Origin of the sequence: Marinobacter sp. SS5-14b (genome assembly GCF_030541005.1) — a bacterium.
Taxonomy (GTDB): domain Bacteria; phylum Pseudomonadota; class Gammaproteobacteria; order Pseudomonadales; family Oleiphilaceae; genus Marinobacter.
The window spans coordinates 691,591-804,176 of record NZ_JASSVM010000001.1 but is presented as its reverse complement, the minus strand read 5'-3'; the positions used below and the strand labels follow the sequence as shown (position 1 = coordinate 804,176).

General features: G+C 55.0%; 114 protein-coding genes and 2 tRNA genes (2 of these 116 only partly in view). 69 read left to right on the top strand and 47 right to left on the bottom strand.

Annotation, left to right across the window (positions count from 1 at the left end):
• The 3 genes from cysP to QPL95_RS03725 all read right to left on the bottom strand — a co-directional run.
• A protein-coding gene (gene cysP / locus QPL95_RS03735) for a thiosulfate ABC transporter substrate-binding protein CysP (RefSeq protein ID WP_303289650.1) crosses the window boundary here: on the bottom strand, positions 1–130 show its start. 872 nt of this gene lie to the left of the window's left edge; 130 of the gene's 1,002 nt are visible here — the first part of the coding sequence; it begins with the start codon at positions 128–130; its stop codon lies off the left edge, out of view.
• Between the two features lie 118 nt (positions 131–248).
• Positions 249–1,217 carry a beta-ketoacyl-ACP synthase III gene (locus QPL95_RS03730; protein WP_303289649.1) on the bottom strand — a complete coding sequence of 323 codons (969 nt, stop codon included), beginning with the start codon at positions 1,215–1,217 and terminating at the stop codon, positions 249–251.
• Between the two features lie 80 nt (positions 1,218–1,297).
• Positions 1,298–2,353, bottom strand: a complete 1,056-nt coding sequence (locus tag QPL95_RS03725) for an NAD(P)-dependent alcohol dehydrogenase (protein ID WP_303289648.1) — start codon at positions 2,351–2,353, stop codon at positions 1,298–1,300.
• A gap of 203 nt (positions 2,354–2,556) precedes the next feature.
• On the opposite strand from QPL95_RS03725, the gene QPL95_RS03720 reads away from it, so the two are divergent.
• The 4 genes from QPL95_RS03720 to QPL95_RS03705 all read left to right on the top strand — a co-directional run bounded on the left by QPL95_RS03720 (position 2,557) and on the right by QPL95_RS03705 (position 6,999).
• A complete protein-coding gene (locus QPL95_RS03720; protein WP_303289647.1) occupies positions 2,557–3,132 on the top strand; it encodes a hypothetical protein in 576 nt (191 codons plus the stop codon).
• A 156-nt stretch (positions 3,133–3,288) separates the two neighbouring features.
• Positions 3,289–4,752, top strand: coding sequence for a malate:quinone oxidoreductase (locus QPL95_RS03715; RefSeq protein ID WP_303289646.1), 1,464 nt, complete (start codon positions 3,289–3,291; stop codon positions 4,750–4,752).
• A gap of 81 nt (positions 4,753–4,833) precedes the next feature.
• Complete coding sequence (locus tag QPL95_RS03710; RefSeq protein ID WP_303289645.1) at positions 4,834–5,235, top strand: isoprenylcysteine carboxylmethyltransferase family protein; 402 nt, start codon at positions 4,834–4,836, stop codon at positions 5,233–5,235.
• A 48-nt stretch (positions 5,236–5,283) separates the two neighbouring features.
• Positions 5,284–6,999 (top strand): YdiU family protein, encoded by a 1,716-nt coding sequence (locus QPL95_RS03705; protein WP_303289644.1) that lies wholly within the window; start codon positions 5,284–5,286, stop codon positions 6,997–6,999.
• A 126-nt stretch (positions 7,000–7,125) separates the two neighbouring features.
• Here QPL95_RS03705 and QPL95_RS03700 read toward each other — a convergent pair whose 3' ends face one another.
• From QPL95_RS03700 to QPL95_RS03680, 5 genes are all read right to left on the bottom strand, one after another.
• On the bottom strand, positions 7,126–7,878 hold the full coding sequence (locus QPL95_RS03700; protein WP_303289643.1) for a VIT1/CCC1 transporter family protein: 753 nt from the start codon (positions 7,876–7,878) through the stop codon (positions 7,126–7,128).
• Positions 7,879–7,955: 77 nt separating this feature from the next.
• Positions 7,956–10,175 (bottom strand): PepSY domain-containing protein, encoded by a 2,220-nt coding sequence (locus QPL95_RS03695; protein ID WP_303289642.1) that lies wholly within the window; start codon positions 10,173–10,175, stop codon positions 7,956–7,958.
• A gap of 19 nt (positions 10,176–10,194) precedes the next feature.
• Entirely contained in the window at positions 10,195–10,668 is a 474-nt protein-coding gene (locus QPL95_RS03690) for a DUF2271 domain-containing protein (protein WP_303289641.1), read from the bottom strand.
• Positions 10,669–10,722: 54 nt separating this feature from the next.
• Positions 10,723–11,103 carry a PepSY domain-containing protein gene (locus QPL95_RS03685; RefSeq protein ID WP_303289640.1) on the bottom strand — a complete coding sequence of 127 codons (381 nt, stop codon included), beginning with the start codon at positions 11,101–11,103 and terminating at the stop codon, positions 10,723–10,725.
• Between the two features lie 101 nt (positions 11,104–11,204).
• Positions 11,205–11,879 carry a ferric reductase-like transmembrane domain-containing protein gene (locus QPL95_RS03680; RefSeq protein ID WP_303289639.1) on the bottom strand — a complete coding sequence of 225 codons (675 nt, stop codon included), beginning with the start codon at positions 11,877–11,879 and terminating at the stop codon, positions 11,205–11,207.
• Positions 11,880–12,046: 167 nt separating this feature from the next.
• Here QPL95_RS03680 and QPL95_RS03675 point away from each other — a divergent pair, with 167 nt between their 5' ends.
• The 4 genes from QPL95_RS03675 (at position 12,047) to QPL95_RS03660 (ending at position 15,954) form a co-directional block, all read left to right on the top strand.
• Positions 12,047–12,712, top strand: coding sequence for a response regulator transcription factor (locus tag QPL95_RS03675; protein ID WP_011786648.1), 666 nt, complete (start codon positions 12,047–12,049; stop codon positions 12,710–12,712).
• The gene (locus QPL95_RS03670; protein ID WP_303289638.1) at positions 12,702–14,027 is read left to right on the top strand and encodes an ATP-binding protein; all 1,326 of its coding nucleotides are present in this window, start codon (positions 12,702–12,704) and stop codon (positions 14,025–14,027) included. Before QPL95_RS03675 ends, QPL95_RS03670 begins: the two co-directional genes overlap by 11 nt.
• Positions 14,018–15,157 (top strand): AraC family transcriptional regulator, encoded by a 1,140-nt coding sequence (locus QPL95_RS03665; protein ID WP_019677804.1) that lies wholly within the window; start codon positions 14,018–14,020, stop codon positions 15,155–15,157. The genes QPL95_RS03670 and QPL95_RS03665 overlap by 10 nt, the downstream gene beginning before the upstream one ends.
• A gap of 215 nt (positions 15,158–15,372) precedes the next feature.
• Positions 15,373–15,954, top strand: a complete 582-nt coding sequence (locus tag QPL95_RS03660) for a DUF6448 family protein (protein WP_303289637.1) — start codon at positions 15,373–15,375, stop codon at positions 15,952–15,954.
• A gap of 99 nt (positions 15,955–16,053) precedes the next feature.
• On the opposite strand, the gene QPL95_RS03655 is transcribed toward QPL95_RS03660, so the two are convergent.
• A complete protein-coding gene (locus QPL95_RS03655) occupies positions 16,054–16,878 on the bottom strand; it encodes a MipA/OmpV family protein (protein WP_303289636.1) in 825 nt (274 codons plus the stop codon).
• A 209-nt stretch (positions 16,879–17,087) separates the two neighbouring features.
• Between QPL95_RS03655 and nhaD the strand changes: the two genes are divergently transcribed.
• Positions 17,088–18,341, top strand: a complete 1,254-nt coding sequence (gene nhaD / locus QPL95_RS03650; RefSeq protein WP_303289635.1) for a sodium:proton antiporter NhaD — start codon at positions 17,088–17,090, stop codon at positions 18,339–18,341.
• Between the two features lie 59 nt (positions 18,342–18,400).
• Here nhaD and QPL95_RS03645 read toward each other — a convergent pair whose 3' ends face one another.
• On the bottom strand, positions 18,401–18,940 hold the full coding sequence (locus QPL95_RS03645) for a porin family protein (protein ID WP_303289634.1): 540 nt from the start codon (positions 18,938–18,940) through the stop codon (positions 18,401–18,403).
• A gap of 254 nt (positions 18,941–19,194) precedes the next feature.
• Here QPL95_RS03645 and QPL95_RS03640 point away from each other — a divergent pair, with 254 nt between their 5' ends.
• Complete coding sequence (locus QPL95_RS03640) at positions 19,195–20,613, top strand: TrkH family potassium uptake protein (protein ID WP_303289731.1); 1,419 nt, start codon at positions 19,195–19,197, stop codon at positions 20,611–20,613.
• Between the two features lie 13 nt (positions 20,614–20,626).
• Here QPL95_RS03640 and glgP (QPL95_RS03635) read toward each other — a convergent pair whose 3' ends face one another.
• From glgP (QPL95_RS03635) to glgC, 6 genes are all read right to left on the bottom strand, one after another.
• Positions 20,627–23,131: an alpha-glucan family phosphorylase gene (glgP, locus tag QPL95_RS03635; protein ID WP_303289633.1), complete on the bottom strand. Its 2,505-nt coding sequence runs from the start codon at positions 23,129–23,131 to the stop codon at positions 20,627–20,629.
• Positions 23,132–23,148: 17 nt separating this feature from the next.
• Complete coding sequence (locus tag QPL95_RS03630; RefSeq protein ID WP_303289632.1) at positions 23,149–23,919, bottom strand: SDR family NAD(P)-dependent oxidoreductase; 771 nt, start codon at positions 23,917–23,919, stop codon at positions 23,149–23,151.
• Positions 23,920–23,946: 27 nt separating this feature from the next.
• Positions 23,947–24,300 (bottom strand): PilZ domain-containing protein, encoded by a 354-nt coding sequence (locus QPL95_RS03625; RefSeq protein WP_303289631.1) that lies wholly within the window; start codon positions 24,298–24,300, stop codon positions 23,947–23,949.
• Positions 24,301–24,425: 125 nt separating this feature from the next.
• Positions 24,426–25,907, bottom strand: coding sequence for a 4-alpha-glucanotransferase (malQ, locus tag QPL95_RS03620; protein ID WP_303289630.1), 1,482 nt, complete (start codon positions 25,905–25,907; stop codon positions 24,426–24,428).
• Entirely contained in the window at positions 25,904–27,631 is a 1,728-nt protein-coding gene (locus QPL95_RS03615) for a glycoside hydrolase family 57 protein (protein WP_303289629.1), read from the bottom strand. Before QPL95_RS03615 ends, malQ begins: the two co-directional genes overlap by 4 nt.
• A complete protein-coding gene (gene glgC / locus QPL95_RS03610) occupies positions 27,621–28,886 on the bottom strand; it encodes a glucose-1-phosphate adenylyltransferase (RefSeq protein WP_303289628.1) in 1,266 nt (421 codons plus the stop codon). Before glgC ends, QPL95_RS03615 begins: the two co-directional genes overlap by 11 nt.
• Positions 28,887–29,062: 176 nt before the next feature.
• Here glgC and glgB point away from each other — a divergent pair, with 176 nt between their 5' ends.
• The 3 genes from glgB to glgP (QPL95_RS03595) are packed head-to-tail and all read left to right on the top strand — an operon-like array spanning position 29,063 to position 35,012.
• Positions 29,063–30,955 (top strand): 1,4-alpha-glucan branching protein GlgB, encoded by a 1,893-nt coding sequence (gene glgB / locus QPL95_RS03605; protein WP_303289627.1) that lies wholly within the window; start codon positions 29,063–29,065, stop codon positions 30,953–30,955.
• Positions 30,952–32,418: a glycogen synthase GlgA gene (gene glgA, locus QPL95_RS03600; protein WP_303289626.1), complete on the top strand. Its 1,467-nt coding sequence runs from the start codon at positions 30,952–30,954 to the stop codon at positions 32,416–32,418. The genes glgB and glgA overlap by 4 nt, the downstream gene beginning before the upstream one ends.
• Positions 32,419–32,450: 32 nt before the next feature.
• The gene (gene glgP, locus QPL95_RS03595) at positions 32,451–35,012 is read left to right on the top strand and encodes an alpha-glucan family phosphorylase (RefSeq protein ID WP_303289625.1); all 2,562 of its coding nucleotides are present in this window, start codon (positions 32,451–32,453) and stop codon (positions 35,010–35,012) included.
• A 1-nt stretch (position 35,013) separates the two neighbouring features.
• Here the strand turns inward: glgP (QPL95_RS03595) and QPL95_RS03590 are convergent, their stop codons facing one another.
• A complete protein-coding gene (locus QPL95_RS03590) occupies positions 35,014–36,219 on the bottom strand; it encodes a 1-acyl-sn-glycerol-3-phosphate acyltransferase (protein ID WP_303289624.1) in 1,206 nt (401 codons plus the stop codon).
• A 170-nt stretch (positions 36,220–36,389) separates the two neighbouring features.
• On the opposite strand from QPL95_RS03590, the gene recQ reads away from it, so the two are divergent.
• Positions 36,390–38,261 (top strand): DNA helicase RecQ, encoded by a 1,872-nt coding sequence (gene recQ, locus QPL95_RS03585; protein WP_303289623.1) that lies wholly within the window; start codon positions 36,390–36,392, stop codon positions 38,259–38,261.
• Here recQ and QPL95_RS03580 read toward each other — a convergent pair.
• On the bottom strand, positions 38,252–38,806 hold the full coding sequence (locus QPL95_RS03580; RefSeq protein WP_303289622.1) for a YiiD C-terminal domain-containing protein: 555 nt from the start codon (positions 38,804–38,806) through the stop codon (positions 38,252–38,254). The genes recQ and QPL95_RS03580 overlap by 10 nt on opposite strands.
• A gap of 182 nt (positions 38,807–38,988) precedes the next feature.
• Here QPL95_RS03580 and QPL95_RS03575 point away from each other — a divergent pair, with 182 nt between their 5' ends.
• Positions 38,989–39,921, top strand: coding sequence for a hypothetical protein (locus tag QPL95_RS03575; protein WP_368389719.1), 933 nt, complete (start codon positions 38,989–38,991; stop codon positions 39,919–39,921).
• On the opposite strand, the gene QPL95_RS03570 is transcribed toward QPL95_RS03575, so the two are convergent.
• Positions 39,918–41,804, bottom strand: coding sequence for a methyl-accepting chemotaxis protein (locus tag QPL95_RS03570; protein ID WP_303289621.1), 1,887 nt, complete (start codon positions 41,802–41,804; stop codon positions 39,918–39,920). The two genes, QPL95_RS03575 and QPL95_RS03570, sit on opposite strands and share 4 nt — an antisense overlap.
• Before the next feature lie 234 nt (positions 41,805–42,038).
• On the opposite strand from QPL95_RS03570, the gene QPL95_RS03565 reads away from it, so the two are divergent.
• From QPL95_RS03565 to QPL95_RS03555, 3 genes are all read left to right on the top strand, one after another.
• Positions 42,039–43,559 carry a bifunctional GNAT family N-acetyltransferase/carbon-nitrogen hydrolase family protein gene (locus QPL95_RS03565; protein ID WP_303289620.1) on the top strand — a complete coding sequence of 507 codons (1,521 nt, stop codon included), beginning with the start codon at positions 42,039–42,041 and terminating at the stop codon, positions 43,557–43,559.
• Between the two features lie 160 nt (positions 43,560–43,719).
• Positions 43,720–44,118, top strand: coding sequence for a hypothetical protein (locus QPL95_RS03560; protein WP_303289619.1), 399 nt, complete (start codon positions 43,720–43,722; stop codon positions 44,116–44,118).
• 45 nt (positions 44,119–44,163) lie between these two features.
• A complete protein-coding gene (locus QPL95_RS03555; RefSeq protein WP_303289618.1) occupies positions 44,164–44,790 on the top strand; it encodes a helix-hairpin-helix domain-containing protein in 627 nt (208 codons plus the stop codon).
• A gap of 5 nt (positions 44,791–44,795) precedes the next feature.
• On the opposite strand, the gene senB is transcribed toward QPL95_RS03555, so the two are convergent.
• On the bottom strand, positions 44,796–45,758 hold the full coding sequence (gene senB, locus QPL95_RS03550; RefSeq protein ID WP_303289729.1) for a selenoneine biosynthesis selenosugar synthase SenB: 963 nt from the start codon (positions 45,756–45,758) through the stop codon (positions 44,796–44,798).
• Between the two features lie 175 nt (positions 45,759–45,933).
• Here senB and QPL95_RS03545 point away from each other — a divergent pair, with 175 nt between their 5' ends.
• The 4 genes from QPL95_RS03545 to QPL95_RS03530 all read left to right on the top strand — a co-directional run bounded on the left by QPL95_RS03545 (position 45,934) and on the right by QPL95_RS03530 (position 49,697).
• Positions 45,934–46,812, top strand: a complete 879-nt coding sequence (locus QPL95_RS03545) for a putative selenate ABC transporter substrate-binding protein (RefSeq protein WP_303289617.1) — start codon at positions 45,934–45,936, stop codon at positions 46,810–46,812.
• On the top strand, positions 46,812–47,462 hold the full coding sequence (locus QPL95_RS03540) for an ATP-binding cassette domain-containing protein (RefSeq protein ID WP_303289616.1): 651 nt from the start codon (positions 46,812–46,814) through the stop codon (positions 47,460–47,462). Before QPL95_RS03545 ends, QPL95_RS03540 begins: the two co-directional genes overlap by 1 nt.
• Positions 47,463–47,478: 16 nt before the next feature.
• Entirely contained in the window at positions 47,479–48,945 is a 1,467-nt protein-coding gene (locus tag QPL95_RS03535; protein WP_303289615.1) for an ABC transporter permease, read from the top strand.
• Positions 48,946–49,097: 152 nt separating this feature from the next.
• A complete protein-coding gene (locus QPL95_RS03530; RefSeq protein WP_303289614.1) occupies positions 49,098–49,697 on the top strand; it encodes a hypothetical protein in 600 nt (199 codons plus the stop codon).
• Here the strand turns inward: QPL95_RS03530 and QPL95_RS03525 are convergent.
• Both QPL95_RS03525 and QPL95_RS03520 read right to left on the bottom strand, forming a co-directional pair.
• Positions 49,690–49,986, bottom strand: coding sequence for a hypothetical protein (locus QPL95_RS03525; protein ID WP_303289613.1), 297 nt, complete (start codon positions 49,984–49,986; stop codon positions 49,690–49,692). The genes QPL95_RS03530 and QPL95_RS03525 overlap by 8 nt on opposite strands.
• A 39-nt stretch (positions 49,987–50,025) precedes the next feature.
• Positions 50,026–50,475, bottom strand: a complete 450-nt coding sequence (locus QPL95_RS03520; RefSeq protein WP_303289612.1) for a hypothetical protein — start codon at positions 50,473–50,475, stop codon at positions 50,026–50,028.
• Between the two features lie 134 nt (positions 50,476–50,609).
• Between QPL95_RS03520 and QPL95_RS03515 the strand changes: the two genes are divergently transcribed.
• From QPL95_RS03515 to QPL95_RS03505, 3 genes are read left to right on the top strand one after another with little or no spacing between them, the layout of a single operon-like run.
• The gene (locus QPL95_RS03515) at positions 50,610–51,530 is read left to right on the top strand and encodes an ABC transporter ATP-binding protein (protein WP_303289611.1); all 921 of its coding nucleotides are present in this window, start codon (positions 50,610–50,612) and stop codon (positions 51,528–51,530) included.
• A gap of 24 nt (positions 51,531–51,554) precedes the next feature.
• A complete protein-coding gene (locus QPL95_RS03510; RefSeq protein WP_303289610.1) occupies positions 51,555–52,316 on the top strand; it encodes an ABC transporter permease in 762 nt (253 codons plus the stop codon).
• Positions 52,313–52,810 carry a DUF192 domain-containing protein gene (locus tag QPL95_RS03505; RefSeq protein WP_303289609.1) on the top strand — a complete coding sequence of 166 codons (498 nt, stop codon included), beginning with the start codon at positions 52,313–52,315 and terminating at the stop codon, positions 52,808–52,810. The genes QPL95_RS03510 and QPL95_RS03505 overlap by 4 nt, the downstream gene beginning before the upstream one ends.
• On the opposite strand, the gene QPL95_RS03500 is transcribed toward QPL95_RS03505, so the two are convergent.
• On the bottom strand, positions 52,811–53,602 hold the full coding sequence (locus QPL95_RS03500) for an enoyl-CoA hydratase (protein WP_303289608.1): 792 nt from the start codon (positions 53,600–53,602) through the stop codon (positions 52,811–52,813).
• Between the two features lie 336 nt (positions 53,603–53,938).
• Here QPL95_RS03500 and QPL95_RS03495 point away from each other — a divergent pair, with 336 nt between their 5' ends.
• Positions 53,939–54,673 carry a THxN family PEP-CTERM protein gene (locus QPL95_RS03495; RefSeq protein WP_303289607.1) on the top strand — a complete coding sequence of 245 codons (735 nt, stop codon included), beginning with the start codon at positions 53,939–53,941 and terminating at the stop codon, positions 54,671–54,673.
• A gap of 59 nt (positions 54,674–54,732) precedes the next feature.
• On the opposite strand, the gene QPL95_RS03490 is transcribed toward QPL95_RS03495, so the two are convergent.
• Positions 54,733–54,819: transfer RNA gene (locus QPL95_RS03490), tRNA-Leu, on the bottom strand.
• A gap of 105 nt (positions 54,820–54,924) precedes the next feature.
• Positions 54,925–55,551 (bottom strand): class I SAM-dependent methyltransferase, encoded by a 627-nt coding sequence (locus QPL95_RS03485; protein WP_303289606.1) that lies wholly within the window; start codon positions 55,549–55,551, stop codon positions 54,925–54,927.
• 196 nt (positions 55,552–55,747) lie between these two features.
• On the opposite strand from QPL95_RS03485, the gene QPL95_RS03480 reads away from it, so the two are divergent.
• Genes QPL95_RS03480 through cydC form a run of 4 tightly spaced genes read left to right on the top strand, consistent with a single transcriptional unit; the run spans position 55,748 to position 61,486 of the window.
• The gene (locus QPL95_RS03480; protein WP_303289605.1) at positions 55,748–57,193 is read left to right on the top strand and encodes a cytochrome ubiquinol oxidase subunit I; all 1,446 of its coding nucleotides are present in this window, start codon (positions 55,748–55,750) and stop codon (positions 57,191–57,193) included.
• Positions 57,193–58,194, top strand: coding sequence for a cytochrome d ubiquinol oxidase subunit II (gene cydB / locus QPL95_RS03475; protein ID WP_303289604.1), 1,002 nt, complete (start codon positions 57,193–57,195; stop codon positions 58,192–58,194). The genes QPL95_RS03480 and cydB overlap by 1 nt, the downstream gene beginning before the upstream one ends.
• Positions 58,195–59,871, top strand: a complete 1,677-nt coding sequence (gene cydD / locus QPL95_RS03470) for a thiol reductant ABC exporter subunit CydD (protein WP_303289603.1) — start codon at positions 58,195–58,197, stop codon at positions 59,869–59,871.
• Positions 59,864–61,486, top strand: a complete 1,623-nt coding sequence (cydC, locus tag QPL95_RS03465) for a thiol reductant ABC exporter subunit CydC (protein WP_303289602.1) — start codon at positions 59,864–59,866, stop codon at positions 61,484–61,486. The genes cydD and cydC overlap by 8 nt, the downstream gene beginning before the upstream one ends.
• A 4-nt stretch (positions 61,487–61,490) precedes the next feature.
• Here cydC and QPL95_RS03460 read toward each other — a convergent pair whose 3' ends face one another.
• Positions 61,491–62,732 (bottom strand): trans-acting enoyl reductase family protein, encoded by a 1,242-nt coding sequence (locus QPL95_RS03460; protein WP_303289601.1) that lies wholly within the window; start codon positions 62,730–62,732, stop codon positions 61,491–61,493.
• 163 nt (positions 62,733–62,895) lie between these two features.
• Here QPL95_RS03460 and QPL95_RS03455 point away from each other — a divergent pair, with 163 nt between their 5' ends.
• Together QPL95_RS03455 and QPL95_RS03450 are read left to right on the top strand one after the other, a co-directional pair.
• Positions 62,896–63,225, top strand: a complete 330-nt coding sequence (locus QPL95_RS03455) for a hypothetical protein (RefSeq protein ID WP_303289600.1) — start codon at positions 62,896–62,898, stop codon at positions 63,223–63,225.
• A 12-nt stretch (positions 63,226–63,237) separates the two neighbouring features.
• Positions 63,238–63,693, top strand: coding sequence for a hypothetical protein (locus QPL95_RS03450; protein WP_303289599.1), 456 nt, complete (start codon positions 63,238–63,240; stop codon positions 63,691–63,693).
• Between the two features lie 30 nt (positions 63,694–63,723).
• On the opposite strand, the gene QPL95_RS03445 is transcribed toward QPL95_RS03450, so the two are convergent.
• Entirely contained in the window at positions 63,724–64,665 is a 942-nt protein-coding gene (locus tag QPL95_RS03445) for an electron transfer flavoprotein subunit alpha/FixB family protein (protein ID WP_303289598.1), read from the bottom strand.
• Positions 64,666–65,415 carry an electron transfer flavoprotein subunit beta/FixA family protein gene (locus tag QPL95_RS03440; protein WP_303289597.1) on the bottom strand — a complete coding sequence of 250 codons (750 nt, stop codon included), beginning with the start codon at positions 65,413–65,415 and terminating at the stop codon, positions 64,666–64,668.
• Positions 65,416–65,745: 330 nt separating this feature from the next.
• On the opposite strand from QPL95_RS03440, the gene QPL95_RS03435 reads away from it, so the two are divergent.
• Positions 65,746–67,398 carry an electron transfer flavoprotein-ubiquinone oxidoreductase gene (locus QPL95_RS03435; protein ID WP_303289596.1) on the top strand — a complete coding sequence of 551 codons (1,653 nt, stop codon included), beginning with the start codon at positions 65,746–65,748 and terminating at the stop codon, positions 67,396–67,398.
• 129 nt (positions 67,399–67,527) lie between these two features.
• Here QPL95_RS03435 and QPL95_RS03430 read toward each other — a convergent pair whose 3' ends face one another.
• From QPL95_RS03430 to QPL95_RS03400, 7 genes are all read right to left on the bottom strand, one after another.
• Positions 67,528–67,989, bottom strand: coding sequence for a peptidylprolyl isomerase (locus QPL95_RS03430; protein WP_303289595.1), 462 nt, complete (start codon positions 67,987–67,989; stop codon positions 67,528–67,530).
• A 201-nt stretch (positions 67,990–68,190) separates the two neighbouring features.
• Positions 68,191–68,757 carry a DUF1285 domain-containing protein gene (locus tag QPL95_RS03425; protein WP_303289594.1) on the bottom strand — a complete coding sequence of 189 codons (567 nt, stop codon included), beginning with the start codon at positions 68,755–68,757 and terminating at the stop codon, positions 68,191–68,193.
• Between the two features lie 24 nt (positions 68,758–68,781).
• A complete protein-coding gene (locus QPL95_RS03420) occupies positions 68,782–69,678 on the bottom strand; it encodes a radical SAM protein (RefSeq protein ID WP_303289593.1) in 897 nt (298 codons plus the stop codon).
• A gap of 42 nt (positions 69,679–69,720) precedes the next feature.
• Entirely contained in the window at positions 69,721–70,170 is a 450-nt protein-coding gene (locus QPL95_RS03415; protein WP_303289592.1) for a histidine phosphatase family protein, read from the bottom strand.
• Positions 70,171–70,197: 27 nt separating this feature from the next.
• Positions 70,198–71,229, bottom strand: a complete 1,032-nt coding sequence (locus QPL95_RS03410) for an NAD(P)H-dependent glycerol-3-phosphate dehydrogenase (protein ID WP_303289728.1) — start codon at positions 71,227–71,229, stop codon at positions 70,198–70,200.
• Between the two features lie 84 nt (positions 71,230–71,313).
• On the bottom strand, positions 71,314–71,805 hold the full coding sequence (locus QPL95_RS03405; protein ID WP_303289591.1) for an STAS domain-containing protein: 492 nt from the start codon (positions 71,803–71,805) through the stop codon (positions 71,314–71,316).
• Positions 71,806–71,818: 13 nt separating this feature from the next.
• Complete coding sequence (locus QPL95_RS03400) at positions 71,819–73,027, bottom strand: PP2C family protein-serine/threonine phosphatase (protein WP_303289590.1); 1,209 nt, start codon at positions 73,025–73,027, stop codon at positions 71,819–71,821.
• Positions 73,028–73,141: 114 nt separating this feature from the next.
• Between QPL95_RS03400 and QPL95_RS03395 the strand changes: the two genes are divergently transcribed.
• Positions 73,142–74,626 (top strand): HD domain-containing protein, encoded by a 1,485-nt coding sequence (locus QPL95_RS03395; protein WP_303289589.1) that lies wholly within the window; start codon positions 73,142–73,144, stop codon positions 74,624–74,626.
• A 12-nt stretch (positions 74,627–74,638) separates the two neighbouring features.
• Here the strand turns inward: QPL95_RS03395 and QPL95_RS03390 are convergent, their stop codons facing one another.
• On the bottom strand, positions 74,639–75,646 hold the full coding sequence (locus QPL95_RS03390) for an NAD(P)/FAD-dependent oxidoreductase (protein WP_368389723.1): 1,008 nt from the start codon (positions 75,644–75,646) through the stop codon (positions 74,639–74,641).
• Between the two features lie 20 nt (positions 75,647–75,666).
• Between QPL95_RS03390 and QPL95_RS03385 the strand changes: the two genes are divergently transcribed.
• The 10 genes from QPL95_RS03385 (at position 75,667) to QPL95_RS03340 (ending at position 84,137) form a co-directional block, all read left to right on the top strand.
• Positions 75,667–76,623, top strand: coding sequence for an acyl-CoA desaturase (locus QPL95_RS03385; RefSeq protein ID WP_303289587.1), 957 nt, complete (start codon positions 75,667–75,669; stop codon positions 76,621–76,623).
• A gap of 2 nt (positions 76,624–76,625) precedes the next feature.
• The gene (locus tag QPL95_RS03380; protein ID WP_303289586.1) at positions 76,626–77,096 is read left to right on the top strand and encodes a nuclear transport factor 2 family protein; all 471 of its coding nucleotides are present in this window, start codon (positions 76,626–76,628) and stop codon (positions 77,094–77,096) included.
• Complete coding sequence (locus tag QPL95_RS03375; protein WP_303289585.1) at positions 77,093–77,881, top strand: SDR family oxidoreductase; 789 nt, start codon at positions 77,093–77,095, stop codon at positions 77,879–77,881. The genes QPL95_RS03380 and QPL95_RS03375 overlap by 4 nt, the downstream gene beginning before the upstream one ends.
• Before the next feature lie 25 nt (positions 77,882–77,906).
• A complete protein-coding gene (locus tag QPL95_RS03370; protein WP_303289584.1) occupies positions 77,907–79,172 on the top strand; it encodes an NAD(P)/FAD-dependent oxidoreductase in 1,266 nt (421 codons plus the stop codon).
• Positions 79,173–79,174: 2 nt separating this feature from the next.
• Positions 79,175–80,074, top strand: a complete 900-nt coding sequence (locus QPL95_RS03365) for a DUF1365 domain-containing protein (RefSeq protein ID WP_303289583.1) — start codon at positions 79,175–79,177, stop codon at positions 80,072–80,074.
• Complete coding sequence (locus QPL95_RS03360) at positions 80,062–81,336, top strand: cyclopropane-fatty-acyl-phospholipid synthase family protein (RefSeq protein WP_303289582.1); 1,275 nt, start codon at positions 80,062–80,064, stop codon at positions 81,334–81,336. Before QPL95_RS03365 ends, QPL95_RS03360 begins: the two co-directional genes overlap by 13 nt.
• Complete coding sequence (locus tag QPL95_RS03355; RefSeq protein ID WP_303289581.1) at positions 81,333–81,857, top strand: DUF2878 domain-containing protein; 525 nt, start codon at positions 81,333–81,335, stop codon at positions 81,855–81,857. The genes QPL95_RS03360 and QPL95_RS03355 overlap by 4 nt, the downstream gene beginning before the upstream one ends.
• Positions 81,854–82,597, top strand: a complete 744-nt coding sequence (locus QPL95_RS03350; RefSeq protein WP_303289579.1) for a hypothetical protein — start codon at positions 81,854–81,856, stop codon at positions 82,595–82,597. Before QPL95_RS03355 ends, QPL95_RS03350 begins: the two co-directional genes overlap by 4 nt.
• 79 nt (positions 82,598–82,676) lie before the next feature.
• Positions 82,677–83,489 (top strand): exodeoxyribonuclease III, encoded by an 813-nt coding sequence (xthA, locus tag QPL95_RS03345; protein ID WP_303289578.1) that lies wholly within the window; start codon positions 82,677–82,679, stop codon positions 83,487–83,489.
• Between the two features lie 18 nt (positions 83,490–83,507).
• Positions 83,508–84,137 carry a TetR/AcrR family transcriptional regulator gene (locus QPL95_RS03340; protein WP_303289577.1) on the top strand — a complete coding sequence of 210 codons (630 nt, stop codon included), beginning with the start codon at positions 83,508–83,510 and terminating at the stop codon, positions 84,135–84,137.
• Positions 84,138–84,153: 16 nt separating this feature from the next.
• On the opposite strand, the gene QPL95_RS03335 is transcribed toward QPL95_RS03340, so the two are convergent.
• Positions 84,154–84,576 (bottom strand): phasin family protein, encoded by a 423-nt coding sequence (locus QPL95_RS03335; protein ID WP_303289576.1) that lies wholly within the window; start codon positions 84,574–84,576, stop codon positions 84,154–84,156.
• 354 nt (positions 84,577–84,930) lie between these two features.
• On the opposite strand from QPL95_RS03335, the gene QPL95_RS03330 reads away from it, so the two are divergent.
• The 4 genes from QPL95_RS03330 to hemH all read left to right on the top strand — a co-directional run bounded on the left by QPL95_RS03330 (position 84,931) and on the right by hemH (position 87,459).
• Positions 84,931–85,368 carry a YeeE/YedE family protein gene (locus QPL95_RS03330; RefSeq protein WP_303289575.1) on the top strand — a complete coding sequence of 146 codons (438 nt, stop codon included), beginning with the start codon at positions 84,931–84,933 and terminating at the stop codon, positions 85,366–85,368.
• Between the two features lie 4 nt (positions 85,369–85,372).
• Positions 85,373–85,831 (top strand): YeeE/YedE family protein, encoded by a 459-nt coding sequence (locus QPL95_RS03325; RefSeq protein WP_303289574.1) that lies wholly within the window; start codon positions 85,373–85,375, stop codon positions 85,829–85,831.
• Between the two features lie 62 nt (positions 85,832–85,893).
• Positions 85,894–86,322 (top strand): TIGR01244 family sulfur transferase, encoded by a 429-nt coding sequence (locus QPL95_RS03320; RefSeq protein ID WP_303289573.1) that lies wholly within the window; start codon positions 85,894–85,896, stop codon positions 86,320–86,322.
• A 24-nt stretch (positions 86,323–86,346) separates the two neighbouring features.
• The gene (gene hemH / locus QPL95_RS03315) at positions 86,347–87,459 is read left to right on the top strand and encodes a ferrochelatase (protein ID WP_303289572.1); all 1,113 of its coding nucleotides are present in this window, start codon (positions 86,347–86,349) and stop codon (positions 87,457–87,459) included.
• Positions 87,460–87,473: 14 nt separating this feature from the next.
• Here hemH and QPL95_RS03310 read toward each other — a convergent pair whose 3' ends face one another.
• A complete protein-coding gene (locus QPL95_RS03310; protein ID WP_303289571.1) occupies positions 87,474–87,716 on the bottom strand; it encodes a hypothetical protein in 243 nt (80 codons plus the stop codon).
• A 298-nt stretch (positions 87,717–88,014) separates the two neighbouring features.
• On the opposite strand from QPL95_RS03310, the gene QPL95_RS03305 reads away from it, so the two are divergent.
• From QPL95_RS03305 to QPL95_RS03255, 11 genes are all read left to right on the top strand, one after another.
• Positions 88,015–89,313, top strand: a complete 1,299-nt coding sequence (locus QPL95_RS03305) for a site-specific integrase (protein ID WP_303289570.1) — start codon at positions 88,015–88,017, stop codon at positions 89,311–89,313.
• Positions 89,310–89,822, top strand: a complete 513-nt coding sequence (locus QPL95_RS03300) for a hypothetical protein (protein WP_303289569.1) — start codon at positions 89,310–89,312, stop codon at positions 89,820–89,822. Before QPL95_RS03305 ends, QPL95_RS03300 begins: the two co-directional genes overlap by 4 nt.
• Before the next feature lie 98 nt (positions 89,823–89,920).
• Positions 89,921–90,115, top strand: a complete 195-nt coding sequence (locus QPL95_RS03295) for an AlpA family transcriptional regulator (RefSeq protein ID WP_303289568.1) — start codon at positions 89,921–89,923, stop codon at positions 90,113–90,115.
• The gene (locus QPL95_RS03290) at positions 90,112–90,333 is read left to right on the top strand and encodes a hypothetical protein (protein WP_303289567.1); all 222 of its coding nucleotides are present in this window, start codon (positions 90,112–90,114) and stop codon (positions 90,331–90,333) included. The genes QPL95_RS03295 and QPL95_RS03290 overlap by 4 nt, the downstream gene beginning before the upstream one ends.
• Complete coding sequence (locus QPL95_RS03285; RefSeq protein ID WP_303289566.1) at positions 90,330–90,620, top strand: hypothetical protein; 291 nt, start codon at positions 90,330–90,332, stop codon at positions 90,618–90,620. The genes QPL95_RS03290 and QPL95_RS03285 overlap by 4 nt, the downstream gene beginning before the upstream one ends.
• 3 nt (positions 90,621–90,623) lie before the next feature.
• Positions 90,624–91,031 (top strand): hypothetical protein, encoded by a 408-nt coding sequence (locus QPL95_RS03280; RefSeq protein WP_303289565.1) that lies wholly within the window; start codon positions 90,624–90,626, stop codon positions 91,029–91,031.
• A 238-nt stretch (positions 91,032–91,269) separates the two neighbouring features.
• Positions 91,270–91,749 (top strand): hypothetical protein, encoded by a 480-nt coding sequence (locus QPL95_RS03275; RefSeq protein ID WP_303289564.1) that lies wholly within the window; start codon positions 91,270–91,272, stop codon positions 91,747–91,749.
• A gap of 40 nt (positions 91,750–91,789) precedes the next feature.
• Positions 91,790–93,643, top strand: a complete 1,854-nt coding sequence (locus QPL95_RS03270; RefSeq protein ID WP_303289563.1) for a head maturation protease, ClpP-related — start codon at positions 91,790–91,792, stop codon at positions 93,641–93,643.
• Between the two features lie 214 nt (positions 93,644–93,857).
• Positions 93,858–94,085 carry a hypothetical protein gene (locus QPL95_RS03265; protein ID WP_303289562.1) on the top strand — a complete coding sequence of 76 codons (228 nt, stop codon included), beginning with the start codon at positions 93,858–93,860 and terminating at the stop codon, positions 94,083–94,085.
• Between the two features lie 26 nt (positions 94,086–94,111).
• Positions 94,112–94,666, top strand: a complete 555-nt coding sequence (locus QPL95_RS03260; protein WP_303289561.1) for a terminase small subunit — start codon at positions 94,112–94,114, stop codon at positions 94,664–94,666.
• Between the two features lie 117 nt (positions 94,667–94,783).
• Positions 94,784–95,230 (top strand): DUF4124 domain-containing protein, encoded by a 447-nt coding sequence (locus QPL95_RS03255; protein WP_303289560.1) that lies wholly within the window; start codon positions 94,784–94,786, stop codon positions 95,228–95,230.
• Positions 95,231–95,674: 444 nt separating this feature from the next.
• Here QPL95_RS03255 and QPL95_RS03250 read toward each other — a convergent pair whose 3' ends face one another.
• The 3 genes from QPL95_RS03250 to QPL95_RS03240 form a co-directional block, all read right to left on the bottom strand.
• The gene (locus QPL95_RS03250; protein WP_303289559.1) at positions 95,675–96,145 is read right to left on the bottom strand and encodes a hypothetical protein; all 471 of its coding nucleotides are present in this window, start codon (positions 96,143–96,145) and stop codon (positions 95,675–95,677) included.
• Positions 96,146–96,811: 666 nt separating this feature from the next.
• Positions 96,812–97,105: a hypothetical protein gene (locus QPL95_RS03245; protein ID WP_303289558.1), complete on the bottom strand. Its 294-nt coding sequence runs from the start codon at positions 97,103–97,105 to the stop codon at positions 96,812–96,814.
• Between the two features lie 123 nt (positions 97,106–97,228).
• Positions 97,229–97,319, bottom strand: a tRNA-Ser gene (locus QPL95_RS03240).
• Between the two features lie 303 nt (positions 97,320–97,622).
• Between QPL95_RS03240 and QPL95_RS03235 the strand changes: the two genes are divergently transcribed.
• The 5 genes from QPL95_RS03235 (at position 97,623) to QPL95_RS03215 (ending at position 99,843) form a co-directional block, all read left to right on the top strand.
• Positions 97,623–98,342, top strand: a complete 720-nt coding sequence (locus tag QPL95_RS03235) for a Bax inhibitor-1/YccA family protein (RefSeq protein WP_303289557.1) — start codon at positions 97,623–97,625, stop codon at positions 98,340–98,342.
• Between the two features lie 102 nt (positions 98,343–98,444).
• Positions 98,445–98,855: a sulfurtransferase complex subunit TusD gene (tusD, locus tag QPL95_RS03230; protein ID WP_303289556.1), complete on the top strand. Its 411-nt coding sequence runs from the start codon at positions 98,445–98,447 to the stop codon at positions 98,853–98,855.
• 2 nt (positions 98,856–98,857) lie between these two features.
• Positions 98,858–99,208 (top strand): DsrE family protein, encoded by a 351-nt coding sequence (locus tag QPL95_RS03225; RefSeq protein ID WP_303289555.1) that lies wholly within the window; start codon positions 98,858–98,860, stop codon positions 99,206–99,208.
• Positions 99,209–99,219: 11 nt separating this feature from the next.
• On the top strand, positions 99,220–99,513 hold the full coding sequence (tusB, locus tag QPL95_RS03220; RefSeq protein ID WP_303289554.1) for a sulfurtransferase complex subunit TusB: 294 nt from the start codon (positions 99,220–99,222) through the stop codon (positions 99,511–99,513).
• A 3-nt stretch (positions 99,514–99,516) separates the two neighbouring features.
• Positions 99,517–99,843, top strand: a complete 327-nt coding sequence (locus QPL95_RS03215) for a TusE/DsrC/DsvC family sulfur relay protein (protein WP_303289553.1) — start codon at positions 99,517–99,519, stop codon at positions 99,841–99,843.
• Here the strand turns inward: QPL95_RS03215 and QPL95_RS03210 are convergent, their stop codons facing one another.
• The 3 genes from QPL95_RS03210 to nfuA form a co-directional block, all read right to left on the bottom strand.
• Entirely contained in the window at positions 99,844–100,218 is a 375-nt protein-coding gene (locus tag QPL95_RS03210) for a hypothetical protein (RefSeq protein WP_303289552.1), read from the bottom strand.
• A 16-nt stretch (positions 100,219–100,234) separates the two neighbouring features.
• Entirely contained in the window at positions 100,235–101,449 is a 1,215-nt protein-coding gene (locus tag QPL95_RS03205) for a hypothetical protein (protein ID WP_303289551.1), read from the bottom strand.
• A 210-nt stretch (positions 101,450–101,659) separates the two neighbouring features.
• Positions 101,660–102,247, bottom strand: coding sequence for a Fe-S biogenesis protein NfuA (nfuA, locus tag QPL95_RS03200; protein ID WP_303289550.1), 588 nt, complete (start codon positions 102,245–102,247; stop codon positions 101,660–101,662).
• Between the two features lie 243 nt (positions 102,248–102,490).
• On the opposite strand from nfuA, the gene metH reads away from it, so the two are divergent.
• The 4 genes from metH (at position 102,491) to QPL95_RS03180 (ending at position 108,956) form a co-directional block, all read left to right on the top strand.
• Positions 102,491–106,189, top strand: a complete 3,699-nt coding sequence (gene metH / locus QPL95_RS03195; RefSeq protein WP_303289549.1) for a methionine synthase — start codon at positions 102,491–102,493, stop codon at positions 106,187–106,189.
• 16 nt (positions 106,190–106,205) lie between these two features.
• On the top strand, positions 106,206–106,448 hold the full coding sequence (locus QPL95_RS03190; protein ID WP_303289548.1) for a DUF2970 domain-containing protein: 243 nt from the start codon (positions 106,206–106,208) through the stop codon (positions 106,446–106,448).
• A gap of 356 nt (positions 106,449–106,804) precedes the next feature.
• Positions 106,805–108,457 carry a nitrite/sulfite reductase gene (locus QPL95_RS03185; protein WP_303289547.1) on the top strand — a complete coding sequence of 551 codons (1,653 nt, stop codon included), beginning with the start codon at positions 106,805–106,807 and terminating at the stop codon, positions 108,455–108,457.
• Positions 108,450–108,956 (top strand): DUF934 domain-containing protein, encoded by a 507-nt coding sequence (locus QPL95_RS03180; protein ID WP_303289546.1) that lies wholly within the window; start codon positions 108,450–108,452, stop codon positions 108,954–108,956. The genes QPL95_RS03185 and QPL95_RS03180 overlap by 8 nt, the downstream gene beginning before the upstream one ends.
• Before the next feature lie 107 nt (positions 108,957–109,063).
• Here QPL95_RS03180 and QPL95_RS03175 read toward each other — a convergent pair whose 3' ends face one another.
• Both QPL95_RS03175 and sohB read right to left on the bottom strand, forming a co-directional pair.
• Positions 109,064–110,065 (bottom strand): YhdH/YhfP family quinone oxidoreductase, encoded by a 1,002-nt coding sequence (locus tag QPL95_RS03175; RefSeq protein WP_303289545.1) that lies wholly within the window; start codon positions 110,063–110,065, stop codon positions 109,064–109,066.
• Positions 110,066–110,087: 22 nt separating this feature from the next.
• Positions 110,088–111,152, bottom strand: coding sequence for a protease SohB (gene sohB, locus QPL95_RS03170; protein WP_303289544.1), 1,065 nt, complete (start codon positions 111,150–111,152; stop codon positions 110,088–110,090).
• A 230-nt stretch (positions 111,153–111,382) separates the two neighbouring features.
• Here sohB and QPL95_RS03165 point away from each other — a divergent pair, with 230 nt between their 5' ends.
• Positions 111,383–111,697 carry an SCP2 sterol-binding domain-containing protein gene (locus QPL95_RS03165; RefSeq protein ID WP_303289543.1) on the top strand — a complete coding sequence of 105 codons (315 nt, stop codon included), beginning with the start codon at positions 111,383–111,385 and terminating at the stop codon, positions 111,695–111,697.
• Positions 111,698–111,774: 77 nt separating this feature from the next.
• Here the strand turns inward: QPL95_RS03165 and QPL95_RS03160 are convergent, their stop codons facing one another.
• Positions 111,775–112,586, bottom strand: the final stretch of a protein-coding gene (locus QPL95_RS03160; protein ID WP_303289542.1) for a chemotaxis protein. It continues 895 nt past the right edge of the window; 812 of the gene's 1,707 nt are visible here — the last part of the coding sequence; the start codon falls outside the window, past its right edge; its stop codon occupies positions 111,775–111,777.

Here is a 112,586-nt window from a genome sequence, read left to right as displayed (position 1 = left end):
CGTTGTAGGCAGCGAAGAGCTCACGGGCAATATCGTAGGAAGTGTTGAGAAGTTCCCGGTCGGCGGCCAGAGCTGGTTGAGCCGAGAGCAGGGCGGCACCGAGTGCGAACCCTTTAAGTAGTTGTTTCATTGAAAACTCCTCAGAACCTGATCAGTGAATCTGAGGAGCAATTTAACAGAGCGGCTTAAGAACCAAAAAGATTAAAAATAAATATTGAAAGCGCTTTAAGGAATAACTGGGTCGTCATTTAATAGCGCAAAAGCGCCGATCCCCAAGTGAATCCACCACCGAACGCTTCCAGCAAGACAACCTGACCGCGCTGGATTCTGCCGTCACGTACGGCTTCATCAAGCGCCAACGGGATAGACGCTGCTGAGGTGTTGCCGTGCCGGTTTACCGTGACCACAACCTGATCCATCGACATGCTCAGTTTCTTGGCTGTAGCAGCGATGATCCGGAGATTTGCCTGGTGCGGCACCAGCCAGTCGATATCCGACTTCTGCATCTGGTTCGCGGACAGGGTTTCATCCACGATCTGTCCCAGGGTATTCACGGCCACTTTGAACACTTCGTTACCTTTCATTTCAACGAAGGCGCCACCCGCTTTCACTGTGTCGAAATCGTTAGCGACACCGCAGGGAACGTGTAACAGCTTTTCATAGCGCCCATCGGCATGAAGATGGGTCGACAGGATGCCCGCCTCTTCACTGGCCTCAAGAATCACGGCACCGGCGCCGTCTCCGAACAGTACGCAGGTGGTTCGGTCTTCCCAGTTAAGAAGCCGAGAGAATACTTCAGCACCGATCACCAGCGCCTTCTTACTGGTGCCGGTGCGAATGAACTTTTCAGCCGTGGCAAGCGCATAGACAAAGCCACTGCACACCGCCTGAATATCGAACGCCGGACAACCGTGAATGCCAAGCCGGGCCTGCAAAATGCAGGCGCAGCTGGGAAACACTTTGTCCGGAGTGGTCGTGGCGATAATGATCAGATCAATATCGCCGGCTTCAATGCCTGCGGCCTCAATCGCCCGCAGCGCCGCCTGCTCGGCCAGATCAACCGTTGACTGGCCGGGCAGGGCGATATAGCGCTGTTCAATGCCGGTTCGTTCCCGGATCCACTGGTCAGAAGTATCAACCTTCTTTTCCAGGTCCAGATTGGTAACGACGTTGTCCGGCAAATAAGAGCCGGTTCCGGCAATGCGTGCATAAGTCATGCGTGGCGTCCAGGGTCAGATGCGATAACAATAACCTCATGCTAACCCTTTGCTGCAGGATTGGTAATTAGCGGATTGTCTCAACCCTCTTTAAGGGATTTCATGTCGATGACGAACCGATATTTCACATCACCCTTCTTCATTCGCTCGTAGGCTTCGTTAATGTTCCGGATGTCGAGCATCTCAACGTCACAGGTAATATCGTGTTCGGCACAGAAATCCAGAACTTCCTGGGTTTCCGGCATACCCCCGATCAGAGAACCGGCGATAACGCGACGTTTGGTGACCAACAGGCCTGCCTGTAACGGGGGCTCTACCGGGGTAAGCTGGCCCACCAGAATGTGGGTGCCATCGTGTTTCAGGCACTTCAGATAAGGATTGAGATCATGGCCCACCGGGATGGTGTCGAGCAGGAAGTCGAACGTGCTGGCCGCGGCTTTCATCTGATCACTGTCAGTTGATACGATGACGTGATCGGCACCCTGCTTTTTGGCCTCCGACACCTTCTTCTCGGAGCGCGTGAAGATCGTCACCTCTGCACCCAGAGCCTTGGCAAGCTTCACACCCATATGCCCTAATCCGCCCATGCCGAGCACGCCTACCTTGTGGCCCTTGCCGACTTTAAAGTACTTCAGCGGCGAGTAAGTGGTAATGCCTGCGCAAAGCAGCGGCGCCGCACTTGCCGGGTCCAGGCTTTCCGGCACACGCACCACAAAGCGCTCACTCACAACGATGCTCTCTGAGTAGCCACCGTGAGTGACAGTACCGTCGTGCCGGTCAAGGCTGCCGTAGGTCATGGTGGAGCCTTCGTCGCAGTATTGTTCCAGCCCGGAGTCGCAGGCAGAACACGTGCGGCAGCTGTCCACCATACAACCGACACCGACCAGATCGCCGACTTTATAACCCGAAACCTTCGGGCCCACTGACGTTACACGACCAATGATTTCGTGGCCGGGCACTACAGGGTACCTGGCGCCACCCCAGTCGTTTTCCACCGTATGAATATCGCTATGGCAAACACCGCAGTAGTCAATCTCAATGGCCACATCATCGCTTCGCAAATTACGGCGATCGATGGAGTGGGGGGCAAGGCCGGAATCGGGGGCGGTGGCTGCGTAAGCACGGGTATTAGCCATGTGATACTCCTTAATAGATTGGGGTGACATAGAATATTGAGGCGGAATTTAGTCACTCAGGACCATAACCATAGGCTTGTGGCCTGAATGGTACAAACCCTCGAGGTAAATTATTCGTTTTCCTACGGAGCTCACGGTTCTATGGGTCAATTATCGCTACCGTTCTGCGTAACAATATGTAACCAATCACCAGGGATGAATCCATGACTGCTCACCCAATGTTTCCCAAGGCGCCTCTTGTGGCTGCTTTGACCGTATTGTCTCTCGCTATGACCGGGTGTATGCCCGGCACTGTCGCCACGACCGTAGGCACGGGGTATGTGTATGAGCAAAAACAGGATCACAAGTACAAACACGATGTAGAACGGGCGGTCGACAACTACCTGGAAGATCACGCGAATTCGCCCTGTACCCAGGGCGAAGATCGGGTGATGGCCTCGGCGGTTGAAATTATCAAGGAACACCGGCTTACGGGCGTTAACGAAGTGATCAACCGGCTCGACACCATCTATAGGGATCAGGCTCAGCCGGACAACGTGCGGGCAGGGGCGTTGTACAATATGGCGGTCCTTGAATCGCGCAGGAAAATGCCCAACAAAGCCCGCGCCCGGGATCACTTCAAACAACTCTACGTTGAGTTTCCGAACGAATACCGTTGTATTTTTGAGGAGTCCGAATGGCGAGATGCCATGATCGAAAAGCAGTTGCTGTTACCGGGTGAAACGGTCGATTCCTTTCTGGAGGATGCTATAAAGGATATTGAGCAACGCCAACCGTAGTGTTTCCGTGGAAGCCGTTGCGTGTCGCCAGTACCGGCTTCCAGATTCCCGGAAACGCCGCAGAATCCGAGCGCTTCATACCGAATTCATGGTACTTTCGCATAGGAAGTCTTCGCTATTTGAGTCTTATGCTGTTGAACCTGTCGGGTAAATCTTATGAACGTGATTATCATTGGCGCCGGGATTATGGGAACCACATTTGCTGTATTGGCAAAGGAGCTGGCACCCGACCTCGATATCACCATTCTGGAGCGGCTTGACCGGGCAGGAGCAGGGAATTCCTGGGCCTTTAACAACGCCGGTACCGGGCACGAAGCGAACTGTGAGCTTAACTACACGCCGGTGGATGAAGAAGTCATTTCGGTGGAAAAGGCCCTGAAGATTCATGCCCAATTCAACGTTGCAAAGCAGTTTTGGGCGTACCTGATCGAAAGGGGCGCCATCAAGGATCCGAAAACCTTTATTAACCAAACCAAGCATTGCACCATCGTTCCCGAACCCGCCATCGAAGAGCTGCGCCTGCGGTTCAAGGAAATGTCGGCCCACCACTTTTTCGAAAAGATGCAGTACTCGGAAGACTTTGATGAAATCAAGCGCTGGATTCCGTTCACCATGGAAGAGCGGCCTCGTAATGAAAAAATGGCCGCCACCGCCATTGAAACCGGCACCGACGTTAACTTTGGCTCACTAACAGAGCAAATGGCGGCCTACGCCGTGAACACGCTGGGTGTCAAAATCGAGTACGGCACCCACGTAAAACATGTTCACAAAAGCCCGACCGGGCGCTGGCTTGTTGAGGCCAGTCAAAAGGGCGTTCCGGTCCAGCACAGGGCCGATGTGCTGTTCGTCGGCGCGGGTGGGGGTGCTTTTCCGCTTTTAAAAAAGAGTCATTTACCGTTCCGGAGCCGATTTTCGGGCTTTCCTGTGGGCGGTCGATTTTTACAAGCCCAGATCACGGCTGAGCAAGCTGAGGCATACCGGGCCAAGACCTATGGGAAAGCGAAGGTCGGGGCGCCGCCCATGTCGGTTCCGCATCTGGATTTGCGGGTAGTGGATGGTAAGCATTACTTGTTGTTCGGGCCTTTCGCATCGTTCAAACCGGTTCTCGAACGAGGCCGTGGCGTTATCGACTACCTGGGCTCCATGCGCTTGCATGATATCCCGAGTCTGCTCAACGTCGCCCTTGAGCATTTTCCGCTGGTTAAGTACCTGGTATCGGAGACGTTCAAAGGCGAAAAAAGCATGTTCGAGGAGCTCGACAGCTTTGCTCCGGGCCTAAGTAAAAAGTTTGACTGGAAGCCTTCAGAAGCTGGCCAGCGCGTGCAGATCATTAAAGACCGGGACTTGCAGATGGGCACCGAAATCATCGTGTCTACCGACAAAACCTATGGCACTTTACTGGGCGCTTCACCCGGGGCGTCGGTTTCGCCCGAGGTGATGTTGCGCTGCCTGGAACGCTTGCTACCGGCGGTTTTAACCGGCGAAGCAGCCATGAAAAAGAAGCACGAAATGTTCCCCGAGGACGACCTGGAGACACTGATCAGCAACCCAAACCGCTATCGGGAAATTCGAGATGCAGTGAACACAACGCTGGGCATACATGCAGAAGCGTCCTCTTAGACCTCATGGATGAATCCGAACGTGAAGGCACTTGAGTTAAAGGTTCCCCCCGTCGTTTTGACCGTTGCTTTTGGGGCCGCCATGTGGGCGATCTCCCGCCTGTTACCTTCCGGCGAATTTCCAATTCCGGGCAGGCTTCTGCTCACCCTGACAGTTCTTGCATTCGGGGTTGTGATCGCCATACTCGGCGTAATGGCGTTTCGATCGGCCAATACAACGGTAGACCCGCGTACGCCTCATCAATCCAGCAGTCTGGTGCAGAACGGTGTGTATCGTTACACCAGAAACCCCATGTACCTTGGGTTTCTCCTGATACTGGTTGCCTGGGGATTCTATCTCGGCAGCGTATTTGCAGCACTTTTGCTACCTATGTTTGTGATCTACATGAACCGCTTCCAGATCAAGCCGGAAGAGCGTCACATGCGGGTATTGTTCGGGGAAGCGTACACCCGTTACAGGTCTGAGGTGAGGCGCTGGTTGTAAACCGGTTTTGCTGCTACCGAGGCTATTTAAACCACGTTTGGAGCTCTTATGCCGAAACGACTGCCTGAGGAAACACCCGCTACTGTCGCCACCCTCGACGATCTTGCAACCTTGGCAGACTATTCGTTTATCGAAACACTCAACTGCGATCCTGAGGGAAAAGCAAACGGGGCGGACCACAGTCCGCGACAAGTGTTTTCGGGCCACTATGTTCCGGTCACCCCTACGCCTATCGCAAATCCCGAATACGTCGCGCACAGCAAACACCTGTTTCGTGAGCTGGGCTTCGTCGACAGCTTGGCGCAGTCCGACGACTTCGTCCGCATGTTCTCTGGCGACTTGTCGCGTGTTCCGGAGCCGATGAGCAAAGTCGGTTGGGCCTGTGGTTACGCACTGTCTATTTACGGAACCGAATTCTACCAGCAATGCCCGTTTCAGACCGGCAACGGATACGGCGATGGTCGCGCCATTTCCGTGCTCGAGGCCGTCATCAATGGTCAACGCTGGGAAATGCAGCTCAAAGGGGGAGGGCGCACACCCTACTGCCGCGGCGCCGACGGCCGGGCCGTTCTGAGATCCAGTGTTCGGGAGTTCCTGGCACAAGAGCACATGCATGCGCTGGGTGTGCCCACATCACGGTCTTTGAGCCTGTACGTGTCGAAAACCGAGACCGTCAGGCGCCCGTGGTATTCGGAGGGCTCACGTTCGATCGACCCGGATGTGCTGGTATCCGATCCCGTTGCCATCTCAACCCGAGTTGCACCGTCGTTCATCCGGGTAGGGCAGCTTGAACTCTTCAGTCGACGCGCTCGCAAGCATGAACACCCGAAGGCGACGGAAGAGCTCGAGATGATCGTCTTGCACCTGATCGATCGTGAGTACCGTGACGTTATCGACCCGGCGCTGAACACCGCCGATAAAGTCGTATCCCTTGCGCGTGAATTCCAGATCAGACTGACGTCACTCGTGGCCAACTGGATCCGTGTCGGTTACTGCCAGGGAAATTTCAACAGCGATAACTGTGCGGCCGGCGGCTACACACTTGATTATGGACCCTTTGGATTCTGCGATGTGTTCAATCCCCAGTTCCAGCCATGGACGGGTGGCGGGCAACATTTTTCGTTCCTGAACCAACCCGCAGCGGCCGAACGCAATTTCCACTCGTTTTGTTCGGCGTTGCGACCGTTGTTGGCCGGCCAGAAGGACGGCCTGCGGCAGCTTGAAGAGGTTCAAAGTGATTTTCCAAATGTGATGCAAACGCAAATGCAGAAAATGTGGGCTGCAAAACTCGGACTTGATGCTTTTGACGAGGCTTTGTTCAGGGAACTCGCAACTCTGATGATGCAAACAACCGTTGATTACACGCTGTTTTTCCGGGAACTGTCTACGGTGCCAGACGACATCGAGCCACTCAAGAAAAGCTTCTATAGAGACACGGCCAATGCGGTGGGCGCCGGAGAACTGGACCAGCGTTGGTCTGCGTGGCTCACAAAATGGAGGTTGCTCACCCGAGCTGGTTCTCGAGAGGACCTTTCTAATCAAATGAAGCTCGTCAATCCGAAGTACTGTTTGAGAGAATGGCTCGTTGTGCCTGCCTATCAGCAAGCGGCAGCGGGCAACTATGCCTTGTTGCGGGAACTCCAGGAGGTCATGACTCAGCCATACGCTGAGCAATCGGAAGATGTGGAGTTCAAATACTACACACTGAAACCGCCGGAGCTCTTTGAGGTTGGAGGGTCGTCACATTACAGCTGCTCGTCGTGATCGGTTTCCACGACAGCCCGTTTGTCATTTATCTGCCGGGATCATTTCCTGGTTGGCCGTATTCAAGCCCACAAAGAACTGCGCATAATGTATATTATGTTAAATTAGGTATTCACCACTGAAGACCTAACCCCCCAATAACCCCTGCGCAAAATGCCCAGTAGCAAACGCCAGCCCCGCTGCGGCCGTACCCATGATCAAAGTCCGGAGTCCGGATCGAATTGCTGGTAAGCCATAGACGATACTTTTTAGCATTCCGATACCCAAGAAGACGACGCCTGCCAAACCAAGACTCGTCAGGAACTGAATCTGACTCTCCATACCCGGGATGGCATAAGGCAGTAAAGGTAAAGCACCAACCGACAAAAATGCGGCGAAGGTAGTCAACGCGGCTCGGCGTGGGCTGAGTCCGGCACCCGAGAGTCCGTACTCTTCTCGCAACATGGTTGCTACCCACACATCGGGATTACGACTGATAGCCTCTACTACTTGCTCCAGCAATTCGCCGTCGAATCCCTTCGCCTGAAACAGCTGGCGAATTTCCTCACGTTCACCTTCTGGCACAGCACGGATATGTTCACGTTCTGTGCGTTCAGCAAATTTGATCTGATTCAACTGCGCCTGGCCCGCTTCGTAATTACTTACCGCCATGCTGAAGCCGTCTGCAATCAGGTTTGCAAAGCCGAGTACCAACGCAACCTGTGGCGAGAAACCTGCGCCGAACGCACCCGATACAACCGCAAACGTTGTAACGCAGCCATCGATGCCGCCAAGCACAGCGTCTGGAAGTGTCGATGCCTTAACGGGACCGGCAAGCCGTGCACGAACGGCATTTGGCTGGTGCTCGCTTAGCAGTCTGTCATTTTCTGTGGATGGCATGTTTCAGCCTCCTGTTCAGGACGCGATGCGGTGTGCTTTGGGATTATAGACTCTGCTCGGCATTGTGGCTTTGTCCATCAATACACATCTTCAAGATAACGCCCCTGGCCTCTCAGCGTTTCAATATCGATGTGCAGGGGTTTGAGAATGTCTCCTATCACCTGCCGCACTGCCGCTGCCATATCCCGGCCACCACAGACCAGTATCTGCGCACCGGTGCTAACCATCTGCTGTACCGCTAACTCATCCTGCTTTAGCCTATCCTGCACGTAGGTGCGCTCGTCTGCTCTTGAGAAGGCAGTGTTCAGCGCGCTCAGTCGATGATCGTCAAGATAGCGCCCGAGCTCGGGTTGGTAGAGAAAATCCGAACTGGAATCGCGACCGCCCCAGTACAGATACATAGGGTTGCGTCTGGTATTTTTTCGGATGAAACCGGTTAACGGACCAATGCCGGCACCTGCACCGATTAGGATAACTGGCTGGCTACCTGTAGCTGGCCGGAAGCCTGGATTGGGGCGGATAAAACCATCGATACAAGCTCCCGGCTTGAGGTCATGCAAGTACCCGGAGCATAGACCGCCGGGCTGCTTGCGGACGCATATCTCAACAATCCCGTCGCTAGCTGAGGACGCGAGCGAGTAGAACCGCGGGGCTTGACCGTCGGGGGGCATAACCCCAACCAGGTCTCCCGCCTCGAAGTGTGGCAGCGCTTTAAATCTTCTTGGAAAAACCGTTGGCCATCCGCCCTGCTCCGCCAGCTTGAACCGGAAGATACTGGTTGGTGCCTGCACCGCGATCCCGTAGTCCGCCCTTTCTACCAGTTCCAGTTTTACCGTAGCAGGATGCAACGCTTTGTAGTTCAACAAAAGCGGCAGTCCGATAAGTTCACCCACCCGGCTTCCCCACTCACTGAATTGGGCGGCAGAACACCGGTCAATCAACTCAATGGTGAGCAATCGGTTCATGCCTTTACGGGCGAGCGCAGCATCTACCTCTTTGGCAAACTGACAGTAGCTCGGAAACTGCCGGTCACCAAAACCGAGCACCGCGTATCGCAGATACTTTTCAGCACGGAAGTCATCGAGCCTGGCCATAAACCGCCGGGCCGATGCGGGTGCATCACCATCGCCGTATGTCGATGTCAGCACGAAAAGCCTCGCAGCCTGCGGATACTGCTCAGCCAGGCTGTTCATCTCGCTGCAATGCACACGGAAACCGGCCTTATTCAGACTGCTATGGAGTTCTCGGGCAAATCCCCAGGTGGCATTGCCTTCGGAGCCGACCAGGATAATCGTATCCGCCTCAGCGGCACCGGCATTGTCAGGAAGCTGTCCTGAATGCCGGCGACGCTGCCACCAGATGGTTGCGCCCGTTACCGAGAGGATGGGCACAGTCAGTGCTGCAGCGCCAAGAATAAGGCCCAGCCACCACAGGCCTTCACCGGTGTGCAAACGGGTAATCCAGTGCTGCAATGCGTTTCCTTCAGAGCGCGGCTGGTATTGCAGCAACTCGCCCGTTGCCTGGTCCACAAAACCGGAGCCGCCGGAGGTTGAAAGAGAATAGACATCCTGCGGATCACCGGGATAGGGAAACACCAGTTCCCGGAGTTCGCCAAGATCGAAATTGCCTAGGGCTTTTAAGGTGCCGACAGGCGACGGTTGCCCGCCCGAGACATCAGCCGGAAACCTTGGCCCGGTGTCAGGCACTTCCGGCAGCAAACCAAAGCGCTGTGCCGACATATAGCTACCGGTCAGTGCGGATAACAGTAGGCCGAGCACGGCAAACCGGGCCAGCTCGGCATGGATTCGTTTCCCGCCTGAGCCGGAAAGCGGTCTTAGTATATTCTTCCAACCCCCGGTACGCCGGGCTATCAACAATATTCCCGAAAGACACAGAAGTACCATCAAAGCAGCTAATACGCCGGCCAGCGCTCTACCGGCATCATCCAGCATAAACGCACGGTGCAGGTCCTTGACCCAGCCAAAAAATGCGGAAGGTTCGTAGGGTGCGGTACCCTCACCTGTTACCGGATTCACCAGATCCGCACCGGCCTGGCCGTCATGGCTGTAATACACAATGACCTTGCCAGAAGGTTCTCGCACGATCTGTTCAGTCCCGGGATAGTGAGCAACGATCCGGTCAGCCAGCTCGGCGATACTGATTTCACCGGAAGCCGGAATGACCGCTGAGGCTCTTTCCAGCACCGGCGCCAAAGCCAACACAGCACCCGTGACTGAGAGAACCATCAGAAGCAAACCAGCAAGCAGGCCCGGTAAGCTGTGGAACTTGCGCAACATAGCCGACGCTCCCGGTGGATTATTGAAGCTCGTAGGTAAGAGCGCGCACGTAACCGCGCCCGGAAACCGGCTTCCCGGAACCTTCAGTGGTCAGGGGGGCTATGACATCAGCTCGAATATCGCGCATATCCTCAACGGCAGAGTCGACCCGAACCTCATAACCGTTGTCGATCAGCGAATCATCTAGGTTAAGAGTGATTTTCAACGTGCGGCCACTGGTGACACTGGCACCGGTCAAGCCATCGTACTCTGCCGGATCAAGCCGACTGCCGCGGGCCCAGCCTCCCAAGTGTTTGTAGTATTTAGATTTCTTCCCGGAAACCCAAAGGGTACCCTGATACTCTCCGGCAGCATCGGTAAGATACAGAGCCAGATAGGCTCCATCGCCACCGTAATTCTGTAGTTCCGTAGTGAAGGTCACGTCGCGGGCCTGGGCGAATGCCGGCAAAACAAGGGCTGCAAAAAGGCTGCAAGTGAGAACAAACGTTTTCATAAATGGTCTCCGAAAACCTGATGAGCGTTAAATGAATAGGCCAAATTCAATCAGTTACTCAACGGAAACGGTGGGGCGACCCTTGACGATGCCGTTGCTTGGCGCCTGACTTTTGGGATTGCTCTGTCCATTTTTCCTGTTGCCGTGGTCCCTCTCCTCATCGTCACTGTCTTCACGCTCCCACTTCATCATGATCAGTGAAGCGGGCGCGAAGGAGGCTTCTGCGCTGACCCCCTTGGCGTCGAGGCCCCTGACTTCATAACAACCGTCGTCAACCTTTATTCGGTGAACTGTCCAGCCTTCTGCTTCCAGTTTTTCACGCAGGTTTTCACGGGGCTGCCAATTCGCCACCGGATCATTGCAGTCGTCATCTGCAAGTGCGGCGCCGCTCAGAAGTAACAAAGACAAGCTCAGAATAATGGGTTTGGTCTTCATGGTGTCTCTCCTGCTGGTTGTGTTAAATCCACTTTAAGGCGCTAACCTGACAACGACCTGAACAAACGAGGCCATTTCAGCGGAACTGAAAAGCCTCTTTATTAAAGCGACGAAGGCGGAAGGGTGACCGTGCCGCGAACCTGGCGACGACGGCCAACTCTGCCGGTCAGAGATAGCCCGCTGGCGATGCTGCCGCCGAGGAGCAAAATGGCCATAAGTAGCCCGATTGGCTGCTGCCACCATTGCAGCGGAGTCAGCCACGCCGCGTGGAAAGCGAGCAACAGATAAAGCACCGGCATGCCGCGATGCAAATAGCGCCAGTATTTGTAGGGGAACTTGCGCAACAAAGTGATCAACAGCATGGCGAACAGCAGATAGACGGCGAACTCCCCTACCTCTTCCGCAGCATCGCGCATGGTGTCGATGAACCCGGAATAATCCTGATCGTGCAGCCTGCCGGCTTTTCCGAAAATCGACTCTATAACATCGTCACCCATTTCAATCAGCCAATGAGCTGCCGCGAATACCACTGCCAGAATGCCCGCCCATTTGTGGGTGCGATAGATCTGATCCAACCCGCCCAGCGGTCTCTCCAACCAGGCTGGGCGCAGTGCCAGCATCATGGTCAGTGACATCAGAGCAATGGATAACAGCCCACTGAGCAGCAGGCTCTGGTCATAGACTGCCCAGGGAGAACCGGCCCCAGGACCTGCAAAGAGGTTCCAGGCCCATAGGCCCAAAACCAACACAACGAAAGGAAAAATCATCCGCATCATCACATCTCCTGCGATCGGTACCTGGAATATTCCCCCGAAGGCTAGCGCCCAAACCTGACAGCCAGCTGAAGGTCGGTGAAGAGAGATCGAAGCGTTATTGACCATTCAGGCTGTTGTCAGGTTCGAGCTGTAGTATCTTGATTTCAGGGCTGGGTCAGAGGTGAAGAATGCGGGTTCTTTTGGTGGAGGATACGGCGGGATTGGGCGAGGCGGTCCGGGATCAGATTGCGGACGACGGCCACGCCGTGGACTGGGTGCAAACTCTGCGCTTTGCTGAGGCGAGTATCAGGACCACAGCCTACGACCTGATTCTGCTGGACCTGATGCTGCCCGACGGCCATGGCTTCGGCTTTTTGCGAACGATCCGGGCTACCGGAATAACAACACCGGTGATCATTCTGACCGCCAGGGATCAGGTGTCTGACCGGATTGAAGGATTGAATGCCGGTGCTGACGACTACCTGGTCAAACCCTTTGATCTTTCGGAGTTGTCGGCCCGCGTGGCCGCGGTGGCTCGCCGATATCGCGGCAATCCAAGCCCGATCATACAAGTGGGCGAGCTGATGATTGATCTTGGCGATCACCGCATCAGTCGCAACGGCCTGCCGGTAGAACTTACGGCACGGGAGTGGGCATTGTTTGAGGGCTTTATCCAGCGACCCGGAATGCTGTTATCGCGATCGCAACTGGAGGATCGTCTATACGCTTTCGGGGCCGAAATCGAAAGTAACACCATCGAAGTTTATGTCAGCCGTCTGCGTAAAAAGCTGGGGCGGGACGCTATCGTAACCGTCAGGGGAATGGGCTATCGCCTGGAAACACATGACCACTAGAACCAGCCTGCAAAAAACACTCGGTATCGGCCTGACACTCGGTGTCACCCTACTCTGGCTGTTGGGCGTGACCGCTTCGGGACTGGTGGCACAGCATGAAATGAACGAGGTCTTCGACAGTGCCCTGGAAGAAACCGCCCAGCGCATACTGCCACTGGCGGTCACCGACATCCTGAACCGTGAGAACGGCGCGGGCAATCAAAAGGCCCCAGCCCTGAAAGACCATGACGAATACCTGACCTATCTGGTACGGGACGAAGCTGGAAATATTCTGCTCCAGTCCCACGATGCCGACCCTGGCGTGTTTAGCAGGACCCCCGCGGAAGGGTTTTCAGATACTCTGACCCACCGGCTATATGGCGTATCTGCAGTCAGCTATACCATCTATCTTGAAGTGGCCGAACCCTTGGCGCACCGGCGTGAATCCGCTCTGGAGGCGGGATTAGCCTTACTGTTGCCTTTACTGGTGCTGATTCCGGTCAGCCTGTTGGGTGTCTGGTGGATTGTCCGGCTTTCCCTTCGTAAGGTGGTCGATTTTCAGCAAGACATTGAATCCCGCGGCGCGGGAGATCTGTCCCCTGTTGTAGAAGAGCAGTTACCCCGTGAATTTGAACCAATCGCCGGTGCCATCAACCGGCTGCTTGAGCGTTTGCATCGTGCTCTCGAATCAGAACGCAGCTTTACCGCCAACAGTGCCCATGAACTGCGAACTCCCCTGGCAACAGCGCTTGCCAAAGTGCAGCGACTGAAAACCAGAATGCCCGATGATTATCTCAAGAATGATGTTGCAGAAATTGAAGAAGCGTTACGCAGTCTCTCGGTGCTGTCCGGAAAACTGCTCGAGTTGGCAAAAGCAGAAGGTGGCGGTGCACTCTCACAAAGCCAGCAGGATCTTGTGCCCATCCTCGCGATGATTGCCCGGGATTTTGAGGCCCAGGCACCCGGGCGAGTTGTTTTATCCCTGCCGGAGCGCGAAGTGAACTCCTTTCTTGATCCCGATGCCTTCGCCATCCTGGTGCGTAACCTGATCGAGAATGCCCTTAAGCATGGTTCCCGTAGCGAGTCGGTGAAGATCAACCTGAACGATAATGGGGTTTTAAGGGTCTGCAATGGCGGTGCAAGAGTGCCACCGGAACAGCTCGCTCTTTTAAGAAACCGGTTTGCACGCGCCAAAACGGACGCTGCAGGTTCTGGCCTGGGCCTCGCGATTGCCGATGCGATTGCTAAAGGTGCCGGCATGACCCTGCATCTCAGATCGCCGGCAACAGGACGGCAGGATGGTTTTGAAGCGGAGCTGAATCTGGCATGTATCTGACACTCACCGACATTGTGCTGCTGACGAGCATCATTCAATCGCTGGCTCTTGCCGTTTTTCTCCTACTTCCATCCAACAGTGGGCTCATATCTAACCGACTCCTGGTTGCCACTCTGGTGTTCTTCGCCGCCGGGCTGGGAGAGATCTTCCTCTATGGCAGCGGGCTTGCGCTCCAGTACCCAAACTTCGCCTACCTCGGAACACTCATCGGACTTCTACAAGCCGGCACGCTCTATCTATATGCGCAATCGCTGATGTATCAGAATTTCCAGTTACGCGGGAAGCATCTCGTGCACACGTTGCTCTTCTGGGTGGTCGGCGCAATTTTTCTGATTGAATATTATTTACAGCCAAGCGAGACCAAAGTTCAGATTCTGCTTGAACGGGACCACCCGGGCGTACTTACCTCTCCCCTTCTTGCAGTCGCTATTCACGCGGTCTTTCTGGGCTACCTGTACGCGACGATTCGTGCGATTAACCGTTTCGGCCTTGGTATTCGACAGATTTTCTCGAGTATTGAAAACAAACAACTTGCGTGGTTACGGACGCTTCTGATCGGCTATGCAGTGGCTTGGACCGTGAGCATGATGTACTGCCTTACAGCGCATGTGTTTAGAAGCGTGCCTGGAACCGAGTGGGTGGCCGGCGCTGGCGCTGTAACGGGCTTCATTTTCATCAATTTTCTGATGATAAACTCTCTTCGCCAACCCGTTGTTTTCTCTGGATTGGCAGCAGACCAGGCCGCCTTGCTGGAAGAAGAGCCCACGCCGCAGTTTGATCAAACTTTAAAGGTCAGGCTCCAACAGTTAATGCACCAGGAAAAGCCCCACTTGCACCCCAACCTGACCCTGGAACAACTTTCACGGAAATTGGGCGCCCCTTCAAGAGAGGTTTCACGGGCCATTAACCAAGGCTTTGGCTGCAATTTCTTTGAGTTCGTCAGTCGCTATCGCATCGACGAGGCGAAATCGCGCCTGGCCGATGCAGCCAATCAGGCAAATATTCTGCAAACTATGTATGACTCTGGCTTCAACTCGAAGTCCGTATTCAACACTGCTTTCAAGAAAGAGACAGGATTTACCCCCAGTGAATATCGCCGACGAGCCCTGCAGGGCGATATCCGACCCTAGCCACGATCCTGAACCTGGCTACCCGGCGTTCGAGTACGCTCTCACCCGATACTGAAACCTCTATCCTTTTGAATTATATATTTTATTTCCAAACCATGGAATCGGTTCGGTTTCGTACCTGAGAACGCTTCTTTGACCTCCCTTCCGTACTCTGATTGCCAAGCGCCACCAAACCCGGTGCTCGTGAAGCTCAACGCACTATGAGGAGGTCATGTATGAAAACCAAATTACGCAAAACCACTGTTCCCGCAGTGGCCGCAGCAATCTTCAGCCTGATGTTTGCCGGTAGCGCCCAAGCTCATTGTGATGCTCTGGACGGTCCCGTGATTACCGAAGCCCGTGCGGCACTGGAGTCAGGCAATGTTAAGCCCTTGCTCAAATGGGTGCCGGCAAAGGATGAGGCCGAAATCAAAAGGGTATTCGCCGATGTGCGCCAAGTCCGCGGGCAAAGCGAAACTGCGAAAAACATTGCCGATCAGCATCTGTTCTCGACGCTCGTTGAGGTTCATCGTGCCTCCGAAGGCGCACCCTTTACCGGCATCAAGCCTTCCGGACAGATTGATCCGGGTTTAATGGCGGCGGATGCGGCGTTGGAAAACGGGCAAATTGATCGCCTCGTGGCAAATATAACCCGCAAGATCGAGGATGGCATTCGTGAGCGTTATCATGAGGCTCAGCGTGCAAGGGCCATGGCTGATCAAAGCGGCGATAAGGGGCGTGCCTTTGTCGCTGACTACGTCAATTACATTCACTATATAGAGGGCGTGCATGGCGCTGCTGGAGGGCATGAGCATTGAGTCATGAATTAGAAGCACCGCGCATTCGTTAAATCAAGTGCAGACCCATACTTCCCTTTTGGAAGATATGGGTCCGCTTACGATCGGTCTCAGCGAAAACTAGAACACGTAAATGAACCCAACACCGATTTCCGCCTCGTAATCATTCCGAGAGATGGGGCTGTCTGAAACGTCGCTTCCAAAAGCTTCGTAAAGTGCTTCACCGAAGATCTGCCAGTTTTCGCCCACGTAATCGCGGTAGCTCAGATTAAAGCCTGTGGATCTGTAACCGCTATCAACATCGGTTTCGGGAAGGCCTGAATCAATGGATTGTTGTGTGCTCACGCCAAAATCCCGGTTGGCCAGCTTACCGTCGTGGAACGTAACGACCGCGCCCAATTCCCAACCAGTGCCGTCAGGCTGGCATGCCAGGCAGGTTCCTGCCCCGAAAATGCCGAGTGTTCCGATTTCACCCGCTAAAACACGGCCATCCAGAAAGTAGCGCCAGTCGTCTGTAAGGGCATGACGAACTTCCAACAGCGCCGTTACCCCGGACTTCGATTCACCCAGACCGTCCAGCCTCCCATCCTCTGAATCGCCCTCTTCCCGGCCTTCTTCGTAGCCTATAGAAGTTTGAATCAACCAGGAATCCTTCACCAAAGCCCGCCACCCGATTGCTTCGCCTGCCCAGAAGTAAATATTATCGCCAGTTCGCCACTGAACACCGCCGGCTGGATCGACTTCAAACTCGAATTCGTCCGAGCCCTCATAAGCAGTCTCATATTCGACGCTTAGCCCAAGCCCAATGCCCCAGCCATCGCCATTTGTAAAATCGTCAATAGAAGGGAGTGGAACCAGAGCCGTTCTCGTCTCTGTCGCATGTACCGCACCGGCACACGCAAAGGCACCAATTAACGCGCTAACTTGAAGGACTGTTTTTTTCATGGTTTTTCCTATCGAGCAATAAAGCATCAGGTATTCTTGAAGAATCTTTACGTCATTCGTAGCGTCCTGGATCTATGCCTCGAAACTCCCTCACGAACCTGCGTGACGCACCTTTGTGATAACCGTCATACAGGTTTAAAATCGCCAGCGACTTTCCCGGCTGCGCATGCACAGGCAGCCATTCCTTCTCTGAGGTTCGGGATCCTGAGATGCCAGTTCTTGATGCTGTTCTGATTGCCGTTTCGGTACTTGCGCTTCTTGGCGTGATTTTTGAAGAAGTCATCCACGTTAATAAAGCAAAGACCACCCTGTTTTTCGGCACCCTGAGTTGGGTGTTGCTGTTTCTTTTCAGTTCCAGCCCGGATGAAACGGCTGCGGTCTCAGCCGGACTGTCTGAAAGCATTGCCGAGATTGCCGGCCTCTGGCTTTTCCTTGTGGCGGCAATGACGTTTGTCGCTTACCTGAACAAGAAAGGCATGATTGAGAACATGATCTACCTGATCATGCCCCGCCAGGTTACCGAGCGGCGGCTGCTGTTTCTTACCGGCCTGTTCTGTTTCGTGTTTTCGTCGCTGGCGGACAACATTACGGCGACCCTGGTGTCTTGCTCGCTTATTCTGTCATTAAACCTTGAGCTTAAGAAACGCCTGCAATTTATTGTTTTAGTTGTATTTGCGGTTAACTCTGGTGGGGTTTCCCTGATCACCGGTGACGTCACTACCCTGATGATCTTCCTGGCGGACAAGGTTGAAATACTCACGCTGCTGACTCTTGCCATTCCTGCATCGATTACCGTGTTTATTTTGGCCGTGCTGCTGTCCAGAGGGCTGGATGGAACCGTCTCGCTTAAAGGAAGTTCCAACGAAGTACGCAAGGTTGATGCCGTTATTGCTGCGTTGTTTCTGATCACCATCATCGGAACCATTACCGGGAATGCTCTGTTTAGTGTTCCGCCAGTGCTTACCTTCCTGTTCGGCTTGTCGATTATGTTCCTCGTGTCCCGCTTCATGAGCGACGACTCCGATCTGGACCCCATTCTGGAATACATCCGGGTTATCGAGTTCGAAACGCTGCTGTTCTTCCTCGGCATTTTGTTGCTGGTGGGCATGCTTAAAGAAATCCATGCGCTGGATTCGCTGGTGGCGATTTACGATGTATTGCCGCCCATGTATGCCAACTACCTGATGGGCATTTTTTCTGCGGTGATCGATAACGTGCCGTTGACGGCTGCCCTGCTTAAAGCAGGCATTGTGATGAGTCCTGCGGAATGGATGGGGCTGACCTACGCGGTGGGTGTGGGTGGCTCGCTTCTGGTGATTGGTTCGGCAGCGGGTATCGTTGCCATGAGCAAAATCGAAGGGCTGACGTTTGCGGCATACATGCGCTATGCGCTGCATTTGTTGGCAGCCTATACGCTTGGTTACGGCGGAGTGCTGCTTCTAGGCCGGTTTGTCCATGCCTGATAACAAAAAGCCCGCGGGAAACGGTTTCTCGCGGGCTTGTTCGGTCTGCTGCCTCGGTTCTAGAAGTTGACCTGCATTCCGAGACCAATGCCGTCCAGCGTAACATCGCTGTCGTCGTAGTAGCGCATGTATTCCAGATTGGCAGACAGGTTTTGAGCGAAGGCGAAGTTCACGCCTGCACCGTAGGAAAAATCTGAGTCGTCATCGGCTAACGAACCCACTTCCACTTCAGTCCGTGTAAAACCAAGTACGGCATAGGGTGTTACCGGGCTTTCATTAACCATGTTGACGGTTGCATAGCCACCAAAGAAGTTATCCAGGCTAACATCAGCGCCACCAACCCGATCATCATCGACACCAAAGCCCGCCCGGGCTTCAACACCGAAGTACTCGGTGGCCATGACGCCGACCTTACCGGACAGTGTGCCGACATCAGCATCCGCAATGCCATCAAAATCGGCGTTCATGAAAGTGTAATTCACGCCCGCATACAAGCCGCCGACACCGGATTTGTACATATCCTGAGCAGATGCAGTGCTGGCCATGGCAATCCCGGCGGTAGCGATCGAGGCCATCAGAAGGCTTTTCTTGGTCATCATAGCGATTCTCCTTGATGTAATTAGAGTGGCTTTGCACTCCTGTAATCAACTTGCAGCAACTGAACGTGCTTTGCTATAGCCAGGTTCCAAATTTACGCTGGATTTACATCGATTTAATTTCCCGGTAATCCCGCCTGAGGTGCCCTGTTTCCTTGCGGAAGCATTGCACCAGGGGTATCCTTCGCCCTCTCACTGTCAGCTGGCTTGGGCGCCCCTTGAGAAATCTTATTACGGTCATTTTTATTGTCAGCATCATGTTTATACTTTTGAGTGTATTCATGACGTTACCGGTTCTTCTTCTTGCTGCAACGCCATCGGGCGCGCCCAACGCTATGGCGTTCGCGGAATCCTCCGCCATCGTGTGTGGCCTTGGGTTGCTCGGCGTTCTCGCTACCCGCGGCAAAGCCAAGGATCTTAAGCCTCGATACATGTTCGTGCTGACGGTTTCGAGCTGGTTTATTATCGCAATACTCTCTTCCCTGCCCTTCTATTTGAGTGACAACGGCATTTCTGTCGCCGATGCCATTTTTGAAGGCACCTCCGGCATTACAACAACGGGCGCTACGGTTTTCAGCGGGCTTGATAGCTTCGACAAGGACCTATTGCTATGGCGCTCAATTCTCCAGTGGTTGGGCGGCATCGGTATCATCGGTATGTTCGTTGCGGTGTTGCCGTTTTTGAGAGTCGGCGGCATGCGCCTGTTCGCGACAGAGTCCTCCGAATGGACCGATAAAGCACTGCCGAGGATGAAAACCCTGAGTCGTGGCCTATTGTTCGTCTATTTGGTGTTTTCTGTGGTGGCGGTCGTCACCTATTGGCTTTCCGGCATGTCACTATTTGATGCGTTTAATCACGGCCTGACCAGTATCGCCACCGGGGGCTTTTCAACGTCAGACATGTCGATGGGCAAGTTCAGCGATCTGATTTTGCTTGAAGCTTCGTTCTTCATGATCCTCGGCAGCTTGCCGTTTTTTCTGTTCGTCAGAGAAATGCACGGCCAGCATGGGGCGTTATTCCGGGACCAGCAAGTTCGGCTGTTCCTGACCATCCTGTTGACCGTTCCTGCCTTGCTAACACTCTACCGCTGGTGGGTATCACCGGTACCTTTCGACCCACTTCACAACTACGTCTCCGTGCTGTTTAACGTGACGTCAGTGATCAGTACGTCGGGGTATGCTTCCGAAGATTATTCAGCCTGGGGCCCGTTGGCTTTTGTGGTGTTTTTCTTTCTGATGTTTGTGGGGGGCTGCTCTGGCTCAACCGCTGGTGGCATGAAGATATTCCGGTTTCAGCTTTCGCTTATCATTCTTCGGGAGCAGTTAATGCGCCTGCTTCACCCGAGGGCGGTGTTCACCCGTAATTACAATGGCCGCGCGGTCAGTGATGAAATCATCTCCTCTATGATCGCCTACACCTTCATATTCCTACTGTGTCTGCTGATCATTACTGTCCTGCTCGCCTCCTTGCAGCTGGATTTCGTGACCGCGTTGTCCGGTGCATTGACGTCGCTGACCAACGTCGGCCCCGGCCTAGGCGACATTATCGGCCCTGCGGGTAATTTCGGCCCTCTACCTGATGCCGCCAAATGGATTCTGTCTGTTGGTATGCTGATGGGGCGACTGGAGATTCTGAGTGTGGTGATCGTTCTTTCACCGGGCTTCTGGCGCGGATGATCAGCGGTACCCACTAGCGATACCACAGGATGTGGCTGTCCTCCAATGGCAGATTCAAGCGTTGGTCACTGACCCGAATTCTTGGTGTGAAGTGATCCGCCGGCCGGCATGGCACCCGGGCCTCGTACTCGTAGGTGTCGTCTGCTCCAGCCAGTTGAAGCATGAATACCATCGCCTTTACCAATCTTGGCCCCAGTTCAGAGGCTTCGGCGACCAGCTCTACCGCCACTTGTTCTCTGGCCAGGCCATCCAGGTAAACATCCAGCGAAAACACCCGTTCGCCATTACATTCTTCACTTCGTATCTGTCCAAATCTGAGCTTGGGCCAGTGCAGGTTGATGCTTTCCCTTGCCCGGACCAGTTCTCGAGTGTGCTCCACAGAGCGCTGCTCGCCGGCGGATATCATTGGAAGGTAAAAGTCAGTGACATACTCCCTGACCATCCGGTTGGCCGAATACCGTGCAGTCAGTTGGTTCATGCTGGCCCGAATGCGTTGCAGCCAGAGGGTTGGCAGGCCTTCAGAGTCGCGCTGATAGAACTCCGGGATCACCTGCTGCTCCAACCTTTCATAGAGTTCTTCCGCATCGGCGTCGTCATGCTGGTCAGTCTGGCTCAGTTCTTCAAACGTCGCGCCTGGCCGTATTGCCCAGCCAACGTCCGGGTTCCAGGCTTCCGCCCACCAGCCGTCATACTGAGACAGGTTCAAGCCACCATTGACCAGTATCTTCATGCCACTGGTGCCACAGGCCTCCCATGGATGGCGAGGCGTATTGAGCCACACATCCACGCCCTGAATCAGCTGGCTTGCGACTGCCAGATCGTAGTCTTCGATAAACACCACTCTGCCTTCGACGTCCGGCCGCATCGAGAAGGCTTTCCAACGTTTGATGATCGCTTTGCCCTGGTGATCATGGGGGTGAGCCTTGCCCGCAAGAACGATCTGCAATGGCTGGTCTCGATTGGTCAGAAGCTTCATTAGCCGTTCCGGATCACTCAGCAGCAAATCGGGCCGCTTGTAATCAGTAAAACGGCGCGCAAAGCCCAAGGTCAGGGTTGCTGCATCCAGCAAGACGCCGCACGCGGCATCCGGGTTGCTACCATAGTTGTGCTCGCAGTGTTGGCTGTGCAAACGCCCGCGCAAATATCCGATCATTCGCTTTCGCTGTGCCCTGCGCATTGCCCAGATGTCCGCATCAGCGGTGCCTTGTAATGGACAGGATACGTCCATGGGTTGGCGCCATCGGTCCTGGCCACACGCTTGTGTCCACAACCCATCGGATTCGGGGGAATCCCAGCTCGGTGTGTGTACACCATTAGTGACGTACTCAGCCGGTATATCAGCGCTGGGCCAGCGGGCAAACCAGGGTTGAAAAATAGTTTGGGTAACCTGTTGGTGAATTCGGCTGACACCATTAAACCGCCCGCTCATCCCCAAGGCTAGCCCTGCCATGTTCAGTTGAGAGCTCTCAGTATTGGCCACAGCTAACAGTGCATCGAGTGTGTTATGGTTCTCGGCGAGCCAAGGGCTTAGATAAAGCTCAGCCAGATTGACTGGAAAGCGGTCAAAACCCGCCGCTACCGAGGTATGTGTGGTGAAGAGATTGGTGGCCCGGGTTGCCATTCGGGCGGTGGTGAAATCGGTGTGGTTTTGCCGTTGCCATTGGTGCGCCCGTTCAACCAGCGCCAGAGCGCTATGCCCCTCGTTGATATGACATAGGCTGGGTGATCGTTTCATTAACTCAAGCAGGCGCCAGCCTCCGATTCCCAGCACCATTTCCTGCTGAAGCCGTTTTTCCGGGTTGCCACTGTAGAGTTCGCTGGTTATACCCCGGTCACCGGGTTCGTTGCGTGGGTCGTTACTGTCTAGCAGCAGCAGTTCACAGCGCCCGACCTGTCCTTTCCAGGCCCGAAGTCGCACCTCTCTGCCCGGAAACGGAACGGTTACCCTCGCCCATTCACCACTGCTGTCCCGCAGCGGCGCCAGTGGCAGCATGGTGGGGTCGTTGTAGGGGTGGAATTCAATCTGTTCGCCTTCGGTGTTTAGCGCCTGCCGAAAATACCCTTGCTGATACAGCAAACCGACAGCCATGACTGGAACACCAAGGTCACTGGCCGCTTTTAGAAAATCGCCCGCCAGTACCCCCAACCCGCCACTGTAGATGGGAAGCGATTCCGATACCCCATATTCCATACAGAACCAGGCCACACCCTCACCTAGTGCGGGTTCGCAGTTATCCGAATACCAGGTGGCGGCCTGAGCAAATGCCTCGTGGCGTTTGACCTGTTGCTGGTAAACCGCCAGGAACTCGGAATCCTCGGAGAGCGCCTTAAGGTGTTCAGACGAAACGCTGTTCAGCACCAGCCAGGCGTTCCGGGTGGCCTCCCAGGCATCCTCATCCAAAGCTCGCCACAGGTGGTCGCTGCCATGGTGCCAGCTCCACCTGAGGTCCAGTGCCAGGGAGGTGAGCGCGGACAGCGTCTCAGGCAGCGCTCGCATGGTGTAGGCGGCTAACGACATAACAGGTATACGGCCCGTTAATGAGCCGTGTAACCGCCATCAATGACCAACTCACTACCCGTAATGAACTTGGATTCATCAGACGCCAGATACACAACGCCCCAGGCAATGTCATCGGGTTCGCCCATGTGCCCCACTGGGTGCAAGGCCGCTGTAGCTGCTTTTGCAACTTCGGGATCCATTCCCGTGGTTTTCAAATGGTTTTCCACCATCGGTGTCCAGATAAATCCCGGGTGAATAGAGTTCACTCGAATGCCTTCTTTGGCATAGATCATGGCATCGGTTTTAGACATCAACCGAACCGCACCTTTGGAGGCATGGTAAGGCGGCGCGTCCGGCGCACCCACCAGTCCGTATATGGAAGACAGGTTAATGAGGCTGCCGCCGCCGGCTTTTTTCATATGAGGAATGGCGTGTTTGGTACAGAAAAATACACCTTTTACGTTCACCGCCTGAACCTTGTCCCATTCTTCTTCGGTAACCTCATGAGTGGGCTTGTTGGCACCTGAAATACCCGCGTTATTCACCATCACATCCAGTTTGCCAAACCGCTCGGCAACCCCATCAATGGCCGCTTTCACCTGAGATTCATCAGACACATCGCAGTGCCAGTAGGCAACCCGATGCCCTTTGGCGGATAGCTCTTTTGCTAAGGCTTCGCCCTCTTTGTCGAGGAAGTCCAGAATACCCACCGCTGCGCCTTCTTCCAGCATTCGCTCAACGGCCGCACGGCCTATACCAAGCGCTCCGCCGGTTACCGCTGCTACTTTTCCTTCAAGTCTTGCCATGGTGAATATCTTCCCTTTTTACGCGATTTAATGGATCCGATGCCGCCCGGTGATGGCGGCTTCTGAAGCGTGGTTATCTAACCAAATCAAAAGCTCAGCGATCACGTGCGCATCGTTATCCACGCCATCGAAGTCGAGCCCCAGGCCATCATCAGACCTGCGTGCAACATGAGCGGTCAATGTTTGATGGCCCTGCCGGTGGTCTGGGAGCCGAAACGACAGTTGAATCGTCTGATTGATTCGCACATTGGTAAATTCGGTTGCGACGAAAAGCCCTCGCTTCGACGCATCCTGAATCTTCCCTGTTGCCACTGGCATCCCACGCTTGTAGACCAGTATAGGCAACTCACCCTCAACTCGCTTACTCAACCGGTGTTCCATCAGGCGCCCCTTTCATTCGGAATGAGATCCTCTGGTGAGACAACACCTCTTCACCCTTCCTGTTCTTTATAGCGTGTTCTGTTTAACTCGGGTTGACGCTGATCAATATTTAACCAGAGGTAAGTTTACCGCCCATAAAGCTGCACCACGTCCCGCATACGTTCGGTGCTTTCAAGCTGCTGATAGTTATCGGGAAGCTTCCATGACCAGTTATTTTCGGTGGTGCCAGGTGTGTTGAATCTTGCCTCTGATCCGAGCCCCAGGAGATCCTGCATCGGCACAATAACAAGCCGGGACACGGACCCCATTGCAGCCTGTATGACTGGCCAGGGATGCTTAGCCTGATCGGCTCCAGACACTCTCAGGTATCGGTTTACATGGTCTCGTGTCGGTTTATCCAGGCTTCTGTACCACCCCAGAGTGGTGTCGTTATCGTGGGTGCCCGTATAAACCAGATCATCGGCCTGGTGGTTATGCAGCAAATGCGGATTGGTTGGACTGCCGTCGAAGCCAAACTGCATAACCGTCATGCCGGGCAGCCGGAAACGGTGGCGAAGCTGTTCAACATCCTCACCGATAATGCCAAGATTTTCGGCAACAAGCGGCAAATCCGGTAAGGATTCAAAGCAGGCCGACAGGAAATCATCAGCCGGGCCTGACACCCAGTATCCGTTTGCCGCACTCGGTGCTTCTGATGGAATTTCCCAGAATGCCTGCAAACCACGGAAATGATCGATTCTCAACAGATCGAACAACTCCCTCTGGCTATTCAGCCTGGCAATCCACCACCGGTACCCCTCTGCTGCCATGGCTGACCAGTCATACAAAGGGTTGCCCCAGTGCTGTCCTTCCGGTGAAAAATAGTCTGGCGGAACACCGGCAACAACGGTGGGCTGGCCGTTTTGGTCGAGTTTGAACAGCTCAGGGTTGGCCCACACATCCGCACTGTCATGGGCGACGAAGATGGGTATGTCTCCGAAAAACAGGACACCCCGATCTCTGGCGTATTGGCGAAGCGCCCGCCACTGTACATGAAACAGAAACTGTTCAACCCGGACCCGCTCTACGGTGTCGCTATGGTGCCGAACAAACTCGGCAAGCGCCGCAGGATCGCGTTTGCGGAGCGGTTCCGGCCAGTCAGTCCAGTTCGAGCCTCCAACTTGCTCCCTGATTGCCATGAACAAGGCGAAATCGTCCAGCCAACTGGCGTGATCAGAAACAAACTGCTGCCAAACCTCTGGATTCATTTGGGGCGTAGCGGTATAGCGCCCACCCAGAAAGCGCTCTGCCACAGATGCCAGTAATTGATGGCGGGGCTCTTTCAGCGAAGCCTCAGCCACCAGGCCAGGTTCGATCAAATCGCATAAATCAATCAGCGCCGGATTACCCGCATGTGCGGACAACGACTGGTAAGGCGACAGGTCGGGATGCGTGGGCCCGGTCGGGAGCGCCTGCCAAACCGTCATACCGGCTTCTACCAGGAAGTTTACAAATTGCCGTGCGTGCAGGCCCAGTTTTCCGTGACAACCTGGCAGCGCTGTTGGGTGGAGCAACACCCCTGCCCGGCGCCGGGTAAACACCGGAATTGGCGGTAATCGGTCTGTCATGGTTGGTTTCCGGGCTCATGGCCGGGCCGCATCGCACCGCCACGGGCGGGTTCTCCACCGCCCTGACTCAAAGGCTGGAAGAGGCTGGAAGGCGCGGGGTAACCTATTGCATCGTACAGATTCACCAGGTGACGACGGTACAGGTGTTCAAAATCCCTGACGACAGCAGCCGGATTGTAGTCGCCAAACCACCAGAACCAATCCGATCCTTCGCACAGCCCAAGTTGCCGGCAGGCCCTGGCTTTTTGCTCAGACGACAAGGTTCCGTTATCCATGGCTTTATCGTAGTGGTGCTTTGCCTCACACAGCAGTTCCCAGGCACGGTTTTTGTCCGGATCACCAATCCAGGTGGAGAATGTGCCATAGATCCAGCTGCCGGCCACCAGGTGAGGAAGCCGCTCTGGTTCGCTGTCTTGCACTTGCACCAGATCGTGATAGGTCGTCAAGCGCAACGACGCGTGGTCGGCAAGGACCCGGTAAAGCTCATCCAGGAAGTAAAATCCATTCTCGGGATAGTACTCCCAGGCATTTTCACCATCGAGAATGACAGAAATAACGGCATTGCCATCCCGCTGGCAGGCCGCGGCAATGTTCTCCATATGATGAACCAGGTCCGCCACTGCATCTTTGGCGTGCCAGTCGGCATAGGTAAAGCCAATGAGATCCGACAGCCCATCATCACGGAAAAAAACCGTCGGCGATTCTTCACCAAAGCGAAATGGCCGGTGAATCCCAAGTTCTTTTTTTATGACGCCCTGGGCTTTAGCGAGGTTCAGGCTGTTATGGATAACGGAATCACCGCTGGCACTCCATCGGAAACCATTCTGCTGCAACAGTGAAAGCGTTGCCTGGCTCAATGCACCCTCCGAGGCCCAACAGCCAACAGGTTCGGTACCAAAAAAGCGATGAAACACCTTTCTACCCTCTTCAAGGTGCCAAACGGCTCGCTCGGTGCCGCCGGGGTACTGGTTAGTGCCGGGCAGGCTGATGTCTGGCATTGCTTCCCGGGCGGAACCCAGATCTATCAGCAGAGGCACAATCGGATGCGCCCAGGGGCTCATGGCCAGCTCCACCTGCCCGGTTTGAGCCAGGTGCCGGTAACGGGGTGCCAGGCTGGCCATCTGCTCGGCCACCACATCCAGCAGCGCGCGCCGGTCTTCCAGGGAAAACTGATGACCCTTTTCCTGTAGGCTCCGGATAACCGGGTGTGTTCGGCGCACCGTTTCACCCATCCAGCCCAGGTGGTACCAAACCAGCAAATCGGCCAGAAACTGGGGCGATATATAGCGTTGAATGTCTGGCCGTGTGCGGTAAAACCCGGCAAGTTCGGACAACCTCAGGTAAGGTGCAAAACGTTTGATGATACGGTGCGCATTGGCGCGCAGACACTTTTCCATCAGCTCGAGAAAGCCCGGCGAACCAGGCTCTGGCAATGCCTCAGACACCAATGCCGCCAGCACAGGGTCACCCATGGCCGATCCGCTGTGTCGCCAACGTGCAATCTGTACCTGATATTCCTCTATCTGTTCGAGTAGGATGGGGGCGAAATTGATGACAGCCCGGGCCCCAGGATGTGCCTCCAGGTGGGCAGCCATATCCACGTAATCTTTTATGCAGTGCAGATACACCCACGGAAACAAAAACTCCCCGGTGATGTGATCCTGGTAGTCCGGCTGGTGCATGTGCCAGCAAAAAACTACGGGGGTGCGAGTATCAGAGGCCATGGGGGTAGTCCTGCCCGAGCATCTCGGGAGTCACCAGAACAACACCTTTAGGGGAGACATGAAAACGGCGTTGGTCTGATTCGTGGTCAAATCCGATGCGCGTGCCTTCGGGTATTTTGCAACCCCGGTCAATAACGGCTTTGCGGATATGGCAGTGACGGCCGATATCGACGTCCGGAAAGATCACGGAATCTTCTACTGTTGAGAAGGAATGCACCCTCACCTGGGAGAACAGCAAAGAGTGGCGAACCAGCGCACCGGAGACAATACAGCCTCCCGCCACCATGGAGTCAACGGCGGTACCCCGCCGGTTATCATCGTCGAACACAAACTTCGCCGGGGGTAATTGTTCCTGGTATGTCCAGATGGGCCAATTGGAATCGTAGAGGTTCAGCTCAGGGCTGATGCCAATAAGCTCAAGGTTAGCTTGCCACAACGAATCAATGGTCCCCACATCACGCCAATAGGCAACCTTGTTATTCACCGGGTCCCGGAACGGGAACGCGCATACTTTCAGCCTTTCGATAACAGTCGGAATAATGTCTTTTCCAAAATCGTGGGAAGATGTTCCATCCAGCTGTTGGTCACGCAGCAACTCATCGAACAATATGCGCGTACTGAAAACGTAGATGCCCATTGAGGCCAGTGCTTTACCGGGCTGACCGGGCATGGGCTGCGGATTGTCGGGCTTTTCCTTGAACTCGGTGATTCGCAGTTCCTTGTCGACCGCCATTACGCCAAAAGCTGAGGCTTCTTCGATAGGGACTTCAATGCAACCGACGGTAATATCGGCGTCCTGCTCCACATGAGCTGCCAGCATGGTGCCGTAGTCCATTTTGTAAACGTGATCACCGGCCAGAATCAGAACGTATTCCGGTTCGTGGCTTTTGATGATGTCGAGATTCTGAAGCACGGCATTGGCGGTACCTTCGTACCACGAGGTTTCTATTCGTTGTTGGGCAGGCAGCAACTCTACAAACTCCCCCAGTTCTCCGCGCAAAAAGCCCCATCCACGCTGAATATGGCGGATCAGGGAATGGGATTTGTATTGGGTGATAACCCCCACCTGGCCAATCCCCGAGTTGATGCAGTTAGATAACGGGAAATCGATGATGCGGAACTTGCCGCCGAAGGGAACGGCAGGTTTGGCTCGCCATTTCGTAAGATCGTGCAATCGACTGCCACGGCCACCGGCAAGAACCAGTGCCAGAGTTTGCCGCGTAAGGCGGCTGACATAACGCTTGGCGGTTTGCATAACAGCTTCCCTGATATCAGAACAATAACCGACACAAACTTGACGTAATCTATATTCACGCAACACTAGCATTGTATTGTGACGTACATTTGTCATAGGTCATTTTCTGCACAAACGCAAAAGCGTCCAATGACAAAGGCAGAACTGATAGCCACCTGTTCGGGAATATGAGGTCTATGGAAAGCCCCGCTCTCAATGATTTCGACCTTCATCTTTTCTCGGAAGGCCGCCACTGGCATATCTACAACGTGCTGGGCGCTCACCCAATCAAGCACCAGGGCGTGGAAGGCGTCCGGTTTGCGGTCTGGGCACCCAATGCCCGCGCCGTCGCTGTGATTGGCGATTTCAACGGCTGGGATGCCACCCAAACGCCGCTTCAGCCCACTGAAGGCTACGGTGTCTGGTACGCATTTATTCCAGGCGTTCATCCCGGCGCACTGTATAAATTCTCCATTACAACCCGCCATGGAAAGCAGGCCATTAAAACCGACCCCTACGGACAGGCCTTCGAGCAACGACCCGCCAACGCCGCCGTTGTCACGGAACGCAGTCCGTTTCCCTGGAGTGACGGTGACTGGCTTGACCGGCGCGCCCGTTTTGACTGGCAACGCAGTCCGATTTCTATCTATGAGGTGCACCCCGGTTCCTGGCGGCATCATGGTTCAGGCCGCTGGCTCTCCTACCGGGAATTAGCTGAACAGCTGGTGCCTTATGTGCTCGAAACCGGTTTTACCCATATCGAACTGTTGCCGATAACCGAGCACCCGCTGGACGAATCCTGGGGTTATCAAACGACGGGCTATTATGCGCCATCCAGTCGTTACGGCAGCCCGGACGACCTCAGATACCTGGTGGACCAGTGCCACAAAAACAATATTGGCGTTATCCTCGATTGGGTACCCGGTCATTTTCCGGATGACGACTATGCCCTCGCCCTCTTTGATGGCACCGCGTTGTATGAACACGAGGATCCCCGCCGGGGCCGACACCAGGACTGGGGCACCCTGATTTACAATTACGGGCGCCATGAGGTTCGAAACTTTCTGATCGGCAGCGCCCTGTTCTGGCTCGACACATTCCATCTGGACGGCCTTCGAGTCGATGCTGTTGCCTCCATGCTGTACCTCAACTACTCCCGCAAGGCGGGCGAATGGGTACCCAACCAGCATGGCGGCCATGAAAACCTTGAAGCCATCGATTTTCTGCAAGACCTGAACAAAGTGTGTCAGGGCCGGTTTCCCGGCGCGCTGATGATGGCTGAGGAGTCCACCTCCTGGCCCCGAGTCACAAGGCCCCCGGAAATAGGTGGCCTTGGCTTTAATCTGAAGTGGAACATGGGGTGGATGCACGACACCCTGGACTACCTTCAGCAAGACCCGGTTTACCGACAGTACCATCACGAGAAACTGACCTTCGGGTTGCTGTATGCCTACAGTGAGAACTTCCTGCTGCCGCTGTCCCACGATGAAGTTGTGCATGGAAAATCCAGCCTGATTCAAAAAATGCCGGGGGATGAGTGGCAGCAGCGCGCGTCCCTTCGGTTGCTGTTCAGCTACATGTTCACCTACCCGGGTGCCAAACTTCTGTTTATGGGCGGAGAATTTGGCCAACGCCGGGAATGGAGCGAGAAACGTGAGCTGGACTGGGAGCTTCTCCAATACCCGGAGCACCAAGGCATCTACAAGCTGGTTCAGGACCTCAACGGTCTCTACCGCAGCCAGCCCGCGCTGTACAAATGCAGTTTCAGTCCGGAAGGCTTTGAGTGGATTGATTGCCATGACTCCACTCAATCAGTGGTCAGCTACCTGCGCAAAGAGTCCGCCGATGGACAGGTGCTGGTCGTCATCATCAATTTTACGCCGTTGCCCCGCCACCACTACCGGATTGGCGTGCCCGCTGGAGGTCACTGGCAGGAAATTTTCAACTCCGATTCCAGCTATTACGGTGGCAGCAACCTCGGTAATCCACTGCCATTATCGGCCTCGCCGGACAGCTGGATGGGCCGCCCCTGCTCCCTGGAGCTGACTTTGCCACCCCTGGGGCTAATGATACTGAGGGCCGAATCATGACCCGTATCCTCTTTGCCACCAGTGAGGTGTACCCGCTGGTCAAAACCGGGGGCCTGGCGGACGTCTCTGCCAGCTTGCCGGAAGCCCTCTGCAAACTGGGTTATGACTGTCAGATATTGTTGCCCGGATACCCGGCTGCCTTGAAAGCAGCCAGGGACGCCGGTTCACGCAGGAAAATCCGATTCAGGCATGGCCAATATGACGTGTCGCTTTGGCAGACCCGTCTGCCGGGCACGGCGGTTACTCTCTGGTTGGTGGACTGCCCTGCTCTGTTTGACCGGACGGGCGACAGCCCGTACCAGAATGATGACGGGGAAGACTGGTGGGACAACGCGCACCGGTTTCACTTATTTGGCCAGATTGGCGCGATGATGGCTGCCGGACAGCTGGACTTGAGCCGGCGGCCAGACATAGTGCACTGCAACGACTGGCAAACCGGGTTAATCCCGGTGTTGTTGGGCAATGTTCAGCACCCACCAAAGACGGTTTTCACCGTCCACAACCTTGCCTACCAGGGACTATTCTCCCACGAAACCTTCAGAGCTCTGGGTCTGCCGGATTACCTCTGGCGCTATGATTTGCTTGAATTCCACGACCAGCTGTCCTTCATCAAAGGGGGGCTGGTCTTCAGTGACGCCATTACGACTGTCAGCCCCAGCTATGCCAACGAAATACAAACGCCCTGGTTCGGATACGGTCTGGACGGGTTGCTCAGGCACCGCTCGCCGCAACTGATCGGCATCCTGAATGGCATCGATACCCGCATATGGGACCCCGCGGAAGATCCCTGGCTGGATTTTCACTTCGGCCCCGGCAATCTGAAAAACAAGGCCCAGTGTAAGGCCAGGCTGCAACAGGATATGGGCCTGGAGGTAACGGGAGCCCCCTTATTCGGATTTGTCGGCCGATTGGTTGAACAAAAGGGCCTGGACTGGATTCTGGCTGTGCTCCGGCCGCTGCTCGAGTCCGGTTGCCAGTTCGCTATGCTGGGGGCCGGCCAGGCTCACTACCAGGATCGCCTGCAGGAACTTGCCCGGGAATGGCCTCAGCAGTTGTCGTTAACTCTGGGTTACAACGAGGGTCTGGCGCACCGGATTACTGCAGGCAGCGATCTGTATTTGATGCCCTCCCGTTTTGAGCCCTGCGGGCTGAACCAGATGTACAGCCTGCGCTATGGCACCGTGCCAGTCGTACACGGTGTTGGCGGTTTGAATGACACCGTGTTCGACCCCGAAGACGATAGCGCTGCAAACGCGAACGGCTTTGTGTTCAGGGAGCCAACACCTGATGCTTTGTTCAAAACCATCCGTCGTGCCCTGGAGGTTTTAGCAAAGCGGAAAGCCTGGCGGCAATTACAGGAAAACGGAATGGCGGCTGACTACTCCTGGAGACAAAGAGCGCGGGAGTATGGAGACCTCTATCAGAGATTATTGGCCGACCCCTACAGTATTCACGATGATTAACCCGGCACCCGTGGCCGCAAGGACGTCATATCATGCATAAGGCAACCGAATTCAGACTGGAAGCCCGGCCCCAGGTTCCAGAAGCCATTGGGCAGCTGGAAGTGCTGGCCAACGATCTTTTCTACAGCTGGGATCACGGCGTGCGCAGCCTGTTTGCTCGCATTGATCTTCGGTTGTGGCAGAAGGTTGAACACAACCCAAAACTTTTTCTGCGCCGTGTATCCCAGCAACGCCTGACCGAAGCTGCCGACGACCGGGTTTTCCTCGCCGAATATCGGCGCGTATTGTCCAGTTATGAGGCCTACCTTGAAGCCGAGCCAGGCCCTGAAGTTCAAGAGGCGCTGGCTTCAGATAGCAGCCTGGTGGCCTATTTTTGTGCCGAATTCGGCTTCCACGAAAGTTTTCCTATCTACTCCGGCGGCCTGGGTATTCTGGCCGGCGACCATTGCAAGGCGGCCAGTGATCTGGGGCTGCCCTTTGTCGCCGTAGGCTTGCTGTATCAGCAGGGCTACTTCATCCAGACTATCGATGCTCAGGGCCACCAGATTGCCCGCTATCAATGCCACGCGAGTGACGAGCTGCCCATCTCGCCCGTAGAAGCGGACGGCAAGCAAATGACCATTTCGGTCCCCTTTCCCGGTCGAGACGTACACGCCCGGGTATGGCAAGCCCGTGTTGGCCATATTTGCCTGTATCTGCTTGACTCAAACACCCCGGAGAACAACGCGGACAACGCGGAGGACAGGCAGCTCACCTTGCAACTGTACGGCGGCGATTCATCCACCCGAATCAGTCAGGAGATGCTCCTCGGCATCGGCGGAACCCGTGTACTAAAGGGGCTAGGTATTGAGCCTACAGCCTGGCATATCAATGAAGGCCATGCTGCGTTTCAGATACTGGAACGGTGTCGGATAGCGATGACCACAGGATTAACCTTTGATGCTGCACTGGAGGCCGTCGCCGGTGCAACACTGTTTACCACCCATACGCCAGTCGCGGCAGGCCATGACATTTTTCCCAGGGAACTTCTTGCCCACAACCTTGGCCCATATCTTGAACAATCTGGCCTGGATTTCGATCAGGTCTTCACCCTGGGAGCCAGGAACGGCGGAGACAGTTTCAATATGACCAGTCTGGGCCTGTGCGGCTCACGCTTTCACAACGGGGTCAGCCGAATTCATGGCGGTGTGGCCTCACAGATGGAAAGTGATATCTGGCCCCAGATTCCCCCAGATGAAAACCCGATCGGTTACATCACCAATGGCGTGCATGTGCCGACTTTCCTGGCACCGGAGTGGGCCAGCCTGTTTGATATGCAGGCCCCGAACTGGAAGAGCGAACTTCGAAACCCGTCGTTCTGGGAGTTTGTGGACAAGATTCCGGACTATCACTACTGGAGTGTCCACAAAGCCCTGAAACAACAGATGGCAGAATTCACCGTGCGCAGATTGCGGCGCCAGCACAATAGAAATGGCACGGGCCATTCAGTAACCCAAAGAATGGCCAGGCAACTGGCGTCACCGGAAAAAGACGCACTGGTGATCGGGTTCGCCCGACGCTTTGCCACCTACAAGCGTGCAACCCTGATTTTCTCGGACCTGGCCAGGCTAGAGCGCCTGTTGACCAACCCGGACCACCCGGTGGTTATTGTGTTTGCAGGCAAAGCGCACCCTCAGGACGCGCCCGGGCAGCAACTGATCAAAGTGATCCACGACTTATCCATGCAACCCTCGCTGATGGGGCATATCCTCTTGCTGGAGGATTACGACCAGGCAATGGCCCGTCGACTGTTGAGCGGCGTCGATATATGGCTGAACACCCCTGAGTACCCCAAGGAGGCCAGTGGCACGTCCGGCGAAAAAGCTGCGCTTAACGGTGCGCTTAACCTGAGTGTTCTGGACGGCTGGTGGGGTGAGGGCTACGACGGCACCAATGGTTGGGCGATTACGCCGAGGAATACCGATCTGGACCCGGAGTTTCGTAATCGGGAAGAAGCACGAGACCTGCTCGACCTGCTGGAGCAGGAAATCATTCCGCTCTACTACGATCGAGCATCACAGGGCTATTCAAGAGGCTGGGTTACCCGCTCAAAGGCCTCCATGAAAACCATCCTCCCGAGGTTTAACGCCCAGAGGATGGTGATGGACTATGTTCGAAACTATTACCAGCCCGCCACCGCGCAGGGGCTTCGGCTGGCTGCCGATAATGCGGCGCTGGCCCGGGAGTTGGCTGAATGGAAAGCACGGGTACTGAAAGCCTGGCACGGCGTAACGATTCATGCCCACGGGTGCGTAGAAGACCGTTGCGCCTGGAACGAAACGGTTACCGTAACGGTGTCCGTCGCACTGAACGGCCTGGCACCTCAAGATGTCCGAGTGGAATGCCTGGTCGCGCCGGAGTGCACCGGCACCCATGCAGAACCCGGTCCGAACCGCTTTATTCTTGAACCAGCGGGAGAGGACCAGGGTAAAACGCTGTTCAGCGCCCGGATAACACCACCCTACCCCGGCCTTCAAACCCTGCGGATAAGAATGTGCCCCTACCATGAGGCCCAGACGCATCCGCTGGAATTGGGCGCCATGCTTTGGGTGTGAGTCAGTCGTCGACCGGGGTCGCGGGCACACCTTGGTTGTTCGCGGCCAAAGCGTTGACCACCGGGTTGGCGTACATATCCAGCAGGTAGGGGCGGCTCTCGGGACTGCAGGCTTCCAGGCGTCGTTCCATTTCAGCCTTGGCGGCTTCCAGGTCGGCAGGCGACCATGTTTCCGCTGTAACCACGTTTTCGCTAACGCTGTCGGGCGTTTCCCGGCTCTCCGGGTGCACGCCGCGTAATTGATAAGCGACCAGATTGGAGACATGCAGGTGATAGTTGGCGTGCATTTCATGGTCGATGCGGGCCGCCAGTGTTTTCGGGTTGTCCGGCGCATCCGCAATCGGGGCGCCAAAATGCACATGCACATGCCCTTTGTAGCCGGTCAGGCCCTTCATGATCTGATCCGTGTCTTCACCCTCGGCCTTCTGGTAGATGCCGGTACGAGCACGAACTTCCAGCTCAGTGGCTTTGTCCGCATCACACGGATCGTATTCATAGGCGATGGACACGGGAACAATGTGCAGGCGGTTCAGTGCTTCATCAAAACTCTGGCCGGACTTCTTTCGGCTCATATAGAACATTTTGATGATGGCCGGATCGGTCACATCAATACCATCTTTCGCCCGGCCTTCACGCTGGGCAATCCAGATGCTGTGGTTGGTGTCGATGCTATGGCTGATGAAGCTCGACAGTGTGAGGTAGGCGTCTCGCATTTCACGGGGGCTGGTCATGCTTCTGCGCACCACAAAACTCTTGTTAAGCCGCATCATTTCTGCAAATACACGGTTGGCGAGCAAGTTGTCGCCGATGGCGATTCGCGTGGTGTGAAACCCGTTCTGAAACAGCAGATAATTCACAACCATTGGGTCGAACACGATGTCCCGATGGTTGGAAATAAACAGGTGAGCGTTTTTTTTGCTCAGATTCTCCAGGCCGCTGTGGGTCACCCTCGAGGTGGTGCTTTCCACCAGTTCACCGACGTACCCGGCCAGCCCGGCCTGCAGATCATCTACCCGCGTGATCTGACCGAAACGACGGATCAGCCAGCGGCGTATAAACACACGCATCAATGCCGGCGCCCACTTTGCCATGCGGGGTGATTTAAACCGGCCGATCATCGTCAGGAATTCCGGATCGTTGACCAGTCGGTGGATGGCGGGGGCAGTTTCTTCGTCCGAATACGGTCGGATTGCGTCAAATTCCTGCATGCGGGCCCTGTTGTTGTTCGAAGTGGTTAATCGAAGTCTCAGAAGGTGCAGTATTGTAGCGGTTCTGCTGCCGGTTTGCCTCTATCTGAAAGCCCTATGCGCCAATCCTGATGCAGGATCTGGTATCATTCCGGGCCTGAAACAGACTCGCCCAAAGGCTAACAGCATTCATGTATCCGGAACATGACTTCGAGCAACTGACCAAAGAGCCACCCACTGCCAACTGCAAAGATCCCGAGCAGGTGCTGCATGACGTGTTTGGCTACGAAACCTTTCGCCCTCTGCAGGGCGACATTGTGCGCGAAGTCGTCAATGGTGGTGATGCGTTGGTACTCATGCCTACCGGGGGCGGTAAGTCGTTGTGCTATCAGGTACCCGCTCTGGTTCGTCCGGGTACCGCGATTGTTATCTCTCCCTTGATAGCCTTGATGCAGGATCAGGTGAATGCACTTCGTGAACTGGGTGTGAGAGCGGCATTTCTGAATTCCAGCATGGATTTCGAACAGGCCAGAGCAACCGAATACGCGTTGATGACTGGCGAGCTCGATCTGCTGTACTGCGCACCGGAACGGCTGATTCAGCCCCGCACCATCGAGCTTCTCCACAACGCATCGCTATCACTGTTCGCAATCGATGAAGCCCACTGCGTTTCCCAGTGGGGCCACGATTTCCGGTCTGACTATCTTCAGCTGAGTATGTTGGCCGAAGCGTTTCCCGGCATTCCGCGTATCGCACTGACCGCCACCGCCGATGAGCGTACCCGAAAGGAAATCGCCGAGCGCTTGTCGCTGACTCAGGCCCGGCATTTCATCAGCGGCTTTGATCGCCCCAACATTCAATACCGGATCACGCCTAAAACGAATGCTAACAAACAGTTATTGGACTTTATTAAAGCTGAACATGCGGGTGATTGCGGCATCGTTTACTGCCTTTCCCGCAACAAGGTGGATGCCACCGCCAAACTGCTGGCGAGTAAAGGCTATACCGCTCTGCCCTACCACGCAGGCCTGACAAGCGAGCAGCGATCCAGGAATCAGGACCGGTTTCTGCGTGAAGACGGTGTAATCGTTGTCGCCACCATTGCCTTTGGAATGGGTATCGACAAGCCCGATGTTCGCTTTGTTGCCCACATGGATCTCCCGAAAAGCCTTGAAGCCTATTATCAGGAAACAGGTCGTGCCGGTCGCGATGGCAAACCCTCAACCGCCTGGATGGTTTACGGGCTTCAGGATGTCATCAAACTACGACAGATGCTTGAGGCATCCCAGGGCAATGACCAGTTCAAACGGGTTGAACGCCAGAAGCTGGACGCCATGCTCGGCCTGTGCGAAGTCACTCAGTGCCGACGTCAGGTGTTGCTCCGTTATTTCGGTGACACGCTGGAACAACCCTGCGGTAACTGCGACAGCTGCCTGAACCCGCCCGAAACCTGGGATGGCTCGGTGGCTGTTCAAAAGGCATTATCTTGTGTGTTCCGCACCGGACAACGCTATGGCGTGAACTACCTGATTGATGTGCTTCGCGGGTCAGAAAATGAACGCATAGTGCAGGCCGGGCATCAAGCGATTTCTACCTACGGCATTGGCACCGAACTGTCAGCCAACGAATGGAAATCGGTTTTCCGTCAGCTGGTCGCCAACGGCTACCTGCGTGCGGATCCAGACGGTTATGGCGCCATGCAACTGACCGAACAGTGTCGGCCACTTCTCAAGGGTGACCAACGCATCGAATTGCGCAAGGACCCGGTGGTCAAAGCCTCCACTGGCAGCAAATCGTCCGGAAAGCGCTCCGGTCAGAACCTGCGGGATCAGATTACAGATCACGAAGGCTGGGAAGCGCTGCGGGCCTGCCGTAAGGCGCTGGCGGACAAACAGGGGGTGCCGCCCTACGTGATCTTTCACGACACCACCCTGTTCGACATGCTTGAGCGTCGGCCGACAACCCTGGAAGAGCTGGGAGAAGTCAGCGGCGTGGGCGCGGCCAAACTGGAAAAGTACGGCGATATCTTCCTGGAGACCCTGCGCGGAATTGGTCAGGCCTGAGGCTTGAAACCTTTCTTGCGCACCCGGTACTGGGCCAGCGAGGTTGCCACGTGGTTACCTTTGCTATCCCGTAAAATGCCTTCCAGTGTGAACTTGCCTCGCCCGGTAGCATCGGCATCCGCCAGCACAGCCGCTACCGTTTCCGGCGGTAACGAGAATTCCACCGTGACATCAGAGTTGGCTGGCTGCAGGAATTCCAGGGTCATCTCCTTGAGAATCGGCGTGTAAGCGGGCCCCAGATCAAACAAAGCCATCACGCCGCCAGGAATTTCCGCCACCAGAAAATAGGCACCGGCGTACAGGCTGCCAAAATGGTTTTTATTGCCCTTCAGTTTCACTTTGGCGCGCACGTAGCCCGGGCGCATTTCTTCAACAGAGAAGCCATTGCGCGTTGCAAACGGGATGGCCATGCCAACTATCCGGTTAACGGCTGCATAGCTTCCTGTCTTCTTCAGCCACTCAAAGGGTTGTAACAGCGTCGCTTTAGGATCGCTGGATAGAACCACTTGCCCGGCGGTGCCAATGAGCGTATCAATAATCGCCATAATGAATTTCCTTGTTCGGTGAGGTTGGCGATGATTGCAGCGCATCAGGCCGGCTTCAAGAATGTTTTACAGTTTTTTTGAATTCTGTACCGCCAAATTTACAGTTTCTGATGTAATCTAAGGCTGAACGTGCCACCGTTGTGCCTGTCATACCTGCCACCCGTCATTGAAGGATCAAGGGCTTGCTCTTAAATGCTGGAAGAATAGTAAGGCGCCTGCTCTGCCCTGTCGGCCTGACGTGTGTCCTGCTGGTACCGCCGGCGTTCGCCTCAACTGCGTCGGTGCCTGAAGGTCGTGACTACATTCTTTGGTACCGAAACTACGACAATCCGGCCATTCAGGCCCTGGTCAGGCTCGCGCTGGACAAAACACCGGAATACGGTGACTACTTGCTGGTCCGGAGTGAGGAATTGAGCCAGGGCCGGGTACTGCGCGAGCTTGCCAACCAGAACAGCCGCCTTGTCGATATCGCCAACGTGGCGACAACCCCGGAACGCGAATCCATGCTGGCAGCGGTTCCAGTGCCCGTTGATGGTGGTCTGTTAGGTTTTCGGGTTTGCCTGGTTTTACCCGAAAATCTCAGCAAGTTCGAAAATATCCACAGCATCAAGGATCTGCAGAGCCGAAATATCCGAATTGGGCAGGGCTCGCACTGGCCAGATACCCCCATACTGGAAGGGAATGGCATCAGCGTCATTACCCACACCCGCTACGAAATCCTGTTTGGCATGTTGCACAACCAGCGTTTTGACTGTTTCGCCAGGGGCATCAGTGAAGTGATGTTCGATATGAGCCAGGAGAAGGCCCAGGGGCTCGTCATCGAACCCGGGCTCCTGCTGGCCTATGCTATGCCCTCTTACCTGTTTGTCGCTCCCGGTGATCAGCAAACAGCCCATCGACTGCAACTCGGGCTTGAGCGAGCCATTATTGACGGCAGCTTTGCAAAATACCTGAAAAACGCGTTTGGCAAAGCGGTTTCCGAACTTGGCCTTGAGGCCAGAGCGGTGTTAAAGCTGGAAAACCCCTACCTGACTGACGACTCGGATTACATTGGCCGGCGCACTCTGGAAGACCTGAGGCGCCGGATTGAGTACCTCGCCAGCGACAAGCCTTAAACCCTGAACCGGCTGACCTTGTCATGCAGCGTGTGGCCGATGGTTTCGATTTGTCCACTGTACACATCGTTTTCACTGGCCGCTTTGGCGGCCGACTGGCCTTGATCGGCAATGCGTGTAATCGACGCGTTCAGCTCATCGGTGACCGAGGTCTGCTCTTCTGATGCGGTGGCAATCTGGGCGGTCATCTGGGTGATCGAGGTGATGGCATCGGCAATTCTGTTCAGAGACTCCATGGCATCCTGCGCTTTTTCCATGCTGACATTGGAGACCGCAGTAGAGGCCTTCATCACCTCAACTGCATTGCCCGCCCCCTTCTGCAGGCGCTCAATCATGTTATTGATCTCTTCGGTTGACGCCCGGGTTCTTTGTGCAAGGTTTCGGACCTCATCCGCCACAACTGCGAATCCGCGACCGGCTTCACCCGCTCGAGCCGCCTCAATTGCCGCATTCAGAGCCAACAGGTTGGTCTGCTCGGCAATGCCCTGAATCACTTCCAGCACCGTGGTGATTGAAGAAACGTCCTGTCCCAGAGTGTCGATAACCTCTGCAGCCGAGTTAATTTCCCGGGAAAGCTTTTGCACCGCATCCCGAGAGGCGGCCACAGTTTCCAGGGAGCCCCGGCTCTCCTCATCCGCATTTTCGGCTGCTTCTGCGGTCTGCTGGGCAGACTGGGCAATTTCACCGGCGGCGGCTGACATCTCATTAATCGCTGTCGCGATCATATCGATCTCACCCTGCTGGCCTTCGACACTGGAACGGCTGCTGCGCGAGGTTTCCCGCAATGAGGTTACGTTTTCAGCCAGCTCTTCGCTGCGCTCTTTCACCTCTTTCACTACTTGTTGAATGTTGGCAACAAACTGATTGAAACTTTTCGCCAGCGTTCCGAACTCATCATTCACGCTATCATCCAGCCGCTGCGTCAGGTCTGCATCCCCGGAGGCAATGTCCGACATCGCTTTGTTGAGCCTGCGTACCGGAGCCATCAAGGCTCGAATGCCAAAGTGCAGAACGACCAGTGCTATAAGCAATCCAGCAATCGCAATCCCGATTCCGGTCACCCGGGCGTCGACCACAGGCTTGTTGATCTTGTCCCAGTTCACCACCGACCCGAGATACCAGTCGACGCTTCGAGCGCCGGATATCGGAAAAAAGGCGACGCTCCAGGTTGTTTCCTCGCGCTCGAATTTTGCAGGCGTGCCATCCATTTTGGGGTCATAGCCGAGAAACTCACGGGCACTGGAGCCGATCAGGGACGTGTCGGGATGAAAAAGAAGGGTGCCTTCCCGGTTAACCAATACGGCGTAGCCTGCGTCTCCAAGGGTAATAGATGCCAGTAATTGTTGGATGGCGTTCAGGCTGATATCCATACCGGCAACCCCTTCAAAATACCCGGAGCGAACGGGCGCTATGGCCGAAAGTACGGTTTCACCGGATTGCGCATCCTGGTAGGTGCCGGTGAAAGACGCCTTACCCTGCTCACGCGCCTGCTTGTACCAGGGCCGCTCCCGCGGGTCGAAATCCGCGGGCAAACCCCGCTCGGTCTCTTGCGTGCGCATGATCATACGACCATCGATCGTGCCCACATACACATCCTTCGCGCCACTGCCCTCTGTCATGGCGTTCATGACGGTGCGTGCCTGGGCTTCCATACGGGTATCGGTCAGTGCCTGGGCTGTCGCCTCGGTCATATCCAGTCGCGTGTTCAGCCAGTCCGCAATGCTGGCAGTGCTTTGTTTAACGGCATCATCCAGCATCGCGAATACATAGGTGTTGGTGGTACTTTGCAACCGACGATCAGCGGTAAACGTAAACGCCGCCATGATAACGACAATTAACACGCCAACAGCGATCAGTAGCTTTTGACCGAATGAGAGTTGCACGAATGAGTTCCTCCGGGAATGATGCGGGGCGCAATCATAATTGACCGATATCAGGTGCGCAGTTACCGAATGTTTCGGCCGGCGTCGCAAAGTCTTTAGGCAAGGAGTTATCCAGGCCGCACCCTACTCTGCTAAAATCCATGCCATTGACGCTTAAAGTCAGTACCAAAAGCGTCAGTCGCGAAAGTGCCCGTATCGAAGGTGCCGATATCGGAATTAACGGAGAGTGTTTGAATGGCCCATGAAGATTTACACCTGAACCTGCGAAACCTCACCTTGAATGACTATAGCCAACTTCAAGAGTTGATGGACGATGTTTATGACGATATTGGCGGCGCCTGGCCAAAAGAAACCATCAAAGCACTTGTGGAACAGTTTCCGGATGGGCAGATCTGTATTGAGGAAAGTGGCCATCTGGTTGCCGTAGCCCTCACGGTCTGCGTGAAGTACGAACGCTTCAGCAACCCTCACGCCTACGATGACCTGATTCTCCGGAATGAAAAGCTGTGGCACAACCCGAACGGCGACTCTCTGTACGGGCTCGATGTGTTCATTCATCCGGATTACCGGGGCTACCGCCTTGGCCGGCGGCTGTACGAAGCGCGCAAAGAGCTTTGCCGCTCCATGAATTTGCGGGCGATCCTGGCTGGTGGTCGAATCCCGAACTACTTCAAGTACGCCGAGCAATACACACCGGAGGAGTACATCCAGCGAGTCGACCGCAAAGAAATCTACGACCCCATTCTGAGCTTCCAGCTCTCCAACGATTTTCAGGTAACCCGGCTGATGCATAAATACCTGCCGGAAGATGAAAAGTCGCTGGGCTACGCCACCCTGCTGGAGTGGCGAAACATTCTCTATCTGCCGCCATCGTCTGTCCTCAATGTGAAGAAAACACAGGTTCGGATGGGGGCCGTTCAATGGCAAATGCGGGAATTCACCTCGGTGGAAGAGGTGCTCAAGCAAGTCGAGTATTTCGTGGACGCACTGTCCGACTACAAAAGCGACTTCGCTCTGTTCCCGGAATTTTTCAACGCGCCATTGATGGGGTTGACCGACCAGATGGATCAAACCCGCGCCATTCGTTTCCTGGCAGGGTTTACCGAACAGTTCCGCAACGAGATGTCGGAAATGGCGGTCAGTTACAACATCAACATCATCACCGGTTCCATGCCGCTGATCGAAGATGACCGTGTTTACAATGTTTCCTACCTTTGTCACCGCGATGGCCGTGTTGACGAACAGCGGAAAATTCACATCACGCCCCATGAACGGCGCGACTGGGTTATCGAAGGTGGCGATAAGTTCAAAGTATTCGAAACCGATGCCGGCCGGGTCGCCATTATGATCTGTTACGACATCGAATTCCCGGAACTTGGTCGCCTGGCGGCCAGTGAGGAAGTGGACATTATCTGCGTCCCTTTCTGGACCGACACCAAAAACGGTTACCTGCGCGTTCGCCATTGTGCCCAGGCGCGGGCGATTGAAAACGAGTGCTATGTTGTCATTACCGGCAGTGTCGGAAACTTGCCCAAGGTAGAGAATCTGGACGTCCAATACGCGCAGTCTTCCGTATTTTCACCGTCAGATTTCGCGTTTCCCCACGATGCCGTGATGGCGGAAACCACGCCGAACACAGAAATGATTATGTTCTCGGATATGGACCTGGAAAAACTCAAGCTGGTTCGAAACGAAGGCTCAGTGACCAACCTGAAAGACCGCCGGGTTGACCTTTACCAGCTGACCTCCAGGTAACGGAAAGACGACCGGCTTCCTGGCGCGAAGCCGGTGTTGATCAACTTCATGAACGGATCGGGGTAGATGACTGATGACATTGCCAAAACGATTCAGTCCGGCTATTGTTTAAATTGTACTCAGATCCTTTGATGGAATGTAAAGGCAGAGAAAACGCTTCATGAACGAAGAATTACCGGACATAGTCGCCCAATTCCGTTTTCGGCACGGCCTTTTTCGCCGGGAGACGGTTCAGGCTCGCCTTTACGAACTCGACAGCTACGGCTGTGTGATGAAAACGGACAAATTATTCGAGCCCGGTGATTCGGTGACTCTGGATCTGATCATGGACATGCCTTTTGAGGAAATTCGCGCAGAAGGCATCCCTGGCCTGGTTACAGAGAAGAGAAAGCACTGCAGCAACTTCTTCTATTCCATTGATTTTATTAAACTTGACGAAAGAGACGACTCCGTACTCTCAGAAAAATTGCGCCGCATTCGTGAAGTTCTATTGAAAAAGCAAAGCCTCAAATCCCGCAGGTCTGCCAGCCCGGCTTCTGGGATGAGGCAAACGGCCTGAATTCGTTCCACCCCACATGCCCCGTTCCCGTAAGGAGACACACCCATGGCGAAGAAAGCCAAACCGAGCGTTGATAAGATCGTCAAGAAAGTGAACAAGGAATTTGAGAAAGCATCGTCACAGATTGAAAGCCTGATCACCGACGCCCTCAAACAATTCGATAATTTGCAGCACCAGGTACAGGATCCGGTTCGCAAATTGTTGAAGGAAGTTGACGAGCTGCGTGAGCGGGAAATGACCCGTTTCAATGATGAATTTGAACGCCGCATGAACGAATTCCACGAACTTCAGGCCAGCTTGCTGGATCGACTGGGGATTGCTTCCAAAGAAGCCGGGAAAGATGCGAAGAAGACAGCTGACAAAGTAGCCGGCAAGGCGAGCAAAGCGGTTAAAACGGCGACTGCTGCAAAACCTGCGGCGAAGAAGGCCCCGGCAAAGAAACCTGCGGCGAAAAAGCCAGCGGCCAGCAAGGCGGCCAAGCCGGTCGACAAATCTGATCTGACCCGTGTGAAGGGCGTTGGCCCGGCCACGGCCAAGAAGATGAAGGAGGCCGGCATTACGTCTATCGAGCAGATTGCCAATCCGAGTGATGCCGACAAGCAAAAACTCGAAGCCTTCAAGAGCATCAAAGGCTTTAGCGAGCTCTCTGCAGAAGCGAAAAAAGTACTGTAAGCACGTTACTGAACGGCGAGCGCCAGGGCTTTCTCCAGGCTCTGGCGCTCCTGCTCAGGGGTAAACGTCTCCGCAAGGACATTGACCCGTTGCGTGAGTTCTGACAGAAACGCACCGTCGTTCTCAGCCCGGTACATAAGGTCAGCCAGAGCGGCTTCATCACCGACCGGAAAGAACCCCGGGTAGTCATCACCCAACAATCCCCGGTTCCCTGGAATATCCGAAGCGATAATGGGCAGCCCTGCCCTGCAGGCTTCAGAAACCACGTTGGCTCCCCCTTCCATCACCGAACTGATCACCATCAGGTTACAAACCGCGACAAGATTCGCCAGCTCGGGCGCATTCAACTCGCCCAGCCAGTGGAAGCGAGGATTATCCCGGCTCTCCTGTAAGGCGCGATCACGCCACTCATCGTTGTGAGGCTTGCCCGCGCAGGACACCATGATGGTCGAGTCTTCGGGTAACTGCCGGCTCGCCCAAGCTGCTCTCAGGGAGTCTTTTTCGTCCCTGAGATGGCCGATTACAGCGATATTGAACTGGCCAGGCACGGCTCGGGCAGCGCCACGAAACGCGGGCATTTCTGCGGATTGCCTGAGTGTCAGGAGCTTGTTTCTGTATCGCTCCGGTATATCCTGCCCCACCAGATCGTGCAGCCCAATCAGCAGACTGGCTTTGTCCATAGAGGCATAAGTCGCCTCCGGAAATTCATGCTGATGGAAGTAGATGTCGGTGCCTGTGAGCACCACAATCAAAGGCTTTTCTGGCCAACGCTTCCGGAAATCGTCGACGGCTTTCGAGCTGCGCCAGGCATGCAGTGCAATAAGCAAATCGCAATCCTCACCCTGATACTGCGTGAGTACGTCTACCTTATGGCCTGCCTGCTGCAACAATTGCTGCCAGCGCAGAGCGGTCGCTCGGTTGCCGGCTTTGGAGTCTGGGCCAGCGGGTGTGATGATGATGAGGTTCATACCTGCCACGATTTGAATTTTCTGAAATTCTGCATGGCCGGATGCTCCAGGTAAAGCATTGCTACGTATACCGGTTCAGAGTTGAGTGAAATCAAGGTATCCTGAAACGGCATTAGGCACCCGCCTGTCTCTCAAGAAAACCTTCAAAAGACCTTAATACAAAGGATTGAATTTCATGGCGATGAAACACTTACGTAAATGGCTCGCTGGCAGCCTGCTGTCTCTGTCTGCGTTTTCCGCAGCCCAGGCCGAGACCTTCGTTTTTACCGCAATTCCGGACGAAGACGAAACCAAACTGGTTGAACGCTTCCAGGGCGTGGCCGATTATCTGTCCAATGAGCTTGGCGTAGATGTTCGCTACATTCCCGTAAAGTCTTACGCAGCGGCCGTGTCGGCATTCCGCAACAATCAGGTTCAGCTGGCATGGTTCGGTGGCCTGTCCGGCGTTCAGGCCCGCCGCCTGGTTCCCGGCTCTGAAGCCATTGCACAAGGCGTTGAAGACGAAGCCTTCGTGACCTACTTTATCGCCAATTCCAGCACCGGCATAGCGCCTGCAGACACCCTTGAAAGCCTCGGTGATGATCTGCGCGGTAAAACCTTTACGTTTGGCTCCAAGGGCTCCACCTCTGGCCGCCTGATGCCTGAATTCTATTTACGCGATACCTTCAACGAAGCCCCGGAGTCATTGTTTTCCCGCGTGGGTTTCAGTGACAACCACACACGTACCCTGCGACTGGTTGAGGCAGGCACCTACGATCTGGGCGCACTGAACTTCCAGGTTTGGGAAAAAGAATTGGCCGATGGCAACGTCGACACCGATTCCCTTCAGGTTATCTGGAAAACGCCCACCTACCCGGATTACCAGTGGACCATTCGCGGTGACGTGAACGAAAAGTTTGGCGAAGGATTCAAAGAGCGCGTCACCAAGGCGCTGCTTGACCTGGACGACCCCGCACTGCTTGAAAGTTTCCCTCGTTCCGGTTTCATTCCCGCTTCTAATGACGATTACGAGCCCATCCGTAAAACCGGTGAAAATATCGGAATTCTCGATTGATGACAGGCTTTGATTTTCATGGCCTGACCGCCAGCTTTGAAGGACAGCGGGTGATAGGCCCGCTGTCGCTTCATGTAAATGAAGGCGAACATGTTGCGCTGGTTGGCAAGAGCGGCGCAGGCAAGTCGACGTTGATCAGCCTGCTGTATGATCGCTTAAAGCAGCAGGCTGCCCTGATCCCCCAAGGCCTCGGGCTGGTGAATGCCTTGCCCGTATTCCACAATGTGTTCATGGGCCAGCTCGACCAGCACCCCACCTGGTACAACACACTGACCCTGATTAGGCCCTTCCATGACGACAGGAACGCCATCAGGGCGTTACTGGGCGAACTTGATATTGCTGAAAAGCAATGGATTCCAGCTGCCACACTGTCTGGCGGACAACGCCAGCGGGTTGCCATAGCGCGAGCACTCTACCGGCAGGCACCGGTCTTACTTGCTGATGAACCGATTTCAGCGCTTGACGGCCCCATGGCGCAGCGCATTATGAAATTGCTTACGGAGCGTTTCAGCACCAGCATCATAGCGCTGCACGACATCGACATGGCACTGGCCTACTGCGACCGGATTATCGGCATTCAGGACGGCCAGGTAGCACTGGATCAGCCTGCGAAAGGCCTGGTAGCGTCCGACATTATGTCGCTTTACTGACAGGCCGCAGAAAACGATGCTTTCCTACCCCACCGTCCGCGCCAGCTTCATCTTCCTTGCCATTGCCCTTGGAGGCCTGATGGTGGCCGACATTGCCATCACCACCGCCAATCCCTGGCAGGATCTTGGCCGCCTGTTTATGGGGGTGGTTACACCGAACTTTTTCAGCACTGAAGGATTGCTGACGGCGCTACTGAGAACCCTGGCATTTGCGTTTGTGGGCGTAACGCTCGGTAGCCTTTGTGGGTTTCTGCTGGCACTCGTGTATCGATTTTTACCGGTACGCATGTTCTGCGCGTTCATTCGCTCTATCCATGAGCTGTTCTGGGCGCTAATCTTCCTTCAGTTTTTCGGCTTCCACCCGCTTACCGGTGTACTGGCCATTGCCATCCCCTACTCCGGGATCTTTGCGAAAGTCTATTCCGAAATTTTCGAGGAAGCCGACCCGGAACCTGGCCGCCTTCTACCGCCTTACACCGGTGCGATATCCGCGTTTCTCTACGCCAAAATTCCCGATTGCTGGGTTCAAATGCGAACCTACACCGCCTACCGCCTTGAATGCGGGCTTCGGTCATCTGCTATTCTGGGTTTTGTCGGCCTGCCGACCCTGGGGTTCTATCTGGAGTCATCGTTCTCCCAGGGCCTGTATTCCGATGCCGGCGCAATGTTGATCCTGTTTTATATCCTGATCGCCACCATGCCACTTTGGGTTCGGCCCAAGCTATTACCGCTGTATATTGTGGCAGCCCCCTTCTTTCTCGGTGACGGCTTACCCATTGTCTGGGGCAACGTGGAGCGTTTTTTCACCGAAGACATTGTGCCCGCGCCCATTCGAAATGGCGAAAGCCTGGGCGAACTCTCGGCCTGGTTCGGTGATGTCATGGTAAACGAAGCCTTACCGGGCATCTGGAACACCGTGGTGCTTACCCAAATCGCGCTGGTCGCAACGGGCATTTTGTCCCTGCTTGCTTTTCCGCTGATATCGAGACACTTTGGTGGCCCCGTTCGGCGTACTTCTGGCCATGTCTTTTTGGTCATCGCCCGGTCGACACCGGAGTACATTCTTGCCTACATTCTGCTTCAGTTATGGGGGCCGTCCATGTTGCCGGCCGTGGTTGCGCTGGCATTGCACAACGGCGGTATTATCGGCCACCTGATCGGCAGGCAAACCAACAGTATTCACTTGCGACCTGATGCACCCACCGGTTTTTCCCGGTACAGCTGGGAATTGGTTCCCCGGGTTTACCGCTCCTTTCTCGCCTTCCTTTTCTATCGTTGGGAAATCATCATGCGGGAAACGGCGATTCTTGGCATTCTGGGAATTTATACCCTGGGCTTTTATGTCGACAGCGCCATTCAGAACATTCGGTTTGACCGGGCCATGCTGCTCATTCTGATTACCGCCTTACTGAATATCGGTATTGATGCGCTTGGCCGTTACATCCGCCGCAAGCTGGCCCTTCAGACTATGCCCACCTGCTAATCCGGTAAAAGCCGCTGGGATAGGCGTCACAAAACATTAAGATCGATTCCTCTTCGTTCCCGATTTGCGGCATTTGTTGCGGCACCCACCTGTTACATACTGTTACACTTCACCCGTACAGTTCCTTCAAAACATGATTTCGGGAAATATTCATGATGGTCAATGGATTGGTCACAGTCACTCAACTTGGGCTTCTGCTCCTGCTTGGCCTGCTGGGCCTGCGAATGCACAAACTGGTTCGCAACGAGCCGATGCAACCTGCCATCGCCGCCGTTCCAAATCCGGGCTTTGCCCGCGAGCAAGGCCCGCAAGTGAGGACCATCAATCGTAAAGAAAGTAAGCTCCAACAAGGCGAGAGCCGGCTTGATCGAACAGAGTTGTTCAGTCAACTGCATATTCTGGCCGGGCTTCAGGAACGGGACTGTCGGGTAAAAGGGTTGGTGTTGGCTGAGGCACCAGAAGCCGTGCGCACCTACGCAGCAGCGTGGCTTTACGGGGCCAGCTGCGCACTCAGTAACAAGCCAGTGCGGCACTCTGAGGCCCTGGCAGGCATGGTGGCTGGCATTGTCAGCCGGAAAACAGGAATCAGGCAGCCGGAGGCCTTACAGGCCATTTCAACGCTGACTTCCAGCAGTATTTTGCTGGCATGCTATCGGGCGGGGCTTGAAGGAGCCGAGTTCTGGCAGGTAAATCATTATGTGCCTGCCAGCTGTGGCCTATACGAGGTGGTGACCAGCAACGCGTTTATCTGACGGTTTCCAGCTCCCAGCCGGTGCCGAGGGATACGGTTTCCCGGCTGGTGTCGTCGTCAACCGGTGTTCCGGTGACCACCGGCTTGGTGAAACCACCCTCTTCCGCGTACTTCATTGAGTCCACATCTACCGACCGAACCAACCAGGATTTGCCATCTGCGGTCACCCGGGCGCGGTGGGTCAACCCGAACACAAACCGGCAATAGTCCAGCTTGAGCTGTAACAGATCCTGCTCCGCTTTCTGGATTTTTCGAAGCAGAACCTTCTGAACACTTTCCGCGTAGTCCATCACTTTTCCCTGGAAATACCATAATTTGACGAAATTTAACTACTTTTGAGCCTTGAAGACCAGTGTCAAAGGCACATTTTCCAACATTTCCTGGCCCGCCTGCAGGTCCACCCGCCACACCATATCACCGCCGGTAGTACAAAACGGAGCAGTGAATTCTGCACTGAAATCTGAAGGCGTTTGCTGCCTTAACGGTACCGGATACTCGCCCATATACATTGATTGACCACGCAATACCGCCAGAAACCGGTCCGGGGCGCCTGGGCTGCGGATCTCGAGCCGGTATATCTGCCCCTGTGAGCTCTGTTGCCCCGTTGTCAGGCTTGCCTGCCACTGACCTTCTGGCGTTGTCCAGGCACAGGGACCACTCAGCAAATCGCACTCAGAGTATGAGTTACCGTCGCTCGTTTTGCCGAGGTATCGGGGGCCAAAAAACACCAGTGTAATACCGACGGCAATAAGGCCAAGTGTTAAAAGCACTCGTAACATCCCCAGCCTCCTATACATTAAAACCGGCATTATGGGGATATATCCGGACATAGCAAAGGTTTCTAAACAGCCGCCAGCATGAGAAAATGCGCGGCTTTCTGGTTTGAACCTCTCACAAAACAGGATACACAACCGTGCAGCCGGACATTTCCGTAAAGCATCTGAACAAGATCTACGAAGATGGATTTCAGGCCCTCAAAGAGATCAACCTGGACATCTTTCCGGGGGAGATCTTCGCCCTGCTTGGCCCTAACGGCGCCGGAAAGACCACCCTGATCTCGATTCTCTGCGGTATCGTTAACAAAAGCAGCGGTGAAGCCAGCGCAGCAGGCCACGACATTGTCAAAGACTACCGCAAAGCGCGGGAGGCCATTGGCCTGGTTCCTCAGGAACTCAATACCGATTCCTTCGAGACCGTGTGGGATGCCGTGTCGTTCAGCCGGGGCCTGTTCGGAAAGCCGCCAAAACCGAGCCATATCGAGAAGATTCTGAGAGACCTGTCCCTGTGGGACAAACGCAACAACCGCATTATGTCGTTGTCAGGCGGAATGAAGCGCCGGGTCATGATTGCAAAAGCGCTCTCCCACGAACCCCGCATACTGTTCCTTGATGAGCCAACCGCCGGCGTCGATGTGGAGCTACGCAGGGATATGTGGGAAATGGTCCGTAAGCTCCGCGAAAACGGCACCACCATCATTCTGACAACCCACTACATCGAAGAAGCCGAGGAAATGGCAGACCGCATCGGCGTGATTCGGCAAGGCCAGATCATTCTGGTGGAAGACAAAAACCGCCTGATGTCCAAGCTCGGTAAAAAAGAGCTGCGCCTGCAACTCCAGAATAAACTTGAGTCGATACCGGGTGAGCTGACCCTGGAGCCTGTTGAGCTGTCAGATGACGGCTTTGAACTGATCTACACCTTCGATTCCCAAAAGCAACAAGCCGGCGTCGCCAGGCTGCTGAGAACCCTTGGCGATCTAGGCATTGACTACCGAGACCTGCAAACCCGTGAAAGCTCCCTTGAGGAGATTTTTGTTGGCCTGGTGCATGAATAACCACGCGCCCGAGCGGAGAGAGCGATGAATCTTTATGGTGTGAAAGCAATCTACAAGTTCGAAATGGCCCGCATGAGGCGCACGCTGATGCAGAGCGTTCTGTCGCCGGTGATCTCAACATGCCTGTATTTCGTGGTGTTCGGCTCGGCTATTGGTTCCCGCATGGGTGATATTGATAACATCAGTTATGGTGCCTACATCATTCCCGGCCTGGTCATGCTGTCTTTGCTGATGCAAAGCATTTCCAACGCATCGTTTGGCATTTATATGCCAAAGTTTTCCGGAACCATTTATGAGGTGCTCTCCGCGCCCGTTTCCTATCTGGAAATTGTGCTGGGGTATGTGGGTGCGGCAGCAACCAAGTCGGTCATTCTAGGCTTGATCATTCTGGCAACCGCCCGGTTGTTTGTAGATTATTCTGTGCTTCATCCATTCTGGATGCTGGCCTTCCTGACCTTAACGGCCGTTACCTTCAGCCTGTTCGGTTTCATCATCGGAATCTGGGCGGACGGCTTTGAGAAACTTCAAATCGTCCCGATGATGATCGTTACCCCACTGGTCTTCCTTGGAGGCACCTTCTACTCCATCGAGATGCTGCCGGAAATCTGGCAAACCATCAGCCTGTTCAACCCGGTTGTTTACCTGATCAGTGGTTTTCGTTGGGCGTTTTATGGCGTATCGGATGTGCACATCGGTGTCAGCGTGGGTATGACCGTGATGTTCCTGGCGATGTGCCTGACCACGATCTGGTGGATATTCAAAACTGGATACCGGCTGCGGTCATGAAGCTGTTCCTCAAGGCCCTTATCCCGCTGTTGACCACCTTTTTGGCTGGCTGCAGCTCAGTCGATGCCGGGCAGCCGGAGCGGCTCCCGATTGTCCAGGCCTGCTTCATTACGGCCGAGACGCGGCATACCGTGGCGCTTGAGGTTGCCAGTGAAGATTCGGACCGACAGAAGGGCCTGATGGGGAGAAAGAGCCTGGGTGAGAGCGAGGGCATGGTGTTTGAATACCAGGAGCAAAGGCGCCCGAGCTATGGATTCTGGATGTTCAAAACCCTCATCCCACTCGATATTGCCTTTCTGGATAATCAGGGTGTAATCGTCAGCATACGCCAGATGCACCCGTGCGCATCCCCACGAGGTAGCGACTGTCCCAGCTATCCTGCCGGTGAATCTTTCTGGAACGCCGTAGAAATGAATGCAGGGTATTTCTCGGCCCGGGGCATCCGCACCGGAGACCGGCTGGTCTGGCCTGCCAACGGTCGTTGCCAACTCTGACTACTTATGGCGCCACTCCGGTTGGCGCTTCTCCAGGAATGCAGAAATACCCTCTTGTGCGTCCCTAGCCGCCATATTGGTTGCCATGACCTCCGCTGTATAGTCATAAGCTTCGGCAAGCGGCATTTCCAGCTGGCGATAGAAGGCCGCTTTTCCAACTTTCAAGGTGTGCCCGGACTTTCCGGCAATGGTCGCCGCCAATCCGTAAACCACCTCATCCAGCATGGCGGGATCAACCACCCGGTTCACCAGTCCGAGTTGCTCCGCTCGTGGGGCATCTATCATTTCGCCGGTTAACAGCATCTCCATCGCGTGTTTACGGGACACGTTGCGGGAGAGTGCCACCATGGGTGTCGAACAGAAGAGCCCGATATTTACGCCCGGCGTGGCAAACCGTGCACCGCTTTCGGCGACTGCCAAATCACAGCTCGCCACCAGCTGACAGCCCGCCGCCGTCGCCACTCCCGCGACACGGGCAATCACCGGTTTTGGCAGGTTAACGATTTGCTGCATTACCTTGCTGCATTGATGAAACAGCGCTCGCTGAAAATCCTGGCAATCAAACTGCTCCCTGATCTCTCGCAGGTCATGGCCCGCACAGAAGACATTGCCAGCGGCTGCCAGCACCACCACGCGCGTATCGTCGGACTGGCCCAGCTCAGTCAGTACATTAGAGAGTGCATCCAGCATGGCCATCGAAAGACTGTTCCTGCGCGCCGGCTGATTCAGAGTCACCGTCGTGACAGCGTTTTCGGTATGTACCTTGACCAATGCATCAGAAGCCGTTGTCATGAAAACTCCCCTACTTTATCCGGTGATAGAGAATCCAGTATCACCAACACTCAGCAGTGTGTCGAACCGACCTTCGGCGAATGCCCACACCTCTTTACACGCGAGGCCAATTGAGCAGTCCGAATGAGCCGACGCCCAAAACTGACGGGCTGTCTGCTTTTTTTACACATGGGCGCTAAACACCCTCGGAAACCGCCCGCACAAAATGAACTGGCCATTGTAAATCTGGCGATTTTTCACTGTAGGCACTCATGTTGCTCACACCGTTTCGTACGTCGGGAATTTCAACTCCTTGAACGTTGGTATAACCGAAAAATCCCACAGGGGGTGGATATCATGATTAAAAAAACAATATTAGCCGGTGCTGTATGTGCATTATTTTCTGCAGCTTCGGCAAACGCAGCGCTGATTCAGCTAACCAACGTAACCGGTGCCTGGACCGCAACAACGCCTGGTTCTCCAGCAGTCTCCGGCGGAGGCACCAACGAGATTCGCTGGGGCAGCCCCGCTAATCAGCAAAATCAACAAAGCGGTTATCGCTTCGATGGCGCAGCACCACCAACCGTTAACGTCAGTGAAAACGTCAATTTCAACCTGGGCACGTTCACCCATTTCAACTGGCCGATCTACGAGCCTTCGCTGACCTCGGCTCAGCTGACCGTGGACACCACCCTGCTGATTGAAGGCGTGAGTGAAACCATTTCCTCGGTTTTTGAGTTCCAGCACCTTGAATCGACGAATAACTCCAACCCATGTGCTAACGGTCAGTCGAATAACTCTGGGGTTAACGTTAATGGTTGCGCAGATCGGGTAACCTTTGCGCTGAACGTTGGCGAATCAGAGACCTTCCTGATCGATGGCGTGAACTACTATGTGGATATTTCCGGATTCTTCTACGGCGGGGTTCTCGCCAACGAGTTCTGGACCATGGAAGAGTACAACAACACCGCCAGCCTGAAAGGAATCATCACCTCACGGCCGGTCTCTGTGCCGGAGCCAACAACCCTGGCACTGCCGGGCCTTGGCCTTCCGGGATTGGGAGCAAGAAAAAGGCTGTCAAAAGCCGCTTGATCAGGCTGATTGCTGATCAAACCTGAAACCGCTTCGCGCAATCGAGGCGTTTTTTTATATGGTGCCCGGAGCCGGAATCGAACCGGCACGACCGTGAGGTCGAGAGATTTTAAGTCTCTTGTGTCTACCAATTTCACCATCCGGGCATAGGAGGGGAAAACTGAAGGCGGAATTGTATAAGGCTCGGTGGTGTAACGCAATTCCGGGATTCACGCTCGCTCGGCATTTAACCCGTTTCAGCTTCAGATGGCCTATGACTGCGGTTTTGTTGCCCTACCCTTGTAGATATAGCCCGCGATCTTGGGCGCATTGGGCATGTAGAGGTTTTCAAGCTCCTGGATCTCGAATCCCGCGTGCTCGATCAAGTCGGCAATGTGTCTGTTCAAGTGACAGCCACCAGCCAGTTTCCGCCAGCCGGGGGTAATCCGGTGTTGCCATTTACGGGTGGGGTCGTGGGGAGCTTCACCGTGTTCCAGGAACAACAGATCACCGCCGGGTTTGAGTACCCGTTTCATTTGCTGCAGCGCAGTGTGCCAGTCTGGAATCGTACACAGAGTGAAGGTCAGCAATACCGTATCGACTGAATCATCCTGCAGCGGTATTTTTTCACCGGGCAGGTCGAGCCACTCGACCCGCACGGGGGAGCGACTGAGGTTGGCCAGTGCTTTTCGGCGCATGCCCTCAGAGGGTTCGAGGCCGTAGACCATGTCAACCTGGTCACGGTTGTAGAACTGGAGATTGGTGCCGGAGCCCATCCCCACTTCGAGTACCCGGCCTTTTGCCTTGGGCACCACCTGGCTACGAAGTTTCATCACCTGGCCCATGGAACAGGCCTTGTCTATGATGTGTGGAAGTATGCGGTTCTCGTAAAAGCTCATCAGGTCAACACCGTCGTGTTAGGTTGTCGTTGTTTTATATCAAGGGTGCGACAAACTGCCCTATCGATTTCTGCTAGAATTTCAGTAGCATCATAATTAACTGCCGGTGATAACAACATAACAAAACCGACTAATGCAGCGGCTGAGCGGGTTGAAGTCCGCTTGTTATGAATTGTTCGAGTTACCGGAGGTTCCCATGGAACTAGATCCTCTCATCCTATCGCGAATCCAGTTCGCGTTTGTCGTGTCATTTCACGCCATTTTCCCGGTATTTACCATCGGGCTTGCGTCTTACATTGCGGTGCTCGAAGGCTTGGCCTTCAAAACCCGAAATCCAGTCTGGACCAAGCTGTCCGGGTTCTGGACCAAGGTTTTCGCCGTGGTGTTCGGCATGGGGGTTGTCTCCGGTATTGTGATGTCGTTTCAGTTCGGTACCAACTGGAGCAATTTCGCCCAGGCGTCTGCCAACTTTCTAGGCCCTATTCTCAGCTATGAGGTCATTACGGCCTTCTTCCTGGAAGCTGCCTTCCTTGGGGTTCTGTTATTTGGCCGGGATAAAGTACCGGCAGGTGTGCACCTGTTTGCCGCTATCATGGTCGCGACCGGTACCTTTATATCGTCTTTCTGGATTCTTTCCGCGAACAGCTGGATGCAGACCCCCGCTGGCACCGAGCTTCGTGATGGCGTATTCCATGTGGTGTCCTGGAGCGAAGCCATCTTCAATCCGTCGTTCTGGTATCGTTTTAGCCATATGGGGCTGGCGTCGTTCCTCACAGGCAGTTTTGTGGTGGCCGGGGTTAGCGCCTGGTATCTGCTCAGGGGCCGGGAAGTCGAAGCCAATCGCAAAGCGCTATCCATGTGCTTATGGCTACTGCTGTTCATTGCGCCAGCGCAAATGGTGGTGGGAGACTTCCACGGACTGAACACTCTGGAACATCAACCGATGAAGGTGGCGGCCATGGAAGGAAATTGGGAAACCTCCCGGAATGTCCCTCTGCTGCTGTTCGCCATACCCGATCAGGACAACCAGACCAATCATTTTGAGATCGGCATTCCCAGCCTGGCCAGCATGATTCTTACCCATCAATGGGACGGTGAGGTGCCGGGGCTGAACGAAGTGGCCGTGGAGGAACAGCCTCCGGTGGCGATTGTATTCTGGTCATTCCGGGTGATGGTCGGCCTGGGCGTGTTGATGATTCTCTTTGCCATTGCCGGGCTGATTTTGCGGGCCGGCGGCCGTTACTACCGTGCTCGCTGGTACTTACAGGGGTTGCGGGCAATGAGTATCGCGCCCTTCTTCGCTGTGCTAACGGGTTGGTTCGTGACCGAAGTGGGCCGTTCGCCCTGGCTGGTTTACGGCATTATGAGCCACGCTGAGTCTGTCACACCCTCTCTCACCGGCGGTATGGCGCTGTTTACGCTGATTGGTTACATCGTGGTCTACGCGGCTGTGTTCTCGGCCGGTGTCTACTACCTGATGCGGGTGCTCTATGTCGGGCTTGAAGGCGACGACGGTGACACCAAAAATCAGGCCGATCGCCCTGCCCGCCCTCTATCTGCAGCTCACGTGCCGTTTGAGATTGAGCCCGGCAAAGGTGCGGTGAATCACGTAAAACCCATGGCTGAAGGAGGGCAACTCTAATGGAACTGTTCGAGCTTGCCCTCATCTGGGCCTTTATTATCGGTTTTGGCATCATCATGTATGTGCTGATGGACGGCTTTGATCTCGGGGTAGGCATTCTGTTTCCGTTTGCGCCGTCAGAGCAGGACCGGGACACCATGATGAACTCGGTTGCGCCCGTGTGGGATGGCAACGAGACCTGGCTGGTACTGGGTGGTGCTGGCCTGCTCGCAGCGTTCCCTATGGTTTACACCATTCTTCTTCCGGCCATGTATATCGGCGTGTTTTTGCTGCTGGCAGGTCTGATTTTCCGGGGTGTTGCGTTTGAGTTCCGGTTCAAGGCTCGTACGTCACGGTATTTGTGGAACTGGTCTTTCGCCGGTGGCTCCACAGTCGCCACCTTTGCCCAGGGTGCCGTCGCCGGCGCCTATATTCAGGGTTTCAATACGGTCGATGGCGTCTATGTTGGCGGCGCGCTGGACTGGCTGACACCGTTCACTGTGCTGACCGGGCTGGGTACCCTTGCCGGCTATGCGCTGTTGGGCTCTACCTGGCTGATCATGAAAACCGAAGGCCATCTGCAGGACTGGGCGTACCGGATTACCACTCCGTTGCTGGCTGCGGTGCTGGTGATCTTTGGCATCATCAGTGTTTGGACACCGTTTGTGGATGAAATGGTTCGCGAGCGCTGGTTCTCGAACCTCGGCATCATCTGGGTGTTACCTGCGCTGACACTGCTATGCGCATTCCAGATCTGGCGCTCGGTGCGCAACCGGTTTGAAGGTATGCCGTTTGTGGCCACCATGGGCCTGTTTATTACCACCTACCTTGGCCTGGTGGTGAGCCGGTGGCCTTACATGGTTCCGCCAAACTACACCTTGTGGGATGCCGCGTCCGCTTACGAATCCCAGTTGTTCCTTTTGCTCGGATTACTGTTCGTGATTCCGATTGTGCTGGTGTATACCGCTTGGACCTACTGGGTTTTCCGCGGCAAGGTTCGGGCTGGCGAAGGCTATCACTGAGTGAACAGCCCGGCTCAGGACGATGTCAGGCACTGGCTTTCCGATCTAGGCCAGACAAGCCGTCGCTGGATTCAGGCAACGGTGCTGGCCGGCGTGCTGGCCGGGCTGGCAACCATTGCCCAGATGGCGCTCCTGGCCTGGCTGGTGTTCCAGGGCATCGTTGAAAAGGCAACGGTATCCAGCCTGACCCCGGCTTTTTTCGGATTGCTGGGGGCGCTTGTGGTTCGGGCCGTTGGCCAGGGCTTGCAGGCGCGCTTTGCGGCCCGTTGCAGCGAACAGGTTCGGCGGCACGCCCGCCGGCAGCTTCATGCTCACTGGCAAGCGCTGGGGCCGGTTGCGTTGTCCGATACCTCTGCCGGGGCTCTCGCCCGGGAGTGGCTGGATCATGTAGAGGCACTGCATGGTTACTTCGCCCGTTTTCTGCCGCAAATGACACTCGCCACCCTCATACCCCTGGCCATTCTGATGCTGGTGTTCTGGCTCGATTGGCTGGCCGGCGTTTTTCTGTTGTTGTCAGCGCCGCTGATCCCGCTGTTTATGGCGTTGGTCGGAATGGGGGCTGAGAAGGTGAACCAGCAGCATTTTGAAATCATCAGCCGGCTGTCTGGCCAGTTTCTCGACAAAATCCGTGGGCTGACAACGCTCCAGTTGTTTGGCCAGACAAAACAAGCCAGTGAACTACTCTACGAGCGCTCAGACCAGTACCGTCGCATCACCATGAAAACCCTGAAAGTGGCGTTTCTTTCGTCGGCTGTGCTGGAGTTTTTTGCATCAGTGGCCATTGCGGTCATTGCGATCTACATCGGGTTTGGGCTGCTCGGATACATTACCTTTGGCCCGAGTTCCGAGCTTACTCTATTCTCCGGCCTGCTGATTCTTCTGTTGGCCCCGGAGTTCTTTCAACCGTTACGCACGCTTTCCCAGCATTATCACGACAGAGCAGCGGCACTGGGCGCGGGCGCTGAGATTTTGGCCCGGCTGAATCAACCGATTCCCGGATGTTCCGGAACGCCACCCACCACCCTACCCGATAACTCGGAAACACTGCGTGTCGACGATGTCAGCCTGAACTACACCAATGGGGCTGCCGTTTTCGATCACCTGTCTGTCACCTTCAAAAGAGGCGAAACCGTCGCATTAACCGGCCCCTCCGGAGGCGGGAAATCCTCTTTACTGCATCTTCTGGCCGGATTTATACGGCCAGAAGACGGTGCCGTTTCCGTTTTCGGGCAAGCACCAGGAACCGATGCTTTTGGGTGGTTGGGCCAAAAGGGTTTCTGGATTCAGGGCTCCTGGGCGGACAACTTGCGTTTAACTTGCCCCGGGGCATCCGACGTAGCCATCGAAGCAGCGCTTCGTCAGGTAGGCCTGGCCGATTTGCTGGACAGCCGGGACCAGGGCATCAGTAGCCCCATCGGTGAGGATGGCCAGGGGTTGTCCGGGGGACAGGCCCGCCGGCTCAGCCTGGCCAGAATATTCCTGGCCGATCACGATCTGGTTCTGCTGGATGAACCCACCGCAGGGCTCGATGCCACCAGTGAAATCTGTGTTCTCGAAGCACTTCACAAACTGGCCAAAGCGGGCAAGACCCTGATTTTTTCGACCCACCACCAGGCGCTCCTGGCCCTTGCAGACCGGATCGTCGTCGTCAATGACGGGGAGGTTCGGGATGCGTGAATTGATACCCTGGCTCAGGCTGATACTTCAGCGACGTGGCCGGCTGGTGGTCGGCGCTGCGCTCTTGTTCGCAACCCTGACTTCCGGCATTGCCCTGTTGGCCCTGTCCGGCTGGTTTCTCACCGAGACGGCTCTGGTTGGGCTGCTGTTCGCGGCGGGGGTACAGGCCTATATCAACCTGTACGTTCCCGGCAGCGGCATTCGATTTTTCGCGGTTTCCCGAACCGTTTCCCGTTACCTGGAACGGCTCTACAACCACAACACGGTTTTGCGTTTGCTGACCGACATCCGTGTTGCCCTGTTTAACAGCATGGCCCGGGCCGGTCATCGGGAGCGGGGCCAAAACACCGGGGCCCACTGGCTGTCCCGCCTCACTGCAGATGTAGACGCTCTGGATACGGTGTACCTGCGGGTCATCGCTCCGGCGACCCTGGCGGCTTTCGTGACCTTGCTGGTGGTCTCGTTGGCATGGGTAATTTTCAATGGCCTGGTTGCGTTGATGCTGCTTTCCGTTCTGTCCCTCGCTTTTTTCACCGCAACCTTGAGCGTGTATCGCCGCACAAGATCCCTCTCAGGACAATTGAGTGACCGCCAGGAGCGCCTGCGCAGTGAGGTGATTGAACACCTGGAGGGGTTTGCCGAATTGACTGCAGCAGGCCGGACCGGCAAGCATTCTGGTCGGCTCATGCGCCATTCACTGGCACTTTCTCACCAGCAGGCGATGATCGATGGTCAGGTTGGCTGGCATGGGGCGGCGGTTCAGTTTTTGATCAATCTATCCGCGGTGATTGCGCTTTGGGTTGGTTTTGACCTGTTTCAGCAAGATAGGGTTTCGGGCCCGGTTCTGGTGTTGCTACCCATTGTGTTGCTGGGCCTGGGCGAAGCCTACACCATGCTGCCGGAAGCCTTCGGCAAACTGGGCGGAACCATCTCAGCGGCGCGGCGCCTGAATGAAGACATTGTGCCGGCGCCCGAGCACCCTTCCGTCGCCCATCCGGCCCTTCACCCGGAAGATAAAAATCAACCTCTGGTCGCCACGGATATCTCAGTGGGCTATCCGGGTTACGCCCCCGTTCTTACCCACTTCTCGATGCGTATCCAGGCGGGAGAGCGGTTGGGGATTGTCGGCGTATCGGGCTGCGGTAAGTCTTCACTGGCCGACACGTTTGCGGGTGTTATCTCGCCGCTGGCTGGCACCCTGACCACCCTGCCCTGTGCCTACCTCACTCAGGCAACCGTTCTGTTCGAGGATAGTGTTAAGGCCAATCTGTTGCTGGGCAACCCCAACGCAACTGACGCAGAATTGTGGCGTGTACTGGAACTGGTCGACCTGGCCAAAAGGTTTGCACATGAAGAGGACGGGCTGGATACCTGGCTGGGTAACGGTGGTAGTCGATTGTCCGGCGGTGAAGGCCGCCGCCTTGTATTGGCGAGAGTGTTACTCAGCAAGGCACACCTGGTGATTCTCGATGAACCTTTCACCGGGGTCGATTCCGTAACCCGAAATCACATTGTGCCCCAGATTGACCGATGGCTTGAAAGCCGAGCCGTAATCAGTCTCGGGCATGGGCCGGAGGCATTACTGCCCTCCGGCCGTACACTTCACCTGAGCTAACAGCTCAGCGAGTTTCCAACACTTCGAAGGTCAATCCCGCTTTGGTGGTCAGGCGCTCCAGCAGTTTTCCGTCAAGTGCTGATGCCGGTGTCCAGAAGCCGCCGGCCACATCGCTTTTGATATCGAACGCCAGACACATGCCCGCCTCGCCCAGCATCTTGCCGGTTGAACCGTAACCCGGGTCCCGGTCGCCAGTCACTTTGGTTATCAGGGTTTTGCCATCTTGAGTACGGCCCACAAATCGCAGGTCGTAAAAGCCCTTCTCCTGGTCTTCCGGGCTCGGGCCTTCCCCCGGCTTTGGCACCAGCTTTTCGACCACCCAGCGCGTTGGCTTGATCGCGGAAGCCGTAAAGAAAGCCCCCAGAGCGGCGACAATGCCATAGGCGGTCAGCCGGCCTTTGGTGCCCTGTCCGGTCATCATTGCTTCGTCGTAAGTGAATTCTTTACCGTAACGTGCATTCTGCATGGCGTTGGAGCGATGCACTACCCGGGTGTTGATAGCCCCCATGACGAACGGCGCAAGCCAGACGTTAAAGTCTTTGTCGAATTCCGCCGACTTGAGGCTGGGCTGTCTTGCCTGTGAGCGGTGTTCCGGCGGGCAAATCGAGAACGGGTTTGCCAACTCTTTACGAAGCTTGGGGTCGGCCCCTGCTTCTTTGGCAACGTTGATCATGGAGGCAACGGTGCCACCGGATAGCCCACCTTTGGCAACCTTTACTCGCATGCGAACGTCCTGGCAGGGTTGGCCGAACAGCTCCCCGGCTTTTTCCTGCAGGAACCAAACGCCCATATCCGACGGGATTGAATCAAACCCGCAGCAATGCACGATTCGGGCGCCGCTGGCTTTCGCCTGATCCTCATACCGCTCGATCATTCTGCGAATCCATTGAACTTCTCCGGTCAAATCGCAGTAATCCGTACCGGTGGAAACACAGGCCTTGATCAATGGCTCGCCAAACAGCGCGTACGGCCCAACGGTTGAGATAACCACTCTGGTTTGCCGGCACATGGCTGCCAGTGCCGTTTCATCGCTGGCATCCGCGAGAATCACCGGTAACTGAGCTGCCGCGTCGCCCAGCCCGGATTTAAGGCTGTCCAGTTTGCTCTTCGAACGCCCGGCAATTGCCCACTTTACTTCTGCTCCGGCACCATAGGTGGTCAAAAGATAGCGGGTAAGAATCTGGCCAACAAAGCTGGTGGCACCGAATACGATCAGGTCGTAATCTGGCTGTGTGGAGTCGGTCATCGGTTGTCCTTATTCAAACAGGTGTTGGGTTACGATGGTAACAGGTTTAAGCAAAGGTGCTACTTTCACCGTTGCACTCGAAGCAACGTCCTTCCGGCCAATCGTTTGTCCTGCCAAGTGGGGCACACTTCCGGTCTATTTCAAGACTCCCTGGAGGTATTCAGTGATTGCACTTCTGACCATCACAAGCGTCATCCTGGTGATTTGCAGTGCCTTGCTGATTTGGCAATTGCTGGAACAGCGTAAAATAATCCATGAAATGCTTGAAAGCGAAGATATCGCCGAAAACCACCCGGAGCCTGAGCTGGTCATCACGCTGAGGGTTCTCGACCCGATAGCACTCGCAAAGCGCGAATCACGTGCCGGGCGCATTCTGGCAGACCGCCTGCCGGTAATGACCCGAAAAATGGTCTATCAGGAAGTCATCAAAGAGCTCGAAAATGAGATGGAAGAGCGTGATATTGACGTGGAACTGCACATTGAATACCGCTGAGGGTCGTGAACCATGATTATCCAGGTGTTGATTACACTCTGCCTCGCTGGTGCCGGCGCTATGCTGTTTGCAGGCTTCAGGATTTCCGGCGCGTGCCGAAGGGATTTACGCATACTCAATATACATAGGGTCAATGCATTCAGTGCCATTCAGCAAAGCCGGATGGAGCTGCTTGAAGTCCGTAATCGAGCCAAACTTCTCGAGGATACGGTTTCCGGGGGCGCAACTGCGGTGGAAAAAGTACATAAGGCCATCGCTAACACCACCTTTGGCCTGATTGACATGTTTTCCCGAGACGAAGAATTCAAAGACGGCGCCCGTAAGGCCCGGCAAACCCACAACGAAACCAGCGAACAAGTCTACAAAGCCGTCAGAACCACCAACCGTGCCCTGCACATACTGGCGGACAGCCTACTGATCGTAAAAGCGGAAAAGCGCATTGTTTCAAAAACAAAAAAGGCACCCTAAGGTGCCTTTTTTGATTAAGAGATCAGAAAGTTACAGAACTTTCTTCAACTCTTCTTCCAGCTGCGGCACTGCTTCAAACAGGTCCGCAACCAGGCCATAGTCAGCCACCTGGAAGATCGGTGCTTCTTCGTCCTTGTTGATCGCAACGATCACCTTGGAGTCAGACATACCGGCCAGGTGCTGGATGGCACCGGAAATACCCACGGCAACGTACAGTTGCGGAGCAACGATCTTACCGGTTTGACCAACCTGCATGTCGTTTGGCACGAAGCCAGCGTCAACCGCGGCACGGGATGCACCAACCGCTGCGCCCATCAGATCAGCAACCTGCTCCAGCATTTTGAAGTTGTCGCCGTTCTGCATGCCACGACCACCGGAGATCACGATACCAGCAGAAGCCAGGTCCGGACGATCAGACTTGGCCTTCTCTTCGCCTACGAAAGAAGACAGGCCTGCATCTTTTACAACGTCCAGCTGTTCAACAGAAGCTGAACCACCTTCGGCGGCAACCGGATCAAAACCAGTCGGGCGTACGGTGATTACCTTGATGCTATCGCTGGCTTTAACTGTAGCGATGGCGTTACCGGCATAGATCGGACGCACAAAGGTGTCGGCAGATTCAACGCGGATGATGTCAGATACCTGAGCAACGTCGAGCAGCGCAGCAACGCGCGGCATGAAGTCTTTGCCCGTGGTGCCGGCAGAGGTCAGGATGTGGCTGTAGTTTTTGCCTACTTCAGCAACCAGCTCACCCAGGTTTTCAGCCAGGAAGTGACCGTAGGCAGCGTTATCCGCAACCAGAACTTTGTTGACGCCTTCTGCTTTAGCAGCGGCTTCAGCGATGGCGCCTACGTTTTCACCAGCAACCAGCACGTCGATGTCGCCACCGATGGCCTTGGCTGCCGCTACAACGTTCAGAGTAGCCTGCTTCAGGCTGCTGTTGTCGTGTTCAGCAATTACCAGGATGCTCATTTAGATCACCTTCGCTTCGTTCTTCAGTTTATCCACCAGCTCAGCAACGTCAGCCACCTTGATACCAGCCTGGCGTGAAGCTGGAGCTTCTACTTTCAGGGTGGACAGGCGCGGGGCGATTTCAACACCCAGATCGGCAGGGCTCATGGCGTCCAGCGGCTTCTTCTTGGCCTTCATGATGTTCGGCAGAGAAGCGTAGCGCGGCTCGTTCAGGCGCAGGTCAGTGGTAACAACCGCAGGCAGGTTCAGAGCAACGGTCATCAGGCCGCCGTCTACTTCGCGGGTTACGTTAACTTTGTCACCCTCAACAACCACTTCAGAGGCGAAAGTGCCCTGACCCATTCCGGTCAGCGCAGCCAGCATCTGGCCAGTCTGGTTGTTGTCGGAATCGATGGACTGCTTGCCAAGAATAACCAGCTTGGGCTCCTCTTTCTCAACAACAGCCTTCAGCAGCTTGGCCGCTTCGAGGGACTGAACTTCTTCGTCAGTCTCGATGTGGATACCACGGTCAGCACCCAGTGCCAGAGCAGTACGGATTTGCTCCTGAGCAGCCTTCGGGCCAATGGATACAACAACGATTTCACTGGCAACACCCTTCTCTTTCAGACGAACCGCTTCTTCAACAGCGATTTCGCAGAATGGGTTCATTGCCATCTTGACGTTGGCGAGGTCAACACCGGTGTTGTCCGGCTTGACGCGCACCTTTACGTTGTAGTCGATAACTCGTTTTACAGCGACCAGAACCTTCATAGATTCCTCGTTCTTCTACGATGGGTTTAATGACTCGCAATCCTTGACGGAGAGCCTGCTGAGATAGTGCGCAACAATACTGCAGGCTATGGTCAAAAGGGTCAATAGTCCCATTCGACGCGTCAGGACTGCCTTCGCAGCCAATAGACCGGGTTGACCCGGCAAGGCAATGAGACGATACTAAAAATCGACTCAAAACACACGATATTTCGGTGTATACGTACAATGCCAAAGGTCAGCGCAAATTTCAAACAAACGTTTGTTTGATTTCTCAAATGCGTTATCCTTCGGTTAAACAACATTCATTAAAAGCTGTTTGAGGAGACCAACGTGGAACGCGAATCGATGGAATTTGATGTTCTGATCGTCGGCGGCGGCCCAGCGGGCCTGTCGGCAGCCTGCCGCGTCATGCAACTGGCGCAGGAAGCTGGTGAAGAACTGACTGTTTGTGTAGTTGAAAAAGGCTCCGAGGTTGGCGCTCATATCCTAGCTGGCACCGTGTTCGAGCCTACAGCACTGAATGAACTCTTCCCTGACTGGAAAGAGAAGGGTGCGCCCCTTAATACTCCGGTTACCCGTGATGACATTTTCCTGCTCAAGAATCAGGAAAAAGCCACGAAAATCCCCAATGCCTTTGTGCCCAAGAACATGCACAACCATGGCAACTACATCATCAGTCTTGGCAACCTGTGCCGCTGGTTGGCTGAACAGGCCGAGCAGTTGGGTGTCGAGGTTTACCCGGGCTTTGCTGCTTCTGAAACCATCGTTGAAGATGGCCAGGTAAAAGGCATCATCACCGGCGACATGGGCGTGGCCCGTGACGGTTCCGAGAAAGACGGCTACATGCCGGGCATGGAACTGCGCGCCAAGTACACCCTGTTCACTGAAGGCTGTCGTGGTCACCTGGGCAAGCGCCTGATCAACGACTTCAAGCTGGATGAAGGCAAAGACCCACAACACTACGGTATCGGTATCAAGGAACTGTGGGACATCGATCCGGCCAAGCATGAACCTGGTCTGGTTGTTCACACCACAGGCTGGCCGTTGAATGAATCCGGCTCTACCGGCGGTTCTTTCCTGTATCACCTGGAAGGTGGCCAGGTGTACGTGGGGCTGATCACGGATCTGTCCTACAGCAACCCGCACCTGAGCCCGTTCGAAGAGTTCCAGCGCCTCAAGCACCACCCGGAAGTTAAAAAATACCTGGAAGGTGGCAAGCGCGTAGCTTACGGTGCCCGCGCCATCACCAAGGGTGGTTACAACACCCTGCCGAAAATGAGCTTCCCCGGCGGCCTGCTGCTGGGTTGTGATGCCGGCACCCTGAACAGCTCCAAGATCAAGGGCTCCCATACTGCCATGAAGTCAGGCTTGCTGGGCGCCGAAGCGGTTTTTGATGCGCTCAAGGAAGGCAAGACCGGCGAAGAAATCACCAGCTTCGCACAGCGTTTTGAAGACAGCTGGCTTTACAAAGAGCTGTATGCTGAGCGTAACTTTGGCCCGGCGATGCACAAGTTTGGCAACTTTGTCGGCGGTGCGATTGCGTTCTTCGAGCAGAACATTCTGCGCGGCAGCCTGCCCTTCACCTTCCATGACACTACGCCTGACTATGCCACCATGAAGAAGGCGGATGAGTGCAAGAAAATCAGCTATCCCAAGCCGGATAACAAGCTGACATTTGACCGCCTGTCCTCGGTGTTTATCTCAAACACCAACCACGAGGAAGATCAGCCGGTTCACTTGAAACTGACGGATCCGGACATTCCGCTGAATGAAAACCTGCCCAAGTACAACGAGCCCGCCCAGCGTTACTGCCCGGCCGGCGTGTACGAAGTGATTGAAGCGGAAGACGGCAGTGGTAAGAAGTTCCAGATCAATGCCCAGAACTGTGTGCACTGCAAGACCTGTGACATCAAGGACCCTTCGCAGAACATTACCTGGGTAACACCGGAAGGTGGCGGCGGTCCGAACTACCCGAACATGTAATTGGGACGCGCGAACGAAAAAGGCCAGATTTCGATCTGGCCTTTTTTATGGCTACGACGGTCGGCTTTTTGCGGGCATAAAAAAACGGCCCCCGCAGGAGCCGTTTTTTAATCAACCTTTCGGAAGAGATCAGTGCACGTGGCCGTGCTCTTGCTCTTCGTCGGTCGCTTCGCGAGCTTCTACCACTTCTACGTCGAAGTGCAGAGTCTGACCCGCCAGCGGGTGGTTGGCATCGATGGTGACAGTCTCGTCACTGACTTCAACCACACGAACAACCTGAGGGCCGCCCGGAGTCTGCGCCTGGAACTGCATGCCTGGCTCGATGGTGTCTACGCCTTCGAAGGCAGAACGCGGAACCGGCTGAATCAGCTCTTCGTTCACTTCGCCGTAGCCTTCGGCTGGAGCAACAGATACCTTCACCTGATCGCCTGCGTTTTTTTCGTTCAGCGCGCTTTCCAGTCCGCCGATGATGTTCTGAGCACCTTCCAGATACGCCAGAGGCTCACGGCCTTCTACACGGGAGGAATCGAGTTGCTCTCCCTGGTCGTTGGTGAGCGTGTAATGGATGGTGACAACACGAGGTTGGGCCATGTGATCTCCTTGCGTGTCGCAATGACTGTGTATTTAGGATGTAGGCAATCGAAAGTGATCGTGAACAGCCAGACTGCACAGAGGAACTAACGACCACCGGGCCTCGTTAGAGAGCCAGGCTCGGTAACAAGAAAGAAAGCACAGTTTAACAAGTGACAGACTGCGTTTTCTACCTTCTTTGTGGGGGCGGGGTGGCGGTTTTCAACCACCCTCCCCGATTTTCCAGAATTTTCCGTGACTAAACACGCCCAGCTGCTGATCGCCTGCGATCATACGCGCCTCTGCAAGCTCAGCAAGATCATAAAATGCACTGGTGACCAATCGGGCCTCGACACCATGGCGCACCCATACCACTGGCCGGGGCTCTTCGCTGTTTGGATAGTTGCCGACCGTCAGGGGGTGTTGGTCGCTGATATCGAGCGTTTCACCCATATTCGTCGTGATCGAGAGCGTCCGGTTTTCGCCTTCGCCTTCCACCGCCAGGGAATGCGCGAGTATGGGCGTATCCTCAACCTGTACCCGCCACTTTTCGACTGGCGTAACCAGGTAATAGTGCCCGTCTTCCTCTCTGCGCAGAATTGTAGAGAACAACTTAACGGTCGCCTCCCGGGCGATTGGCTCGCCCTGATAAATCCACCGACCATCCCGTGTAATCACCAGGTCCATGTCGCCGGACAGTTCCGGGGCCCATTGATCAATTGGCGGTAGTGGTCTGTTACCGGTACTTTGCGCAACGGCTTTTTCGATATCGTCTGGCTTTCCGCTCACCGTTCACCTCCTGATCGATCCGGATTAAAGGCCACGCATCCACTCAGCGCGCAAAGGCACCGCATCCGGCTGTGTGATGGCCAGACTGACCTGATCCAGCAGTTGCTGCTTGTCTTTGCCAAGAACGCCTTTCAGGACCAGGTAATTCGAGGCGTGATCGCTGCGAAAAATCGTGTTATCCAGCTCAAGATGTTCGAGAAACACACGAATCTCCTCAAGCAGACTCTGCTGGCTGAGAGGCACGAAGTCCTCACCAAAACCTTCCCGAAAGCGCTCTTCACCCTGGGGAAAGCTCACCACCAGGGTCGACAGATAGTCCGGCTGTGTTTCATTGCACAGGGTGGCCGTATTGATGGCGTGTTGCCGAGACAAGCTTTCACCACCCAGTCCATTCAGCACCATCACAGAGCTCGTCAGGCCAGCCTGTTTGATTTTGTTGAGGGCCGACCGGGTGGTCTCCCAGGTCTCACCTTTGTTGACCCGGCGAAGAACTTCGTCGTCACCCGATTCCATCCCGACATAAAGTATGCCCAGGCCCGCATCTTTCAGTTCCGACAGCTCCTGCACCGACTTTTTGGCAAGGTTTCGTGGCAAGCAATAACTGGATACCCGCTCGAGCCCCGGGAAACCTTGTTTCAGATCCCCCAGAATCTCTAGCAACCGGCGGGTCGGCAGTACCATCGCATCGCCATCCGCCAGGAACACCCGCGGTACCGTACCAAAGGCTTTGGCGGCCTTTTCAATGTCGGCTCTGACGTCGTCTGGCTTTCGTGCGCGGAACTTTTTCTGAGGCTGGGTGTACATTTCGCAGAACGTACATTTATTCCAGGAACATCCGTTAGTGACCGGCAAAATAAGGGATTTTGCCTCACTGGGCGGCCGGAACACGGGTTCAACATAGTCAATGGGAAAGCTGTACATAGAGGCTCAGAACCAGTTGCAGTATTGGATACAGGTGGTTAATCAGGGCAGAAACTGGGCTTTCAAGTCCGCACACCCCGGGCCAACCACCGGCATATCCAGCAGCACGGCCTGGGAGGTCATGAACGGAATGCCTTTGCGATGGCCATCAACCAGCAGTGTTGAAAGGCTGCCTACCAGCGGCATGTGAGACACCAGCATCAACGGCGATTCGTGGTTTTCCAGCAGGGCATCAAGGCATCGGCCCGGGTCGTCATCCGGCGTGATAAACAGCTTCTCTTCCACGGGACAATTCAGAACCTCCGAGACAATGGCGGCCGTTTGCCTTGCGCGGGTCAACGGGCTGCACCAGATGAGCCTCGGCCGCCACGGTGATTCCGCAATCTGTGCCGCCACGGAGGCTACGCCTTCCCGGCCAGCTTCGGTCAGCTCTCTGTCCTGGTCCAGGGTGTGCCATCCCGCTTCTCCGTGGCGCATGATGATCAAGTGCATAACACTCCCCTCTCTCAGGTCAACTCACTACTGGGTAATGGTGCGCGGCAAGATAAACTCGACGTCTGAATTCTGAACCGCCATCATCAGGCTGTTAATCACTGCACTTATTGATGCGTTTTCGTAAAGAATTTCGTACAACCCGCGCACCAGGGGCATGTAGATGCCTATTGAATCAGACTTTTCGCGCACCAGTTTCAGCGTATAGATACCCTCGGCTACCTGGCCAAGCTCCTGTGCGGCTTCATCCAGCTTTTTACCTTTACCGACCGCGTAACCAACGCGGAAGTTACGGCTCTTGTTGGAGGTGCACGTTGCAATTAGGTCGCCCACGCCCGCCAGCCCCATAAACGTCATCGGGTTAGCACCAAGACTGACGGCAAACCGGCTCATTTCTGCCAATCCGCGAGTAATCAGCATGGCTTTAGCGTTTTCGCCCAACTCCAGAGCCGAGGCAAGGCCCGCCACTATGGCGTAGATGTTTTTCAAGGCTCCGGCGAGCTCCACGCCATAAACATCAACGTTGGCATAAACCCGGAAATACTCGCAGCCCAGCAGATCCTGAACCGCACGGCGAACCTCGGGGTCTTTCGCTGCGATTACGGTGGCAGTGAGTTCCCGATTAACAATTTCTCCGGCCAGATTGGGGCCGCTGAGCACACCGGAACGGCAACGGGGTATTTCTTCCAGCAGGATCTCACTCATCAGCTTGAAGCCGTGCTCTTCAATGCCTTTAGTCAGGCTGACAACAATCTGACCTTCCCGGAACGCATGGCTGTTATCCCGGATAACCGAACGAAAGGCTTTTGATGGAATGGCAACGAAAACCACATCCGATTTGCTGACCGCTCCGGCAAGATCGGTTGTTGGCTGGATATCACCTTCCAGAACGATTCCCGGCATGTAGCGGGCATTGATACGAGTGGAACGGATTTCATCGGCCTGTTGCTCGTCGCGCATCCAAAAATGCACGGTATGGCCGTTTTCACCCAGCACTTTGGCCATTGCGGTCCCAAAACTACCGCCGCCGAGCACTGTTACGTTCTGTGAAGTCGCCATATCTTTCATGGGCGTTGCGTTATCAGGCATATCCCTTCCGTTTGTTGATGTCGGACAAGACCCCGCAGCGGCAGATGACCGGGCTCAGCCCGGCTCCTCGCACTCCAGGGCACGCACCAGATTCTTGAATTCCTCCCGGTTTTTACTGTTCATTCCCATGAGTACCTTATGGGCGTCCAGCACTTTATCGCGAACCTGCTGCTCGCTGGCCTTGAGCACGGGAATTTCTTCAAGTTCTTCAATTCGGGAGGCAGGCTCGCGGACAATAATAAATATTTTGTCAAAGCCCATAGAGGAAATTATGCGGGTTATATCGGGGTTTGTGGAAATAAGGGTTGGCAGAAACTGACTCTGTTTAAACGCTGCCATTGCGATCTTGGCAAGCAGCCCCAGGGTAGTGCTATCGACAATTTCCGTTTCGGTCAGATCAATAACCACGGTTTTGAACTCAGGGTCCCGTGTTATGGATTCAACCAGATTGTCCAGCGTCGAACACAGGTTCAGCCGGATTTCTCCAATAAACTTCAGGACGTAAATTCCCTGCTTGTCTGCCTGCAGGATCTTATAACCAGCCATTTTCACACTGCCACTAAGTCGACGACGTGTTATCTGACCCGATTAACGAGTCAGTTACCGATACTATCGCTATATCGTCAGGCAGCTCCGAGATTTTACCAAGGCCCAGAGCGTCGCTCAGCGATGCGATAGTGTGACTACCTCCTGAAACGAGTTCAAGTAGTGTCTTTTCCTTTTCATCCAGCGATTTCGCGGCGATCACTTCCAGAATACCGTCTGAAAAGAGCAACAACCGAAAGGGGCGATCAAGTTTTACCGTGTACAGCTCCCACTCCGGTGTCTCAAAAAGCCCCACCGGCAACCCGCTACCTTCCAGAAAACGGGTCTCGCCATCCAGATACGAAAGTATCGGCATTGGGAAGTGAGCCCCTACCGCATAGCTTAATATTCGCTCAGAAATTGAAATAATGCCTACAAAGACCGTTACGTGTTTGCCGAGACCCGTATCCAGCAATTCGGAGTTAATGCGTTCGAGGAAGCGCTCCGGGTGCAGAATGTCGTCACTGGATTTCCGGCGAAGGTTGCGCTGAAGGCGATTGGTCAGGTTTTTCAGAAGAACGGTAACAAAGGCGGAACTGGCACCATGGCCGGATACATCTGCGATATACACCAACACTTTGTCTTCGGTAAGGCGGAAGTAATCGAGGAAGTCGCCGCTCAGGTACAGGGAGGGTTTGATCAGGTGGTCCACATGCAGGCCCGACAATTCCAGCTTGTGGTCCGGCAGCATTTTGAGCTGCACCTTGCGGCCCGCGTTCTGGTCTGCCCTCAGCTCTGCAATGCCACTGCGCAAATCCCGGTTGGCTTCTTCGAGCTCCTGCCGGTATAGCTGGTTCAGGCGGTTAACCCGAACCCGGTCAAACAGCTTACCGATCACATCATCCAATGCACCCTTGTCGTCATTGCAAGGTTTGAGCACAACATCGGCTGCGCCGGCACGAAGCAACTGAACAACCTCGTTACTCGATGGACTGTTGGAACAGGCTACGATCGGAGTGAAACTCTCCGCCTGATCCAGCCGACGGGAAAGATCCCTGATGGCCTCAGGTGACAGGTCTGCGAAGATCACATCGGGGATGCTGTCATTGAAAAGGCACCGGGCAGCACTGAGATCCGGATAACCGGTCACGTAGAAGCCCCTGGCCTCAAGGTACCGTGACAAGTCTAAGCGGGCCTGTTCGTCGGCGTCGATAATCAGTATGCGCTCAGTGCGCGAGGTCATGTTGATTGCCCTAAACTACCAGCGATAAAAGAAAAACCGGCTTTATACCGCCTATTCTGGCATGCCCTTGTGATATAACAAGGCCAGACTCATCATTTTGGGAGATTTGTAACCATGCGACGTGCCGTCAATGACCTGCTCGGTGCCTACGACAAGCTGATCATGGACCCGGTTCATGGTGGCATTCCGCTCTATCGGCACGAAATCCAGGTCATCGACCACCCCCTGTTTCAGCGTTTGCGAAACATTTGCCAGAACGACATTCTGAGCCTGGTATTCCCCGGGGCGACCCATTCCCGGTTTCTGCACAGCATCGGTGTGATGCACGTAGGCACCCGGATGTTTCGCTCGATGATTGATGCCTACCTGCGGGAGCGTCAGCTCAGCGAACGAACAGATCTGAGCCTCAGTCAGCTCGATGCGATCGACTATCTGGCCAAGGTGATCCGGCTCGGGTGCCTGCTGCACGACAGCGGCCACTCCAGCTTTTCACATCAGTTCACCCAGGCCCGCCGCATTCGCGATCTGATGTCCCGGCCCCAGCGTTTTCTGGATCTGTGGCAGGGCGTGGACTACACCCTGTATCACCCGGAAGAACCTGAAGAGCTGGAGCATGAGCATTACTCGGTTCGGGTCGCCCACGAAGTGCTGTCCGCTGTCGACCTTGGAGGCGCGGGCCTGAATGCAGAAGACGTCATTGGCATCATGGAAACCACTCAGGTCACGCCCAGCGATACGTTCCGCCGCCATGCCCAAACCTTCTGGAATTTTATTGCAGGAGACGACGCCGTAGCCGGTTCCATAACAAAGCAGGACGTGCCAAGCCTGGTTATGGGCCTGTTGTCATCGATTGTGTCGGGCGAAATCGATGCGGATCGGGCCGACTACATGCTTCGGGACGGCTTTCACAGCTCCGTGACCATTGGCGGCTTTAACCTGGATCATCTGCTCAGCAATCTGCGATTTGGATGGGATGTCTCGGAGCCCTGGATGGGCTTGGCGATTACACAGAAAGGGCTCGGCGCGCTCGAAGATTTCGTTTACAGCCGCTATCAAATGTACCGGAAGGTATACGCCCACAAGACCGCGCTCGGTTTTGACTGGCTGCTGCGCGAGGCGATCAACGAAGTGCTCGAAGATGCCGAGAACTTCGAGTGGATTGATACCTGCCTGAGTGACATGAACTTTTTCGCTGAGCTGACCGACAACTTTTTCTGGGAAGCTTTCCGCAAGGTTGCCCGCAAGCAGCCGAGGAGCTACTCGTTCTGTATTGTAAACCGGGTGAAACTGAAGCACCTGGATACCCGGGAAAATATGAGCAAGGCAGAGATTCACACGCACTGCCACTGGCTGGCCGGCGAGCTGGGGCTGAACGCTAACGATGTGGTGACCTGTTCGATGCGGGCCAGATTCTCGAACATTCAGGACAATTTCAACGGCATCAAGGTGTTGGTTAAAAACCCCATCACCCGGGAACGCTCGCTCAGGAAGATCACCGATGTCAGTGCGTTTTTCTCGAAATTCGAAGACGGCACCATCACGCACTTCTACAGCCGGCCCGAAGTCGCGGTTTCAGCGGCTCCGGACCTGACCGAATAGCGCCCCTGTGGGTTAGCCAGCCAGCATTGCTTCGGCGAGCCGGCTGGCACTGTCCCAGGCACCTTCCACCCTGCCCCCGGCAAGCCAGTCTCCGGCTATCCCAACACCCGCCTTCGCGTCGAATAGATAGCCGGGCAGGCCCTCAGAAACCGAGCGGGCGTATAGCCAACGATGTGCTATGGCCTGATCTGCTGCGGCGCCGCTGTGGCCGGGCATCGCTGCGAACTCAGCAAGCAACTGTTCAGACACATCGTCAGAGCTGGCATCCACATGCGCCGCTGTCCATTCCGGAGTGGCATGCAGCACCCACCATTGCCCGGAGTCATTCCGCCCCGGCTTTGATGAGTTATTTGCCACCCAATAGAGCGCTTTGGAATCCGGGCGCATCGCTTCAAATTCTGTGAATGGAGCCTCATTAAAATGCGCTGCTACAGCCCAGCATGGCAGAATCTCACCCACCGGCCCTTTAACGTGATCGGCAAGCGAAGTCAGGCCACTTTCCAACAACAGCTCCTCCGCCTGAGCCGGTGGCGCGGTGATAATTACCTGGTCAAACACGCCACGATCGACACCGTCGGTACACAGTAACTGCCACTGAGCACCTACCCGATTCAGCCGGGCAATGCGAACCTGGGCCTGCAGCGAAACTTTCTCGGACAACCCCCGTGTTATGGCCGTCATTCGCGGAACACCCACGTAGCGAGGCTCGCCGGGAAAGCTCTGCCAGGTTTGACCGGGACCCTGAAAACCAAACTTTGCAGTCCACTCCTGAAAACTGTCCACCCCAGCATGCTCTTTAAGAAACGTCAAAAATTTCGGGTTCCGGGCAGTAAAGTACTGGGCTCCAATGTCCGCAGAACCCTCCGCCACTCGTTTAGATGCCATGCGCCCACCCGGCCCGCGACTTTTCTCAAACACACTGACATGATGGCCTGACTGGCCAAGTAAAATTGCACAGGTTAAACCGGCGAGCCCTGAACCGATTACCGCGATACTGCGTATTGAAGGGGTGTCTGACATTACTTTGAGCATGGCAATTTATGACCCGAGTTAATTACTGGTTAACAAACATTCTGAGATGGTTCGACTCCGAAGCCGGATCAGATCACCTCGACACAAGCTCCAGAAAATTCAACTGGATCAGGGTACTTCCCTTTATCGCACTGCACCTGGCCTGCCTACTGGCACTTTACACCGGCGCAAGCCCGTTTGCAGTCGGCTTTGCCATTGCCTTTTTTCTGGTTCGGATGTTCTCAATCACTGGCTTTTATCATCGATACTTTTCACACAAGACATTCAAAACCAGCCGACCTGCTCAATTTGTGTTCGCCGTGCTTGGTGCCAGTTCGGCACAAAGGGGACCTTTATGGTGGGCGGCACACCATCGCCATCACCACCAGCACTCAGACCGGCCTGAGGACCTCCACTCGCCCCATCAAGGAGGGTTCTGGTGGTCACATATCGGGTGGTTCACCTGTGACGCCGGCTTTGCTATGGACGAACGAAGAGTCCGGGACTGGTTGAAGTTTCCTGAGTTGCGGTTCATCAACCGATTTGATTCGCTGGTGCCGGCCGTGTTTGCCGTCATGATCTTCCTGCTGGGCGAGGCTCTTGCTACCTGGGCTCCCGGTCTTGGCACTAACGGCTTTCAACTATTGGTCTGGGGATTTTTTATCTCCACCGTCGCCCTTTTCCATTCCACGGTATCGATTAATTCCCTGTCGCACGTTTGGGGCAAGCGCCGGTTTGAGACCAGCGATGACAGCCGCAATAATTTCTGGCTGGCCCTCCTGACACTGGGTGAAGGCTGGCACAACAACCATCATCGCTGGCCGCAGTCGGCGCGCCAGGGTTTCCGCTGGTATGAGATCGACATCACCTGGTACGGCCTGTGGCTCCTCTCCCGGCTCGGCATCATCTGGGACCTTAACCCGATACCGCCTCACATCATGAAAGAAACCATGGACACCGACAGAAACAGACAGAGGAGGTCCTGACCATGACACCATCCGACAACGTTGTGGAAGTGTGCTCCCGTGAGCGGGCTTTGCAGATCGTTCTTGAGCAATTTTGCCAGCTTTTCAATCAGCTGGACAAAGGGAATCTGAGCAAGCTACCGCTTGTTTACGGCGAGGACATCCAGTTTCAGGACCCCTTTGGTAAAGTGGTCGGGCTCGACGCCCTGACGGAGTATATGGCGGGGGCCTATCGTAACGTTCTGGAATGCCAGTTCCGCTTTGGCGACCCGGTTATGCAGACAAGCTGGTGCAGCATTCCGTGGATCATGGAGCTCCGTCACAAGCGAATCAACCACGGAAAACCTGTTTTTGTCGACGGTATCAGCCACTTGGAAATCCGTAACGGCAAAGTGCGCTTTCACCGTGACTATTTCGACGCCGGCCAGCTGCTTTATGAAAACCTGCCAGTGGTGGGCGGTGCCATTCGCTGGGTCAAGAGGCAAGCAGGATGAGCAAGCGACTGCAGTCCGTAAGCAATATCTGGCTGACCGGGGCATCGTCTGGCATCGGGGCCGCGCTCGTTCGTCAGCTGGCGAGCGAAGGCCATAACCTGATCATCAGCGGTCGGCGCCAGCATGCACTGGATGAACTGGCGCAGCACTGGCCGACTCAGATCAGTACGGCCGTGGCCGACACGACCAGCCGTGAAGAACTTGCCGCCATTGCGGACAATCTGAATCACTTCGGCGATCTTGATATGGCGATCCTGAACGCCGGCACCTGCGAGTATCTGGAAATCGCCGATTATGATAGCTCGGTGATTGAGGCCAACCTGACCACCAACCTTCTGGGCACTGCCCGTAGCCTGGATATTGCGCTGCCGGCCCTGCGCGCCACCCGGGCCAAAGGCAAACCTGCCACGTTGGTGATTGTCAGTTCGTCTGCCTGGTGGTTTCCTTTCAGCCGCGCTGAAGGCTATGGCGCCTCCAAGGCGGGCCTGACCTACTTTGCCCAGGCACTGCGGGCCGATCTTGCCGCCGAAGGCATTGAGGTGGTGGTGGTTTCACCTGGATTCGTTAAAACCCCGCTGACCGACCGCAACGATTTTCCGATGCCCTTTCTGGTCACCGCGGAAGAAGCCGCCCACCGGATCAGCGCTGGTCTGACCAAGGGCAAGAACGAGATCGCCTTCCCTCGCCGCTTCACCTGGTTGCTCAAAGCCCTCGGGGCGTTACCTCAAGGGTTAATCGACCGAATGGCGGCCGCCATGGCCCGAAGCTCCGACCAAAACGTTTGAAGTGTTTGCCACAGGAAAACAATGCATGAATCAGGATCGTCAGCGAATTGCTGTGATTGGTGCCGGGGTATCCGGTTTGACAGCTGCCTGGCTGCTTGCCGAGCACCATGATGTCGAACTTTTTGAAGCCGCCGATTATGCAGGCGGCCATACCAATACCGAACAGGTCGAAGCCGGTGGGCGCACCTGGCCGGTCAATACCGGCTTTATTGTGTTCAACGACTGGACCTACCCCAGTTTCATGAAGCTTATGGACCGGCTGGGTGTGGCATCTGAAGTCAGTGACATGAGCTTTAGCGTGGACTGCCACTCCTCGGGCCTTCAGTATAACGGCACCAGCCTGAACACTCTTTTTGCCCAACGTAAAAACGTGTTCAACCTGAATTTTCTAAAGATGATCCGGGAAATCCTCCGGTTCAACAAGGAAACCCGGGCAGACCTGGCTGATGGTCAGATCCCCGAAGGGGAAACCCTGGGCGAATACCTCAACCGTAACCGTTACAGCCGATACTTCCGAAAAAACTACATCGTGCCTATGGGGGCGGCTATCTGGTCTGCTCCGGAAATCGTTCTGGAACAATTCCCGATCCGGTTTTTCCTGCAGTTCTTTAACAATCATGGCATGTTGTCGGTGGACGACCGGCCTACCTGGCGGGTGATCTCCGGCGGCTCCGCCACTTACGTCACCCGAATGATGGAGCGCCTTGGGCAGAAAACGCATCTGAACAGCCCCGTGTCCGCCATTCAGCGGGATGACGACGGTGTAACGATTGTCACCAATGGCCAGAGCCACCGGTTCGACCAGGTCGTGCTCGCCTGCCACAGCGACCAGGCCCTGGCCATGCTGAGTGATCCCACCGAGCGGGAACGGGACATTCTGGGCGCCATAGGCTATCAGAGGAACGATGTGGTGCTGCACACCGACGCCAGCGTGTTGCCGTCAAACCGTACGGCCTGGGCCGCCTGGAACTATATGATTCCGGAGCACAGTACCCGGCCGGTTTCCGTCACCTACAATATGAATATTCTGCAGAACTTTGACGACGCACCCGAAACCTTCTGCGTTACCCTCAACCGGAGCCACGACATCGCGCCTGACAAAGTGATCAAGCGCTTTGAATACGACCATCCGGTTTTCACGTTGGATGCGGTAGCGGCCCAGCAACGATACGATGAGATTGGTAACCACAACCGCACTCACTACTGCGGCGCCTACTGGTTCAATGGCTTCCATGAAGACGGTGTGCGCAGCGCACTGAGAGTGACCAAGGCCTTTGGTGTGGAGCTCTGAGCATGGCCAGTGACTGGCTCGAAGGAACCATAAGACATCGCCGTAAGTTACCGGTTAAGCACGAATTTCAGTACAACATAGGAATGTTGGCTCTGGAACTGGAAGACTGGCACGGCGTGACCGGCATCAGTCCTTTCTTTTCCCTTGAACGATTCAACTGGCTCGGGCTGAGCCGAAAGGACTACCTGGACCCACAGGAACCGGACCTGCGACTGGCCGTGATCAAACGGGTGGCGACCGCTACCGGCTGGACACCGGACGGCCCGATCCAGCTGATCACCCACCCGCGTTATCTGGGATACGTGTTCAACCCGGTCAGTTTCTACCTCTGTTATGCCCTGGGCCAAACACCTGATAAAGGCGACGTTCCCCGGGTTATTCTGGCGCAAATCACCAACACTCCCTGGAAGCAGCGCCATGTGTACTGTCTGGAGTGCGTGCAACCCGGGCCCGGCGACAGGGAACACTGGCACACCGAACGTTTCGCCTTCAGCAAACGCTTTCATGTGTCACCGTTCAACGGCATGAACCAGCACTACCAGTGGTTGTTCAGCTTCCGGGGGCCAGAACTTCGCATTCACATGAATGTGGAAGAAGATAGCCACAAACATTTTGATGCCACCCTGGTAGTCCAACGCACAGCACTTGATCGTAAAACCCTGCATAGAAGCCTGCGGCGGTTTCCACTGGAAACCCTCAAAGGCGTTGCCGGCATTTACTGGAATGCTCTGAAGCTGAAGTTCAAAGGTGCCCACTTCCACACACACCCGGACAAGCTCGACACGCAGGATGCTGCGTATCGGCGGGGACTGGAAGATCAGGGCCTGGACATCAGCGAACAGACGGCAACCACATCACCCAATAACGAACTTGCAGGAAGGGTAAGCTCATGGAGAACCTGAACACCGCCACTGAAACTCAAGGCACCGCCGCGGAGCGCCTGCCTGTGATAAGCCGCATGGCGCGGCAGCTGGTGTGCCAGCAACTGGGCCAGCTCGGTCACGGCAAGCTGGTGGTTCGGGAGGCCGGTTTTGAAGATCGGGTATTCGGAAAAGCAGATGAACGCTATCCGACGGCAGAGCTGGTCATTCATAACCACAGTACCTGGCGAGATCTGGTGACCGGCGGCAGCGTGGGCGCTGCCGAATCCTATGTGGCCGGCGACTGGAGCTCCCCGGATCTGGTGGCGCTGCTGCGCTTCTTTACCCGCAACCTGGACACCATGAACGCCTTCGAGGACAAGTTCAGCTGGATCAGCAAACCCACCCTCAAGGCCTTACACTGGCTTAATCGCAATACCCCGGAGGGTTCGCGCAAGAACATCAGCGCCCACTACGATCTGGGCAATGATCTGTTCAGCCTGTTCCTGGATCCCACCATGATGTATTCCTCAGCCATCTATCCACGCGAAAATTCCACGCTGGAAGAAGCCGCGGTGCATAAGCTGGATGTCATCTGCCGCAAGCTGGATTTGCAGCCCGGCGACAAGGTGGTTGAGATCGGTACCGGCTGGGGCGGATTTGCCATCCACGCCGCCAAACACTTCGGCTGCCATGTCACCACCACCACGATCTCCAAAGAGCAGCTGGAACTGGCCAGGGCACGGGTGCAGGCCGAGGGCCTCGAGGACCGTATCACCCTGCTGTTTGACGATTACCGGGATCTCAGTGGCCAGTTCGACAAACTGGTATCCATTGAAATGATCGAGGCCGTTGGCCCGCAATTTCTGGACAGTTACCTGTCCCAGATCAGCCAGTTGCTGAAGCCCGACGGGCTGGCGCTGGTGCAGGCCATCACGATGCCAGAGCAACGTTATGAGCGGGCGTTGAAGAACGTCGATTTCATCCAGCGCTATATCTTTCCCGGAAGTTTTATCCCGTCTTTTGGCACCATTTTGGCTTCCATGCGCCGCGGGTCTGATCTGGTGCTCGCGCAGGCAGAGGACTTCGGCTTCCACTACGCTCGCACCCTGCACGATTGGTCCGAGCGCTTCATGGCCAATCGTGGTGCTCTGGACGAGCAAGGCTACGACACGGCTTTTCAACGCCTGTGGCACTTCTATTTTGCCTACTGTGAAGCTGGCTTCAGCGAACGCGCCATTGGCGTGTCCCACTTGCTGATGGCGAAGCCGGCCAACAAACGCACCAACATAATCAGCCTATGATCGCCTCAGAAGGTGGCCGCAACCTGCTCAACTTCCTGTTGTTTCAGGTTGGCTGGTTCGTGTGCGTACTGTTCCCGGGCCTGCCAGCTGTTGCGCTGGCAGGCCTGTTTCTGTTGATACACCTGCTACTGGTCAGCCAGGCCCGGTTTGCGGAATTGCAGTTTATCGGGGTGGGCGTGGTTCTTGGCGGCCTGCTCGACACACTGTGGTTCCGGGCGGGCGTACTTGGGCTCGCCGGCACAGAGAGTGTGCTGGCTGCGCCACTCTGGCTTATCGCCATTTGGGCCATCTTTATGACCACCCTTTGCCACTCCCTCAGTTGGGTGGCCCAACGGCCATGGCTGCCATTTGTACTGGCCCCTTTTGCGGGCTCACTGGCCTACTGGTCCGCCAGCAAACTGGGCGTCGTTACACTCCCGGACCTCACTTTTTCATTGGCCGCCATAGCACTCGGCTGGCTCGTTCTGTTCCCGTTGCTTCTGTTTATCCGAAAGCACGTGTACACGGAGTTGGCCTCATGATTCGCAACCTGTATCGACTGACACTTTTGCTATGCGCCACCGCCCCAACCTATGCGGCTGACCGCTTCGAATTCCAGGGGATCGCCAGAGACCTCGACGGCGATACCGTTCTGTATCAAGAGATGCACCGGGTAAGCGGAATCTGTACAGAAGGCAGCTTCCGCCCCCTGGCGCATGACGTTGAGTACCAGAATGAGTCGAATTCAAACAGCTTTGCCAACAAGACGCTCAACTATGAAGGCTCACCAATCAGGCCCAGCCTCGACTTTCAGCAGCCGGATTTTAATGAGCAACTACAGATTACCTACCCAGAACCGACGAGCCTTGAAATTCTCTGGCAACCGCCCGAAGACAAACGGAAGGTATTTACCGTGAGTTTCGACGAGGGCCTGGTCGTTGACGCAGGCTTTGACCATTTCGTCAGAACTCACTGGCAGGCCGTTACTGCAGGCGAATCGGTGGAGTTCCGGTTCCTGGCGCCAACCCGCGGGGATCACTATGGATTTGTGCTTGAACCGGCCCCCAAGTCTAAGCTTAATGCCGACATTGTCGTTCAGATTCGACCGACCAGTCTGGTTCTGCGCTTTTTGGTGGACCCAATCATACTGGGCTACAACCAGAATGGCGCACTGACCCACTACAAGGGCCTGACCAACATTCGAGCCGACTCAGAAACAAATTTCAGTGCCCACATCCGCTATGAAGTCACTCGTTATCCGGCGTGTGACCTGACATCCTGAAGGTGAGGCTGCGGCCACACAGTATCACTGCGACTGTGTGGTAAACTCCGCGTCAAACAGATTCGGAGACTCCGCAGCCATGATGTTCGTGTCGTTTAACGTCAACAGTATCCGCACCCGCCTGCACCAGCTTGAAGCCGTTATTGAAGAGCTCAACCCAGACTTTATCGGCCTTCAGGAAACCAAGGTTCGGGATGAGGAATTTCCGGAGGAAGCCATCCGGAAGCTTGACTACCACGTGCATTTTCACGGCCAAAAGACCCATTACGGCGTCGCCCTGCTCTCAAAGCAGGCACCGGATTACGTGATCAAGGGCTATCCGTCTGACGGCGAAGATTCCCAAAAGCGGCTGATTACCGGCCGCTTTGACATCAACGGCGAGCCTCTCACCGTCATCAACGGCTACTTCCCCCAGGGTGAAAGCCGCGACCATCCCGTGAAATTCCCGGCCAAGCAGAAGTTTTACGCGGACCTGATGACCTACCTCGATGAACTGGCCAGCAAACCTGGGCATATTGTGGTTATGGGTGACATGAACATTTCACCGACCGACAAGGACATCGGTATCGGCCCGGACAATGCGAAGCGATGGCTACGTTCTGGCAAGTGCAGCTTCCTGCCAGAAGAGCGCGATTGGCTGAGCCAGATTGAAGGCCGTGGCTTTACCGATGTCTATCGCTATCTACACCCAGATGACGCCGACACATTCAGCTGGTTTGATTACCGCAGCAAAGGCTTCGAGCGGGAGCCAAAACGGGGTCTGCGTATCGACCTGATCATGGCGAGTGACAGCCTGCTGGGTAAGGCCAGAGAAGCCGGTATCTCCTACGCGGTTCGTGCCATGGAACGCCCCTCGGATCACTGTCCGGTATGGGCAAGTTTTGAACTGTGACGGACTGATAGAGCGCCTATGAAGAAAATAAAAACCAGGGATCGGATTCTCGGCACCAGCCTTCAGCTGTTTAACTGTGTTGGCGAGCCCAACGTCACCACACTGCTTATTTCAGATGAGCTGGATATCAGCCCCGGAAACCTCTACTACCACTTCAAGAGCAAGGGAGACATTGTCGAGGAACTGTTTGACAGTTTCGAAGCTGAGATGTTGGATTTACTGGCCGTCCCCGAAGACGCAGCAATTCCGCTGGATCAGTTCAGCTTTTTCCTGCACCTGTTGTTTGAGGCAGTCGCACGTTACCGCTTTCTGTATCAGGATCTGGTCAACGTGCTGTCGCGTTATAGCCAGCTTCAAGTGCGTTTTCGGCGCGTGCTCAAGAAAAAGAACCAGGCCTTTCACTCGCTGTGTGAGAGTTTCCGGCGACAGGGAATAATGCAACTGGGCAAGATTGAGCTCGAGTCATTGTGTCAGCAGCTCACACTGACAGTCTGCTACTGGAGCAGCTTCGACACCTTATCCCACCTGGACGACCGGGAATCGGTAGACCCGGGTAAAGGAGTGCACCAGATGTTGCATCTGATACTCCCCTACCTGGCAGAAGAAGAGCAGGAGCAGGTCCGCCTAACCAGCGAAACCTATCTCTGAGGGCGAGCTTCGGACTCTACTCCTCGTCATCACCCGCTGCAGACCGGCCACCCCGCAACCGGGTCAATTCACTTTCCAACGATTCAATACGGCGTTCCAACGCTTCAATGTCTTCGTTTCGGTAAATGCCCAGACGCCGGAGCGCACCGGAAACACGTTGATCAAACATATGCTCCAGTTTATCCCAGGTACCCGTCGCCCGCTCGCGCACTTCACCAACTCGATCTTCTACGGTACGGATCTGCTTTTCGACAACGCCCCGGGTTTTGGATTCCAGCTGCTCACCTTCCTGAACCAGGCGATCAAAGAACTTTCCGGCGTCTTCTTCAGCCTTGGTATAGGCGCCAAGCCCGGCCAACCAGATCTGACGAGCAGAATCCTTGATTTTTGCGGGCAGTTGCGGATCATTCTCTGGATTTTGATCGTCGTGATCAGACATGCATACCTCTCGGGAGCGCTCGTTGGGGTTCAGAGTCTATTGTATTACAGCCATTCCGCGATTTCAGTGCCTAAGATTGCATCGCCGAAACCCACGCCGCGAAAGGCCGCAGTATAAAAAGAGGTGGTATATGAAAAAATGTTTTCAAACAATTGGGACGCTCGCTTGAACTACTCAAAATATGGTCAATACTTCTCGATACCGGTGTCCCCGTTGATGCCGGTTTGTCTGGAAGTCTTTCATGGATACTACTCGCACGCCTCTGCCCGGCATCCCTTGCCGGGCTTTTTTTTGTTATTATCACGCCCCATTATATCCTTATTCCAAAAGCAACCACTCCATTGGAGCCTGTAGATGATTGATATTGCCTGGAGCCAGTTCACACCTGGCGCTGCCCTCACGGGCGGAATTCTGATCGGCCTTGCGGCGGCCAGCTTCCTTCTGCTCAACGGCCGTATAGCAGGTATCAGCGGCATTCTGGGTGGGCTGCTCACTCCGGTGCGTACCGACATACTGTGGCGTATAGCGTTTCTCGTTGGCCTGATCGGTGCGCCTGCCGTATGGCTGCTGTTCGCGGAATTGCCTCCCATAGAGATCAACGCCGGGTATCCCGCGCTGATCGTTGCCGGTTTGCTGGTGGGCATTGGCACTCGCTACGCGTCCGGGTGCACCAGCGGCCATGGTGTGTGTGGCTTGTTCCGGTTGTCATTACGCTCGCTCGTCGCCACCCTGAGTTTTATGGCGACCGGCTTTATCAGCGTTTTCGTCATTCGCCACCTGATCGGAGCCTGATGCCATGAAATTTTCTTTTGCCTCTCTCTTTGCCGGCCTGGTTTTCGGTTTGGGCTTGATTGTGTCCGGTATGGCCAACCCTGAGAAGGTCCTTGGCTTTCTGGATATCGCAGGGTTGTGGGACCCATCCCTCGCGTTCGTCATGGGCGGAGCCATCATCGTTGGCCTGGTCGCCTTTACGGTTGCCCGCAAACGCACGCTGTCGTTTCTCGGCTTCAACATGAAGCTGCCGCGTAACGACCGGATTGAGAAGCGGCTGGTGATCGGCAGCATGATGTTCGGGATCGGCTGGGGGATTGCGGGATTCTGCCCTGGGCCAGGGCTGGTTGCGCTCGGCGCCGGAGAAATCAAGGGCCTGGTCTTTGTCGCATCCATGGTGACGGGTATGATGTTGTTTGAAATAGTCGAACGGAAACGGGCCGCACCTACCCAGAGCCCCGGACCGCAATCTCGCTCAGCGTGACATCGCCTGAAGCTGTGCCGGGCTGCCTGTCGGCCCGGCCTGTTGAATCTCGGAGAACCTCAGTGGATATCAGAAAGATCGACGAAGACATCTCAGTGGCACCACAGATCGCCCTTGACGACGTGGCCGAAATTGCCCGCCTTGGCTTCAAAACACTGGTAGCCAATCGGCCCGATCGGGAAGATCCCGGGCAACCCGCCATGGCCGACATCGAAGCGGCAGCCCTCGCACATGGCCTGAAGTGGGTTTACCAGCCTGTGGAGTCCGGCAACGTATCCGATCACGACGTCGATCAGTTTGCCCCGATGATCCGTAATGCGGACAAGCCCGTACTCGCTTTCTGTCGCTCTGGCACTCGCTGTACCATATTATGGGCGCTCAGCGCCGCCCGCGACCACGAGCCCCAGGAGTTGTTATCCAAAGCTCACCGGGCCGGCTACGACATCACCGGGCTGATCCCACGCATGTTGAAGCAGAACAGCCAGCGTTAAAACCCAACAACCGGATAAGGTTCAATGCCATACAAAGGGACTGAAAACTTCAGCCACAACCAGGCCGAACGCCTCGGCATTCTGATCACCAACCTCGGCACTCCTGACGCTCCTACAACATCCGCGCTGCGCAAGTACCTGGCAGAATTCCTGTGGGATCCCAGAGTGGTTGAGGTGCCCCGTCCGATCTGGTGGTTGATCCTGCATGGCATCATTCTTCGCATTCGCCCCAGCAGAAGCGCAAAGGCTTATGCCAGTGTGTGGGAGTCGGAAGGCTCGCCTCTTCTGATCCACACTGCCAAACAGGCCGAGGGCGTTCGCGAGGCTCTCCAGGCCCGTTACGGCAACAATGTGGTGGTCGGCTTTGCCATGCGCTACGGCAACCCATCGATACCCCGGGTGCTGGATGAGATGCAACAACAGGGCGTGCAGAAGCTTCTGGTGCTGCCGCTCTACCCCCAGTATTCCGCCTCAACCTCGGCATCAACCTTCGACGCGATCGCTCACGACTTCACTCGCCGCCGCTGGCTGCCGGATTTCCGGTTTATCTCCCACTACCACGATTTCCCGGCCTACATTGAGGCCATGGCGCAGCATATTGAAGCCTGGTGGGCAGAGCACGGGCGCAAGGAAAAGCTGATCCTCTCCTATCATGGCGTGCCCCTGAAGTATCTTCAGAAGGGCGACCCGTACCACTGCGAGTGCCACAAGACCTCACGCCTGCTGGCAGAAAGGCTTGGTTTGGGCAAAGACGACTACATGACGACCTTCCAGTCCCGATTCGGGCGCGAAGAGTGGTTGCAGCCGTACACTGACGAAACCCTCAAGTCCCTGCCTGGAGTGGGAGTAAAATCCATCGATGTGTTTTGCCCGGGCTTTTCGTCGGATTGCCTGGAAACCATTGAAGAGATCAACGAAGAGAATCGTGAGTACTTCCTGGAATCCGGCGGTGAAGGCTTCGGCTATATACCCTGCCTGAACGCAACTCCCGGCCACATAAACGCATTGGTGGAGTTGGTGGAAGAAAATCTGAAGGGATGGACAATACCCGTCAACGATGCCGGGCAACTTGAAGCCAGAGCCCGCGAAGCGGAAGCCAGAAAACAGGCTACCTTCCCTGGCCGCAACGATATCTGAGCCCGAACCACGGCTCACTCACCCTGTCGCTGCCCCTCCTTGGGGTGGCGGACGGCGGCAACTTCTGTCTCCTTAACCTCTCCCTCATGATCAAGGTCTGGAACCGACTGGCAGAAAGTACACTCGTCGGTGTCAACAGCTGCACCACCGGTCTCTACATACCGCACCCGATGGCTTGCATTACCGCGATTAGCCGAAACTGAAAATCGCCGGTCTTTCCGCTGTTCCAGTTCCGTTGCTTCGTCGTTTTGATTCATGGATCACCCCGCATCATCAGGATTCAAAGAACCTGAACAACAGTGTACTGGATTCAAGCAGGAGTGTGATATCAATTGACCGGACAGGTCGAAGGAAGTTTACGCAGGATATTGATCTGAAAAGAAAAATGGCGGTGGGCCAGACCTTCTAAAACACCCGTAACCACCTGATTTATCTCACCAAAAACCAAAACCCCGCAATCAAAAACAAACACTTACCTGATTCGCTTGTTTCTTACGATAACACCGGGTAGCATCGAATGACAACATTTTATGTGTGCCAGGATGTGGGCCAACCATGCCGAAGATTGCGAAAGAGCTTTCCCCCATTGAAGTCAAACGGCTTTCCTTCAGGATAGACCCAAAGACCAGTGAAGCCATAGAAGTGCGCTATCCAGTCGGTGGCGTATCTGGCCTACTGCTCAAAGTGACACCAACAGGCGCAAAGCAGTGGATCCTGAGGACAAAGGTAGGAAAGCGCCGGCCTGATATTGGGCTTGGCCCCTACCCTGAAATCACCCTGGCCATGGCCCGCGACAAGGCCCGGGAGGTCAAAGAAAAAATCCGGGAGGGTGTAGACCCCCTGGAAGAACGACAATTGTTAAAGCGTAACCTGCTGGCGGCACAACTCAGCACGATGACTTTCCTCACCGCGATGGAAAATTACATCGAGATGAAAGCCAAAGAGTTCAAAAACCCCCGGCAGAAACAACAGTGGGAGAACAGTCTCACCACCTACGCAGTTCCGCACCTCGGCAAAATTCCGGTAAGAGAAATTGAGCTTCCGCACATCAAGGCGGTACTTGATCCTATCTGGTATGAGAAAACAGAAACCGCCAACCGGGTTAGAGCCCGTATTGAGAACATTCTCGGGTGGTGCGCTATTCACGGCTACCGATCGAACGACAACCCTGCCAAATGGCAAGGCTACCTTGATGAGGTCTACTCCTCACCGGAAAAGATCAAAAAGAAAGCGCACTTCGCTGCCCTGCCAGTGGAACAATTGCCGGACTTTATGAAGGCGCTGCAAAAGCGCACTGGCACAGCTGCCCGGGCCCTGGAATTTCTGATCTTGACCGCCAGCCGCACCAACGAGGTCATTGGAGATAAGCGAATAGGAAAAGCCGGCGTAACGTGGCAGGAAATCGACCTGACCCGCAAAGTCTGGACAGTGCCGGCTGACCGCATGAAATCCGATAAGGTTCACCGTGTACCCCTTACCAATGCCGCCGTTGAATTGCTGAAAGGCATGGGTGAAGGCGCGCCAGATGCTTTGATCTTTCCCGGGCCAAAAGGTGACGTACCCTCAAACAACTTTCTGACAGCCCTGCTTAAGCGCATGAACCAGCCGGTTACCGCTCACGGTTTCCGTTCAACGTTCAAGGATTGGGCGAGAGAGCATACAGCCTACCCTGACGAAGTTTCTGAGCTGGCCCTTGCTCACGTTAACAGTGACGCCACGCGCGCAGCCTACGCACGTTCAGAGCTGCTGGATAAACGCCGGCTGTTAATGGCGGATTGGGAGCGATATTGCTATCACGGCAAAGCAAAAGCCAAATCTGGCAAGGTGGTTGCGATTGGCGAGGGTAAGGCATGAAGTGCGCCGAATTAGAGCAGCACATTAACGCTGCAGCCGATTACCTAAAGGAAAAAAAAGCTCGTGATGAACATTTGGATGGCTGGGAAATGCTGGCGCCTGGCCAGTCGAGACCGCTCAGAAACGAAACCCGCGACCGGCTAAAAGATGCTCTCAAAAAGGCAGAGGCGCTTGAATCGGAGTTGTATCCTCTGATGTTGTCCGCACATGATTTGCCGTTTCTCGGTATGACAAAACTGATTCTCGAAGCATACAGCGGAGCCAATCAAGCTACTACCTGCTGCCGGTTAGCTTTGGAAGAACGACTTCCTGGGCAGCGCCGTGGCATGCCCTATCACAAATCTGCAGTAAGGCTCGCCGCTTCATTCTTCCAGTCCCCCAAACGTAAAGAAACACTCGAAGCCGCAAGAAAAATCATTGTGGCTGCTGGTCTCAGTGATGACTATACGACAGAAGCGGCTCACAAATGGTGGAAAGAAATCCGAGACGAGTACGATAAACAGGGGTAAATAGCCCCTCCGGTTTTCTGAAACCTGTTTAGTGCCTGCCAATATCCGCCCGCTGGTTTACTGCTCATGTGTTACGACAAGTCACATGAGGCAAAACGATGAATCACCAAGTTAAAGAGAAGTACCTCTCTGATAAAGAGCTGGCCTCTCGCTATGAAGTCTCCCGGGTAACTCCCTGGCGCTGGACGAAGAACGGCTCTTTCCCCTCCCCTGTAAAACTTGGCCCCAACTGCACCCGATGGAAGCTCTCAGACGTTGAAGCCTGGGAAGCCAGTAAGGGGGCTGCAGCATGAGAGTCATGAACCCGACCGTCAAACCCGGCTGGTTCTTCCGCAACGGCCGCCAGTACCTGGCCGTTTCTGAAGTTCCACGCGCCCTAAACGTTCCAGCTCACCAAATTAGTGACGCCATCGCCTTGGGCCACCTACGCATAGAGCGGGTGTCTGGCTGCAAGGCCGTAGAGCTGGCGGAAATGATGAACTACATCGATCTGCAGGAGGGCAAGAAATGAAAAAGACGCCGGCCACCACAACCAAACGTCTTTCATCTCCCCGTCAGTATAGAACCCTAAGAGAGCTGTTAAAAGGCCCCCGTTCTGTTCGTGAGCTGTTTTCCCTTGTTGGCTGCAATGGCGTTCCTCAGCTGATTGCATCACTACGCGCCAAGGGCCTACAGATTGACTCGGAGCAACGCAAAGGCCGGGACAGGGATGGAAAACCCGTCACCTATTGCGCCTACGTTCTCCATGCTGACTCACACCGTAAGGCGTTCAGGCTGCTGGCTGAATATACGGAGTAGCCAATGGGGATCGATAAACGAGCGAGGCACACCGGGAGGGCCAGCACCGCTCCCTTCCTCAGTATCCCGAAACCGGTACTGAACAGCGAAGCCTATCTCAGCCTGGGAGGCTGGCAGGTAAAGCTTTTAGTGGATATTGCCTCGCAGTTCACCGGCAAGAACAACGGCGATCTGACGGCCGCGTGGACGCTTATGAAGCAACGCGGCTGGAACTCACCCGGAACCTTAAACAAGGCCCTGAAAGACCTGCTGGAAGCGGGACTGATTGAGGAAACCCGGAGCGGAGGAAGGCACAGATGCGCCCTCTATGCAGTCACCTGGCGAGGTATAGACGAATGCAAAGGCAAACTGGATGTAAACCCGAAAGTGGCACCGAGCAACCTGTTTCAGAAATTCAAAACCGCAGCCTGAAAATTAAAAGCCGTAGTCGCTATGTGTATCAATCTAGTCATATATCGACTACATACCCCCCTAAAACGGGGTTTTGCCCTCACAATGTAGTCGCTATGTGTATCAGTCAGGCCCTTTTTCGGCTTTTCTGTAGTCGCTATGTGTACACCTTTATAATTTACCATGGGTACGCTTCTACGAATGACCGAAGGGAAGAAGCCTGCGCGTCGAAACAGCCCCTAAAAAATGGGGGTGCAGCATGAAACAGATAACCCCGATTGATGCATGCTTCGAGCTCATGGCTGAACTGGAGCACAGTAACGAAATCTCTGAAGATCTACGGGTGTGGCTTCTGAACGCTTTTAAGCTTTGCTGCCGCGGCCGGGTTAAGTCGATCGATGAGGGCTTGGGGCTGGCGGTTAGACAGGGAGAGAGCGCCAAGAAATTGCATAACGTCTGGCAGAAGGCTGAACGAAACCGGCTCATTATGGAGCTGGGCCACCTTCTGAAGTTGCCGAGACTGAAACAGGCGGCTGTGATCTATCAGGCCATGACGGTAGCCGTTCCGGAAGTAGAACACCGAGACGCTACCCTGGCACTTATCAAACTCCGTAATCTCTGCCTCGACAATTGTCTGACAATTTCTCAATCAAGAATCCGAGAAATATTAGCTGGCGCTGGCATGCCCGGAAAGGTATGTAGCACGGTCAAACCCGTCTTTTACCAACAATTAAACTGACTGGGTAAGCTCCTTGAAGATGAATCAAGGAGCCATCCCCATGCCCGCAAAAATCAAAGCCCTTTTGGCCGATAACGAAGTGTATCTATACGGCCCCATTGGTGAAGGTGGCATTACTGCAAAAGCCTTTATCGACGCCCTCAAGACCCTGAACACCTCAAAGCCTGTAAATGTTCGCATTAACTCTGAAGGTGGTGATGTAGCCCACGCTCTGGCCATTTACAACGCCTTGAATGAAATCCCAACGGTTGTGAACCATATCGACGGGCTGGCCGCTTCCGCTGCCTCGGTGGTGGCCATGGCCGGTAAAACCGTTATGGCGGAAAACGCCATTATGATGATTCACCGCCCATGGTCCGGTGCTGTCGGTGACTCTGACGCGATGCGCAAGGCCGGTGAAATTCTCGACAAGTTCCAGCCAACGTTGGTGAGTGCCTACGCCAAAAAGACCGGCCTGCCCGATGCGCAGTTGAATGACATGCTGGCGGCTGAAACTTGGCTGACGGCTGCTGAAGCTCTGGAGTTCGGTTTTGTGGACGAGGTAACCCAGGCCCTGGCCGTGGCAGCTTCCGCCGATCTGAGCGCCTTTGACCATGTGCCTGAGCGTATCGCCACGATTCACAGTCAGATCAAAACCAACTACCGGGAAATTCAGAACCTGGTGGAGCTTCACAACCAGTTCAATGCAGCCTGTTCGGTGAAGGTTGAGGCCCTTATCGCTCAAGGCATGAACACACCCGACGCAGTACGCGCCCACCTGCTGAACGAGCTGGGCAAAGACGCTAAACCTTCCGGAGCAATCGCGATGAACAACGACGAACCCCTGAAAAACTTTTTCACTGACGCAACTGACGCCATTCTGGCCCGTAACAACGTTCTGTCATCAAAAAACCTGAGCGATGGCGCCCGGGAGCTGGCGGGTATGAACGTTGTGGCAATGGCTGAAAAGCTGGTGAACCTGCAAGGCACATCAACCAGTCTGATGAGCAAGCGTCAGATTCTCGACCGCGCCTTTTCCATGCACTCAACCAGTGACTTTAGCCACCTGCTGGGCAACGTAGCCGGCAAGTCGATGCGCAGAGCTTATGAAGATGAGTACGGATCTCACGAAGCCTGGACAGCCGAAGTAGAAGTACCCGACTTCAAAGAGCAGACCATGGTGCAACTCTCCGAAGCACCGGACCTGCAAAAAGTGGCAGAAGGTGGTGAATACAAACACGGCTCATTCGGTGACGCCGCGATGACTTTCCGTGTTGAAAAATACGGCCGACTGTTCACCCTGACCCGGGAAGCCATCATCAACGATGATTTGAACGCCTTCACTCGCCTGCCCCTGGCCTTCGGTAAATCTGCCAAGCGTAAAGAAGCGGATCTGACCTATCAGGTTCTGACCGGTAACCCAAAGCTGGCGGACGGTAAAGCCTTGTTCCATGCAGACCACGGCAACCTGATGACCGGTTCCGGCCTGTCAACAGCCGCTATCGATATGGCCCGCCAGGCAATGCGAAAGCAGAAAGGCCTGAACAGCACTGCGCCCATCAACGTAGTTCCCCGGTTCCTGATTGTGCCGGCCGCTCTTGAGGGTTTGGCTGAACAGATCCTGAACTCTATCAACGACCCGGACGCGACCAATGACGCCACCAACACCGCGTTTGTGCGTGGCCTGCAGCTGGTAGTAGACCCCCGTTTGGATGAAGTGGACACAGGCGCCTGGTACATGGCCGCCAGCCCTGCCCAAATCGACACCGTGACCCGGGCTTACCTGGCCGGTGAAGGGCGCCCCCACTACGAACAACGTGAAGGCTGGGAAATTGACGGCTTGCACGTTAAAGCCCGCTTGGAGTTCGCAGCCTTCCCGGTGGATTTCCGGGGCCTGGTGAAGAACCCGGGCTGATGTCGTAAATTTGCTGCTGGCTTCCTCCTCATGCCCGGCAGCAAATCCGCCCTGGTCCTCTCCTGAGTCAGGGTTGCACGGGCTCTGGCACATGGCCCCGACAATGTGCCCACGGCAGCAAGGCTGTGGCCCTCAAGGCATAAGGGCCGGTGATGGCGGTACACCCGGCAAAAATACCGCCGCTCATTCAGACCTACCCCCCCGGAGGTACAGCATGACCAGCGCCCAAGTCCTACTTGCCCGTTACCAGGATCACCCGATAGGCCAAACGCTAACGGCGATGCAGTACCCGAGCAGCGAGCAAGAGTTGCACGTACAACAGATTATGGTTCTGACGATGGCAGAGCTGCTGAGCTGGCAGGGTGAGATCACGGCAGACGAGCGTGAAACCTTCCTTGCACTGGCAACCCTTGAGGCACTGGCTGATGTTGCTGCGCATTAAAAAAGGTACTCCCGGAGGGGGTGGCCGTGGTGGGTGCGTGGAGGCGCGACTTTTCACTACATATGAAATTTTTAGAGGCAGCCACCAGCATGACTAAACCAAAAGACCATTGGCTAAATCAGCGACAAATGGCCGCGAGTCTCGGTATCACTGTCGGATCGTTTGCCGCCTGGCAGGTTGAACCAGTCGCCCGCATTGGCAAACAAGCCTTCTATGATATGCGGAGCGTATTAGACAACCGATTGAACCATGCCGAGCAAGGCCCGAGCAGTGGCGATATGGAAGCCGAGCGCCTGCGATTAACCAAGGCCCAGGCAGAAGGCCAGGAGATCAAAAACGAACTGGCAAAGGGCCGGACAGTACCTATCGAGTTAATCACGCTCACCCTTTCCACGGTTGCCGGTGCTGCTTCCGGGATCCTGGACAGTCTGCCGCTCACGATTAAGCGCAAGTACCCGGAGCTAGACAACGCCCTGATTGAGTCGATTAAACGGCAGTGTGTGAAGGCGCAGAACGAAATAGCCCGGACAGATGAAATTGTTTACGACCGCCTGCAAGAATTCATTGGCGACCAGCTTTGACCTACCATCTGCAATACCGCTCAGGACAAAAACTCCCCTTGGGCATAGTCGCAGTCTGACGACAGACCCATTAAGTGCATGCTACGCTTTCCCTTGTGATGGACAAAAGGAATCGCCATGCGCCTATTGATGCTCTCCCTCATTTTAATTTCTTTGCCCATTTCAGCCCAAGTCTATAGATGGACTGATGAAAACGGTGTCACTCACTTTGGATCTCAGCCGCCACCGGGTATGAGAGAGTCGGTGGATGTTAAGCCCGCCAGTGGGAGTGCACCGGTTCCGGCAGCGGTAATTGAGTCTGACATTATTAGGCGGGCCAAAGAGCTGGATTTGAGAAAAGTGGTAGAGCCTGCCGGTCAGCCAGAGAACATTAGCCCTGAGATGAAGTTTCGAGAGGCAGCAAATCAGCGGGCCTGCGAGCTTGCAAAATCGGAACTGGAGAGTGCAGAAAGAATCCTCACTCTGTATCAAAGCACGGACAGCTATGATTTCGCCCTAGAGCCTCGGCAAAAAAAAGTAGACCATTGGAGAAGTCGAGTGAGAATCCACTGCACGGAAGATTGACAATACAACCGATCCTGAAAACGTAGCTTCACACTGACGAGGGGAATGCCCGCACGACTCAGCGACAGCCACAAAGGTTTTATCAGCGGAATTGAGGCCAATCAGCCCTGATGACGAGTCGAATGATAAGTTACGCGAAATGGCTTCACTCTACGTAATACCAACTCCCAGGCTTGACACCCATTAACCTCTGAGCAAGGTTCAATCAGAAAAAAACTCTCAATTCCTAAATTCCGAAAAAAGAGAAGAATTTTTTCATAGTTGAAAAAAACCGTGCCAACAGAAAGCTGGCCTTGCAGTGAAGCAGGTGTGTCAGACTGCGGATTTAACTGGGGGGGGAATACCTCCTCTCCAATCTAACGCCCAGGAATTCTTCGTGGTTCGCCATACGCCATATTCGCATTTGCAAACCCCTTTTTTTGACTCCATATCTTGACCTGCTGCTTAAAAATTCGCGAGATTAGCTTCAACGTAATCAAGAATAGCTTCATTTACGCGTTTCCTGAACTGTTCAATTACAAAATCAGGGTCTCTTGAAACTCCTAGATCCGTGTACTCAACATGGAACGCCTCAGGTGTAACTGAGCTTATAGAATTAAATCTAACACCTAACCTATAGGCGAACACAACGGGATCTATTGACTGTACTGCGCATTCTAATAGTGCGAACAAGTAAAATTTCTGTTCAGGCGGGATGACGTCCCGGACTGGTCTAATTTTGTGCTTTAACAACTCTTCCCTGACAACTTCATTGAGCTGAGAGCGTTGGATCATGCACTGCATTCCGCCCTGAGCAAGGAAATAAAGCTCATTTGGTGAATCTTTCTCTAGAAACTTTTGATAAGAATTGGACTCCGCAACGGCCGCGTTTTCGAATAGTAATGAAATAAGCAATCCGACTATTAACCTTGTCATTTTAAAATCCCTGAAATGTCTACCGAATAGATTAGAACAACGCTAGGAGAGATGCACTTATCAAAAGAGATCTGAAAATTATTATTCGAGGATGCCAGGCCGTCCTAGCTGCCCAACCACTTGGCAGTTGACGCTAACACGGCTCCTCGCAATAAAAGCATGTGAAAGCGCGACCACCTGGCAAACGCTGCACATTCATTTCATTACAGCAAAAGCAACCATTTACCTGCTGAGGTATTAGAACGAACTCACCCAGGAAGATGAGGATTCTCTGCTGGCCATGCTGGTTGAAATCACGGACGTAAAGCTGATGAGTACCGAAACCAAGCACTGACCAGCACAAAAGGTACTCCTGCAAGGGGTGGCCGGGGTGGGTGCGTAGAAGCTCGGGGTTTCGCTTCATATGAGTTTTTCCAATCGTCGGTTGTTGTTTAGATATTCCGACACTATGAAGCGATAACCCCGCGCATCCCCGCATCTAGGCCTTTTACGAATTACTCGTAAAACCAACCTACCCCCCTTTTACTGATGAGATTTCCGCCAACGGCGGGTATTCGCCAACGGCGCACTCCCCCCACTTTTTGGGGAGCATCACTCCCCTTCATCCAAAACAGGGGAAAGCCATCAGGCTTACGCCGCCATAGGTGCCAGCAAATTTGCTTTGTCCTAGCTTTCCTTCTCCCCATCATTCCGGCGCCCAAGGTTCTGCGCAAAAACGGCCATCTCGACAATTTCCGCCCTCAGATCCTCGTCTCTGGCTTCTACCAGTTCCTGACAATCGCCACCGGCATTGGCGACCAAATCCCAAGCCTGGTTTATCATGGCGCCGAGCAACACGTCAGCTGAACCCTCTTCCAGCAGAGCATTCAAGTTATCCCGATTATTCAGGAAGTGAAGGATGGCTTCAGCGTCAAACAAGCGTGCACGGGTGTTGGTCAGGGTGTTGAAGTATTTACTCATGGTCACAATCCTTTTCGTTTGATAAGGCAGAATAAGACAGAAACACAAACGAATCAGGGATGTGGGCCAGTATGTAGGCCGATGTGTATTTTTGAGGATAAATAGTTGATCTGAAAAGAAAAATGGCGGTGGGCCAGGGATTCGAACCCCGGGACGGCTATTAACCGTCGGCGGTTTTCAAGACCGCTGCATTCAGCCACTCTGCCAGCCCACCGCATCTTTTCAGGCCGTCATTGCGACAGCGGTGTGCATGATACCGGAATCCCCTGCACTGTCAACGGTCTGAAACGAATTCGATGTAACCTGTGGGTATTTTGAGGAATTTGCGCACGGATTGAACAATCGCCGACAGATAAACTAACTGTAATGAAATTCTCCGTCGCGTTTATTGTCGTAAATGATTGAAAGTTGCGTATACAACATTATTATGGACCCCAGGTTTACATGGGAATAAGACTGAGGCCTGTTAAGTCAGGCCTGACTTTAACCCAGCCGTTTGACAAATCCGGAGATGAGAATGGATAACAGGCAATATAACGTTCAAGGCCAGGGTGGCATCCAGGTAGCTCGTGGATCCGCGACGGGTGCAATCAGCCCGGAAGCGACCAAGGTTCTGCGTAACACTTACACACTCCTGGCAATGACACTTCTGTTCAGTGCTGTCATGGCAGGCGTTTCCATGAGCATTGGTCTCAGCCGCGGCGCAAGCCTCGTATGCAGCCTTGGTGCTCTGGCTCTGGTCTGGCTTGTCCTCCCGCGTACTGCCAACAGCAGCGCCGGCATTGGTGTGGTATTCGCCTTCACCGGTCTGCTGGGCCTGTCTCTTGGCCCGATCCTGATGCACTACCTGCAGTTTTCTAACGGTAGTCAGATTGTGATGCAGGCGCTTGGCGGAACAGCCGTAGTGTTCCTGGGGCTGTCTGGCTACGTCCTGACCACCAAGAAGGACTTCAGCTTCATGCGCGGCATGCTGGTTGCAGGCTTGATGGTGGTTATCGTGGGCATGCTGGGCGCCTTTGTCGCCAGCCTGTTCGGCGTACAGATCACCGCCTTCAGCCTGGCCATCAGCGCAGCGGTAGTGTTCCTGATGTCTGGCTTCATCCTTTACGATACCAGCCGTATCGTTAACGGTGGCGAAACCAACTACATCATGGCCACAACCGGGCTGTACCTGAACATCTACAACCTGTTTGTCAGCTTGCTGCACCTGATTGGCGCCTTCACCGGCGAAGATTGATTCCACCAGTGGGTTCAGTCTAAAGAAACCCCGGCCTTTGCCGGGGTTTCTGCTTTAGGTACACTTCTTAATCGCACCCACTTCCGGTCAGGCCCCTGAATCATGTCAAAGGCCATTGCCTATACAATTGTCATTACCGGCGCCCCCTGGGCATCACAAGCACCTCAGACGGCGCTGATGTTTGCCAGGGAGGCTCTGCTGGCTGGCCACCGCATTGACCGTGTATTTCTGTACGGAGACGGCGTGCATCTGGCTTCGGCTCTGAGCACCCCTCCCTCCGATGAAACACATTGGCCACGGGCCTGGTCGGAATTCCTGGAGCAACAGAATATACCGGCTGCCGCCTGTATTGCCTCTGCGCTTCGCCGGGGTGTCATTGATGAAACCGAACAGGCCCGCTATGAGTTAGCGGCCAGCAACCTCCGCGCACCCTTTGAAATTGCCGGCCTTGGTGAGTGGGTGGAAGGCAACCTGAAGTCTGATCGAACCCTCTATTTTCACGGGAGCCACTGAACGTGAACACGCTCATTGTTGTTGATCAGCCCCCTTACGGGTCCTGGGCCGGGCGCGAGGCCCTCGACATGGTCTTCTCCCTGGCGGCGTTTGATCAGCCTTCGGCACTGCTCTTCGTCGGCCCCGGTGTGAACTGGCTCCGTAGTAACCAGGCCCCATCCGGCATCAATCAAAAGTCGGTTGAAAAAAATCTGTCAGCAGCCCCAATGTTTGGCGTTGAAGCCATCCTGGCCGACCGGTCAGCTTGCGAACGTTTTGGATTAACGGAAGCAACCCTGGTCGCGGGCGTGACCCTCACCGATAGTGTTCCGGACACCCTCGACGGGTATCGCCATGTAGCATTTGCAGGGTAGCGAGCCAAACGATGACTGAAATCACAGCAAGCTCTGACACACTTCACATTGTGAACAAGGCGCCAGACCACCCCAGGTTCGGCACCTTCCTGCGGGCGTTGTCAGATACCGATTCCGTTGTACTGATCGAAGATGCTGTTCTGGCCTGCACCGACCCAAGCCTGAGACTGCCGAAAAGCTGCGTTGCTCTAACGGCTGATATCGATGCAAGAGGCCTCCAGGATCTTCAACCGGCACCCCACATGATCAGTTACGGCGACCTGGTTCGCCTGACTGAACAACACGAACAAATCATTAGCTGGTAACCCATGAATAACCCGAGCCTGCCTGAACGTAATAATGAAGGTTTTCTGGAGGATGCGAACCACTGGTCTCCAGAGACGGCGCGCTTGATCGCCAGCGAGGACAGCATTGAATTAACAGAAGATCACTGGGAAATCATCGAGTTTTTGCGGGAATTTTATAAAGCACATGAGATATCGCCGCCGTCAAACCGGCTGTTCGTGAAAGCCGTCAGGGAGGCCCTGGGAGAACACAAGGGTAGCAGCATCTACCTTATGCAGTTGTTTCCCGGCACTCCCGCAAAGACAGCCTGCAGAATTGCCGGCTTGCCAAGGCCAACGAACTGCCTCTGATCAGCGCTGGCTCTCACCCTCTCCTGACGCGGCTTTGCCATCATCCCGGCGGGCCTGCTGCATCTCAGCGGCACTGCCAAGAAAGCTGCTCAAGCCATTCTCAAACAGGCTGGAGCCAAACTTGAGAAACTGCTTCGTAGAGTCTTTGGTGGCGCCATCCCAGGCATTCTGAGGAATCTGACGGACCGCATCAGCCATACCCTTCTGAACGCCTTGCGTTACCTTGGGCTCAATGCCCTCGGCTGCCTGAATGATCTCCTGTACCTTCAGGGCTAGCCATGGCCGCACAATGAGGTACCAGAAGCCACTCAGTGCCACCAGCACTGAAACCACCGTGATCACCACTTGAACCGTCATCTGCATCCACATTGGCATATATTGACTCCCGGGATTAAAACCCCAACACAGGCATGGATAACTGGCTGACCGCCACGAACTGAACCAGTCCGGCGAGGGCTCCAAACACGCCACCCACCACCATCAATTGCAACTCCTCCTCCCGAAACGCCGGTCGGAGGATGTCCTGGAATTCGTCGGGGCGCAGCGCTTTCATTTGCCCGGACAATACGCCCGCCACCACAGGCGCTCGTTCCTTGTTAAATGTCGGGTCGGAAAACACATCACGCGTGGCATTAACCGCTTTCTCGTTCATGGCCCGCTTCAAATCTGTATAACCGGTCATGCCAACACTCACCTGCGCCGCAAGCTTCATCACAACAGAGTCGTCCAGCATTGGTCGCAAGTGCTTTTGAAGAATCGCACGGGTACGGGCACCCTGGTTGCCGTTGATCATGGCATCGGCAACCTTCTCAACCGTGATCAGTTCGTCAGCAACCAAACGGGCCCAGATGTCGCTGATTTCATCCTGACGGCGAAGAAACAGCCCCTGAATTTTCCAAAACAGTAAGCGACGCGGCTTGAGCGGCGAAAAGATGAGGTTAATAGCAAACCAATTGGTGGCGAAGCCGATCAGAAAGCCGCCGAGTGGCAGCGCCCAGGGCTCAGGATACATCACCCAAAGCGGTGCAAGCATAGCGCCGAGTATGCCACCGATCAAAGCACCCCGGTTGATCACAGACTGCAACTCAACAGAGCCTGCCTGCTGAAAGATCCGGTTCATCAAATCCGGGTGGTTGCGCAATTCCCTGCTCAGCAAAGCTTTGAGATCCACCAGTTCATCCAGATCGTCGCCGAAGTCCTCCACCAACTCCTCAATTCGCGACGGTAATTGCTGCCTGGCCCACTGGTAGATTCTGGCACGGACAAACAGCGGCAGGTTGTCCCACAACACAGGCTGAACTTCGTACATAACCTCGTCGATGTATTCATCCATGCGAGGGGTAACCTGAGCAACCACCTGCTGAACGATTCGCTGAGGCTCGAGTTTCTGGTACACCGAATTGAGATCACCAAAACGCTGCAACGTACGATCGATGCAGATGTGGGCCATTTTCTCAGCCTTCCGAGGGATAACACCCTGCCAGCCCACAACACCAATTCCGATAAACTGAACCGGGTAAAAGGACATCTGGATGGCCAGCCAGTTGGTGAGCCAGCCAACCAGAGCAGCGACCACCGGCACAGATAAGAGAGCGAATTCCGACAAGTGTTACCCCAAGATCAACACCGGCAGCCACCGGCTGCCAAATCACGCCAAGAGTTATGGCCCGGAATCATAACCGGGCCTTACATCTGTTTATGTGACGAATGATGAAGTAACCGAAGAAAACCGACATTGGCCGTGCAGCCAAATCAGACTGGTGTCTGTGGCAGGCGGCCGGGGGTTACCCGGCGCTGCATCACAAGCTGAAGGGTTTTACTGATAGTAGGCGTTTTCAGTATTGGTGTGATCAGTGACATCGCGCACGGCGGTGATTTCAGGTACCCGCTCTTTCAGGGTTTTCTCGACGCCCTGCTTCAGAGTGAGACTCACTGCAGAACACCCCTGGCAACCGCCACCGAACCGAAGCACTGCTACCGATTCTTCGACAATCTCGACCAACGCAACGTCACCGCCATGGGCAGCCAGGTTGGGGTTAATCTCAGAGGCCAGCACATACTTGACGCGATCCGGCAGTGGCGCATCATCAGACACCTGGGGCACTTTGGCATTAGGGGCTTTGATGGTCAGCTGACCGCCCATCTGATCTTTCGAGTAGTCAACGTAGGCGTCCTCAAGGAACGGCACCGAGTTGTGATCGAGGTAGAGCGTAAACTTTTCCAGATCCACCGTTTCGTCCGTGGGGACGATTTCATTGGGCGGACAGTAGGCTAGACAGGTCTCTGCGTTGCGTGTTCCGGGCTGGGTCACAAAAATACGGACACCCATACCTTCAACGTCCTGTTTCTCAATCAGACTTGCAAGGTAGTCCCTTGCCGAATCAGTCACAGTTACCAAGGCCATGCTTCCTACCTGTTTTCAAATGTGAGATCTATTTTAGGAGAGTTCGCGAGAACTTGAAAGACCAAGTAAAATAGTCGGGCTTTAACAGGGTAATGATTTTCCCTTATGGAAGGAAAACCACCGGCTCGGTTTCAGGTACTTGATAATGATCATCTGTACTAAGACGAACCGCGCCATATTTGCTATGATCCCGCGCCATTGACTGTATCAAGCCGTTATTCACGACACCCGGAAGATTTCCCTATGACCGATCGAAACACCCGCCTGGAACAGCTCCACCAAGCCCTCAAGGAACGTATCCTGATTCTTGACGGTGCCATGGGCACCATGATCCAGAACCAGAAGCTGGACGAAGCGGCATTCCGGGGCGATCGGTTCAAGAATTTCGAGCGTGAAGTTCAGGGCAACAATGACCTGCTCAACCTGACCCAACCAGCCCTGCTCCGCAACATCCACGCGGAATACCTGGACGCCGGGGCCGACATCATTGAAACCAATACGTTCAACTCCACACAGTTGTCCCAGGCAGACTACGGCATGGAAAGCCTGGCTCGGGAGCTTAACGTAGCCTCAGCCAGGCTTGCACGGGACATTGCCGATGAATATACCGCCAAAAACCCGGCCAAACCGCGCTTTGTCGCCGGCGCTGTAGGCCCGACTTCACGCACGGCGTCCCTGTCCCCAGACGTCAACAACCCGGGTTACCGTAACGTCGACTTCCAGACTCTGGTGGATAATTATTACGAAGCTGTGTCAGGCCTGGTTGAGGGCGGCTCCGATCTGATCCTGATCGAGACAATTTTCGATACCCTGAACGCCAAAGCAGCCCTTTACGCCACCCAGCAATTCTTTGAAGACAGCGGCATCGAACTGCCGATCATGATCTCCGGCACCATTACCGATGCCTCCGGTCGCACCCTCTCGGGCCAAACCACCGAAGCTTTCTACAATTCCATTGCCCACGCCAAGCCGATTTCCATCGGTCTGAACTGCGCCCTGGGTGCCGATGCTCTTCGGCCCTACGTAGAAGAACTGTCCAACAAGGCCGAGACCTATGTCTCAGCTCACCCCAATGCCGGGCTGCCTAATGAGTTTGGTGAATACGACCAGACCCCGGAAGAGATGGCCGACATTATCGAAGGCTTTGCCAAAGACGGCTTTCTAAACATCATCGGCGGCTGCTGCGGCTCCCGTCCGGAGCACATTGAAGCCATTGCCAACGCCGTCGCCAAGTACCCGCCCCGCAAAATCCCGGAGCGTCCCAAGGCCTTGCGTCTGGCCGGACTGGAGCCGTTCACCGGTGACGAAAACACGCTTTTTATTAACGTAGGTGAGCGAACCAACGTCACCGGCTCCAAGCGATTTCTGCGCCTGATAAAAGAGGAGCAGTACGAAGAAGCTCTCAGTGTTGCCCGGGATCAGGTTGAGAACGGCGCCCAGATTATCGACATCAACATGGATGAGGGCATGCTGGATTCGAAGGAAGTCATGGTGACCTTCCTCAATCTGGTGGCATCGGAACCCGATATTTCGAAAGTCCCGCTGATGATTGACTCCTCAAAGTGGGACGTGATCGAAGCCGGCCTGCGGTGCATTCAAGGCAAGGCAGTCGTCAACTCCATCAGCCTCAAGGAAGGCGAAGAGGAATTCATCAAACGGGCCAGGGACTGCATGCGCTACGGCGCCGCGGTGGTCGTCATGGCGTTTGATGAAGACGGCCAGGCCGACACTTACGAGCGCAAAACACAAATCTGCAAGCGCTCCTACGATGTTCTGGTCAGCATCGGCTTCAACCCGGGCGACATCATTTTCGACCCGAACATCTTCGCCATTGCGACCGGTATTGAAGAGCATAACAACTATGCGGTCGACTTCATTAACGCCACCCGCTGGATCAAGGAAAACCTGCCCCACGCGTCCATATCCGGGGGCGTCAGTAACGTGTCATTCTCATTCCGGGGCAATGATGCAGTACGTGAAGCCATTCACTCGGTGTTCCTGTACCACGCCATCAAAGCTGGTATGAACATGGGCATCGTGAACCCCGGCCAACTGGTGATCTACGATGAAATCGAGCCAGACCTGAAAGAACTGGTCGAAGATGTGGTGCTCAACCGCCGCGCCGATTCCACCGACCGCCTGCTGGAAGCGGCGGAAAAGTTCAAGGGCAAGGGCGGCCAAGCCAAAGAAGAAGACCTGGCCTGGCGGGAATGGCCGGTTAAGAAGCGCCTGGAGCATGCACTGGTCAAGGGCATTACCAGCTACATCATTGACGACACCGAAGCTTGTCGCCTTGAGGCCAGCCACCCGATTGAAGTGATAGAAGGCCCGTTAATGGATGGCATGAACGTGGTCGGCGACCTGTTTGGCGACGGCAAGATGTTCCTGCCCCAGGTGGTCAAGAGTGCACGCGTGATGAAACAGGCCGTCGCGCATTTGATCCCCTTCATTGAAGCCGAGAAAACCGAAGACCAGCAGGCGAAAGGTAAAATCCTGATGGCCACGGTGAAAGGCGATGTCCACGATATCGGTAAGAACATCGTCGGTGTGGTGTTGCAGTGCAACAACTACGAAGTGATCGACATGGGCGTAATGGTGCCCTGCGAAAAGATCCTTGAAACCGCCAAGAAAGAGAACGTCGACATCATCGGCCTGAGTGGCCTGATCACCCCGTCGTTGGACGAAATGGTTCACGTAGCTCGTGAAATGCAGCGCCTGGACTTCAAGATTCCCCTGATGATCGGTGGGGCAACGACCTCAAAGGCCCATACTGCGGTTAAAATCGAACCCCACTACAAGAACGACATCGCCCTGTACGTGTCGGATGCGTCGCGCTGCGTCAACGTCGCATCGCAACTGCTGAGCAAAACCGCCAAGCCGGCTTTCGTCGAAGCGGCCCGTACCGAGTACGACGAAATTCGAGAGCGCCGCAAAAACCGTGGCGACCGCACCAAGCTGGTGTCCCTGAAGGAAGCCCGGGCGCGAGCGCCGGAAATCAGCTTTGAGGGTTACGAACCGCCCCGCCCGGCCTTCACCGGCATTCGTGTGTTCGACGACTATGACCTGAAAGAACTGGTGGATTACATCGATTGGACGCCCTTCTTTATTTCCTGGGACATTGCCGGTAAGTACCCCGCTATCTTTGACGACCCCAAGCGCGGTGAAGCGGCACGCAGCCTGTTCGACGACGCGCAAAAAATTCTCGCCCAGATGGTCGATGAGAAACGCGTGACTGCCCGCGGCGTGATCGGCTTCTGGCCGGCCAACCGTCGGGGCGACGATGTCGTTGTGTACACCGACGAAACCCGCACCGAGGAGCTGACCACCCTGCACCACCTGCGACAGCAGGATGAGAAGGCACCGGGCAAGCCGATGATGGCGCTGTCTGACTTTGTGGCGCCCGAAGACTCTCACAAAATCGACTATGTGGGCGGTTTTGCGGTCACGACCGGTATTGGCGCAGAAGAGTTTTCTCTCGAGTTCAAAGACAAGCACGACGACTACAACGCAATCATGGTGAAAGCCCTGGCCGATCGCCTGGCCGAAGCCTTTGCCGAGCGCATGCATGAGCGTGTGCGCAAGGAGTTCTGGGGCTACGCCACCGAAGAGCAGATGGCCAATGAGGACCTGGTTAAAGAGCGCTATCGCGGCATTCGTCCGGCGCCCGGCTACCCGGCCTGTCCGGACCACACCGAGAAAGCCACGCTGTTCAAGTTGCTGGAAGCCACCGACAACATTGACCTGGAACTGACCGAGCACTTCGCCATGTTCCCGACCGCTGCGGTCTCCGGCTGGTACTTTGCGCACCCGGATTCAAAATACTTCGCGGTTGGTAAGATTGGCGTCGATCAGGTTGAAGACTATGCTGAACGTAAAGGCATATCCAAGGCCGAAGCAGAACGCTGGCTGATGCCCAGCCTGGCGTACGATCCGGCCGAATAACTCAGGGCTGAAACCTATGACTGACGTTGCCAACAAAAACAAGAATGACAACGAAGAGCGAAAGTCCGGGTCACCGGGCGTTTTTAAAATCATGCAAAGCATTCTGGCCGGCGCTCTCGGGGTTCAATCCGACAAGCGCCGGCAGGAAGACTTTGCCAGCCACAGCCCGGTGCCCTACATTGTCGCCGGCCTCTTGTTCGCCGGTGCCTTTGTGGGAGGGCTGGTTTTGGTGGTGAAACTGGTATTAGCGGGCCAGTAAATTTCTACTGGCCAGCAACCCATACAACGGCAAATGCGACCGACAGCACGACCAGAAATACGGCCGCAACAGAATCTGCACAACTATCCGAACGATCTGCGTCTTTCATAAAACACCTCTAGCCTGGATTCATTTTTTGTTATCGCGGTGTACTTCAGGAATTAAAGCAGGAAATTGACATTCGTCCAGCTCAAGCCCGACTTGCTTATCACCTGAATCGATAATGATATTTTGAAATAATCGTTTTGAGAATAAAAACCCGGTGTTATCCTGCCCGGCAGGAATAAGGCGACACACTATTTTATTGTTGCCAGAACTAACGGTTTTTATGAAGTCAGCAGGCAGGACGTTCCACTATGTACGTTTACGATGAGCACGACCGGCAGATAGCCAAAGAGCGCGTTGCCCAGTTCAGGGATCAAACCGAACGCGCCCTGGCGGGCGAACTGGCCGAAGAGGAGTTTCTTCCCTTACGCCTGCAGAACGGTCTGTATGTGCAGCGCCTTGCGCCCATGCTGAGAATTTGCGTGCCTTACGGCATGCTCCGTGCTGAACAATTGCGCCGTTTGGCTCGGATAACCCGGGACTACGATAAGGGCTATGCCCACGTAACCACCCGAACCAACATCCAGCTGAACTGGCCACGTATTGAGGACGTGCCCGACATTCTGGCCGAACTGGCCGAAGTGGAAATGCATGCCAACCAGACCAGCGGTAACTGCATCCGAAACACCACGACCGACCAGTTTTCCGGTGTCCAGAAAGATGAAATAGCCGATCCACGCCCTTACTGCGAATTGATCCGTCAGTGGTCGACCTTCCACCCGGAATTTGCCTTCCTGCCCCGCAAATTCAAGATCGCGATGAATGCGTCCGAGAACACCGACAGGGCTGCTATTCAGGTTCACGACATCGGCCTGCAGATGCTCAGAAATGATCAGGGCGAGCTCGGATTCCGCGTACACGCGGGCGGTGGCCTGGGCCGCACTCCGATGGTTGGCCCGGTGATTCGGGAATTCCTGCCGGAACTCGATCTCCTGACCTATCTCGAAGCCATCGTCAGGGTGTACAACCGGTATGGCCGACGCGACAACAAGTTCAAGGCGCGGATCAAAATCCTGGTGAAGGCACTGAGCCCGGCGACCTTCTCGGAAATGGTTGAGGCCGAGTGGGCACACATCAAAGACTCCCCTACCCGTCTGACCCATGATGAGATCCGTCGAATACAGGGGTACTTCACCGAACCCGCTTATGAAGCACTCAGCGATGTCACGGATGCTCTGAGCCAACAACGATTTGAACACAAAGAATTTGATCGCTGGCTGACCCACAACGTGCACGAACACAAGAAGCCGGGGTACGCGATCGTTACACTGACCCTCAAGCGTACCGGCACACCGCCTGGTGACGTAACCGATCGACAGCTTGAGCAGATTGCTGACCTGGCTGATGAGTACAGCTTCGGTGAAGCTCGGGCAACCCACGAGCAAAACGTGGTTCTGGCAGATGTGCGCCAGGATCGCTTGTTCGAACTTTGGCAAAGCATCACACCCATGGGCTTTGCGACCGCCAACCTGAACACCCTGACCGACATGATTTGCTGCCCGGGCGGGGACTACTGTGCGCTGGCGAATGCGAAGTCGATACCGGTTGCCGATGCCATACAGCGCAGGTTTGACGACCTGGACTATCTGTACGATCTGGGCCCTATCGACCTCAATATCTCAGGCTGCATGAATGCTTGTGGTCATCACCATGTCGGTCATATCGGTGTATTGGGGGTCGACAAGAAAGGCGCCGAGTTCTATCAGGTTAGCCTTGGTGGCTCCTCTCAAAACGATGCCAACATCGGCAAGATTCTGGGGCCGTCTTTTGCCCAGGATGATATGCCGGATGTGATTGCCAAGATTATCGATGTTTTTGTCGAGAAACGGACCGAGGAAGAAACCTTCCTGGACACCTATCGCCGTGTTGGTCTTGATCCTTTCAAGGAGCGGGTTTATGCCTGATGTTATTGCCGCTGACGGCACTGTTCGTAACGACAACTGGGTAGTGGTTGCCCGCCCGGCCGATGGCGACTCACTGGATATCCCTGTGGGCCAGCCAGCGCTGATCCCTGTGGATCTGTGGCTCGCGGGCTATGAGCATTTTACCGGCCGTGAAGATCTCGGGGTCTGGTTTGACAGCCACGATGAGCCGGAATTGCTAGGCGAGCGGGTAAACGAGTTGCCGCTGATTGCGGTGAATTTTCCGCGCTTTGTGGACGGCCGGGGCTACAGCATCGGGCGCCTGCTTCGGGAGCGGCTCGGTTATCAAGGTGAACTACGGGCGATTGGTGATGTTCTGCTGGATCAGCTGCAATTTATGAAACGCTGCGGGTTTGATTCGTACGTACTTCGGGCCGACAAGGATATTTCCAAGGCCGGTCGGTGTCTGAACTTCTTCTCTCAGACCTATCAGGCTGCGGCTGATAACGACTTACCTCTGTTTCGGCGCCGGGCTTCCTGAGCTTAGACCTCTGACTGTTCAATGTTGAACTACGAAGAAAGGGGACATCACCTCCCTTCTTCGTAGTTCATGCGTGGCTTCCCTGCCACTCAGCAGCGTTCCAATTTTCAGCTTCTGGAATGATCCAGCACGATCTTTCCGGCTGATTCGCCTTTCAGAAACGCCTTCAGCGCTCCATCCAGTTCTGCCCGACTAATGTCTTTGGCGGAAGCTTCAGTCTTCGGGCATTTCCACTCGCCAGACAATTTGGTCCAAACCACTTCTTTGTCGGCCAACGGAATCTCCACCGAGTCCACGCCCAGCAGGTTCACGCCTCGCAGGATGAACGGCAATACCGTGGTGTTCAGCTGGGGGCCAGCAACAAGGCCGCAGATGGAAACCGAGCCGCCGGGCAGGATCTGTTTCAGCAGCTCTGCCAGAGGGTTGCCGCCTACGGTGTCGACAGCGTTAGCGAACACAGGTTTGAGCATCGGTTTTTTATCTTCCGCCAGAGCGTCCCGGCCGACCACTTCTTTAGCACCAAGGCTTTTCAGGGCGTCCGAATGATCTGCTTTGCCGCTGATGGCAACAACGTCGAAGCCGAGGTTGGCCAGAATCTCTACGGCCACGCTGCCAACAGCGCCACTGGCGCCTGTGACAGCGACCTTACCCTGCTCTGGCTTCGCACCCATGGTCAGGAGTTTCTGAACACACAAACCTGCAGTAAGGCCGGCGGTGCCGTAGATCATGGCAGTCCGGGCGTTCCAACCTTTTGCCATGGGCACGCACCAGGCTGCAGGTACTCGGATGTATTCGCCGAAGCCACCCGCCGTATTCATGCCCAGGTCGTAACCGGTCACGATTACCTGAGCGCCAATCGCAGGTGCGCCTGTTTTGGACTCAACCACTTCGCCAGCGGCATCAATGCCGGGCGTGTGCGGAAATGCACGTGTAACACCTTTGTTGCCCGATGCAGACAACGCATCTTTGTAGTTCAGCGACGAGTGGCTGACTTTAATCAGCACTTCACCGTCGGTAAGATCAGCCGTACTCAGGGTCTGTTCGCTACCCCGGTAATCGCCATCAACGTCTTCTACACGCCAGGCTTTGAATTCGGTGTTGGTTGTCATAGTTGATCCCGTTTTCAATTGGCTATTGAATTTTCTGGTTACGGAAAGCGCTCAGCACTTTCCATACGGTATGTTCCAGTGCCGCGCTGGTCGCAAGGCCAAGTCGTTCCGGCAACGTGCGTTTGTGCTGGAATGATACCGAGACTACGTCGCCTCGGTCGCAGGCCTCAATGAGATATTCGTCGGAGGTTTTGATTTCATCGATCAAATTCACTTCCAATGCACGCTTACCAAACCAGATGTCGCCATTGGCAACCGCCTGGATATCCAATCCCGGCCTGCGCTCGCTCACATACTCCTTGAACAGGCCGTGGGTATCTTCCAGATCTGCGAGGAATTTCTGGCGACCCTTTTCAGTGTTCTCGCCGAACACCGTTAAGGTACGTTTGTGTTCACCGGCTGTCAGCACTTCAAAATCCACGTCGTTCTTTTGCAGGAAACGATGAAAGTTCGGCAGCTGGGCAACCACACCGATAGAGCCCAGCACCGCAAACGGTGAGGCAACGATCTTGTCTGCCACGCAGGCCATCATGTAACCACCGCTGGCTGCAACCTTATCCACACAGGCGGTTAGAGGCACGCCTTTGCTGCGTATGCGATCAAGCTGGGCCGAGGCCAGCCCGTAGGCGTGAACCAGGCCCCCACCGCTTTCAAGCCGAATAACCACTTCGTCTTTTTCCGGGTCAGCAACGCTGAGCACCGCCGACACCGCCCGGCGCAAGGTATCGGTATCACTGGCCTTGATGTCGCCGTCAAAATCGATGACATAAATGCGGTGTTTGGATTCGCCTTCAGCATCACTCGGCTTTTTCCCGGATTTCTCAGCCTTTTTTTCTGCTTTTTCTTCCTTTTTCTTCTGCTTTTCCCAGAGCTTATACTCGGTATCCGACATCAGTCTGGCCTGAATAGACTCCTTAAGCTTCCGGTATTGGTCATTCAGTTTGCGTATCTTCAGCTCGCCTTCACCCTCGTGATCATCCCGGCCACGCTGGGCTGCGGAGAAAATAACAGAGGCCAGAATGATGGCTGCCACAACAAAGGTTGCCACCTTGGCAAGAAACAGTCCGTAGTCGGTAATGAATTCCAAAATGCAGTCTCCAGTGCGCTAAATCCAAACCTCAGAGTGTACTCTGTCGCGCCTGGACTGGTAAGCCCACCAGAAATTAAAACAAGCGTTCGATCAAGCTTGACATGAACCCAAGGTAACCATAAAGTCGGATGGCGAGGTCGGCGCTACCCGGGCTGCTAAATAGCCTTATGATGCCAGGGATGTTAAGCCGTCATCATGACAAGACAACCATTCAAAAGGGTAAAATAATGTCTGTAGCTCAGGTATTTGAAAAGCTGGAACAGAACTTCAACGCAGACGCAGCACAAGGCCTTGACCTGGTGTTCCAGTTCGACATCGAAGACGACAAGACCTACAACCTGGAAATCAAAGACGGTGCCTGCAAGATGAACGAAGGCGCCCACGACGATCCTTCCGTTACCCTGATCATGAACTCTGAAACCCTGCAGGGCATCGTTTCTGGCGAAACCGACGGCATGCAGGCTTTCATGGCCGGCCAGCTGCGCGCTGAAGGCGACATGATGCTGGCTACCAAGCTGGGTGAACTGTTCAACATGGGCTAAGCCCCGTTGAAGGTTCCAAAAAAAACCTGCGATTTTCGCAGGTTTTTTTGTGTCTGAAATTCAGCCAGCGCAGTTAATTAAAGCCCGACATCCGCCAGCGATGATTCAGCCAGCTTGAGCAAATCGGCGTTGCTCTCTTCTCTGCGGCCAATGCTTTCGATGTAATACTCCAGGGAGGTCAACGCATCCGCCAGCGCCTCCAACACCTGAATGGCCGGCGGCTCTCTGGCATCAAGCAGACGCTCCTGGATCGAAGCGGCGACTCGTGCAATCACACCGGCGGCTTTCGGGTCGTCAACCATCTCAAGGCCACCCCAGATACTGTGAAGAGTCGCCGGCAGGTTCGCCAGGTGCAGCTTGTCGTAATCAGACTCCATAAAGGCCGTGATGGCACGCTTGGCAAGCGTCAAGGCACCACGCGCTTCTTCAGCCACAACCCAGATTGCCTCTTGCAGATAGATAGATTCTTCTCTTCTGCCGGATGCGCTTGCAAGCGCATCCGTTTCAGAGGTAATCCCACGCGTAACAATCTGCATAACGGCATCTTCGACACCCAGCACCGAATCCGCGAGGCGATAGAGCTCGTCTTCGGCAGGCAGGCGATTCTCGGATTCCCACTTGCGCAATCGTGACGCCTCTTCACGGGCAATTCCGGCCAGGCGATTGAGGTCCAGCATTAACAGTGTATTTGCCAGCCGCTCAAGCGCGTCCGCAATCGATGCAAGTTCAGCCAGATCCGGCTCAATACCCCGCTCAATAATATCCAGCTTGTCTTTGAGCTGATTGAGCTCTTCCTGCAACGCTTCCGAAAGCGATCGAAGTACATCAGAACCCGGCCCGTAGAGGCGGCGTGCATGAGCATCCAGCATAGAATCCGGAAAATCTGAAG

Excerpts from the sequence above, each read along its gene's own strand:
- QPL95_RS03730 (WP_303289649.1), bottom strand. The coding sequence starts at position 1,217 with ATGACTTATGCACGCATTGCCGGAACCGGCTCTTATTTGCCGGACAAC.
- QPL95_RS03725 (WP_303289648.1), bottom strand. The coding sequence starts at position 2,353 with ATGGCTAATACCCGTGCTTACGCAGCCACCGCCCCCGATTCCGGCCTT.
- QPL95_RS03720 (WP_303289647.1), top strand. The coding sequence starts at position 2,557 with ATGACTGCTCACCCAATGTTTCCCAAGGCGCCTCTTGTGGCTGCTTTG.
- QPL95_RS03715 (WP_303289646.1), top strand. The coding sequence starts at position 3,289 with ATGAACGTGATTATCATTGGCGCCGGGATTATGGGAACCACATTTGCT.
- QPL95_RS03710 (WP_303289645.1), top strand. The coding sequence starts at position 4,834 with ATGTGGGCGATCTCCCGCCTGTTACCTTCCGGCGAATTTCCAATTCCG.
- QPL95_RS03705 (WP_303289644.1), top strand. The coding sequence starts at position 5,284 with ATGCCGAAACGACTGCCTGAGGAAACACCCGCTACTGTCGCCACCCTC.
- QPL95_RS03700 (WP_303289643.1), bottom strand. The coding sequence starts at position 7,878 with ATGCCATCCACAGAAAATGACAGACTGCTAAGCGAGCACCAGCCAAAT.
- QPL95_RS03695 (WP_303289642.1), bottom strand. The coding sequence starts at position 10,175 with ATGTTGCGCAAGTTCCACAGCTTACCGGGCCTGCTTGCTGGTTTGCTT.
- QPL95_RS03690 (WP_303289641.1), bottom strand. The coding sequence starts at position 10,668 with ATGAAAACGTTTGTTCTCACTTGCAGCCTTTTTGCAGCCCTTGTTTTG.
- QPL95_RS03685 (WP_303289640.1), bottom strand. The coding sequence starts at position 11,103 with ATGAAGACCAAACCCATTATTCTGAGCTTGTCTTTGTTACTTCTGAGC.
- QPL95_RS03680 (WP_303289639.1), bottom strand. The coding sequence starts at position 11,879 with ATGATGCGGATGATTTTTCCTTTCGTTGTGTTGGTTTTGGGCCTATGG.
- QPL95_RS03675 (WP_011786648.1), top strand. The coding sequence starts at position 12,047 with ATGCGGGTTCTTTTGGTGGAGGATACGGCGGGATTGGGCGAGGCGGTC.
- QPL95_RS03670 (WP_303289638.1), top strand. The coding sequence starts at position 12,702 with ATGACCACTAGAACCAGCCTGCAAAAAACACTCGGTATCGGCCTGACA.
- QPL95_RS03665 (WP_019677804.1), top strand. The coding sequence starts at position 14,018 with ATGTATCTGACACTCACCGACATTGTGCTGCTGACGAGCATCATTCAA.
- QPL95_RS03660 (WP_303289637.1), top strand. The coding sequence starts at position 15,373 with ATGAAAACCAAATTACGCAAAACCACTGTTCCCGCAGTGGCCGCAGCA.
- QPL95_RS03655 (WP_303289636.1), bottom strand. The coding sequence starts at position 16,878 with ATGAAAAAAACAGTCCTTCAAGTTAGCGCGTTAATTGGTGCCTTTGCG.
- nhaD (WP_303289635.1), top strand. The coding sequence starts at position 17,088 with ATGCCAGTTCTTGATGCTGTTCTGATTGCCGTTTCGGTACTTGCGCTT.
- QPL95_RS03645 (WP_303289634.1), bottom strand. The coding sequence starts at position 18,940 with ATGATGACCAAGAAAAGCCTTCTGATGGCCTCGATCGCTACCGCCGGG.
- QPL95_RS03640 (WP_303289731.1), top strand. The coding sequence starts at position 19,195 with ATGTTTATACTTTTGAGTGTATTCATGACGTTACCGGTTCTTCTTCTT.
- glgP (WP_303289633.1), bottom strand. The coding sequence starts at position 23,131 with ATGTCGTTAGCCGCCTACACCATGCGAGCGCTGCCTGAGACGCTGTCC.
- QPL95_RS03630 (WP_303289632.1), bottom strand. The coding sequence starts at position 23,919 with ATGGCAAGACTTGAAGGAAAAGTAGCAGCGGTAACCGGCGGAGCGCTT.
- QPL95_RS03625 (WP_303289631.1), bottom strand. The coding sequence starts at position 24,300 with ATGGAACACCGGTTGAGTAAGCGAGTTGAGGGTGAGTTGCCTATACTG.
- malQ (WP_303289630.1), bottom strand. The coding sequence starts at position 25,907 with ATGACAGACCGATTACCGCCAATTCCGGTGTTTACCCGGCGCCGGGCA.
- QPL95_RS03615 (WP_303289629.1), bottom strand. The coding sequence starts at position 27,631 with ATGGCCTCTGATACTCGCACCCCCGTAGTTTTTTGCTGGCACATGCAC.
- glgC (WP_303289628.1), bottom strand. The coding sequence starts at position 28,886 with ATGCAAACCGCCAAGCGTTATGTCAGCCGCCTTACGCGGCAAACTCTG.
- glgB (WP_303289627.1), top strand. The coding sequence starts at position 29,063 with ATGGAAAGCCCCGCTCTCAATGATTTCGACCTTCATCTTTTCTCGGAA.
- glgA (WP_303289626.1), top strand. The coding sequence starts at position 30,952 with ATGACCCGTATCCTCTTTGCCACCAGTGAGGTGTACCCGCTGGTCAAA.
- glgP (WP_303289625.1), top strand. The coding sequence starts at position 32,451 with ATGCATAAGGCAACCGAATTCAGACTGGAAGCCCGGCCCCAGGTTCCA.
- QPL95_RS03590 (WP_303289624.1), bottom strand. The coding sequence starts at position 36,219 with ATGCAGGAATTTGACGCAATCCGACCGTATTCGGACGAAGAAACTGCC.
- recQ (WP_303289623.1), top strand. The coding sequence starts at position 36,390 with ATGTATCCGGAACATGACTTCGAGCAACTGACCAAAGAGCCACCCACT.
- QPL95_RS03580 (WP_303289622.1), bottom strand. The coding sequence starts at position 38,806 with ATGGCGATTATTGATACGCTCATTGGCACCGCCGGGCAAGTGGTTCTA.
- QPL95_RS03565 (WP_303289620.1), top strand. The coding sequence starts at position 42,039 with ATGGCCCATGAAGATTTACACCTGAACCTGCGAAACCTCACCTTGAAT.
- QPL95_RS03560 (WP_303289619.1), top strand. The coding sequence starts at position 43,720 with ATGAACGAAGAATTACCGGACATAGTCGCCCAATTCCGTTTTCGGCAC.
- QPL95_RS03555 (WP_303289618.1), top strand. The coding sequence starts at position 44,164 with ATGGCGAAGAAAGCCAAACCGAGCGTTGATAAGATCGTCAAGAAAGTG.
- senB (WP_303289729.1), bottom strand. The coding sequence starts at position 45,758 with ATGAACCTCATCATCATCACACCCGCTGGCCCAGACTCCAAAGCCGGC.
- QPL95_RS03545 (WP_303289617.1), top strand. The coding sequence starts at position 45,934 with ATGGCGATGAAACACTTACGTAAATGGCTCGCTGGCAGCCTGCTGTCT.
- QPL95_RS03540 (WP_303289616.1), top strand. The coding sequence starts at position 46,812 with ATGACAGGCTTTGATTTTCATGGCCTGACCGCCAGCTTTGAAGGACAG.
- QPL95_RS03535 (WP_303289615.1), top strand. The coding sequence starts at position 47,479 with ATGCTTTCCTACCCCACCGTCCGCGCCAGCTTCATCTTCCTTGCCATT.
- QPL95_RS03530 (WP_303289614.1), top strand. The coding sequence starts at position 49,098 with ATGATGGTCAATGGATTGGTCACAGTCACTCAACTTGGGCTTCTGCTC.
- QPL95_RS03525 (WP_303289613.1), bottom strand. The coding sequence starts at position 49,986 with ATGGACTACGCGGAAAGTGTTCAGAAGGTTCTGCTTCGAAAAATCCAG.
- QPL95_RS03520 (WP_303289612.1), bottom strand. The coding sequence starts at position 50,475 with ATGTTACGAGTGCTTTTAACACTTGGCCTTATTGCCGTCGGTATTACA.
- QPL95_RS03510 (WP_303289610.1), top strand. The coding sequence starts at position 51,555 with ATGAATCTTTATGGTGTGAAAGCAATCTACAAGTTCGAAATGGCCCGC.
- QPL95_RS03505 (WP_303289609.1), top strand. The coding sequence starts at position 52,313 with ATGAAGCTGTTCCTCAAGGCCCTTATCCCGCTGTTGACCACCTTTTTG.
- QPL95_RS03500 (WP_303289608.1), bottom strand. The coding sequence starts at position 53,602 with ATGACAACGGCTTCTGATGCATTGGTCAAGGTACATACCGAAAACGCT.
- QPL95_RS03495 (WP_303289607.1), top strand. The coding sequence starts at position 53,939 with ATGATTAAAAAAACAATATTAGCCGGTGCTGTATGTGCATTATTTTCT.
- QPL95_RS03485 (WP_303289606.1), bottom strand. The coding sequence starts at position 55,551 with ATGAGCTTTTACGAGAACCGCATACTTCCACACATCATAGACAAGGCC.
- QPL95_RS03480 (WP_303289605.1), top strand. The coding sequence starts at position 55,748 with ATGGAACTAGATCCTCTCATCCTATCGCGAATCCAGTTCGCGTTTGTC.
- cydB (WP_303289604.1), top strand. The coding sequence starts at position 57,193 with ATGGAACTGTTCGAGCTTGCCCTCATCTGGGCCTTTATTATCGGTTTT.
- cydC (WP_303289602.1), top strand. The coding sequence starts at position 59,864 with ATGCGTGAATTGATACCCTGGCTCAGGCTGATACTTCAGCGACGTGGC.
- QPL95_RS03460 (WP_303289601.1), bottom strand. The coding sequence starts at position 62,732 with ATGACCGACTCCACACAGCCAGATTACGACCTGATCGTATTCGGTGCC.
- QPL95_RS03450 (WP_303289599.1), top strand. The coding sequence starts at position 63,238 with ATGATTATCCAGGTGTTGATTACACTCTGCCTCGCTGGTGCCGGCGCT.
- QPL95_RS03445 (WP_303289598.1), bottom strand. The coding sequence starts at position 64,665 with ATGAGCATCCTGGTAATTGCTGAACACGACAACAGCAGCCTGAAGCAG.
- QPL95_RS03440 (WP_303289597.1), bottom strand. The coding sequence starts at position 65,415 with ATGAAGGTTCTGGTCGCTGTAAAACGAGTTATCGACTACAACGTAAAG.
- QPL95_RS03430 (WP_303289595.1), bottom strand. The coding sequence starts at position 67,989 with ATGGCCCAACCTCGTGTTGTCACCATCCATTACACGCTCACCAACGAC.
- QPL95_RS03420 (WP_303289593.1), bottom strand. The coding sequence starts at position 69,678 with ATGTACAGCTTTCCCATTGACTATGTTGAACCCGTGTTCCGGCCGCCC.
- QPL95_RS03415 (WP_303289592.1), bottom strand. The coding sequence starts at position 70,170 with ATGCACTTGATCATCATGCGCCACGGAGAAGCGGGATGGCACACCCTG.
- QPL95_RS03410 (WP_303289728.1), bottom strand. The coding sequence starts at position 71,229 with ATGGCGACTTCACAGAACGTAACAGTGCTCGGCGGCGGTAGTTTTGGG.
- QPL95_RS03405 (WP_303289591.1), bottom strand. The coding sequence starts at position 71,805 with ATGGCTGGTTATAAGATCCTGCAGGCAGACAAGCAGGGAATTTACGTC.
- QPL95_RS03400 (WP_303289590.1), bottom strand. The coding sequence starts at position 73,027 with ATGACCTCGCGCACTGAGCGCATACTGATTATCGACGCCGACGAACAG.
- QPL95_RS03395 (WP_303289589.1), top strand. The coding sequence starts at position 73,142 with ATGCGACGTGCCGTCAATGACCTGCTCGGTGCCTACGACAAGCTGATC.
- QPL95_RS03390 (WP_368389723.1), bottom strand. The coding sequence starts at position 75,646 with ATGTCAGACACCCCTTCAATACGCAGTATCGCGGTAATCGGTTCAGGG.
- QPL95_RS03385 (WP_303289587.1), top strand. The coding sequence starts at position 75,667 with ATGACCCGAGTTAATTACTGGTTAACAAACATTCTGAGATGGTTCGAC.
- QPL95_RS03380 (WP_303289586.1), top strand. The coding sequence starts at position 76,626 with ATGACACCATCCGACAACGTTGTGGAAGTGTGCTCCCGTGAGCGGGCT.
- QPL95_RS03375 (WP_303289585.1), top strand. The coding sequence starts at position 77,093 with ATGAGCAAGCGACTGCAGTCCGTAAGCAATATCTGGCTGACCGGGGCA.
- QPL95_RS03370 (WP_303289584.1), top strand. The coding sequence starts at position 77,907 with ATGAATCAGGATCGTCAGCGAATTGCTGTGATTGGTGCCGGGGTATCC.
- QPL95_RS03365 (WP_303289583.1), top strand. The coding sequence starts at position 79,175 with ATGGCCAGTGACTGGCTCGAAGGAACCATAAGACATCGCCGTAAGTTA.
- QPL95_RS03360 (WP_303289582.1), top strand. The coding sequence starts at position 80,062 with ATGGAGAACCTGAACACCGCCACTGAAACTCAAGGCACCGCCGCGGAG.
- QPL95_RS03355 (WP_303289581.1), top strand. The coding sequence starts at position 81,333 with ATGATCGCCTCAGAAGGTGGCCGCAACCTGCTCAACTTCCTGTTGTTT.
- QPL95_RS03350 (WP_303289579.1), top strand. The coding sequence starts at position 81,854 with ATGATTCGCAACCTGTATCGACTGACACTTTTGCTATGCGCCACCGCC.
- xthA (WP_303289578.1), top strand. The coding sequence starts at position 82,677 with ATGATGTTCGTGTCGTTTAACGTCAACAGTATCCGCACCCGCCTGCAC.
- QPL95_RS03340 (WP_303289577.1), top strand. The coding sequence starts at position 83,508 with ATGAAGAAAATAAAAACCAGGGATCGGATTCTCGGCACCAGCCTTCAG.
- QPL95_RS03335 (WP_303289576.1), bottom strand. The coding sequence starts at position 84,576 with ATGTCTGATCACGACGATCAAAATCCAGAGAATGATCCGCAACTGCCC.
- QPL95_RS03330 (WP_303289575.1), top strand. The coding sequence starts at position 84,931 with ATGATTGATATTGCCTGGAGCCAGTTCACACCTGGCGCTGCCCTCACG.
- QPL95_RS03325 (WP_303289574.1), top strand. The coding sequence starts at position 85,373 with ATGAAATTTTCTTTTGCCTCTCTCTTTGCCGGCCTGGTTTTCGGTTTG.
- hemH (WP_303289572.1), top strand. The coding sequence starts at position 86,347 with ATGCCATACAAAGGGACTGAAAACTTCAGCCACAACCAGGCCGAACGC.
- QPL95_RS03310 (WP_303289571.1), bottom strand. The coding sequence starts at position 87,716 with ATGAATCAAAACGACGAAGCAACGGAACTGGAACAGCGGAAAGACCGG.
- QPL95_RS03305 (WP_303289570.1), top strand. The coding sequence starts at position 88,015 with ATGCCGAAGATTGCGAAAGAGCTTTCCCCCATTGAAGTCAAACGGCTT.
- QPL95_RS03300 (WP_303289569.1), top strand. The coding sequence starts at position 89,310 with ATGAAGTGCGCCGAATTAGAGCAGCACATTAACGCTGCAGCCGATTAC.
- QPL95_RS03295 (WP_303289568.1), top strand. The coding sequence starts at position 89,921 with ATGAATCACCAAGTTAAAGAGAAGTACCTCTCTGATAAAGAGCTGGCC.
- QPL95_RS03290 (WP_303289567.1), top strand. The coding sequence starts at position 90,112 with ATGAGAGTCATGAACCCGACCGTCAAACCCGGCTGGTTCTTCCGCAAC.
- QPL95_RS03285 (WP_303289566.1), top strand. The coding sequence starts at position 90,330 with ATGAAAAAGACGCCGGCCACCACAACCAAACGTCTTTCATCTCCCCGT.
- QPL95_RS03280 (WP_303289565.1), top strand. The coding sequence starts at position 90,624 with ATGGGGATCGATAAACGAGCGAGGCACACCGGGAGGGCCAGCACCGCT.
- QPL95_RS03275 (WP_303289564.1), top strand. The coding sequence starts at position 91,270 with ATGAAACAGATAACCCCGATTGATGCATGCTTCGAGCTCATGGCTGAA.
- QPL95_RS03270 (WP_303289563.1), top strand. The coding sequence starts at position 91,790 with ATGCCCGCAAAAATCAAAGCCCTTTTGGCCGATAACGAAGTGTATCTA.
- QPL95_RS03265 (WP_303289562.1), top strand. The coding sequence starts at position 93,858 with ATGACCAGCGCCCAAGTCCTACTTGCCCGTTACCAGGATCACCCGATA.
- QPL95_RS03255 (WP_303289560.1), top strand. The coding sequence starts at position 94,784 with ATGCGCCTATTGATGCTCTCCCTCATTTTAATTTCTTTGCCCATTTCA.
- QPL95_RS03250 (WP_303289559.1), bottom strand. The coding sequence starts at position 96,145 with ATGACAAGGTTAATAGTCGGATTGCTTATTTCATTACTATTCGAAAAC.
- QPL95_RS03245 (WP_303289558.1), bottom strand. The coding sequence starts at position 97,105 with ATGAGTAAATACTTCAACACCCTGACCAACACCCGTGCACGCTTGTTT.
- QPL95_RS03235 (WP_303289557.1), top strand. The coding sequence starts at position 97,623 with ATGGATAACAGGCAATATAACGTTCAAGGCCAGGGTGGCATCCAGGTA.
- tusD (WP_303289556.1), top strand. The coding sequence starts at position 98,445 with ATGTCAAAGGCCATTGCCTATACAATTGTCATTACCGGCGCCCCCTGG.
- tusB (WP_303289554.1), top strand. The coding sequence starts at position 99,220 with ATGACTGAAATCACAGCAAGCTCTGACACACTTCACATTGTGAACAAG.
- QPL95_RS03215 (WP_303289553.1), top strand. The coding sequence starts at position 99,517 with ATGAATAACCCGAGCCTGCCTGAACGTAATAATGAAGGTTTTCTGGAG.
- QPL95_RS03210 (WP_303289552.1), bottom strand. The coding sequence starts at position 100,218 with ATGCCAATGTGGATGCAGATGACGGTTCAAGTGGTGATCACGGTGGTT.
- nfuA (WP_303289550.1), bottom strand. The coding sequence starts at position 102,247 with ATGGCCTTGGTAACTGTGACTGATTCGGCAAGGGACTACCTTGCAAGT.
- metH (WP_303289549.1), top strand. The coding sequence starts at position 102,491 with ATGACCGATCGAAACACCCGCCTGGAACAGCTCCACCAAGCCCTCAAG.
- QPL95_RS03190 (WP_303289548.1), top strand. The coding sequence starts at position 106,206 with ATGACTGACGTTGCCAACAAAAACAAGAATGACAACGAAGAGCGAAAG.
- QPL95_RS03185 (WP_303289547.1), top strand. The coding sequence starts at position 106,805 with ATGTACGTTTACGATGAGCACGACCGGCAGATAGCCAAAGAGCGCGTT.
- QPL95_RS03180 (WP_303289546.1), top strand. The coding sequence starts at position 108,450 with ATGCCTGATGTTATTGCCGCTGACGGCACTGTTCGTAACGACAACTGG.
- QPL95_RS03175 (WP_303289545.1), bottom strand. The coding sequence starts at position 110,065 with ATGACAACCAACACCGAATTCAAAGCCTGGCGTGTAGAAGACGTTGAT.
- QPL95_RS03165 (WP_303289543.1), top strand. The coding sequence starts at position 111,383 with ATGTCTGTAGCTCAGGTATTTGAAAAGCTGGAACAGAACTTCAACGCA.